Origin of the sequence: uncultured Marivirga sp. (assembly GCF_963974845.1) — a bacterium.
GTDB lineage: Bacteria > Bacteroidota > Bacteroidia > Cytophagales > Cyclobacteriaceae > Marivirga > Marivirga harenae.
The window spans coordinates 288358-403700 of the sequence record NZ_CAXBEQ010000001.1 but is presented as its reverse complement, the minus strand read 5'-3'; the positions used below and the strand labels follow the sequence as shown (position 1 = coordinate 403700).

Annotated in this window: 112 protein-coding genes, 4 tRNA genes and 3 riboswitches (2 of these 119 only partly in view); of the genes, 27 read left to right on the top strand and 89 right to left on the bottom strand. The window is 36.3% G+C overall.

Translation table 11 applies throughout. The features are described from left to right. The 3 genes from AAC601_RS01805 to AAC601_RS01795 form a co-directional block, all read right to left on the bottom strand. On the bottom strand, positions 1-211 hold the start of the coding sequence (locus tag AAC601_RS01805; protein ID WP_340152302.1) for a rhomboid family intramembrane serine protease. It extends 581 nt beyond the left edge of the window; 211 of the gene's 792 nt are visible here — the first part of the coding sequence; it begins with the start codon at positions 209-211; its stop codon lies off the left edge, out of view. A gap of 46 nt (positions 212-257) precedes the next feature. Continuing rightward, positions 258-2102, bottom strand: coding sequence for a DNA mismatch repair endonuclease MutL (mutL, locus tag AAC601_RS01800; RefSeq protein WP_340152301.1), 1845 nt, complete (start codon positions 2100-2102; stop codon positions 258-260). A gap of 77 nt (positions 2103-2179) precedes the next feature. Further along, positions 2180-2509 carry a hypothetical protein gene (locus AAC601_RS01795; RefSeq protein WP_303267930.1) on the bottom strand — a complete coding sequence of 110 codons (330 nt, stop codon included), beginning with the start codon at positions 2507-2509 and terminating at the stop codon, positions 2180-2182. A gap of 289 nt (positions 2510-2798) precedes the next feature. Here AAC601_RS01795 and AAC601_RS01790 point away from each other — a divergent pair, with 289 nt between their 5' ends. The 10 genes from AAC601_RS01790 to AAC601_RS01745 all read left to right on the top strand — a co-directional run bounded on the left by AAC601_RS01790 (position 2799) and on the right by AAC601_RS01745 (position 15184). Then, entirely contained in the window at positions 2799-5750 is a 2952-nt protein-coding gene (locus tag AAC601_RS01790; RefSeq protein ID WP_340152300.1) for a glycoside hydrolase family 3 N-terminal domain-containing protein, read from the top strand. A gap of 104 nt (positions 5751-5854) precedes the next feature. Next, complete coding sequence (gene bshA / locus AAC601_RS01785; RefSeq protein WP_340152299.1) at positions 5855-6994, top strand: N-acetyl-alpha-D-glucosaminyl L-malate synthase BshA; 1140 nt, start codon at positions 5855-5857, stop codon at positions 6992-6994. A 92-nt stretch (positions 6995-7086) separates the two neighbouring features. Continuing rightward, positions 7087-7713 carry a sterol desaturase family protein gene (locus AAC601_RS01780; RefSeq protein WP_340152298.1) on the top strand — a complete coding sequence of 209 codons (627 nt, stop codon included), beginning with the start codon at positions 7087-7089 and terminating at the stop codon, positions 7711-7713. Next, a complete protein-coding gene (locus AAC601_RS01775; RefSeq protein ID WP_340152297.1) occupies positions 7713-8519 on the top strand; it encodes an NAD(P)-binding domain-containing protein in 807 nt (268 codons plus the stop codon). Before AAC601_RS01780 ends, AAC601_RS01775 begins: the two co-directional genes overlap by 1 nt. 58 nt (positions 8520-8577) lie before the next feature. Next, the gene (locus tag AAC601_RS01770; RefSeq protein WP_303267925.1) at positions 8578-9327 is read left to right on the top strand and encodes an NRDE family protein; all 750 of its coding nucleotides are present in this window, start codon (positions 8578-8580) and stop codon (positions 9325-9327) included. Positions 9328-9419: 92 nt separating this feature from the next. Continuing rightward, complete coding sequence (locus AAC601_RS01765; protein ID WP_303267924.1) at positions 9420-10517, top strand: VWA domain-containing protein; 1098 nt, start codon at positions 9420-9422, stop codon at positions 10515-10517. 9 nt (positions 10518-10526) lie between these two features. Next, positions 10527-12050 carry a magnesium chelatase gene (locus AAC601_RS01760; RefSeq protein WP_340152296.1) on the top strand — a complete coding sequence of 508 codons (1524 nt, stop codon included), beginning with the start codon at positions 10527-10529 and terminating at the stop codon, positions 12048-12050. Positions 12051-12088: 38 nt separating this feature from the next. Further along, positions 12089-13852, top strand: a complete 1764-nt coding sequence (locus tag AAC601_RS01755; protein ID WP_340152295.1) for a tetratricopeptide repeat-containing sensor histidine kinase — start codon at positions 12089-12091, stop codon at positions 13850-13852. A 130-nt stretch (positions 13853-13982) separates the two neighbouring features. Beyond that, positions 13983-14077: riboswitch (TPP riboswitch) on the top strand. Beyond that, positions 14076-14681, top strand: coding sequence for a nicotinamide riboside transporter PnuC (gene pnuC, locus AAC601_RS01750; RefSeq protein WP_303267921.1), 606 nt, complete (start codon positions 14076-14078; stop codon positions 14679-14681). (Overlaps the previous riboswitch by 2 nt.) Beyond that, the gene (locus tag AAC601_RS01745; RefSeq protein WP_303267920.1) at positions 14678-15184 is read left to right on the top strand and encodes an ATP-binding protein; all 507 of its coding nucleotides are present in this window, start codon (positions 14678-14680) and stop codon (positions 15182-15184) included. Before pnuC ends, AAC601_RS01745 begins: the two co-directional genes overlap by 4 nt. A 40-nt stretch (positions 15185-15224) precedes the next feature. On the opposite strand, the gene AAC601_RS01740 is transcribed toward AAC601_RS01745, so the two are convergent. After that, positions 15225-22964: a T9SS type A sorting domain-containing protein gene (locus AAC601_RS01740; RefSeq protein ID WP_340152294.1), complete on the bottom strand. Its 7740-nt coding sequence runs from the start codon at positions 22962-22964 to the stop codon at positions 15225-15227. A gap of 186 nt (positions 22965-23150) precedes the next feature. Continuing rightward, positions 23151-23245, top strand: a riboswitch (TPP riboswitch). Between the two features lie 65 nt (positions 23246-23310). Continuing rightward, a riboswitch (TPP riboswitch) is annotated at positions 23311-23407 on the top strand. A gap of 53 nt (positions 23408-23460) precedes the next feature. Here AAC601_RS01740 and AAC601_RS01735 point away from each other — a divergent pair. Together AAC601_RS01735 and AAC601_RS01730 are read left to right on the top strand one after the other, a co-directional pair. Then, positions 23461-25929, top strand: coding sequence for a TonB-dependent receptor (locus tag AAC601_RS01735; RefSeq protein ID WP_340152293.1), 2469 nt, complete (start codon positions 23461-23463; stop codon positions 25927-25929). Between the two features lie 76 nt (positions 25930-26005). Beyond that, on the top strand, positions 26006-27061 hold the full coding sequence (locus AAC601_RS01730) for a DUF6687 family protein (protein WP_303267917.1): 1056 nt from the start codon (positions 26006-26008) through the stop codon (positions 27059-27061). Positions 27062-27136: 75 nt separating this feature from the next. Here AAC601_RS01730 and AAC601_RS01725 read toward each other — a convergent pair whose 3' ends face one another. The 16 genes from AAC601_RS01725 to AAC601_RS01650 all read right to left on the bottom strand — a co-directional run bounded on the left by AAC601_RS01725 (position 27137) and on the right by AAC601_RS01650 (position 46743). Beyond that, positions 27137-27562: a DUF5606 domain-containing protein gene (locus AAC601_RS01725; RefSeq protein ID WP_303267916.1), complete on the bottom strand. Its 426-nt coding sequence runs from the start codon at positions 27560-27562 to the stop codon at positions 27137-27139. 417 nt (positions 27563-27979) lie between these two features. Beyond that, a complete protein-coding gene (gene ftsZ / locus AAC601_RS01720) occupies positions 27980-29542 on the bottom strand; it encodes a cell division protein FtsZ (protein WP_303267915.1) in 1563 nt (520 codons plus the stop codon). A gap of 126 nt (positions 29543-29668) precedes the next feature. Next, on the bottom strand, positions 29669-30985 hold the full coding sequence (gene ftsA / locus AAC601_RS01715; protein ID WP_303272098.1) for a cell division protein FtsA: 1317 nt from the start codon (positions 30983-30985) through the stop codon (positions 29669-29671). 23 nt (positions 30986-31008) lie between these two features. Then, positions 31009-31773 (bottom strand): cell division protein FtsQ, encoded by a 765-nt coding sequence (locus AAC601_RS01710; protein ID WP_303267914.1) that lies wholly within the window; start codon positions 31771-31773, stop codon positions 31009-31011. Next, positions 31763-33160 (bottom strand): UDP-N-acetylmuramate--L-alanine ligase, encoded by a 1398-nt coding sequence (murC, locus tag AAC601_RS01705; RefSeq protein ID WP_303272077.1) that lies wholly within the window; start codon positions 33158-33160, stop codon positions 31763-31765. The genes AAC601_RS01710 and murC overlap by 11 nt, the downstream gene beginning before the upstream one ends. Then, entirely contained in the window at positions 33157-34263 is a 1107-nt protein-coding gene (gene murG, locus AAC601_RS01700; RefSeq protein WP_303272076.1) for an undecaprenyldiphospho-muramoylpentapeptide beta-N-acetylglucosaminyltransferase, read from the bottom strand. The genes murC and murG overlap by 4 nt, the downstream gene beginning before the upstream one ends. Beyond that, positions 34264-35445, bottom strand: coding sequence for an FtsW/RodA/SpoVE family cell cycle protein (locus AAC601_RS01695; protein WP_303272075.1), 1182 nt, complete (start codon positions 35443-35445; stop codon positions 34264-34266). Continuing rightward, positions 35439-36812 (bottom strand): UDP-N-acetylmuramoyl-L-alanine--D-glutamate ligase, encoded by a 1374-nt coding sequence (murD, locus tag AAC601_RS01690; protein WP_340152292.1) that lies wholly within the window; start codon positions 36810-36812, stop codon positions 35439-35441. The genes AAC601_RS01695 and murD overlap by 7 nt, the downstream gene beginning before the upstream one ends. Before the next feature lie 75 nt (positions 36813-36887). Further along, positions 36888-38105, bottom strand: a complete 1218-nt coding sequence (mraY, locus tag AAC601_RS01685) for a phospho-N-acetylmuramoyl-pentapeptide-transferase (protein ID WP_303272073.1) — start codon at positions 38103-38105, stop codon at positions 36888-36890. Between the two features lie 12 nt (positions 38106-38117). Further along, positions 38118-39584, bottom strand: coding sequence for a UDP-N-acetylmuramoyl-L-alanyl-D-glutamate--2,6-diaminopimelate ligase (locus AAC601_RS01680; RefSeq protein ID WP_303272071.1), 1467 nt, complete (start codon positions 39582-39584; stop codon positions 38118-38120). Further along, the gene (locus AAC601_RS01675) at positions 39584-41680 is read right to left on the bottom strand and encodes a penicillin-binding protein (RefSeq protein WP_303272070.1); all 2097 of its coding nucleotides are present in this window, start codon (positions 41678-41680) and stop codon (positions 39584-39586) included. Before AAC601_RS01675 ends, AAC601_RS01680 begins: the two co-directional genes overlap by 1 nt. Next, positions 41670-42053 carry an FtsL-like putative cell division protein gene (locus AAC601_RS01670; protein ID WP_303272069.1) on the bottom strand — a complete coding sequence of 128 codons (384 nt, stop codon included), beginning with the start codon at positions 42051-42053 and terminating at the stop codon, positions 41670-41672. Before AAC601_RS01670 ends, AAC601_RS01675 begins: the two co-directional genes overlap by 11 nt. Further along, positions 42050-42955 carry a 16S rRNA (cytosine(1402)-N(4))-methyltransferase RsmH gene (gene rsmH / locus AAC601_RS01665; protein ID WP_303272068.1) on the bottom strand — a complete coding sequence of 302 codons (906 nt, stop codon included), beginning with the start codon at positions 42953-42955 and terminating at the stop codon, positions 42050-42052. Before rsmH ends, AAC601_RS01670 begins: the two co-directional genes overlap by 4 nt. A gap of 5 nt (positions 42956-42960) precedes the next feature. Then, positions 42961-43407 carry a division/cell wall cluster transcriptional repressor MraZ gene (gene mraZ, locus AAC601_RS01660; protein ID WP_303272067.1) on the bottom strand — a complete coding sequence of 149 codons (447 nt, stop codon included), beginning with the start codon at positions 43405-43407 and terminating at the stop codon, positions 42961-42963. A gap of 353 nt (positions 43408-43760) precedes the next feature. Then, on the bottom strand, positions 43761-44897 hold the full coding sequence (locus AAC601_RS01655) for a CoA transferase (protein ID WP_303272066.1): 1137 nt from the start codon (positions 44895-44897) through the stop codon (positions 43761-43763). Positions 44898-45345: 448 nt separating this feature from the next. Beyond that, positions 45346-46743 carry an MATE family efflux transporter gene (locus AAC601_RS01650; RefSeq protein ID WP_340152291.1) on the bottom strand — a complete coding sequence of 466 codons (1398 nt, stop codon included), beginning with the start codon at positions 46741-46743 and terminating at the stop codon, positions 45346-45348. An 84-nt stretch (positions 46744-46827) separates the two neighbouring features. Between AAC601_RS01650 and AAC601_RS01645 the strand changes: the two genes are divergently transcribed. Continuing rightward, positions 46828-47724 (top strand): glycerophosphodiester phosphodiesterase family protein, encoded by an 897-nt coding sequence (locus tag AAC601_RS01645; protein WP_340152290.1) that lies wholly within the window; start codon positions 46828-46830, stop codon positions 47722-47724. Positions 47725-47892: 168 nt separating this feature from the next. Next, positions 47893-48897, top strand: coding sequence for an adenosine kinase (locus AAC601_RS01640; RefSeq protein WP_303272063.1), 1005 nt, complete (start codon positions 47893-47895; stop codon positions 48895-48897). A gap of 88 nt (positions 48898-48985) precedes the next feature. Here AAC601_RS01640 and AAC601_RS01635 read toward each other — a convergent pair whose 3' ends face one another. From AAC601_RS01635 to AAC601_RS01590, 10 genes are all read right to left on the bottom strand, one after another. Then, a complete protein-coding gene (locus AAC601_RS01635; protein WP_303272062.1) occupies positions 48986-49357 on the bottom strand; it encodes a VOC family protein in 372 nt (123 codons plus the stop codon). Between the two features lie 76 nt (positions 49358-49433). Next, the gene (locus tag AAC601_RS01630; RefSeq protein WP_340152289.1) at positions 49434-50747 is read right to left on the bottom strand and encodes a vanadium-dependent haloperoxidase; all 1314 of its coding nucleotides are present in this window, start codon (positions 50745-50747) and stop codon (positions 49434-49436) included. 113 nt (positions 50748-50860) lie between these two features. After that, the gene (locus AAC601_RS01625) at positions 50861-51799 is read right to left on the bottom strand and encodes a helix-turn-helix transcriptional regulator (RefSeq protein ID WP_340152288.1); all 939 of its coding nucleotides are present in this window, start codon (positions 51797-51799) and stop codon (positions 50861-50863) included. Positions 51800-51867: 68 nt separating this feature from the next. Beyond that, the gene (locus AAC601_RS01620; protein WP_340152287.1) at positions 51868-52305 is read right to left on the bottom strand and encodes a hypothetical protein; all 438 of its coding nucleotides are present in this window, start codon (positions 52303-52305) and stop codon (positions 51868-51870) included. Positions 52306-52473: 168 nt separating this feature from the next. After that, entirely contained in the window at positions 52474-53013 is a 540-nt protein-coding gene (locus tag AAC601_RS01615) for a hypothetical protein (RefSeq protein ID WP_303272058.1), read from the bottom strand. Positions 53014-53496: 483 nt separating this feature from the next. Next, on the bottom strand, positions 53497-54096 hold the full coding sequence (locus AAC601_RS01610; RefSeq protein WP_340152286.1) for a DUF6624 domain-containing protein: 600 nt from the start codon (positions 54094-54096) through the stop codon (positions 53497-53499). 308 nt (positions 54097-54404) lie between these two features. Then, positions 54405-55283 (bottom strand): amidohydrolase family protein, encoded by an 879-nt coding sequence (locus AAC601_RS01605; protein ID WP_340152285.1) that lies wholly within the window; start codon positions 55281-55283, stop codon positions 54405-54407. A gap of 221 nt (positions 55284-55504) precedes the next feature. Next, on the bottom strand, positions 55505-56029 hold the full coding sequence (locus AAC601_RS01600; protein WP_340152284.1) for a hypothetical protein: 525 nt from the start codon (positions 56027-56029) through the stop codon (positions 55505-55507). Positions 56030-56190: 161 nt separating this feature from the next. Next, positions 56191-56559 carry a hypothetical protein gene (locus tag AAC601_RS01595; RefSeq protein ID WP_340152283.1) on the bottom strand — a complete coding sequence of 123 codons (369 nt, stop codon included), beginning with the start codon at positions 56557-56559 and terminating at the stop codon, positions 56191-56193. A 338-nt stretch (positions 56560-56897) separates the two neighbouring features. Next, positions 56898-57503 carry a hypothetical protein gene (locus tag AAC601_RS01590; RefSeq protein WP_340152282.1) on the bottom strand — a complete coding sequence of 202 codons (606 nt, stop codon included), beginning with the start codon at positions 57501-57503 and terminating at the stop codon, positions 56898-56900. A gap of 259 nt (positions 57504-57762) precedes the next feature. On the opposite strand from AAC601_RS01590, the gene AAC601_RS01585 reads away from it, so the two are divergent. Then, positions 57763-58662, top strand: a complete 900-nt coding sequence (locus AAC601_RS01585; RefSeq protein WP_340152281.1) for an IS110 family transposase — start codon at positions 57763-57765, stop codon at positions 58660-58662. After that, the gene (locus AAC601_RS01580; protein ID WP_340152280.1) at positions 58659-58787 is read left to right on the top strand and encodes a hypothetical protein; all 129 of its coding nucleotides are present in this window, start codon (positions 58659-58661) and stop codon (positions 58785-58787) included. Before AAC601_RS01585 ends, AAC601_RS01580 begins: the two co-directional genes overlap by 4 nt. A 272-nt stretch (positions 58788-59059) precedes the next feature. Here the strand turns inward: AAC601_RS01580 and AAC601_RS01575 are convergent, their stop codons facing one another. From AAC601_RS01575 to AAC601_RS01550, 6 genes are all read right to left on the bottom strand, one after another. Continuing rightward, a complete protein-coding gene (locus tag AAC601_RS01575) occupies positions 59060-59494 on the bottom strand; it encodes a hypothetical protein (RefSeq protein ID WP_340152279.1) in 435 nt (144 codons plus the stop codon). A gap of 211 nt (positions 59495-59705) precedes the next feature. Continuing rightward, positions 59706-60635 (bottom strand): endonuclease/exonuclease/phosphatase family protein, encoded by a 930-nt coding sequence (locus AAC601_RS01570; RefSeq protein WP_340152278.1) that lies wholly within the window; start codon positions 60633-60635, stop codon positions 59706-59708. Between the two features lie 276 nt (positions 60636-60911). After that, positions 60912-61214, bottom strand: a complete 303-nt coding sequence (locus tag AAC601_RS01565; protein ID WP_340152277.1) for a type II toxin-antitoxin system RelE/ParE family toxin — start codon at positions 61212-61214, stop codon at positions 60912-60914. After that, positions 61214-61435 carry a hypothetical protein gene (locus AAC601_RS01560; protein ID WP_340152276.1) on the bottom strand — a complete coding sequence of 74 codons (222 nt, stop codon included), beginning with the start codon at positions 61433-61435 and terminating at the stop codon, positions 61214-61216. The genes AAC601_RS01565 and AAC601_RS01560 overlap by 1 nt, the downstream gene beginning before the upstream one ends. 276 nt (positions 61436-61711) lie before the next feature. After that, positions 61712-63355, bottom strand: a complete 1644-nt coding sequence (gene pafA, locus AAC601_RS01555) for an alkaline phosphatase PafA (RefSeq protein WP_340152275.1) — start codon at positions 63353-63355, stop codon at positions 61712-61714. A 133-nt stretch (positions 63356-63488) separates the two neighbouring features. Then, the gene (locus tag AAC601_RS01550) at positions 63489-66056 is read right to left on the bottom strand and encodes a WG repeat-containing protein (RefSeq protein WP_340152274.1); all 2568 of its coding nucleotides are present in this window, start codon (positions 66054-66056) and stop codon (positions 63489-63491) included. Positions 66057-66257: 201 nt separating this feature from the next. On the opposite strand from AAC601_RS01550, the gene AAC601_RS01545 reads away from it, so the two are divergent. The 5 genes from AAC601_RS01545 (at position 66258) to AAC601_RS01525 (ending at position 73652) form a co-directional block, all read left to right on the top strand. Next, on the top strand, positions 66258-69446 hold the full coding sequence (locus tag AAC601_RS01545) for a TonB-dependent receptor (protein ID WP_340152273.1): 3189 nt from the start codon (positions 66258-66260) through the stop codon (positions 69444-69446). 108 nt (positions 69447-69554) lie between these two features. Further along, positions 69555-70895 carry an alkaline phosphatase family protein gene (locus AAC601_RS01540; protein WP_340152272.1) on the top strand — a complete coding sequence of 447 codons (1341 nt, stop codon included), beginning with the start codon at positions 69555-69557 and terminating at the stop codon, positions 70893-70895. Between the two features lie 8 nt (positions 70896-70903). Further along, positions 70904-71545, top strand: coding sequence for a Crp/Fnr family transcriptional regulator (locus tag AAC601_RS01535; RefSeq protein WP_340152271.1), 642 nt, complete (start codon positions 70904-70906; stop codon positions 71543-71545). Between the two features lie 83 nt (positions 71546-71628). Beyond that, positions 71629-72564: an exopolyphosphatase gene (locus AAC601_RS01530; RefSeq protein ID WP_340152270.1), complete on the top strand. Its 936-nt coding sequence runs from the start codon at positions 71629-71631 to the stop codon at positions 72562-72564. Continuing rightward, positions 72564-73652 (top strand): Ldh family oxidoreductase, encoded by a 1089-nt coding sequence (locus AAC601_RS01525; protein ID WP_303272040.1) that lies wholly within the window; start codon positions 72564-72566, stop codon positions 73650-73652. The genes AAC601_RS01530 and AAC601_RS01525 overlap by 1 nt, the downstream gene beginning before the upstream one ends. Before the next feature lie 56 nt (positions 73653-73708). On the opposite strand, the gene AAC601_RS01520 is transcribed toward AAC601_RS01525, so the two are convergent. The 50 genes from AAC601_RS01520 to AAC601_RS01275 form a co-directional block, all read right to left on the bottom strand. Continuing rightward, entirely contained in the window at positions 73709-74266 is a 558-nt protein-coding gene (locus AAC601_RS01520) for a hypothetical protein (protein WP_340152269.1), read from the bottom strand. A 2-nt stretch (positions 74267-74268) separates the two neighbouring features. Next, positions 74269-74568: a septum formation initiator family protein gene (locus AAC601_RS01515; RefSeq protein ID WP_303272038.1), complete on the bottom strand. Its 300-nt coding sequence runs from the start codon at positions 74566-74568 to the stop codon at positions 74269-74271. Between the two features lie 105 nt (positions 74569-74673). Further along, positions 74674-75948 (bottom strand): phosphopyruvate hydratase, encoded by a 1275-nt coding sequence (eno, locus tag AAC601_RS01510; protein ID WP_340152268.1) that lies wholly within the window; start codon positions 75946-75948, stop codon positions 74674-74676. A gap of 7 nt (positions 75949-75955) precedes the next feature. Further along, positions 75956-77050 carry a glutamine-hydrolyzing carbamoyl-phosphate synthase small subunit gene (gene carA, locus AAC601_RS01505; RefSeq protein ID WP_340152267.1) on the bottom strand — a complete coding sequence of 365 codons (1095 nt, stop codon included), beginning with the start codon at positions 77048-77050 and terminating at the stop codon, positions 75956-75958. Positions 77051-77171: 121 nt separating this feature from the next. After that, complete coding sequence (rplQ, locus tag AAC601_RS01500) at positions 77172-77819, bottom strand: 50S ribosomal protein L17 (RefSeq protein ID WP_340152266.1); 648 nt, start codon at positions 77817-77819, stop codon at positions 77172-77174. A 5-nt stretch (positions 77820-77824) separates the two neighbouring features. Then, positions 77825-78814 (bottom strand): DNA-directed RNA polymerase subunit alpha, encoded by a 990-nt coding sequence (locus AAC601_RS01495; protein ID WP_303272033.1) that lies wholly within the window; start codon positions 78812-78814, stop codon positions 77825-77827. 27 nt (positions 78815-78841) lie between these two features. Beyond that, positions 78842-79447, bottom strand: coding sequence for a 30S ribosomal protein S4 (gene rpsD / locus AAC601_RS01490; protein ID WP_303272032.1), 606 nt, complete (start codon positions 79445-79447; stop codon positions 78842-78844). A 25-nt stretch (positions 79448-79472) separates the two neighbouring features. Beyond that, positions 79473-79865, bottom strand: a complete 393-nt coding sequence (gene rpsK / locus AAC601_RS01485; RefSeq protein WP_340152265.1) for a 30S ribosomal protein S11 — start codon at positions 79863-79865, stop codon at positions 79473-79475. A 10-nt stretch (positions 79866-79875) separates the two neighbouring features. After that, on the bottom strand, positions 79876-80253 hold the full coding sequence (gene rpsM / locus AAC601_RS01480) for a 30S ribosomal protein S13 (protein ID WP_303272030.1): 378 nt from the start codon (positions 80251-80253) through the stop codon (positions 79876-79878). A gap of 2 nt (positions 80254-80255) precedes the next feature. Continuing rightward, positions 80256-80372, bottom strand: coding sequence for a type B 50S ribosomal protein L36 (gene ykgO, locus AAC601_RS01475; RefSeq protein ID WP_013455173.1), 117 nt, complete (start codon positions 80370-80372; stop codon positions 80256-80258). A gap of 7 nt (positions 80373-80379) precedes the next feature. Next, positions 80380-80598, bottom strand: coding sequence for a translation initiation factor IF-1 (gene infA / locus AAC601_RS01470; RefSeq protein ID WP_013455172.1), 219 nt, complete (start codon positions 80596-80598; stop codon positions 80380-80382). A 10-nt stretch (positions 80599-80608) separates the two neighbouring features. Next, positions 80609-81928: a preprotein translocase subunit SecY gene (secY, locus tag AAC601_RS01465; RefSeq protein WP_303272029.1), complete on the bottom strand. Its 1320-nt coding sequence runs from the start codon at positions 81926-81928 to the stop codon at positions 80609-80611. Position 81929: 1 nt separating this feature from the next. Next, positions 81930-82376 (bottom strand): 50S ribosomal protein L15, encoded by a 447-nt coding sequence (rplO, locus tag AAC601_RS01460; protein WP_303272028.1) that lies wholly within the window; start codon positions 82374-82376, stop codon positions 81930-81932. Position 82377: 1 nt separating this feature from the next. Continuing rightward, a complete protein-coding gene (gene rpmD, locus AAC601_RS01455) occupies positions 82378-82560 on the bottom strand; it encodes a 50S ribosomal protein L30 (protein WP_303272027.1) in 183 nt (60 codons plus the stop codon). 5 nt (positions 82561-82565) lie between these two features. Beyond that, positions 82566-83084: a 30S ribosomal protein S5 gene (rpsE, locus tag AAC601_RS01450; protein WP_303272026.1), complete on the bottom strand. Its 519-nt coding sequence runs from the start codon at positions 83082-83084 to the stop codon at positions 82566-82568. A gap of 4 nt (positions 83085-83088) precedes the next feature. Further along, positions 83089-83439: a 50S ribosomal protein L18 gene (gene rplR / locus AAC601_RS01445; protein WP_303272025.1), complete on the bottom strand. Its 351-nt coding sequence runs from the start codon at positions 83437-83439 to the stop codon at positions 83089-83091. An 8-nt stretch (positions 83440-83447) separates the two neighbouring features. Beyond that, positions 83448-84002 (bottom strand): 50S ribosomal protein L6, encoded by a 555-nt coding sequence (gene rplF / locus AAC601_RS01440; protein ID WP_303272024.1) that lies wholly within the window; start codon positions 84000-84002, stop codon positions 83448-83450. Positions 84003-84011: 9 nt separating this feature from the next. Then, a complete protein-coding gene (gene rpsH, locus AAC601_RS01435; protein WP_303272022.1) occupies positions 84012-84410 on the bottom strand; it encodes a 30S ribosomal protein S8 in 399 nt (132 codons plus the stop codon). Between the two features lie 91 nt (positions 84411-84501). Then, complete coding sequence (gene rpsN / locus AAC601_RS01430; protein WP_303272021.1) at positions 84502-84771, bottom strand: 30S ribosomal protein S14; 270 nt, start codon at positions 84769-84771, stop codon at positions 84502-84504. 2 nt (positions 84772-84773) lie between these two features. After that, complete coding sequence (gene rplE / locus AAC601_RS01425) at positions 84774-85331, bottom strand: 50S ribosomal protein L5 (RefSeq protein WP_303272020.1); 558 nt, start codon at positions 85329-85331, stop codon at positions 84774-84776. Continuing rightward, a complete protein-coding gene (gene rplX, locus AAC601_RS01420) occupies positions 85324-85671 on the bottom strand; it encodes a 50S ribosomal protein L24 (RefSeq protein WP_340152264.1) in 348 nt (115 codons plus the stop codon). The genes rplE and rplX overlap by 8 nt, the downstream gene beginning before the upstream one ends. 4 nt (positions 85672-85675) lie before the next feature. Next, positions 85676-86044: a 50S ribosomal protein L14 gene (rplN, locus tag AAC601_RS01415; RefSeq protein ID WP_303272018.1), complete on the bottom strand. Its 369-nt coding sequence runs from the start codon at positions 86042-86044 to the stop codon at positions 85676-85678. A gap of 2 nt (positions 86045-86046) precedes the next feature. Then, entirely contained in the window at positions 86047-86301 is a 255-nt protein-coding gene (gene rpsQ / locus AAC601_RS01410) for a 30S ribosomal protein S17 (RefSeq protein WP_085518301.1), read from the bottom strand. Between the two features lie 8 nt (positions 86302-86309). Beyond that, positions 86310-86504, bottom strand: coding sequence for a 50S ribosomal protein L29 (gene rpmC / locus AAC601_RS01405; RefSeq protein ID WP_013455159.1), 195 nt, complete (start codon positions 86502-86504; stop codon positions 86310-86312). After that, positions 86501-86935: a 50S ribosomal protein L16 gene (gene rplP / locus AAC601_RS01400; RefSeq protein WP_303272016.1), complete on the bottom strand. Its 435-nt coding sequence runs from the start codon at positions 86933-86935 to the stop codon at positions 86501-86503. The genes rpmC and rplP overlap by 4 nt, the downstream gene beginning before the upstream one ends. A gap of 30 nt (positions 86936-86965) precedes the next feature. Then, a complete protein-coding gene (gene rpsC, locus AAC601_RS01395; RefSeq protein WP_303272014.1) occupies positions 86966-87697 on the bottom strand; it encodes a 30S ribosomal protein S3 in 732 nt (243 codons plus the stop codon). Between the two features lie 2 nt (positions 87698-87699). Beyond that, positions 87700-88086, bottom strand: a complete 387-nt coding sequence (gene rplV, locus AAC601_RS01390) for a 50S ribosomal protein L22 (protein WP_303272013.1) — start codon at positions 88084-88086, stop codon at positions 87700-87702. After that, positions 88086-88364, bottom strand: a complete 279-nt coding sequence (rpsS, locus tag AAC601_RS01385) for a 30S ribosomal protein S19 (RefSeq protein ID WP_303272012.1) — start codon at positions 88362-88364, stop codon at positions 88086-88088. The genes rplV and rpsS overlap by 1 nt, the downstream gene beginning before the upstream one ends. A gap of 3 nt (positions 88365-88367) precedes the next feature. Beyond that, on the bottom strand, positions 88368-89189 hold the full coding sequence (rplB, locus tag AAC601_RS01380; RefSeq protein WP_303272011.1) for a 50S ribosomal protein L2: 822 nt from the start codon (positions 89187-89189) through the stop codon (positions 88368-88370). 11 nt (positions 89190-89200) lie between these two features. Beyond that, positions 89201-89488 (bottom strand): 50S ribosomal protein L23, encoded by a 288-nt coding sequence (rplW, locus tag AAC601_RS01375; RefSeq protein ID WP_303272010.1) that lies wholly within the window; start codon positions 89486-89488, stop codon positions 89201-89203. 5 nt (positions 89489-89493) lie between these two features. After that, the gene (gene rplD, locus AAC601_RS01370; protein WP_340152263.1) at positions 89494-90120 is read right to left on the bottom strand and encodes a 50S ribosomal protein L4; all 627 of its coding nucleotides are present in this window, start codon (positions 90118-90120) and stop codon (positions 89494-89496) included. 2 nt (positions 90121-90122) lie between these two features. Next, positions 90123-90761, bottom strand: coding sequence for a 50S ribosomal protein L3 (gene rplC / locus AAC601_RS01365; protein WP_303272008.1), 639 nt, complete (start codon positions 90759-90761; stop codon positions 90123-90125). A 178-nt stretch (positions 90762-90939) separates the two neighbouring features. After that, a complete protein-coding gene (gene rpsJ / locus AAC601_RS01360; RefSeq protein ID WP_013455150.1) occupies positions 90940-91245 on the bottom strand; it encodes a 30S ribosomal protein S10 in 306 nt (101 codons plus the stop codon). A gap of 9 nt (positions 91246-91254) precedes the next feature. Beyond that, on the bottom strand, positions 91255-93372 hold the full coding sequence (gene fusA, locus AAC601_RS01355) for an elongation factor G (RefSeq protein ID WP_303272006.1): 2118 nt from the start codon (positions 93370-93372) through the stop codon (positions 91255-91257). Between the two features lie 12 nt (positions 93373-93384). Further along, positions 93385-93852 (bottom strand): 30S ribosomal protein S7, encoded by a 468-nt coding sequence (rpsG, locus tag AAC601_RS01350; RefSeq protein ID WP_303272005.1) that lies wholly within the window; start codon positions 93850-93852, stop codon positions 93385-93387. Positions 93853-93858: 6 nt separating this feature from the next. Continuing rightward, on the bottom strand, positions 93859-94233 hold the full coding sequence (gene rpsL, locus AAC601_RS01345) for a 30S ribosomal protein S12 (protein ID WP_013455147.1): 375 nt from the start codon (positions 94231-94233) through the stop codon (positions 93859-93861). A 126-nt stretch (positions 94234-94359) separates the two neighbouring features. Next, positions 94360-94686 carry a DUF3467 domain-containing protein gene (locus AAC601_RS01340; RefSeq protein WP_303272003.1) on the bottom strand — a complete coding sequence of 109 codons (327 nt, stop codon included), beginning with the start codon at positions 94684-94686 and terminating at the stop codon, positions 94360-94362. Between the two features lie 37 nt (positions 94687-94723). Next, positions 94724-99022 (bottom strand): DNA-directed RNA polymerase subunit beta', encoded by a 4299-nt coding sequence (gene rpoC, locus AAC601_RS01335; RefSeq protein ID WP_340152262.1) that lies wholly within the window; start codon positions 99020-99022, stop codon positions 94724-94726. 51 nt (positions 99023-99073) lie between these two features. Beyond that, on the bottom strand, positions 99074-102946 hold the full coding sequence (rpoB, locus tag AAC601_RS01330; protein WP_303272001.1) for a DNA-directed RNA polymerase subunit beta: 3873 nt from the start codon (positions 102944-102946) through the stop codon (positions 99074-99076). A 173-nt stretch (positions 102947-103119) separates the two neighbouring features. Then, positions 103120-103497: a 50S ribosomal protein L7/L12 gene (rplL, locus tag AAC601_RS01325; protein ID WP_013455143.1), complete on the bottom strand. Its 378-nt coding sequence runs from the start codon at positions 103495-103497 to the stop codon at positions 103120-103122. Positions 103498-103544: 47 nt separating this feature from the next. Further along, entirely contained in the window at positions 103545-104075 is a 531-nt protein-coding gene (rplJ, locus tag AAC601_RS01320; protein WP_303272000.1) for a 50S ribosomal protein L10, read from the bottom strand. Between the two features lies 1 nt (position 104076). Then, positions 104077-104775 carry a 50S ribosomal protein L1 gene (gene rplA, locus AAC601_RS01315; protein ID WP_303271999.1) on the bottom strand — a complete coding sequence of 233 codons (699 nt, stop codon included), beginning with the start codon at positions 104773-104775 and terminating at the stop codon, positions 104077-104079. A gap of 11 nt (positions 104776-104786) precedes the next feature. Continuing rightward, positions 104787-105230, bottom strand: coding sequence for a 50S ribosomal protein L11 (gene rplK / locus AAC601_RS01310; protein ID WP_303271998.1), 444 nt, complete (start codon positions 105228-105230; stop codon positions 104787-104789). A 4-nt stretch (positions 105231-105234) separates the two neighbouring features. Next, the gene (gene nusG, locus AAC601_RS01305) at positions 105235-105786 is read right to left on the bottom strand and encodes a transcription termination/antitermination protein NusG (RefSeq protein WP_303271997.1); all 552 of its coding nucleotides are present in this window, start codon (positions 105784-105786) and stop codon (positions 105235-105237) included. A gap of 21 nt (positions 105787-105807) precedes the next feature. Then, positions 105808-105999, bottom strand: coding sequence for a preprotein translocase subunit SecE (gene secE / locus AAC601_RS01300; protein ID WP_013455138.1), 192 nt, complete (start codon positions 105997-105999; stop codon positions 105808-105810). Between the two features lie 21 nt (positions 106000-106020). Next, positions 106021-106093 (bottom strand) — tRNA-Trp (locus AAC601_RS01295). Positions 106094-106208: 115 nt separating this feature from the next. Further along, positions 106209-107396: an elongation factor Tu gene (gene tuf / locus AAC601_RS01290; RefSeq protein ID WP_303271996.1), complete on the bottom strand. Its 1188-nt coding sequence runs from the start codon at positions 107394-107396 to the stop codon at positions 106209-106211. Between the two features lie 60 nt (positions 107397-107456). Beyond that, a tRNA-Thr gene (locus tag AAC601_RS01285) sits at positions 107457-107528 on the bottom strand. 96 nt (positions 107529-107624) lie between these two features. Then, a tRNA-Gly gene (locus AAC601_RS01280) sits at positions 107625-107697 on the bottom strand. A gap of 84 nt (positions 107698-107781) precedes the next feature. Further along, positions 107782-107864 (bottom strand) — tRNA-Tyr (locus AAC601_RS01275). Between the two features lie 339 nt (positions 107865-108203). On the opposite strand from AAC601_RS01275, the gene AAC601_RS01270 reads away from it, so the two are divergent. From AAC601_RS01270 to frr, 3 genes are all read left to right on the top strand, one after another. After that, a complete protein-coding gene (locus AAC601_RS01270; protein WP_340152261.1) occupies positions 108204-108704 on the top strand; it encodes an acetyl-CoA carboxylase biotin carboxyl carrier protein subunit in 501 nt (166 codons plus the stop codon). A gap of 82 nt (positions 108705-108786) precedes the next feature. Next, entirely contained in the window at positions 108787-109500 is a 714-nt protein-coding gene (gene pyrH, locus AAC601_RS01265; RefSeq protein WP_303271994.1) for a UMP kinase, read from the top strand. Positions 109501-109506: 6 nt separating this feature from the next. Next, the gene (gene frr, locus AAC601_RS01260; protein ID WP_303271993.1) at positions 109507-110067 is read left to right on the top strand and encodes a ribosome recycling factor; all 561 of its coding nucleotides are present in this window, start codon (positions 109507-109509) and stop codon (positions 110065-110067) included. 104 nt (positions 110068-110171) lie between these two features. On the opposite strand, the gene AAC601_RS01255 is transcribed toward frr, so the two are convergent. Next, positions 110172-111311 (bottom strand): FAD-dependent oxidoreductase, encoded by a 1140-nt coding sequence (locus tag AAC601_RS01255; protein WP_303271992.1) that lies wholly within the window; start codon positions 111309-111311, stop codon positions 110172-110174. A 58-nt stretch (positions 111312-111369) separates the two neighbouring features. On the opposite strand from AAC601_RS01255, the gene AAC601_RS01250 reads away from it, so the two are divergent. Next, positions 111370-111990 (top strand): TetR/AcrR family transcriptional regulator, encoded by a 621-nt coding sequence (locus AAC601_RS01250; protein ID WP_340152260.1) that lies wholly within the window; start codon positions 111370-111372, stop codon positions 111988-111990. Here AAC601_RS01250 and AAC601_RS01245 read toward each other — a convergent pair. Together AAC601_RS01245 and AAC601_RS01240 are read right to left on the bottom strand one after the other, a co-directional pair. Beyond that, complete coding sequence (locus AAC601_RS01245) at positions 111976-112500, bottom strand: NAD(P)H-dependent oxidoreductase (protein WP_303271990.1); 525 nt, start codon at positions 112498-112500, stop codon at positions 111976-111978. The two genes, AAC601_RS01250 and AAC601_RS01245, sit on opposite strands and share 15 nt — an antisense overlap. A gap of 75 nt (positions 112501-112575) precedes the next feature. Continuing rightward, complete coding sequence (locus AAC601_RS01240) at positions 112576-113166, bottom strand: YceI family protein (RefSeq protein ID WP_340152259.1); 591 nt, start codon at positions 113164-113166, stop codon at positions 112576-112578. A gap of 142 nt (positions 113167-113308) precedes the next feature. On the opposite strand from AAC601_RS01240, the gene AAC601_RS01235 reads away from it, so the two are divergent. Together AAC601_RS01235 and AAC601_RS01230 are read left to right on the top strand one after the other, a co-directional pair. Then, on the top strand, positions 113309-114130 hold the full coding sequence (locus tag AAC601_RS01235) for a purine-nucleoside phosphorylase (protein WP_303271988.1): 822 nt from the start codon (positions 113309-113311) through the stop codon (positions 114128-114130). A gap of 180 nt (positions 114131-114310) precedes the next feature. Then, positions 114311-115343, top strand: partial view of a porin gene (locus tag AAC601_RS01230; RefSeq protein ID WP_303271987.1) — the 5' portion only. 173 nt of this gene lie beyond the right edge of the window; only the first 1033 of its 1206 coding nucleotides appear in the window; its start codon is at positions 114311-114313; its stop codon lies beyond the right edge, outside the window.

The window sequence follows — 115343 nt, the reverse complement described above, 5'->3', positions numbered from 1 at the left end:
TGAATAGGGCAAACATATTACCCAACAAATGCCCAAAGCCAGAGTGCAAAAACATATAGGTTATGAACTGGAAAGGCCGAAAAGAATCCGCAAAAATATAGCGCAAACCAAAGTACTGGGCTAACTCAATATTTGCAAAAGAAGGAATCAGTAATAGTGCTATATTTATTAAAAGTAGGTTTTTAACAACCGGAGTAAGTCTCGCAAACATAAATTTTTATAATATAAATTGTATAATCTCTAAATTTAGCTTCTCGTTAGTTGAAGAAACTTGCAATTTTATCAAGGTCAAAAATAATAAAAGTTGAATTACCTGAGGGTGCATAATTGGGATTTTGACAGGCAAATAATTTATCAATCAAGGCATTCATCTCTTCTGAATTCAATTTATGGCCTCCTCTTATGGCTGACCTCTTTGCCAAAGAACGAGCTATATTTTCATTTTTTGATATGCTCAATACATTTTTATTATGTTTAAACTGATCTATCAACCCTTCAAACACCGATTTTACGGAAGTATCTGTCAATTCCGTGGGTGCACCATTAATCACCACCGTATCTTTCCCGAAAGAAGAAATTACGAATCCCAGTGCTTTTAGTTCCTCTTCCATATCCATCACCAAAGTATAATCAGGAGTTGATAGTTGCACTTGCTCCGGAAAAAGGAACTGTTGTGAACTTCCGTCACTATGCTGTAAATGGCGATTGAATTTTTCAAATAAAATTCTTTCGTGCGCAGCCTGCTGATCCACTAACATCAAACCGGATTTGACCTGCGTAGCAATATACTTTTGATGAATCTGGAAAATACTTGATTTAGCTTCTCCCCATTCAGATTTTGGGGTTTTAGTCTCTCTTTCTTCATTGATGGAGCTACCGAAAGTCATGGATTCTTGTCGGTCGTCTTTAAAATCATCATGATCTTCTTTACTAATTTTGTCACTTAGCTCTTGAAAATTAGACAAGATTTTATCCCACTCCCCGTCATTATCTTTGGGTTGTTTAAACTTTTGATAATTGGCCGCTTTCGTTGAGAATTCATCAATTCTATTTCTTCGTGGAGCATTGAAACTAAAATTCACATCACTGTCAAAATCCAAAGCTGGTGCTACATTATGTGCTCCTAAGGCTTGTCGAATAGCCGCTGCTAAAATACCGTAAACCATCCTTTCATCATCAAATTTGATCTCGGTCTTGGTAGGATGAACATTTACATCAATTCTTTTAGGATCAATTTCCAGACACAAAACATAAAAAGGATGTGCCTCTTTTGCCAATAATCCTTCAAAACCGTTGACTACTGCATGATGCAAATATCCGCTTTTGATGTATCGGTTGTTGACAAAGAAAAACTGTTCACCACGAGTTTTTTTGGCGAATTCCGGTTTCCCTATGTAACCATAAATTTTTAATTGATCTGTGGTTTCTTCGCAGGCTACCAACTGCTCTTGATAATTCTTTCCAAATAAGCCGACTATTCTTTGGCTTAATTTGCCAGCATTGAGCTGGTAAACATCCATATCATTCTGGTGCAAACTAAATGCTACCTGGGGATTTGCAAGAGCCACTCGATGGAATTCATCGATTATATGTCTCATTTCCACGGCATTGGATTTCAGAAAATTCCTTCTTGCAGGAACATTATAAAAAAGATTCTTAATTGAGATGGTTGTCCCACCCGTATGAGCTGTGTGGGATTGATTTCTGATTTCTGATGCTTCAACTTGAAGCAAAACACCAAGTTCAGCTTCTGGGGTTTTGGTTTTAAGCTCAACTTGTGCAACCGCTGCAATTGAAGCCATGGCCTCTCCACGGAATCCCATCGTTTTTAATGCAAATAAATCGTCTGATTTCCGAATTTTAGAAGTAGCATGTCGTTCAAAACACATCCTAGCATCAGTTTCAGACATCCCTATGCCATCATCTATCACTTGTATAAGTTGCTTACCTGCATCTTTCACCACCAATTTAATTTTGGAACTTCCAGCATCAATGGAATTTTCCAATAATTCCTTTACTACAGATGCGGGTCTTTGAACCACTTCACCAGCAGCAATTTGATTGGCAATTGCATCAGGCAACAACTGAATTATATCTGACATTTAAAAAAGTCTATAGATTCCAGGTTAAAATTAAGTAGTAGTAACTGTGAAACGAATGATCAGTTTCTTGCGATGAATCATTTTCTCTTCCTTAGAAAAATATAAAGCGGGACCAATAGGAGCAATGCAAAATAGACACTGGCACCATACATCAAGTATCCTCCAATTGACAAACCAACCATAATTATCATCAAAAATTGAAATAAGTCTGCAGAACGATTAGCGCCTCTTTTGGCTTTAAATGCCTCTCGGATACTTTCAGATTCACCACCATTTCTTTCGTTTTTTAACTCTTGCCTTATTCGATGGGTCCTTTTTTCTAAATCCTCTTTCACAGGATCGTAGTACCTAGGCTGTATTTCAAACCTTTGATACTTTGGAAGTCTAAATATGGACGGAAATTTCATAGGTATATTATTTAAATTTTAAACGGTCAGATGGAATTCATATTAAGCACTTTCAAGCTGATCAGTAAATTTCACCTTCGAATATTTTTACTCATTTCACCATCAGCTATGCAAAACAGATGAATAAAAGAACGAAGCGAACGTTATGTAAGTTTAAATTGTAAAGTGTTGATATCATTTCAATTAATTTCAACAAATTAGCGAATAATTAACAATCTAATGGAATTCATCTTTCCAAGAAACAAACTTAATGTTAATTTAGCTTTTATCATAAATTCAAAACTACCACATGTTTAAAAAAGTTTTTTTCTTAACATTTATTAATATTTCGCTTGTTACAAGCTCACTTTTTGCTCAAAAAACATTGTACCCAAAATGGGTTGACAATACCTACCACGCAATGAGCTTAGATGAGAAAATTGGTCAACTTTTCATGGTGGCTGCATATTCCAATAAAGACGAACAACATGTTAAAAATTTAGAGATTCTGATCGAAAATCATCACATAGGGGGGTTGATATTTTTTCAAGGTGGTCCAGTTCGGGAAATAAACATCACCAATAGATTGCAGGCAAAGTCGAAAACCCCATTATGGATTGGAATGGACGCAGAATGGGGTTTGGGCATGAGATTGGATAGCACCATGAATTTCCCTAAGCAAATGACCTTAGGAGCGATTCAAAATAATGATTTGATTTATGATATGGGTGCAGAAATTGCGAGGCAAGCTAAATTACTTGGCATACACGTAAATTTCGCACCAGTTGTAGATGTTAATAACAACATTAAAAACCCCGTTATAGGATATCGTTCCTTCGGAGAAGACAAAGAAAACGTTGCTCAAAAAGGAGTAGCCTACATGAAGGGAATGCAAGAAAATGGTTTAATGGCCAACGCTAAGCATTTTCCTGGACATGGAGATACGGATTCTGATTCTCATATGACATTGCCTGTAATTAAACATGATACTACTAGGCTGAATGAAATAGAACTGTATCCGTTCAAAAAATTGATCGAGAATAAAGTCAATAGCATGATGGTAGCTCACTTGCATATCCCTGCTTATGATAAAACGCCTAATAAGGCCACAACACTTTCTTCAAATGTAGTTACTGACTTATTGAAAGAAAAATTAGGTTTTGATGGGCTCATTTTTACTGACGCATTAAATATGAAAGGCGTAAGTGATTATTATGCTCCAGGAGAAACTGACTTATTAGCCTTTAAGGCCGGAAATGATGTTCTGCTTTTCCCTATGAATGTTCCCAGTGCAGTTAAAATGATTAAAAACGCATTGAAGCAAAAGGAATTGACAGAAGAAAGATTAGAGGAAAGTGTAAAGAAAATTCTTCATGCAAAATACAAATTGGGGTTACATACTGGATTTAAGAAATTGAAAATTGATAATATTAATGAAAAGCTATATACAACAGACGCAAAAAATCTAAACGAAAGACTTTATGCTGAAGCAGCTACACTTGTAAAAAATGAAAAGAAGTTTCTTCCAATACATATCTTAGATACTACCAATTTTGCCTCAATATCTTTAAGAGGCAGCAAAAACAGCATATTTCAGCAATATTTAAGTAAATATGCAGATTTTACGCACTACAATTTATCGAAAGACAACATGGACTTGGGTGATTACAGTCGACTAATGGATCAGTTAAGCCAGTATGAAACGGTGGTGGTAGGCATTCACGACATGAATAATTCTTCCTCAAAGAGATTTGGTTTAAAATCCGAAGATTTACTTTTCCTTCAAAATTTGTCAGAAAAAGCCAATGTTGTTTTGGCTGTTTTTGGAAATGCTTATAGTTTAAAATACTTGCAATCCTTTCAGCATGTTCTTTTGATGTATGAGGACAATGACATAACACAAAAATTGGCTCCTCAGATGCTTTTTGGAGCTAAGGCAATAAAAGGAAAGTTACCTGTATCTGTTGCACCTAATATGCCCGCAGGTACTGGACTCAATTCTACAACTCTTAATAGATTTGGCTACAGCAGCCCATTGGATGTTGGAATGGATCCAAAAATATTGGCAGAAATTGACGCTATAGCCGAAGAAGCCATTAAAACAGAAGCAACACCTGGTTGCCAAATACTAGTGGCAAAAGACGGACAGATTGTCTATGAAAAAAACTATGGGTATCAAACCTATCACAAGTATTCCAAGGTAGATGACGAAACTATTTATGACCTAGCTTCCATCACTAAAGTATCGGCCACTCTTCAAAGCATCATGTTTCTGTATGATAGGGGAATCATTGATTTAGATAAAAAAATAGTCAATTATTTACCTGAGCTGAAAAAAAGCAACAAACAGAATATGACCTTACGTAATATTTTAACGCATCAAGCAGGTTTAGTTCCATATGTCCCTTTTTGGAGACAAACTCATGATATGTTTGGATTGAAAACACCTTTATATCAGAATCATGAAGCTTCGCTTTATCCGCATCAGTTGGCCTCTGGGCTTTATGGACATCAGGTATTAGGTGATTCTATTTGGCAATGGGTCATTGATTCTGAACTGTTGGAAAAGCCCAGATGGAAAAAGAATTATGATTATAGGTATTCTGATATGGGTTATTACATTATGCAAAAGATCAGTGAACGTATGATGAATATGACTTATGAAGAATTTTTAGCTGAAAATTTCTATAAACCAATGGGCATGAATACTATGGGTTTTTTACCCTTGTGTCGATTTCCTGAATCGCAAATTGCCCCTACTGAAAATGATTTAGTTTTTAGAAATGATCTGATAAAAGGCTGGGTGCATGATCAAGGTGCGGCCATGGTTGGAGGAATTGCAGGGCATGCAGGCTTGTTTAGCAATGCGAAGGATCTGGCCATTTTAATGCAAATGAATTTATGGGACGGCACCTACGGAGGAGTACGATATTTTAGTAAAGGCACGGTGCCATATTTTACAAGAAAGCAATTTGACGAAAATAGAAGAGGTTTAGGTTGGGACAAACCAGTGGAAGAAGAAGGTCCTTCCCCAACATCTCATTATGCCTCTCCCCTAACTTTCGGACACACTGGCTTTACAGGCACTGCCGCTTGGGCAGATCCTGAGTTTGGTCTGGTTTATATCTTTTTGTCTAACAGGGTTTATCCTGATGCCAATAATAGAAAACTGATCTCTTCCAATATTCGAACCCGCATTATGGATATTATCTATCAATCTATTTTTGAATATGAATCTCAGCAAGAGGAGTATGTCAATTGATTAAAAAACTAATTGAGCACACAAAAGTATTTTGAACATAATCATGAAGGCTTACGTTTTAAATCTCAACCTACAGTATTACTGAATTTAACGACATTGATTAAATGAATATAGGAATAGTTTGTTATCCTACCTTTGGTGGAAGTGGAGTTGTAGCAACAGAATTGGGAAAAGCACTGGCAAAGAATGGACATAATGTTCATTTTATTACTTACTCACAGCCTACTCGTTTAGATTTTTTTAATGAAAATTTATTCTATCATGAGGTAGATATTCGAACGTATCCGCTGTTCCAATACCCTCCATATGAATTGGCATTAGCCAGTAAAATGGTGGATGTAACCCAGCACGAGAAACTAGATTTATTACACGTGCACTATGCTATACCCCATGCATCAGCAGCATATATGGCTAAACAAATTCTTAAAGAGAAGAATATTGACATTCCAGTGGTAACTACGCTACATGGGACAGATATCACATTAGTGGGTAAAGATCCTTCTTACGAGCCTGTTGTCACTTTCAGCATTAATAAATCAGATGGAGTAACTGCAGTTTCAGAAGATTTAAAAAAAGATACTTTAGAGCACTTTGATATTTATCAGCATATTGAAGTAATACCTAATTTTATTGATTTAGGTAGGTTTAAAAGACAGAAAAAAGATCATTTCAAAACCGCAATTTGCCCAAATGGTGAAAAGTTGATGGTACACACTTCAAACTTTCGCAAAGTCAAAAGAGTAGAGGATGTTATCTACGTTTTTAATAACGTACGTAAAATCATTCCAGCAAAACTTCTGCTAGTTGGTGACGGTCCAGAGAGGATCAAAATGGAAAAGTTATGCAGAGAATTAGGCACCTGCGATGATATTCGCTTTTTAGGTAAATTAGAAGCTGTAGAAGAAGTACTTTCAGTAAGTGATCTATTTCTAATGCCTTCCGAAAAAGAAAGTTTTGGATTGGCGGCATTAGAAGCCATGTCATGCGAAGTACCAGTCATATCTTCTAATGCAGGAGGAATTCCTGAATTAAACATTGATGGCGTTACGGGCTTCACTTGTAATGTCGGAGATGTGAAGGACATGACAGAGAAATCACTCCATATTTTAGCAGATGAAAACCTAGATCAATTCAAAAAGAATGCCCTTGAAAGAGCCAAGAAATTTGATATCACGAATATATTACCTCTCTACGAAAATTTCTATTCCAAAATTCTTAAAAAAGAAGTAACTGAAAGGATATGATAACCTAATATACAGAACAATTGATGACTTTAGTCGTTAATTGGTCATAGTTAATCGAAGAACAACTTTTTCAATTGTCACTTTTATTAGTTATGGATTTAGCTCAAGACAAAAATATTAAAGGTTCGGGAACCAAAAATTTGTTTAAAAACCCCATACTAGAAAAATTAACAAGAAGTCATTTTTCTATACCCTTAAGTATTCTAGCAATCATTTCTATCTACTTAGCTTATTTAGCACTAAGCAAATTCAACATTGATGGAATTGTATTTACTGCATTGTTCACTTCGGGTTTCTTTGGTTGGACTTTAGGAGAATACCTTATCCATCGCTACGTCTTTCACATGGACGATGACAAAAGATGGAAAAGATGGATTACTTATACTTTTCATGGAATCCATCATGAATACCCAAAAGACAAAGATAGAATTGTGATGCCACCTGCAGGTGCAATTTTAATCAGTAGTGTAATTTTTGCTGCCTTTTGGCTAATTATACAAGATTATGCATTTGCAGTTGTGCCTGGATTCTTAATCGGTTATCTCGTTTACGCATTTGTGCATTATGCTATTCATGCATATCAACCTCCAAAAAATTTCCTGAAATGGTTATGGATTAATCATAGTATACATCATTATAAACATCCTGATCAATATTTTGGAGTATCTTCTCCTTTTTGGGACTATGTATTTAATACCATTCCCAACAAGAAGAAATAATGGCATCCGTAAGTATTTTAGGTTGTGGGTGGTTAGGGTTTCCTCTTGCTGAAAAATTAGTAAATGAGGGCTACAAAGTAAAAGGAAGTTCAACGACCCCATCGAAAATAAAAGACTTACAAAAAGCAAGGATAGAGGCGTATCAAATTGAACTACCCAAGAGTAAGATTGATTCTAATTTTTTTGCTTCAGATTTTTTAATCGTTAATATCCCTCCTCAAACCTCCAAAAAAGGAGTAGACCATCATCGAGAAAGTTTAGAGGCAATCGTAAACCAGATTCCCCAAAAGCAAAAAATAATTTATGTAAGTTCCACTTCTGTATATCCTAAAGTTGATTATTCTATCGATGAAGATCATGATTTGGATTTACAATCAGACAGGAGCAAAGCGCTGATTCAGGCTGAAGAGCTACTCATAGAACACTTTAGAGAAAAATTGACGATCTTTCGTTTTGGCGGTTTATTGGGCTACGATAGAATACCTGGAAAATATTTCTCAAACAAAAAATTAGAACAACACCAGCAAAAGGTAAATTATATTCATCAAGATGATGCCATAGGCTTGATTTTGGCTGTTTTATCTACAAATAAATGGGGTTATGTAATAAACGGTGTTGCACCAAAACACCCCACGAAAAAAGAGGTGTTCAATCAAAATTCAAAAGACTTTAATTTCCCGCCCCCAGTTTTTGGAAATGAACAACAAGTTTTGACTAACAGAATCATCAAAAGCATTAAAATTGAACATATTTTAGATTATTCATTCATTTACCCTGATCCTTTGCATTTTTTTTATACTAATTGAAGAAATGACTTTTTAAAGATTTTATTATTTACTATCATTCGAGAGTTTTATAAAAGTTATGTGCACACTTACATATTTACCACTTTCTGAAGAGCAGTATATATTGACGTCCAATCGAGATGAAAGTCCAGATAGGGGTCAGTCATTTTTCCCTGCCTATCACCACGTAGAAGGTAAGAATATAGTGTTCCCTCAAGATCCAAAAGCTGGAGGGACCTGGGTTGCAACATCTGATAAAGGAATCAGCGTATGTTTACTAAATGGAGCTTACGAACCGCACGAGATCAAGCCTCCATACAGAATGAGCAGAGGTCTGGTTGTGATGGAAGCAATTGAATGCATAAAGCCTGATGAATTTTTTAAAAATTACGATTTTACAGACATTGAACCGTTTACGATGGTTGTTCTATTTCATGATCCACAGTTAAAGATTCTTGAATTTAAATGGGACGGTGAAAATACTTTTTTAGTGGAGAAAGACCCTAAAAGTCCACATTTATGGGCTTCTGCTCAACTCTATACCAAAGAATCTATAGAGAACAGAAACACATGGTTTAAAAAATGGCTAAGTGAAAACAGTGTATACTCTGTTGACGCCATCCGAGAATTTCACAAGAATGCTGGAAACGGGGATCTTCAAAATGATATGATTATGGACCGAGGAGTTGTAAAAACGCTAAGCATAACCAGCATTTGTTCCCTGAAAGGCATTATGAAAATGACCAATCATAACTTATTAGAAAATCAAATTCAGGAAATTAGCTTATCCCAGCATGTGAACCAAGAATTCTCACATCATATCCTGTAAAATCCGACTTAAGTTTTATTCCTTTTCCAAAATACAATAAATTAAATCAAATAATAGTAACATTCATCTTCTTATATTAGTTAAGCAGAGATATGTTAGGTTATAGGTTTACAAAATATTTAGCTCACAAAGATTTATCAGATACCACATTTGATCAATTATTCAATGTATTTAATGAACTATTGATTATTACCGGTGGTGATGTAAGCGAGGCTTTGAATTGGCTCACCAATATTGATAAGCAATATAATATTACAGATGCTAACTACGGGATGGGCGATTTCATAGAAGACTTAAAGAATAAAGGCTTTATCTCAGACAAAACCCCAGATGGATCTTTTGAAATCACTGCCAAAACAGAGCAGAATATTAGAAAAAATGCTTTGGAAGAAATTTTCGGAAAACTGAAGAAATCTGGAAAGGGCGAGCACAAAACCAATTTTACTGGACTAGGAGAAGAACCCGGAACGGACAGAAGAAATTATGAGTTTGGGGATCTATTGCACCAAATCTCTATGACAGATTCCTTACGAAATGCTCAAATCAACCATGGATTAGGAGATTTCATGCTAACTGAAGATGATTTAGAGGTAGTTGAAAGCGAATATAAAACACAGACTTCCACTGTTTTGATGATTGATATTTCACATTCCATGATTTTGTATGGGGAAGATAGAATAACTCCAGCTAAGAAAGTGGCAATGGCGTTAGCTGAACTTATCACCAAGAAGTATAAAAAAGATACTCTTGATATTATTGTTTTTGGCAATGATGCATGGCAAATTCAAATTAAAGATTTACCATATCTGCAGGTGGGTCCATATCACACCAACACGATTGCAGGATTAGAGTTAGCTATGGACTTGCTAAGAAGAAGAAAAAATAAGAATAAACAAATTTTCATGATTACGGATGGGAAACCAACTTGCATGAAACAAGGCATTAAATACTACAAAAACAGCTTTGGACTAGATCCTAAAATATTGAACAAAACGCTCAATTTAGGGGCACAATGCAAAAGGCTGGGCATTCCGATTACTACCTTCATGATTGCTTCAGACCCATATCTCCAAGAATTTGTTAAGGAATTTACCACAGTAAATAATGGCAGTGCTTATTATAGCAGTTTGCAAGGACTTGGCAATTTAGTTTTTGAAGATTATAAAAGAAATAGAAAAAAAAGATACTGAAATAAGTTTATGAGCTACGAAACACTCGCTACCCAAGATAAATTAAAAATCACAACCCTAAAAGAATTAATGGAAAGTGGTTATCAACCAAAAACCGTAAAAGAAGAACTCCGACAAAATCTTATAAAAAAGATGAGAGCAGGGGAAAATGTTTTCGAAGGTATTTGGGGATATGAGGATACAGTAATACCAGATATTCAAAGAGCAATTCTTTCTCGTCATAACATCAATCTGTTGGGTCTTAGGGGTCAAGCAAAAACACGTATTGCCAGAATGATGACTTTATTACTGGATGAGTACATTCCTGTTTTGAGAGGGTGCGAACTGAATGATGATCCTATGCAACCACTTTCTAGACAGGCACAAGATATTTTAGAGGAAAAAGGGAATGAAGCCCCCGTGGTTTGGATGCACCGAGAAGAACGATACACAGAAAAATTAGCTACTCCAGATGTTTCGGTTGCCGATTTGATTGGTGATGTTGATCCAATTAAGGCCGCAACATTGAAACTTCCTTATTCAGATGAAAGAGTAATTCATTATGGATTGATTCCTAGGTCACACAGGGGTATTTTTGTAATTAATGAGCTGCCCGATTTACAGGCTAGAATTCAGGTTGCACTTTTCAATATTTTACAAGAAGGCGATATTCAGATTAGAGGATTCAAATTAAGATTACCACTTGATCTTCAATTTGTGTTTACTGCGAATCCAGAAGATTACACAAATAGAGGCAGTATAATCACTCCATTAAAAGATAGAATAGATGCTCAAATAATAACTCATTATCCTGAATCTATTGAAATTGGCAGAAAGATCACCGCTCAAGAAGCTGCGATTAAGGATGAACAAAATGACGTAGTTGAATTAAACGACCTTTCGAAGGATTTAATTGAACAGATAGCTATAGAAGCGCGCAGTAGTGAATATATTGATGAAAAAAGTGGTGTATCAGCAAGGTTAACAATATCTGCCTTCGAAAGCTTAATTAGTGCAGCAGAACGCAGATCATTAGTTAACAAAGAAGAAAAAGTGTATGTGCGAATGTCTGACTTTACTGGTGTTGTGCCTGCTATTACAGGAAAGGTGGAGTTAGTTTATGAAGGAGAGCAAGAAGGCCCCGGAATAGTGGCACAGACATTAGTCGGAAAGGCCATAAGATCCCAATTTGACCACTATTTTCCAAACCCTGAGGAATTGAGAAAGGATAGGGAAAAGAAAAATCCCTATAAGTCTATAATCAAATGGTTTAATGATGGAAAGAAAATAGACCTTTTTCATGACAATACGGAAAAAGATTATCAAAAAAAGTTGAAAGAAATTCCTGGTTTGAAAGATTTGGTGAAAACCCATCATAGTGGACTCAGTGAAAAAGAAACATATTTTATGATGGAATTTGCTCTGCATGGGATGGCTGAATACAGCTTACTTAGCAAACATGCATTAGCAAAAGGTCATAGTTTTAAAGACCTGTTAAGCAGTATGTTAAATTTTGAAGATTCAGCTGAAAATGATGATGATTTTAATATATAATATTATATTTACCATAGAACCATTGAATAAAAATATAGTTGAAGATAGCTGACAACCTTGTAGGGGAGATTGAGGAGTTGCTTGCTGAAGCTCATGCAGTTTCAAAAGAAAGTATTACAAATGCCATAAGCTTAACGGAAAAAGCTCTTTTTAAATCCCAAAAAATCAAAAGTAAGAACGCTGTTCATGCAGATGCACTGAATCAACTATCGCTTTTACAAAGAAAAAACAAGGAATTTGCAACTGCCAAATCCCTTGCTGAACGAGCACAATCCATTGCCAATAAAATAAATTATGAAAGAGGAAGAGGAGATTCCTGCTATAATTTGGGCACGATTTATAAAGAGCAAGGAAAGTTCAGTGAAGCATTACCTCATTTAACAGATGCAGTTCATTATTATGCAAAAATCAAGGATTACGGTTTCCATGCAAAGTCATTGTGTCTTTTGGGTAATCTGTATGAAGAATTTCACGATTTTAAAAATGCCTACCTTGCATATGAAGAAGCTTTAGCCGAAGCTGAGGATCAAAAGAACAACAATCTAATAAGTGATATATTTTTAAGTCTTGCAGGTATTAACTTGAAATCAGAGAAGATCCCCAAGGCAGCACTCTTGGTTGAAAAATGCATTACCTTAAAAGAAGAACTTCATCAAAAAGAAAAGTTAGCAAGTGCCTACTATCTTGCTGGAAAAATTAAGGTCAAGTCTGGAAAATTAAAAAAAGCTGAGGAAAGTTTTGAAAAAGCTCTATCACTATTCACCAAATATAACCTACAAGCAGGAATGGTGGAAAGTATGGAGAAACTTGGTAAAGTCTATTTTCAAGAGGGCAAAATAAAGGAAGCCATAGACATTTTAGAAGAGGCAGCTCAAATTGCCGAAAAGGGGAATTTGAACCAGAGCCTATTTAAATGTCATCAATTACTGTTCCAGTGCTTTAAGCCGGTAAATACATCTAAAGCTCTTTTCCATTTGGAGGAATATGTCAAATTTAGTGAGGAAGAGAACAATAAATACATTCAGAATCTTGTTGACGGCTACGAAGTAATTTCACAACTGGAGGATATTGAAAAAGATGCTGAAATCGAACAAGAAAAAGCTTCTATTATTGAAAAGAAAAATACTGAACTTGATTCTTTCTTTTACCGTGTATCACATGATTTGAAAGGCCCAATCGCCTCCTTATTGGGTTTGAGTGATTTGGTTGATAAGGACATAAAAGACCCTGAGGCAAGACACTTTTTTAAAATGTATGACCACCAAATCAGGCGTCTAAATATGATTGTAATGGAGCTAATCAATATCACTGAATTAAACTACAGAGATATTAAATTAACACCTATCAACTTCTACGAAATAGTAGACAATTGTATTTCAGCATATGCTTATTTACCCAATTACAATAAAATTAGCTTCACAATTGATATTGAAAGTAATCTCTACTTTAAATCTGAGTGGTATATCGTTAATACGATTCTACAAAATCTAATTGAAAACAGCATTAAATATGTTGATGAGGAGAAAGCAAACCCGGTGGTTGAAGTTAAAATTTTCAAGAAAAAAGGAAAAATCCATGTCAAAGTATGTGACAATGGTGAAGGAATAGAAGAAAAGCATCTATCAAAGATATTTGATATGTTCTACAGGGCCAGTGAAAATGGAAGTGGAACAGGCTTAGGTTTGTTCATCATGAAGAGAGCAATCGAAAGACTTAAAGGAGAAGTATCGGTCAGCAGTGAGCTCAAGAAAGGCAGCACTTTTGAAGTTAAAATACCCCTTCCTCAAGAAGAATTTAAGTAAGTAGCTATACGCCAACAAAGCTATAAACAAGGCCTTAATTAATACCTGCTACTCAATAAGACTCGCTTAAAGAACTCTTTAGGGACTAGTCGTAAATTTTGCTTATTCGAACTCAACTATTACCTTAGCGAAGTCAACGAAGGGGTGCCGCATAATAACGGGCTGAGAACATACCCATGACCTGATCCTGATAATGCAGGCGTAGGAATTAATAAATTAACAAATGGACATTTTAAATGAACTATATGAAGGCCTTCTCAATATGGGTTGGCTGGAAGGATTTGGTGTGTTTTTTGGCATACTGTACATCTATTTTGCAGCTAAAGAAATGATTTGGTGCTGGTATGCTAGTCTTGTTAGTGTAAGTATCTACTTAGTAATTTGCTACCAAGTCCAACTCTATGCTGAAATGGGTTTAAATGTCTATTACCTGGGCACTACAATTTATGGATGGTGGCATTGGAAGCATCCTAAAAATGACCAAAAGGAATTGCCGATTTCTAGAATGAAATGGCGTGAACATGGAATCTTCCTATTGTTAGGAATACTTTTCACAGTCGGTCTAGGCTATATTTTAGTAGAAAACACCAATGCCCAACTCCCTTATTTAGATTCCTTTACTACAGTTTTTGCCGTATTAACCACCATATTGGTGACTCGTAAAGTCCTTGAAAACTGGCTCTATTGGATTGTGATTGATACCGTTGCGGTTTACATTTACTTTCAAAGAGAATTATATTTAACCTCAGTACTCATGGCTGCGTATGTAATCATTGCACTTGCCGGTTACCTAAATTGGCGGAAAATTTACTTTACCAAGTACGCATGAAAAAAATCGCAATTATTGGACCTGAAAGTACAGGGAAAAGCACTCTTTCAAAAGCACTGGCAACACACTATAATGAACCTTTTGTCCCTGAATACGGAAGAAAGTATTTAGAGGAAAATGGAAAGGATTATAATCGATCTGATCTATTGGCCATTAGTAAGGGAATGGTAATTTGGGAAGAAAGAATGAGTTTTATAGCTAAAAACCTGCTCTTCTGCGATACTGATTTAATCATGATGAAGGTTTGGTATGAAGTAAACTATGGTGAATGCCATCCTTGGGTATTAAATCATTTACAGTCTCGTCCATACAATTTTTACTTGCTTTGTGCTCCTGATTTGCCTTGGGAGGAAGACCCACTTAGAGAGAACCCCAATATGAGAGATAAGCTTTTTGAACGTTATCACAATGAGTTAGTGGAATCAAATTTGGACTATACCGTTATTTCAGGAACAAAAGATAGATTGGAAAGGGCTATTGAGGCTGTGGAGAAAATAAGATAAGGAGGGCTTTTCCACTTCCCTCCTTATTAGACAAAGTGTTTTATTTTTTAATCAATTTCTGTTGCACTCTGAAATTTTTGGTCTCTACAGTGATAAAATAAACTCCCGGACTAATTTCATTCAATGGTATTTCAAGCTTATTATTTGTTTGAAAGTCATGTAAACCATTATACACCGTTTTTCCTGTCAAATCACTTAAAACTACACTACTCAATCCTAAATACTCATCACCAGTATACTTCAGATTCAGATCATTTCGGATTGGATTGGGAAAAGCCCGAAATCCTACAGCCATCAGACCTTTCCTATTTGAAGTAAGCGTTATTCCTTCTGATTGAACGGTACAAAAGTCGGTCGATACTTCAACTGAATAAACCCCTGATCTTTCTATCGAAATAGTTTGTGAATTAGCTCCATTAATAGGCTCTCCATCCAATAACCATTGGTTGCCTTCTTGATAATTTGAAGTTAGTCCATTTTCAGTTAAAGTAATAACTGCTGGTTCAAGTTTTTCAACATAAAGAGTGGCAGTATCAGAATCAATACTGTCTCCTTCAGTTTTCAGTACAATTGAATAATAATCAGTTGGTAGATTATCTGACAGAGAAAAACTGAAGAAGTTATCTTCAATACTTATGGCATCCAATTCAATAGATTGTTCATTTCCAGCCCCATCCATCAGCAATGCGTGATAATTAAATGAACTGCTCAATTTCCCAAAAACATTTTCAAACCTTAGGTCAATAACTTGATTCGAACAGGTTTGGGTGGTGTCTTGACCCAAAGTTATGCTGGCCTTAACATATATTTCATTTGAAGTATATTCACAGTTGCCAAAAGATTTTGTCTGAAAATACAATCCCTCTTGAAAAACCTCAAGACTATCCAAATCCTCAGAATTACCAACTAGCACGTTATTTCTGTACCACGTGGTATGCTCATTATCGTTGGAAATTAGAATATTATCTACTTTGGTAATAGTAGATGCCTCAGCGGTATCAACAGTTATAGGTCTAGAAACTATTTCAAAATCACCTGCTGTTGGTACGGTTGCAATGAAGTATTCTCCGACCGCCAATTGCTGCGGGATCTTTACATTCATGTTGAAACTAGAAGAATCCACGATTTCTAGCTCCGTTGCAGATGACATACTAACATCAGTAGATAAAATCACCTTAGCTAATTGATTTTCGTAATTGAATCCTAAGTATTGATAATCTATATTGACCACTGAATTAGGGCAAACTATATCACTTGAAATATCAATGATTTCGAAAGATGCACTTTTAGTTTCGATGGAATCATAATGAACATAGTTCTTTTGAAAAACTTTTTCAGTCCTATCTCCATTGAATGCGAAGATTTTGATGAAGTAGTTAGATTCCTCAGTAAAATCTGAAGCCTGGTATAGTACTTCTTCCGTATCTCCAGCATACAAAATCCTTACACTATCAGTCAACTCAGGGGCACTATTGAAACCGGTGAAACTGTTATATGTACTAAATTCCAAAGAATCTACTGGGGTAAATTCAAAATCTCGAACTAGAGATGCTACTACGATAGAACCATCTGCTTCAAAACCATTATAATCAAAAGCTATTGAATTACTTTTAATCTCAGTAATATTGAAATCCTGTAATTCCGTATCCGGCACTCTAATCCAAGTCCTTGCCTCCACTACAGCTGAAGTATCAGTTTTATAATGAGGATCAAACCCATCTAAATCGTTAAAGCTATAGGCTTCAAAAACGTAATTGGTGTTCTGTTCAAGATTACTTACCGTAACCTGATCTCCATAACCTGAAAACAGAATATATTCATCATCATTGAACACTGGATCCACTTTACCGAAACTTGTATTTGCTGGATAACTAAAGTAATTGTTTGGCTCAAACTTAGTAGCGAATCTTTTTCTACCCACAATTAGCACCTTTTCTTCAGGATTAGCATCCCAAGACAAAGTAACGGTTGAATCCGTAACAGTTGCCACTTCTAAATTCTTAACTATTGAGTCAGGCATAGCTGACAATTCTCCATTGACTGACTGGATATTAAATCTCGGACCCGGAGGGTTAGCGCTTGATCCACCTCTTTTTCTTAAATAAGCACGAAATCCATCACCCTTCGTAAGACTCAAATAGGTACTATCAAATTCTTTGGGATCACCAAATGAACTCAAGTAAAATTTTGTAATAAAGTCTTCTGTATTAGAGGAATTCAGACTCATTTCCATTACGTTATACTCTGAAAATTCCAATTTAATGACAACTTTTTTATTTTCATCATTTGGTAAAATTGTTAGATATTGCCGTTGATATTTTCCATCACTATCATGAGAATATCCAATTCCTTGTGCACTATATAAGGTTTGTCCATTAGCCACTACGGAGTTATCGTAAGAATCACCAAAAAACACATCATTAGCATTAGAGGTTTTAAAATCAAATCTTGAAGCACTACTACTGTAGCTTACCATTGAATCATATTGGTTATAGCTATATAATTCCAGATAATATTGAGTGTTAGGTTTTAGGTCAATCAAATTTAACGACTCTAAACCTTGTAGATTTATTAGTTTTGCGCTTCCTAAAGTATCAGCAGATTCAAAACTACCAGCATAATTATATTTTGTATTTTGTACAGGGTTTTCATTACCTTTTTCTCCCTCCCAAATCATAAGAAGTGGTTCCCCAAATACTAAATCTCTCCATTTTACTTCTATCTTGGTTGAGTCACCATATTCTAGATATACATTGCCTGGTCGTTCAGGGCTTGACGGTGTTTTTATAGAGTCAATCTCCCAACCTTCTACATTATCATAAAGAAGCGATCTTCTGGCTATAAATCTATTCGCTCCTTTGGTATGATTATCGTAAATCTCAACATTTTCTATTATTAATGAATCATTTTCTGTTGACATGTAACCGTGACTACCTTTAGTACCAGAGTAGATCCTCCACTCCTGTTCAGGGTCATTTATTATATGATTTACAGTCAAATTAGCATCGGGACTTATCATCAGATCTCTTCCGTTTAAGAATAAGCTATCAATTGAAGGGGACTGATTGATCTCTAATTCTTTATGGTACTCTATCTTAGAAACATTATAAAATCTTGACGAAGAAGACAACCTACGTCCAATGTTTATATAATTAGGCATGGAAAGTAAATTTACGCTCCCATTTTCTGATAAACTATATGATATGGACAAGGAATCAATAGCATCAAAATCTACAGTTACATCAGAAAATCTGATACTATACAGTCTATCTGGAATCGAATTAACCTTATACAAATGAGTACTATCTCTTCCTTCAATATATATATAATCCAATCCATACTTGCTAATATCCTTGGGGATATCAATGATATTTTCTGGTAAGGCCCCATAAAATCTGCCAGCCATTGTATTAGGACCAACTTTAACTGAATCACTAAGAATCATATTGGATTCTATATTCCAATATGGATACCTGCTATAACCTTCAATGCTATCGTAATTATTGAAAAGAAGTTCTTTAGAATCTAAGCTGACATTAAAAGAATAAGCATATAAATTACCCCAAGCATCAATTTGAACCGTATCTTCACTGGAAAAGGAATTTTCATCAATAATTACAATACTTTCTTTGTTTGGAATGGTATCATGACTAACGTTACCCCCACTTGTTGTAGCCCAGTGGCTTTTGTCATTCCAGTTTCCATAACCGTTTACCCAGTAAAATTTCTGGAAATCTCCTGTAGTAAAAGTGACCTTCGTAGGGTTTACTTTATTAACACTATAAGAATCCGCATATCTTTGGGCATAGTATACGGTTGCATAATAAGTAGTATTTGGTTGAAGATCTTCAAGCAAGAGGTAATCCAAACTATTCGGGAAAGATCCTCTATCGGAATACACGATTTTACCATTTTCTTGGGTGTAATTCAAAATATCAGACTCATTCATCACAAATTGATCCAAGTCTAAGCCCTCATTAGGATCTGTACTTAAATAGACGATCTCATAAAAGTATTTAGGTGATTCCCAATCCAGCTTAATAGTTGTGGCAGTGGCATCACTTGCTGTAAGATTACTTACTTGGGTGCTTGGAGCTTCTTGGAAGAGTGCAAAACTATACATGTCATCGTAGAGAAAATTTGTTGACTTCCCAGTTCCGTTATACTCTAATACCGTATAGCTATAAACTCGATCACTTCTTATCCCATCAATCACTACCGAGTTATCAATACCATTATATAATACCTTGAATTTTCTTCCTTCATTATTATAATGGTCTTCCCCTTCTTCAAAATTGGAATTTCCCTGTGGGAAACTTTTACCGTCAAAGTCAAGCTTTGTCGGAGTAAAAAATCCATTTTCAATTGCAATTACAACTCTGGCTTCTCCATTACCATTTTCCCATTGTAACCTAATCTTTTCATTTTCTAGTACTTCATAACTAACGCTTTGTGCTGGGACAGTTGGTCTATTTGAATCCGTACTAAAAGAAATTGAATTCCGCTGCCCATAAACAGGTGAACTGGTATCAAAGAATTCGTAAAAGTCAACCTTATAATCCCTGCCAGGAACTAACTCAGTCAATTTGACTTCTTCCCCTGTTCCTATTAAAAGTATTTCTTGAGCACCTAATATATCTTGACCTACCTCATAATTAAGACCATTAACTGGTGTCATGGAAGGTTTTTCTGATTTATTTAAAACAACCAGCACTTTATCCCCATTTCCTCTTTTCCAGCTTAAATCAGCTGTATGTGCGCTTAGATTATCGACACTCAGTGAAGAAACCGTTTGTGAAGGAGCAGACTGCTCAGTTTGAAGAAATAATTCTCCATAAAAACCAAACGGTCCCTGCGAACTACTGAAACTTCCTGAATTAATCTGGTAATGAAATGTTAAAGCACCTTTATCATTACTTGCTACCAAGACATCAAGAATTTCGTAAGCACCTTTTACTTTGCCACTATAATCTACTAAAAGTGGGGCATCAGTATTTTCACCATCATAAATCCTAAACTCAAATTTACTGGCACGATAATTTAGATTTACAAAATCTGTTTTAAAGGCTAGTTTATCTCCAGTATTCTGTGGATAGAAAGTCTGTGTATAACCACCTTCTTTACTCACCCTGTAACTAAGTACTAGTGGATCATAAAGTTTAGTCTGTTGATTAATTGTAGCACTACCTTCTTCCATGATAAGATCTTCTTGACTAAGAGTCGTATATGAATTAGTAGTTATTTTATCCAAGCCGTATCGAGTGCCAACGGCATTCTCACTTAGCACTATATAGGCAAAATAATAAGTTGTCCCCGGTGAGAAACCTGCCATGTTGGTAATGGGGCTTCTTGATATTTTTTCAACAGCAAAAACTCCTTCAATGATTTCATCTCCTTGGCTATATATGTCCGCATTGACAATAAAATCATCCACCAATACGTCCTTGATAGCAGAAGTATCTATGGGGTTTTCACTTGCTAGCGTTAAACGATAATTATCATCAGGGAAAGGATTTCCGTTGACAAGTAAGTATCCAGTATTTTCAATGGTATTTTTTGTAACCATAGCATATCCACTGAAACGATAAGAATAATTCCCTGCAATGTCTGCAGGAGCTACTAAGTCATTACCGACTTCAAACTGATAGGCTGTTTCAGCATAAACTATTTCTCCGCCAATTTCATTATATTCCCAAATCTTCACACTATATTTTCCTACATTAGGTAAACTGCTGACAGAGACTGATGAAATATCACCATTAGCTACCACATATTCATTTGATGACACATTTTCACCAGAACCAAATACTGAATTTGCAGTGTAAGATTGATCATTTACTGGTGAAAATTGAATTGCGTTACTATTCGTATTCATTACAACCAACCTTTTCAATCCATTACCTGGAGTAAATGAAAAATCTATTGAGGTATCAGAAAAGTCGGTGATTTCATAATTTCTTGATCTCTCGGTGGGAGCATTTATGGATATTTCTATATCGGCCTGCCAACCATCAGAACTAAAATCTGAAGTTTCAAAATCATCACTTTCAAATTTAACAGTTAAGGACTCCCCGGAAGAAGCCACATTTAATGGCAGAGAATGACTTGAGCCAGAATAGGATTCTAATAAATTAGCCGTTGTATCAGCTCCATCGAAAATTCTCAGTTGCTCGTATGAACGAAGTTCTAATCTATTAAAGGTTAACTTTACTGATTTACCTGCTTCAGCTGAATTTAATGTTAATACCTGTGATCTGTTCGGAAAATAATATCCAGATCCACCATCATCATAAAAACTATCCCCTGAATTAACAGTAACACTCCCATTTTTCATATAAATATTTCCGCTCTCCAAAGTAGTGGTACTTTTTGAAAAACTCGTTGAAGTACTTTGGTATTTTATACTGGAATTATCAGAAGTTGAATTAACTTCCATTCGGGTTATGTAATATTCCGTATTAGGATTTAAACCTTCAATTTTTACTTGATTTTCGCTCCCTTGATATACTACATAAGTATCCGTTCCGACTAGCTCTCCATTCCCAAAAGTAGTGTTTGCAGTATATTCCGTATCATCTGCGACTGTTACATCCGGGTAAGTACCCTCACGCATAAAAACGATTCTCTCCATTCCATCACCTGCAGTCAAGCCTAAATAAACACTATCGCTAAAAATTCTTGAATAATAAAACTGACCATTATCTGTTGGCGTGGGTACTGAGTTAATTTCCCAACCTTGCGAATCGTCAATAATTAAGGAGTTTTCCAAAGCGAAAGTAGCCGTTCCGGTAAAATCTACATCTGAAATATTCACATAAGTCCCGTTAATATTTATTCCTGAACCAGTAAGAAAGGCTGTGGTTCCCTCAGTTGAAGAAATGATATGTGCCAAGTTGGTTTCTGTACCATTTGCATCAATAGAGGAAGTCACCGTCTGAGTACTTCCAGCTTCTAATTCAAGCTCTACACCTTCATTTACTTGTATAGAAGAAAAGGTATTATTTCCCGTAACATATACATCATCAAAAAGATCAGGTTCAGAAGCAATTATATTATCATACTGTTTTGACCCTCCATGAAATTCATCATTCACGTTAATTGTGGAATTGGTACTTATCACGGTAATATTGTCATCATCATTTACATTCCACCTTTCTACATTAATAGTCGCATCTGCAATATTTAAGGTTCTTACTGAAGAATAAAGCGCATAGAAGTAAGTGAAGTTGAAATTGTTTGCTCCGTAGTTTACCGTGCCCGAACTATGATAAAATACATTAGCACCAATTCCTGAATTCATATTCAATTGGGCACTTCCATCAAGGGTAACACTCACTGCATCAGGATCACTGTTGAAACTATGCTGTGCAACAAAAAGAGATTCTACCTCATCAAAAGTGAAATAAATAGCGGAATTAAGGCCAAGACTTACCTGATTTGATATATATAAAGAGCCGTAAATGTCCCAGTCACCTGTACCAATAAAATTAATGGCAAAGCCTAAATTATCTGCTGTAAGATCATGAAACGAAATATTTTGATTAAAATTGACTTGCTGGTCATTAGCCGAGAAAGAGTTGGCATCGAAAAACAGATTATCTTCTTCACCGGGAAGATTTGTATGAAGCGTTGACCCTCCACTAGTTGTTGCCCAATGGCTAAGATCGTTAATATCACCTGTGCCACCAATCCAAAAATAATCAGCTGCGTGAACGTTTAATGAAAATAAAATTAAAAATAAAGACAATAGGGATTTAAGGGGGGAGTAAAATTTTTCCATAAAGAATTAAATGTATTTAAGAATTATTTTTACAGGAACAGATTTTCCCAAACTTCAAAACTAATATATTAATATTTTGCAGCAAACTACTTTAATACAAATATTTACAGAAACACTCTATATCAATAAAATACTTAAAATAGTGATATAGAATTTGCAATCTTCAGTAATCACTACTATACTTGCAACATCAATTAGGGGTGCCTTAATATAACGGGCTGAGAACATACCCTGAACCTGATCTCGGTAATGCGAGCGTAGGAATTTTGAACAAAAATCAATAAATATGAATTTAAAATAGGATTCTGGAACGATTGTTCCTGATAATCCATTGTGAAGATAAAGCGTTTCAACGCTGGGGTGCCTTAATACAACGGGCTGAGATCATACCCAATGAACCTGATGCCGATAATGCGGTCGCAGGGATTTTGGTTAAGGAAAATGAAGGAGGTACATACCCCGCCTCCACAAGTTTCACTAACAAACAATTTACAAAATGTTACAATTAACTAAAAAGTGGTTTTCAACTGCTTTAGTAATGCTAATGAGCATGCAATTAATGGCTCAAAATAGCATTGTGGGAAAAGTGATTTCCCAGGAAGACAATTCACCTTTAGTGGGAGCCAGTGTGGTCATCCAATCCATACAAAAAGGAAGTGCAACGGATATTGATGGGAATTACCGCATCAATAAAGTTGAAACTGGAGACTTTGAAATAAAAGTTTCTTATATCGGATACAAACAGATGGTAAAGAAAATCACTGTGGAAGGCCAAGACATCCAGCTTAATTTTGAGTTGGAAAAAGATATACAGTTAACAGACGAGGTAATGGTTTCTGCCACCAGAGCAGATGAGAAAACACCCACCACTTTCACCAATATCAAAAAAGCTGAACTCAATAGGCAAAACTTAGGACAAGACATGCCCATGCTTTTAAATTATACTCCTTCCATGGTCACCACTTCAGATGCAGGTGCTGGTGTAGGCTACACCGGTATGCGAATCAGAGGAAGTGACGGAACCAGAATAAATGTGACTGTGAATGGAATTCCAATTAATGACTCGGAATCTCATGGGACTTTTTGGGTAAATATGCCAGATTTAGCCAGCTCGGTGGATAATATCCAGATACAGCGAGGAGTTGGGACTTCTACCAATGGAGCCGCTGCATTTGGTGCATCCGTCAATATGCAAACCTCAACACCAGCTCAAGATGCATTTGGGGAAGTAAATAATTCTTTCGGCTCTTTTAATACCAGAAGACATAATGTGATTTTCAATTCAGGAATCACGAACAGTGGCTGGTCATTTGAAGGGAGATTATCTTCCATTCACTCTGATGGATATATTGATCGAGCGAGTTCCGATATGCAATCCTATTTCTTATCAGGGGCTTACTACGGGGATAAAACCATAGTGAAAGCTTTAGCTTTTGGCGGAAAAGAGCAAACTTACCAAAGCTGGTGGGGTACTCCGGAAGCCCGCTTAGAAAATGATGAGGAAGGAATGCAGGAGGTGATAATTAATAATGGATACACTGATGAGCAAGCAGAAAATCTGTTGAATTCAGGTAGGACATTTAACTACTACTTATATGATAATGAGACCGACAATTATCAACAAGACCATTATCAGTTACACTTATCTCACCAGTTCACTGAAAACCTTCAAGCCAATGCCGCTCTTCATTATACGTATGGAAGAGGTTATTATGAGCAATATAGAAATGATGATGACTTGGCTGACTATCAGTTAAATGATATTGAGATTGGCAATGAAACGATCAGCTCGAGCGATTTAATTAGAAGAAGATGGTTAGATAATCACTTTTATGGTTTTACCTACAGCTTCAACTATCAAAAAGCAGATTGGGACATCACTTTAGGCGGTGCATATAATGAATATGATGGCGATCATTTTGGTGAAATTGTTTGGGCAAGATTTGCAGGTAATTCAGAAATTAGAGATCGCTATTACGATAACTACGGTAGAAAATATGATTTCAACAACTTTTTAAAAGCAAATTATCAGCTTAATGAAAAGCTAAATCTATTTGCCGATTTGCAAATTAGAAATATCAATTACCTCACAAAGGGTATTGATGCTGATTTGGCTCAAATCAATACTGGTGGAGAATATACATTCTTTAACCCGAAAACCGGTTTCACTTATAGCTTACCTAATAACAGTCAATTTTACGCATCAGTTGCTATAGCCAATAGAGAGCCGGTTAGAAATGATTTTGTAGATGCACCACAAGGCATAATACCTCAGCATGAAAGCTTATATGACTATGAGTTAGGCTATAAAAAGCAAGCTCGTAATTATAGTACCGAAGTTATAGTGTATTATATGGATTACGATAATCAATTGGTATTGACCGGAGAACTTAATGATGTGGGTTCAAGTATTAGAACAAATGTGGACAATAGCTACAGAGCCGGAATAGAATTAATTGGTGCCTATAAATTCAATCAACAATGGTCTCTAGGTGGAAATGCTACATTCAGTCAAAATAAAATAGCCAATTTCACAGAAGTGATATATGATTATGGTGAAGCTTTTGATGAATTTAATGTTATCGAAAATGAATATAGTAATACAGATATTTCATTCTCCCCTAACATCATCGCAGCGGGAGAAATTACATATCAACCCTTGAGGGGCGTGAAGTTCACATTTTTAAATAAATATGTAGGCAAGCAATATCTCGATAACACTTCAAACGATGACAGAGCTTTAGATCCATATTTCGTAAGTGATTTTGTAGGAAGCTATCAATTTAGTTTGCCGTTCTTGAAAACAGCTGAACTTAAATTAATGATCAATAACGTTTTTAATGAGATGTACTCAGCCAATGGTTATACCTTTGGCTACAATGCTGGAACTTATGAGGTAAGAGAAAATTATTTATATCCTCAGGCAGGCACCAATTATTTATTGGGCTTGAATTTGAGGTTTTAATAACAACGAAATATCATCAATCCTGACAGATTTTAAAAATCTGTCAGGATTGAAGTAGCACCTTTATACTTTATTCATGCAAAATAAAACATTCATCCCCTTTTACGACATCAAAAAATATCCTCATGAGGTTTTGGTTGTAGATGCTCATCATCCGCAGGGCTTTGACTTATCACATTGGAGAGGAGCTCCTGCTCCTAAAGGCTGTCAGGCGGATACTAGTACAGAAATTGTACTAAAAGCCATTCAGAATCAGCTCCCTGAGTTAAATAAAAAATATGTGACTAATAATCACTACGACATAGACGGCTTTCTGGGCGTTTGGGCAATTTTTAATCCTTCTATCGCAATGGAAAATTATGATTTATTGACTGAAATGGCTCAAATTGGGGATTTTAGAGAGATAAATTTTCAATATCTTGAATGGAAAAAAGCATTGAAAATCGTCTGTTGGTTGAATGAGAAAGAAGCAACTTTATTCTACCCTCCTTTTGGCGCACCAGAGATCGCGGAAAAGGAAATGGAAGCCTGTGTACCTAAATACATTCATTTTTTAGATGCTTTCAATAAAGTAATTGATTTACCATTAGAAGTAATTCCTGAAACGGAAGAATTCAATTTAGTTTTGACTCATCTTGCAAAAATTGATCAGCAAGAAACAATTGATGACATTAGAATGCATATTGTAGATGCAAAAGAACCACTGCATTACTATGCATTATATAACAATAGTCAACTGGCTGATATGGTTATGAGTATTTATCCGGACAATCGATACGAACTGGAATTTAAATACACCACATGGATCAATACCAACAGAAAACATTTTCCAAGAATCAGTATGGAAAAGCTATGCGATCAATTAAACCACATTGAAGAAAACGGTAAAAAATGGGAGGCCGAACATTTTACGGATACCGCCCCTATTCTTCGTTTGAAAGGAAAGAAATTAAGCAAAAAGGAACGTTACTTAAGCCCTTGTTTTAGGCCTATCTATTCTTCAAGTATACGACCGGAAGATTTCAAAAGTATTTGCTTCAGCTATTTTAACGATCATTATAACTTCTTAAAGAAAGGCGAAACACTTGATTGGAAACAAGTGAGAAAGATCAATGACAAAATATTTACTTAAATAGTCAAATGAAAAAGGCCAGATCGCTTCAAAAAAAATGCATATCTGGCCTTTTCAAATTACTTAAATATTCATCTATTTCTCTTCTTTCTTGTCTTCAGCTTTTGCGATCAAAACCTCAGGAGCCTCTTTTAACAATGTATTATACCAGCTCACCAACTTTTTCACATCGGAAGGATATACTTGATTTTCATCATAATTAGGCAAAACATGCTTTAGAAATGCCATGATCTCTTCTTTTGATGATTTTGCATCAATCCCCAAGTCATCTGCAAACTCATCATGCATGATATTAAAAATCTTTTGCAAAGGAACATTTCCTTCTGCATCAGTTGTATAGATAGATATTTCATCCAAAATGGAAACTCTATCGTGAGCATGAGCCACAAGCTTTTGCTTCTTTTCGTCCAATGATTCTAAAATAACGCCTGTTCTGGAAGGCTTAACTACCTGAAACAAACCACCTTTTCCTGTTACTGATGCTATATCTTTTAAAGTCATGTTTTATGTGCTTAAATTTTGTAGGACGAATTTACTGCAAACATTTTCGTTTTCACAAAATTGGGGGCTGGATTTTCAGGGAAATTTGAAATTGATTAATACCATTTAGTCAAAAGTGAATTCAGATGATGACTGGAGTGCTACCTAGCACGAATAGAAAACCACAAAGAAACAAAAGAACACATATGGTATTTCCCTTTAGTGAAGAAATTAATAAATCTGAACACTTATCTCCTTGATATCCTATCAGATATTTCGGTAAAAATATAAGTTACAACCTATTCCTATGTATTGTTTGTGAACTCTTCAGTATGAGTTTGTAATAGTACCGGGGATCTCTGTGTTTTGCATAAAAAAAGCAGCTCCTTTCGAAGCTGCCTTTACACCTGTTTATTATGACTGCAATGATTTCAAACTTTAATCTACATTATCGTGCAAGAATTTATTATTACCCAAGATCTGATTATCATCATTCAAATTGAACCTTGATACATTTTGTTCAGAAGAATGCGGCACATCTCTTAATTTGACCTGCTTCCTTTTGTAAGCCGGAACCTCCATTTGCTTGTAGGCTTCAGGAGTATTGGTATGACCACCATTTAAATTCTTCAATTTTTCAATTCTCTCTTTTGAACGATTTCTTAACATTTCTTGACGCAGAGCCTCTTTCTTATCAATATCATCCTGACTTTCTGATTTATCCACTATTTCGTAATCATTGGATAAACTTTCAGTAAAATCATCTGCGTAATCGTTCTCTTCTTCCACATATTCGGGTTCCTCTTTCTTTTTAGAAGGGAATCCAAATGTGTATCCTCTTTCCTCCTCGGCAGGTGGTCTCGATTCCTGAGTGTTGCGTTTCTCAAAAGTGAACGGACTTGGTTCATTCTTTGGCTCAGGCTTTTCCTCTTCCTTCTCATTTCCGAAAAGTGTGATTTGCTTATTTGAATCCAAATCATAAACCTTTCTTGCTTCCTTATGTGGGATAGCGTTCTCTTTATAGCCGCTTTGATCGAAACCGGTTGCAATTACAGTTACAGACAAACTTTCTCCTAAAGACTCATCCATCCCATGACCAAAAATTACTTCTGCCTCATCACCTGCTCTCTCTTGAATATAATCAGTAATTTCTGTCAATTCATCCATCTGCAACTCTGCTTTCTGACCAGAGATAATGGATAACAAGATTTTCTGAGCACCTAGAATATCTGTATTATTTAACAAAGGAGATGACAATGCTTCTTCGGCAGCTCTTAATGCTCTACCGTCACCATCGGTCTTAGCTGAGCCCATAACTGCAGCACCTGCATTTTTCATCACCGTTTTAACATCCTCAAAATCCACGTTTACCTGACCTGGAACTGTAATGATTTCAGCTATACCCTTGGCACCTGTTGTTAAAACATTATCGGCTTTCGCAAAGGCATTTCCAATGGTTAAATTACCATGGATCTCTCTTAATTTATCATTAAGAATCACCAAAACCGTATCGCAATTCTCTTTTAATTGACGGATTCCTTCCTCAGCTTGACGAACTTTTTTCTTTCCTTCGAAACTGAATGGCGAAGTGACAATTCCCACAGTAAGAATATCCATCTCTTTGGCAATACGAGCTATTACCGGGGCAGCACCTGTTCCAGTACCACCGCCCATTCCAGCTGTAACAAAGACCATTTTGGTATCATTACCCAATAAATCACGGATCTCTTCCTTGCTTTCCAATGCTGCATCTTTTCCCTTTTCCGGATTTGCACCGGCACCCAAACCACTGGTTAGGTTGGTTCCAATCTGCAATTTATTAGGCACAGGACTAGATTTCAAAGCCTGAGAATCTGTATTACAGACTACAAACTCAACATCCCTGATGCCTTGGTTAAACATGTGATTAACAGCATTACTGCCACCCCCACCAACACCTATCACCTTAATGATAGATTTGTGGTGTTTTGGAATTTCGAATTTATAAGCTCCTTCAGTCATAATATCCGTGTTTTAAGTTCTTTCAGTGTCATATTGATCTTAAATTCATTACACAAATCATCTTGTTTGGTCCTGAATATCAGGTAACCAGCAAAGACAATCAAGTAATTGCCTTATAGGCGCTATTTAATAATCATCTTTATCGTCAAAATCATCTATCAAAAAACTCTTCGTTTTATTGATAATTTTTGAAAAGAAGTCTCCTTCTCTTTTAGCACTTTTTTGCTTATGGTTGATAAACATATTCTGGTTATTCAACTTAGCTTCCAAGTACCTATTTTCTCGCTCATCAATTGAGCGATAACCTGCCAATACTAATCCTACAGATGTGGCATACATCGGGCTTTTTACAGCCTCTATTTTTGTTCTTCCTAAATGTTCGTTTGGATAACCGATCCTAGCATCCATTCCAGTTAAGTATTCTACTAGCTGTCTTGCGCTGTGCATTTGCGAACCACCACCTGTGATGACAATTCCGCCAGCCAAACGACCTTCATAGCCTGAAGCTAATATCTCTGCATGAACCAAATCAATGATCTCTTCCATTCTTGCTTCCACTATATGAGCCAAGTTCTTGATAGATATCTCTTTTGGCGCTCTATTTCTTAACCCTGGAATGGAAACGATTTCATTTTCACTAGCTTCAGTTGAAATCGCTCGGCCAAATTTGGTTTTCAATAATTCTGCTTGTTGTTGCATCACCATACAGCCTTCCTTAATATCTGAGGTAATGATATTACCACCAAAAGGTATCACACCAGTATGACGAATGATATTCTCGTGGAAAATAGCAATATCGGTCGTGCCACCTCCAATATCAACCAGACACACTCCGGCTTCTTTTTCATCATCAGACAAAACGGCCAAGCTAGATGCCAATGGTTCCAATATCATATTTTCAATATCCAAACCTGCTCTTTTAACACATTTCTGAATATTATTTATAGAGTTAATATCGGCAGTTATTACGTGAAAATCAGCTTCCAATCTAATGCCCGTCATACCGACTGGATCTTTAATTCCATCGTCATAATCCACAGTATAAACTTGTGGCATAACATGTATAATTTGGTTTCCTGCCGGAATGACCATTCGGTGCATATCGTTTGTTAAGCGATTTACATCTTCAACAGTAATTTCTTCATCTCTATCTTCTCTGGTAATACTACCTCTTTGGATAGAGCTCCTGATATGATGACCAGCGATCCCCACATTCACCACTTTTATATCGATACCGGAATTATCTTCTGCCTCTTCTACCGCTTTTTTGATGGCTAAAATGGTTTTCTCTATATTGATGACCTTACCTTTAACCACTCCATCAGATACAGCCTTGCCCATGCCCAAAACATCAAGCTTGCCATAATCATTTTTGTGTCCGACTATTACCACAATCTTAGTGGTTCCTATATCTAATCCGACTACTATTTTATCATTTTGCATGTCCATGTATCGCCTTAGGTTTTTTATTCACAAATGATTTGTTCTTTAAATTGTAAATTTACACGATCGTAACGATTCCACCCGCGGTCGGGCAAAATCTTATCGTAAAATATTTTAAGTTTCGATAATTTATCGGGATAATTATATACTGTACCAAATTCGATCAATTGTTTGGTTACTTGTGGGTATATATTGATTATTCCTCGATCATCTACTTCCAACTGTGCAAATTGTGCACTCCAAAATTTATCTTGTTCTATAAATTTTATAAAATTAAATAAGTCCTTTCCCGCATCGTCTTTTAACATATCTTCTTTCAAGTAACGATTAAAGAAATCTCCCGACAAAACCATGACTCTAGCAGTAAATCGTTCTGATACTGGAAGAATTTTTCCTTGGTCACTGATGTAATGATCAGATCCATTAGCATTAAAGATTCTGGCTATAGGCCTTGCTTGAACTGCATCAACCATCATATTCCCTGCTAAATCACGATATACTTCTGCGGCTTGAATAAACCGATGTGCATTTACTCGTTCTTCCAAGTCTTTCAATTTAAAATTCTCGTAAGGAAGATTCATGATCATTTCATTCCCATTATTGGTCAATAAGCCATTAATATCTGCTTCATTAATGAAGAAATTTCCTTGTTGATTTTTGATATTGATGATAATCTTTTTGCAAAGCACTTCATCTTGCTTCTTACTCACAAAACCAATACTTACCACAAAAACTATAAGTGGTAAAATAAATTTTAGGACGATATTTATACTTCTCTTAAGCTGCATTTTGCTTATTAAACATTTTTTTTAATGGTTCAACTAAACGGTCAATATCTCCCGCCCCCATTGTTATGAAAATCTCGAAATCACGATTGCTCAGATACTCTACAATAGACTCTTTTTCAACCTTATATTTTTCATCTACTTGAATAGATTCCAATAAAATATCACTACTTACGCCCTCAATAGGTAATTCCCGTGCAGGATATATATCCAACAACATCACTTCATCAGCCAAACTCAAACTTTGAGAAAATTCCACAGCGAAATCTCTAGTTCTAGAGTATAAATGTGGTTGAAACAATACACTTACTTTTTTACCAGGGTATAGAGCCCTTACAGAAGTTAACATGGCTTTGATCTCACTCGGGTGATGAGCGTAATCATCAATAAATACAAAGCCGTCTCTTTGTATCACATATTCAAACCTTCGTTTTACTCCTTTGTAGGTCTTGATTCCTTCAATGATTTCCTTTTCACTTACTCCCAACTGATTGGCAATTGCTATCGCCACCACAGCATTTTCCACATTATGAAAGCCTGGTACCGATAACTGAAAACCGTTGATAACTTTATTATTAAGGCTGACATCAAATACAAATTGCGCATCTTTCACTTGCACATTTAATGCTCTAATATCCCCTGCATTTAATCCATAGGAGTATGGCTCTGCCTTTATCTTTTTTGAGTAGATCTCATCCCATAATCCATCTTTAATATAGATTTGACCTGCTGGATTTACATTCTCTAGAAAAAGAGAGAAAGACTTTTTTAACTCTTCCAGTTTACCATAAATATCCAAATGATCTGCATCAGTTGAGGTCACGACTGCTATATTGGGTTTTAGAGTCAGGAAAGAACGATCAAACTCATCGGCCTCAACTACAATAATCGCCTTCTTGTAATCACATTGATTCATGACCATATTGGTACCATAATTCGTGGTAATACCACCTAGAAACCCAGCTATATCTTTTTTGCCACTTTTCAATAGGTGAGCTACCATAGAACTAGTGGTTGTTTTTCCATGAGTTCCAGCAACAGCCACGGTAAACATACCTTCGGTTAGTTTACCTAATACCTCAGACCGTTTATACATTTTAATTTCCTTTTCCTTGAGGTAATTAAAACCTTTATGCTCTTTCGGAATTGCAGGGGTGTAAACTATTAGAACTCCTTTATCATTATCAAATACAAAGGCTGGCATATCCTCAATTTCATCATCAAAATGAATTGAAATCCCTTCATTTTCAAGCTTTGTGGTCAGTTCGGTTGATGTTTTGTCATAGCCATATACTTGCACCCCATTATGGTGAAACCATCGAGCTAAGGCACTCATACCGATGCCTCCGATTCCTATGAAATATGCGCTATGTATATTTTTTATCTTCATTCAATCATTTTAAAAATAATCGATACTATTTCTTCTGTAGCTTTAGGTTTAGCCATTTTCATAATATTTTCAGAAAGCTTTTTTTGTTGATCAACATTCTTCAGTAATCCAAAAGCTGTAGGTAATAAATCATCTACAGCGTCCGCATCTTTAACCAGTAAAGCCGCATCTTTTTTGACTAAAGCCTGAGCATTTTTGGTCTGATGGTCTTCTGCAACATTAGGTGATGGTACAAAAATTACTGGTTTTCCCACGACTTGCAGTTCCGAAACTGATAATGCCCCTGCCCTAGTTACGATAATATCAGCAGCTGCATATGCTTCATCCATATTCTTGATAAACTCCACAACTTTCAATTGATTCGAATCAGCATTTTCAGATCGAACTAACATTTCTTTATGGTAAAGCTTTCCCGTTTGCCAAAGGATTTGGTGATCTTGTTTGGCCAGCAAATCTAAGTTTTGAGCAATACTTTCATTGATAGTTCTTGCTCCCAAACTTCCACCCAATACCAGAATTGTCCTTTTATTTCTATCTAATCCAAAGCTTTCCAAAGCAGATGATCTCTCCGGTAATTGCAATAAGTTATTCCTTACCGGATTTCCAGTAATATTTAATTTTGAGGAAGGAAAATATTGTTCCATTCCTTCATAGGCTACGCAAATCTGCTTCACCTTATTTTTAAGCCATTTATTGGTTAATCCTGCATAAGAATTTTGCTCTTGTAACAAACAAGGAATTCCAAGATTGGAAGCCGCCCTTAAGGTTGGACCACTGGCATAACCACCCACACCAATTACAGCATCTGGCTTAAAATTCTTAACGATTTTTTTAGCCTGTCTTAAGCTGTTTAGTAGTTTAAAAGGAAAACTTAAATTCTTGAGGCTCAAACTCCTTTGAATACCTGCTATCGGCAATCCAAAAATCTTATAGCCCGCTTCTGGTATCTTTTGCATTTCCATTTTACCCTCTGCTCCCACGAACAGAATTTCAGCATTTGGTAATTGCTTTTTGATTTCATAAGCAATAGCCAATGCAGGGAAAATATGACCTCCAGTGCCGCCTCCACTTAAAATAAATCGATATGGTTTTTGCATATCCATTTAGGCTGCTTCTTTTTTAGGTAAATTTGAAAACTGCTTTTTGCCTAGGGCATCTGGGGTTTCTTCAATTTCTCCACGACTTACACTCAATATTATTCCCATTGCAATACCTGTAAATAATAGTGAGGTTCCTCCCATACTTAAAAGTGGAAGTGGTAAACCGGTAATTGGCCCCAGCCCAACAGCCACTGCCATGTTAACCATGGCTTGGACGACAATAGCAAAACTCAGTCCTGCCGACAGCAATCCTCCATAGGCCCTACCGCTTGCAGCTGCCGCTTTCATACCTCTATACAATAAAGTCAGATAAAGTAGAATCACTATTCCAGCACCTATCATTCCATATTCCTCCACCACAATAGCGAAAATAAAATCCGAAAATGCTTCCGGTAAGAAGTTTCGCTGGCTACTATTGCCCGGTCCTTTTCCTGTCACACCGCCTGTAGCCACAGCTATGTATGATTGTTGAGCCTGAAAAGGTATATTTTCCTTACTGATGAAATTCTCAACCCTATTAATGGCAGTTTGCCCCCTTTGCCCCACTACCATGGCAATACTTACTGCAAAAACTCCCACGAATGCCAGCATAGCCAGATATTTGACCGGTATCCTTCCAATAAAAAGTAAAAGCATACAGGTAAGGAATAATAGTATGGCTGTAGATAAATTAGTCATAGCTATTAACCCGCAAATCAGACCACACCATAAGAGCATTGGAATTAGCGACTTCTTAAAATCATGTATATTCTGCTGTCTTTTAGACAACATACCCGCCAAATTGATAATCAAGGCTAATTTAGCTAGATCTGATGGCTGAAAGGACTGATTAATAAACGGAATCGTAATCCATCGTGAAGCGCTGTTTAGGTTTACTCCAAACTGCCATGCATAAATCAACAGAGGCACAGACAACCAAAGCGCTAAACGCGATAATTTTGAAAAATATCTATAATCTACTTTGTGAGCCGCCCACATAGCAAAAAAGCTTAAAAACACTAAAAAGCTATGGCGAAGTAAATAGTATTCTGTATTGCCCCCATATTTGAAGTAAGCAATAGTTCCAGTAGCACTATAAACCACTAAAATACTGAGCATTCCCAAAGCAAAGACCACCGACCAAATTACGGGATCTCCTTTGAGGTGCTTGTCAGTCCAAGCTTTAATATTTTGTATACTTAGCATGACTGCGATAATTTTTTCAATTCTATTTCTCTTTCCAGTAATTGGAATGCCAAGCGAAATTGATTCCCTCGGTCTTCATAATTCTTAAATAAATCGAAACTTGCGCAGGCAGGAGATAATAATACTACTTCCCTATCTTTGGATAACTTGTATCCCATTTCTACTGCTTCCTGCATCGATTGCGTTTCTTCGATTATTGGACACCTATCTTTATAATAATCTTTAATTTTTGCATTGTCTTTTCCTAGACAAATAATGGCTTTCACATTGGTACTGACAGCATCCAATTGACTATAATCATTTCCTTTATCAACACCTCCAACAATCCAAATTATTGGTCGAGTAAATGCTTCCAAGGCATAGTAAACTGCATCCACATTAGTCGCCTTTGAATCATTTATAAATTCAATCCCATATATGCTCCCCACTGATTCCAGTCTGTGTTGAATACTTTTGAATTTCGGAAGACTGTCAGTAATCTTGTCATTCTTAATTCTAGCAATTTTGGATGTTAAAATAGAGGCCATGGCATTAGTCTGGTTATGTTTTCCTTTTATAGTCAGTAATTCTTGAGAAAATGTATGTCTTCTTTCATTCAAATTAATGATGATACCCGATGGGTTTGCGTAAGCCCCTTCATATGGTAAATCATCAAATTTCAACTCTAATAATTTCGAAGAAAATAGGTGTTCATCCAGATTCTTGTTAATTAAATTATCTTCGGTATATAATATTGCAAAATCATCTTTATCTTGATTTTTGAACAAAGAGAATTTAGACGCTACATAATTTTCAACATTATAATCGTATCTGTCCAGGTGATCGGGTGTGATATTCAATAGAACTCCAATATGTGGTTTAAAATCAGTAAAACCATCAATCTGGAAACTACTACATTCAAGCACCCACCAATCAAAATCCTCGTCTACTAATTGCCCAGCCATGCTTTTACCAATGTTTCCGCCCAGCCCCACAGATAATCCGGCTTCTTTAAACAAATGATAAGTCATCATAGTAGTAGTGGATTTACCATTAGTACCTGTTATGGCTACAATTTTTCCTGTGGTATATCTAAATGCAAACTCCAGTTCATCGATAACTGGGATGCCTTTAGCAAGTGCATTTTTCACTATTTGCACCGTTGATGAAATACCCGGACTTTTAATTATCTTATCTGCATTTAATATTAAATCGTCAGAATGATTACCTTCTTCAAAGGGCACATCCACTTTTTTTAACTTCTCTTTATTAGAATCTTGAATAGGACCAAAATCAGACACAAAAACATCATATCCCTTTGCTTTTGCTAGCAAAGCAGCACCAGTTCCGCTTTCTCCTGCTCCCAATATGACGATTCTCTTTTTCACTATATTTCTTATGTTATAAGTTCTTAGTTTTAGGTTTTAAGTATTACATCTTGATTCTAGGATCTAGATTCTAGATCATCTCAACTTTAATGTTGCTACTGATATAATGGCTAATAAAATACCCATAATCCAGAAGCGGTTTACAATTTTTGATTCATGAATTCCTTTCTTTTGATAATGATGATGCAATGGAGACATTAAAAAGACACGCTTTCCTTCACCATATTTCTTTTTAGTATATTTAAAGTAGCTCACCTGAATGATTACAGATAGATTCTCAATTAAGAAAATTCCGCATAAAACAGGAATCAACAATTCTTTTCTGACCACCAATGCTAGAACTGCAATAATTCCACCTATTGATAGGCTTCCAGTATCTCCCATAAAAACCTGAGCTGGATGGGTATTGTACCACAAAAAGCCAACACAAGCGCCCACAAAAGCCGCGCAGAAAATCACAATCTCCCCGCTGTTGGGGATAAACATTATATTGAGATATTGAGAGAAAATAGCATTACCGGAAACATAAGCAAAAATTGCTAAGGCCAACCCAATAATTGCGGAGGTCCCTGCAGCTAAACCATCTATTCCATCGGTTATATTGGCACCATTACTTACAGCAGTTACTATAAAAATCACCCATAACACATAAATGATTACTGTATATCCATCAGGAAGAAAAGGCATTATATTACTATAATCAAATTCATTATTTTTGAAGAATGGAATGGTAGTTACCATTGATTTAACATCTTCAAAGGATTTTTCTGATACCATTTCCACACCTTGAGAAACACTAACCGGTGATGCAAACTCTCGAATCGTAACATCAGGATGATAAAATAAAGTTAAGCCTACGATTAATCCTAAACCAATCTGACCAAACACTTTAAACTTGCCCTGTAATCCTTCCTTATTCTTTTTAAATACTTTAATATAATCATCCACAAAACCAATTAGACCCATCCATACTGTGGATACAAGAAGCAAAATGATGTAGATATTATCGATTTTAGAGAAAAGAACTACTGGAATTACAATAGCCAAAATAATCATAATCCCACCCATAGTAGGAGTACCTGATTTTTCAATTTGTCCCTCAAGACCTAAATCACGCACTGTTTCACCCACTTGCTTTCTTCGTAATTTATTTATCAATTGCTTACCAAAGGTGATGGTGATTAGCAATGAGAAAAGCGTGGCCATTCCTGCTCTGAACGAGATATACTGAAATACCCCTGCTCCAAGCAAGTCCATTTTTTTATTTAAGAAGTCGAATAAATAATATAGCACTATTCTCTTTTTTTATTTATTATGTATTAAACTCAACATTTCATTTACTACTTCCTTATCATCGAAATGGCTTCTTTCGCCTCTCACTTCCTGATAAGTTTCATGGCCTTTACCTGCCACTAGAATAATATCTCCCTTTTGCGCAAAACTACAAGCCAATTTTATCGCTTCCTTTCTATCAGGAAGATTGGTTACTTTTCTCACTTGAGAAATAGGCACTCCCTTCTGCATATCGGCAATGATAGCTTCCGGCTCTTCATATCTAGGATTATCAGAAGTTAAAATCACTCTATCACTAAACCTGCAAGCAATTTCTGCCATCAAAGGCCTTTTCGTTGTATCTCTATTCCCTCCGCAGCCTACTACCGTTAAGACTTGTTCATTACCCGTTCGTATATTATCAATAGTCTGCAACACATTTTCTAAAGCGTCAGGGGTGTGTGCGTAATCTACTATGGCCGTGATTCCAGCATTATTTGGCACTTGCTCAAATCTGCCATTATTCAATTCGATTTGAGATAAATTCATTAGAACCTCTTCGCTTTCCTCCTCCAAAAGGTGTGCTGTTGCATAAGCTGCCAATAAATTATAAGCGTTGAAATAGCCAATTTGCCTAAACCAAACATCTTTTTGATCAATATTTAGCTCCAACCCTTGTAGCGAATTACTTAAAACTTTGGCTTTATAAGTTGCCATCATTTTTAAGGAATAAGTATGTTTTGAGGCTTTACAATTTTGCAACATCACCATTCCTCTTTTATCGTCAACATTTACCAGCGCAAATGCATCGGCAGGCAAATCATCAAATAATTTCTTTTTGGCTTTTATGTAATTGTCAAAAGTCTTGTGATAGTCTAGATGCTCATGTGAAATATTAGTAAAAACGGCTCCAGCCAATTTTAAGCCTGCCATTCTCTCTTGCTCAACAGCATGACTACTGGCCTCCATAAAAACTACATTACAGCCAGACTCCACCATCTTTTTTAAAAGCGAATTCAACTGTAAAGCGTCAGGTGTAGTATGAGTTGCAGGAATTACAGCATTATTAATCTGATTTTGAACCGTAGAAATCATTCCCGTGTGATAACCTAAGTTCATAAAGAGCTGATGTAACAAACTGACAGTCGTTGTTTTACCATTTGTACCCGTTACAGCAATCAGCTTCAATCTCTCAGAGGGATGACCAAAGTAATTATCTGCCATAATGCCCAAAGCTTTGGCAGAATTATCCGTCTGAACATAAGTTACTTCAGGATGAATTTCAGTAGGAATATCTTCACAGACTACAGCTACTGCTCCTTGCTCTACTGCTTTAGAAATATATTCATGACCATCTACTTGAGTCCCCTTAATGGCTATAAACACATCTCCAGCCCCTACAATTCTAGAATCGAACTGAAGTGCATCTATAGCAATATCAGTGGCACCCGAAATGCTGATCAATTTTACTTTATATAATATGTCTTTTAAGTTTGCCACTAACCTACTTCTAATTTAATTGTACTTCCCTTCAATGCTCTCGAACCCGGATATTGTGATTGCTGAGAAACCCTTCCCTTTTCCCCTTTCACTTCCACCTTCAAGCCTGTATTTTCTAAAAGATATAAAGCATCCCGCAATGTCATACCCCTAACGTCAGGAACCAATCCTTGCTGATGATCATTATTCGGTTGCCATTTGATGGAGTTATTATGAATGGAAGCTCGAACCCATTCAATTTCTTGTCCATCAGCATGATTTGAAACACCCAAATAATTCAGCATGGCTGATAAATCTTGTTTGTTACCAGCTTGAACCACAGGGAAAATACCAGTTTCAGGCTTATCAGCAAGCTCATATTCCTCATGCATATTCAAATCCAGCGCAAATATTTTGTCGGCAATCTCTTTAAAAACCGGGGCAGCCACATCGGAACCATATTGCTGATATCCTTTAGGATTATCCATTACCACAATGGCTGAATATTTGGGGTTATCTGCAGGAAAATAACCGGCAAATGAAGTATAGTATTGCCTAACATAGCGCCCATCTTTCAAACTTTGGGCTGTACCCGTTTTACCTGCTATTTTATACTCCGAATTGCTAATGTTAGATGCAGTTCCATTTTCTACAACTCCTTCTAACATGATCTTTAATTTATCTAATGTTTCTTTTGAGCAAATCTGACTGCTGATCACACTGGTTTTGAAAGTATTAATTTCTTTGTCTGTTTTCTTAATTGATTTCACCAAAAGCGGACGGATCATTTTCCCGTTATTCGCTACTGCATTAAACAAAGTTAAAGTATGTAATGGCGTTAATTCCAAGCCATAACCATAAGCCATCCATGGCAAAGTGATTCCGCTCCACTGCTTGATTGGTGGAATATTCGGCTTCCCTTCTCCGACCATTTGAAAACCTAATGGCTGCGTCACTCCCATTGTTTTCAAGTAATCTAGGAACCGCTGTGGATTTTCACGAAATGTTTCATCTACTAATTTCGCAATGGCAATGTTAGAAGATTTCTCAAATGCATCTTGAATTGACATTGTTCCATAACCACCTGGTTTATGGTCCCTCACTTTGTCCTTATAAAATTTCAATTCTCCATTACCAGTTTCAATAGAATCAGAAAGTTGAATATTTTTTTCCTCCAAGAGTGCCATATAAGAAGCTAATTTGAAGGTAGAACCCGGCTCTCTTAAACCATGGCTTCCGACCGCATAATTATAAACTTCACCATATTTTCCACTTGAAAGCTTTTTCAGATTAGAAATAGCTTTGATTTCTCCCGTCTTAACTTCCATAACCACTACACAGCCCATATCGGCATCATGCTTTATTAAATGACGTAATAAGGCTGATTCAGAAACATCTTGTAGATTAATGTCAATGGTTGTTTGAATATCAAAACCGTCTTTGGGCCTGATTTCAGAACCATCATTTACAGGCCTCCAACTGCTTCCAGAAATTTTCTGGAATAATGCTTTCCCATGGGTTCCGGCTAAATACTTATTAAAGCTGTATTCCAGGCCAGCTCCATAATCGTTCTCATTTAAAAATCCTATAGTTCGGAAAGCCAGATTTGAGAATGGTCTAAATCTTTTATCTGTTTTAGTGAAAATTACTCCGCCACCTAATCGTCCTTCACGAAAAATAGGCCATGTTTCCATTTCCTTTTTCTTTTGATAACCAATTAGGTCACTTGAAAGGAAAATGTACTGCTTTCCTTTTTGTCTGGCCGAAGTTATTCGTTGTTTATAATAAGTTGAGTTACGCCCAAAGCTTTTTGATAACATTAAGCTTAATGAATCAATACTTTCTCTGAATAATTGATCATCTGCTATGGTGGGATCAAATGCTACTTTATAAAAAGGCAAAGAAGTAGCCAATAAACTTCCATTGTCAGAATAAATATTCCCCCTAGTAGCTTTCACTTCCTGATAGCTCATATTGATTTCCTCAGCCATTTTTTGCCATTTATCTCCCTCCATCCATTGGATGTGGAAAATCTGGTACATAATAGCCCCAGCAAAAATGACAATAGCCAAAAATGCCAATCGAACTCTGAGCAATATGGACTTCTTAATATTCACCTTTTTCTATTACTATTTTGAATGGTGGTTTTTCTGATTCCTTTAACCCTAATTTTTTAACTTTTTTTGCAACCTCCGATTGTTTGGATGCAAACATATATTCTGATTTCAAAGTGGTATAATCCGCTCTTAAATCCTCCACTTCTTGATGAAGCTTATCGATTTTACGCGTGGTCTTATCGGCATAATGACTATTACCTATATAAAAAATTCCTATCGCTACTAAGAATAAAACATACGGCAGATAATGCACTGGTAATCCCCCTTCGCCATTATTCCCGCCCAGCTTTTTATCCAACTTGGAGAATATGCTCCCTGAAGCTGAATCTTTCGCTTGGTTTTTATCCTTCTTTTTAAACGTATTTTCACTCATAACCTTTCAGCTACTCTTAATTTTGCACTTCGAGCCCGATTATTACTTGCTAATTCATCCTCCTCAGCAGTAATAGGCTTTCTATTGATCGCTTTAAATGGCTTCAATACATTTCCGTAGAAATCCTTTTCCTCTTCACCGTCTAATTTACCTTTATTAATAAAATTTTTTACCAATCTATCTTCCAAGCTATGGTAGCTCATCACTACCAAACGACCGCCTGGCTTAATCAAGTCTTCCATCTGCAACAAGGCTTCTTCCAAAGCTTTTAGCTCCTCGTTCACTTCAATTCTGAGTGCTTGAAAAACCTGTGCGTAATATTTATTTTCTCTGCCGCGCTTAGCGAATTTCTGTAACACCTCTTTCAATTCTCCTATCGTATTGATGGGAGCATTGGCTCTTGCAGATACAATAGCAGAAGCTAACGTTTTGGCATTTCGAACCTCGCCATAAAGTCCTAAAATTTTATGCAACTTCGCTTCACTGTAATCATTCACCACTTCTTTTGCACTCACCGGAGCATGCTGATCCATTCGCATATCCAATTCTGCATCAAAGCGAGTGGAAAATCCTCTTTCGGCTTTATTGAACTGATGGGAAGAAACTCCTAAATCAGCTAATACCCCATCAACTTCTTTGATACGGTATAATTTCAAATATTTTTTTACAAATCGAAAATTAGCCTGAACAAACTCAAAACCAGAATGGGCTATTGCTTCGGCATTGGCCTCAGCATCCTGATCCTGGTCAAAGCCAAATAGCTTTCCTTCCTTAAGTTTTTCTAAAATAGCTTTTGAGTGTCCCCCACCGCCAAAAGTCAAATCAACATAAATGCCGTTGGGCTTAATAGCCAAACCCTCCAGACATTGCTGTAACATAACCGGTTCGTGATATTCGCTCATAGGGATTAAGATTCAAAAAGGTGTTTCTCAGCTAAATCAGAAAATTCTTTCTGGTCTTTAATGAGGTAATCATCATATTTCGATGCATCCCATATTTCAACTCTATTTCCCATCCCTACTACTATCGATTCTCTTTCTAATCCGGCAAAGGCCATCATGTTCTTAGGAATCAAAATTCTTCCGGCACTATCGAGTTCCACGATTGCATTGCCCCTGAAGAAATTGCGCTGTAGATTTCTGTATTCTGCATTAAATTCGTTCAAGCCGGCAATCTTTGAAAAAATCTTTTTGTATTCGAGCATCGGGTAAAGCACCAAACATGGCTCAAATCCTCTGCGCACCACTATTTCATCACCGCTACCCTCAGGTAGAGCATTTTTGATCTTGGCAGGCAAGACCATACGCCCTTTGGCGTCTAGCTTACAATCATATTCACCGGTGAAGAATGCCATGCTTACAGTTTACACAATTTCTTATATGCAAAGCTAAAACAATATGCGACATTTCATACCACTTTCCCCCACTTTTTTACACTTTTCTTCAAAAGATTACATTCTTGACATAAAAAAGTCAAGGAAAACTGGCTCAAAATAAAAGATTCGCAGTATTTCTTTCTGTCCTCGACTATTGATTATTTCCGGTCGATGAAAAAATAAACTCCTGTTATTCAATAAGTTATGACTTTCATAATTTCTATTGGAAAATATCGTAACTATTTGGAAATCAGAAATAAATCGTAATCCAAGAAAAAATACAAAGTGTAAGATTCAAAAAACCTGACTTTTGGGTGTAATCTTTACGCAAACTACAGCAAAGCCAATATTTCGGTTCTATCTTGATCAAATTCGGGTGGTGGGGCAAGGTGGGAGATTCTTCCCATGAATGATAAATTAGCCGCAAAATTTCTTAATCCTGTTACAGATTCCTCAAATTTCATAATCATTTCTTGGCCGTCATTTCCTTCCAAAGCCTGTCCAACCGATTGCAATTTTCCGGCAGGAACCTGAGCAGATTTTAATTTATTGAGTAGGGTTTCCGATTCAAAAGACTGGGCTTTTTCCAGCAATAATTGATTTAATTTTTTTCTATTTTCTACTCTCGAGGCATTGGTTTTAAAATCTTCATCCAGAGCCATTTTGGGTATTTCCAAAATATCACAAAGTTTTTGAAATTGAGTATTGGTCCCTACAGCCAAAAGAATTTCTTTTTGATCGGAAGTATGCAAAACTGTTCCATAAGGTGAAATATTAGGATGCTCAGCCCCCATCTTTTGCGGATCGTGGCCTGCAATCAAATAATTTGTAGCCTGATTGGCTAATGAAGCAATTGCAGATTCAAATAGTGATACTGATACTTTTGCTCCTTCATTGGTCTTAAGCAGGTTGATATATGCTAGTAAAATTGCTTCTTTCAAGTGATGTGCAGCTAAAACATCCACTAGAGCAACTGGCATTTTCAAAGAGCTACCGTCAGGTTCGCCATTCATACTCATAAAACCGCTTTCCGCCTGGATGATGGCATCGTATCCCACCCGTTCATTATCATCTCCATAGCCTGTTATTTGGCCGTAGATAATCTTAGAATTGATGGACTTTAAAGATTGATAATCAACCTTCAACTTCTCAGCATCACCTGCTTTATAACTGGCAATTACGATATCGGATTTGGTAATTAATTTATGTAAAATGGATAAGTCTTGCTGATCAGTGATATCGAGTCCAATTGATTTTTTACCGCTGTTCGCTGCCGAGAAATAGGCTGAAACTGAATCTTCAGCATTTTCATTGTTAAGCTTCCATGAGCGGGTGACATCGCCATTTGTTTTTGGATTTTCTATTTTAATTACTTCAGCGCCTAGCTCAGCAAAAAACTGACCTACAGAAGGACCTGCGAGGACGTTTGCTAATTCGATTACGCGAAGGGTTTTGAAGATTGGAGGCATATTTAATTTTAAAAGTAAATTTGAAATTGGTATAAATTTCGTATGATGAATTTATGAATATTTCTTTCCATTTGGTTACATATAGTAGAAAATAATGTCTCAGCTGGCATTTTTACCTATTTACTTAATTAGATTTTTGATTCAGTTATCAGTTAGTAGCAGAGTTCAATACTTTAATATCACTCAATCTTTTTTCTTGATAAAAAAGATTCAAAAAATCAAGAAAGTTTAATGCTTCGACCCGCTACACCCACGCTGGCTTGTCTGCACAAGCAGGCCCGCTAAACTTTCCTCCCCCCCCCCGCACTCTTCGAACAAATTTTGTAGATTAATTAAATTGAGAAGATTTTATGAAATTTCACATTCCACTAGCCTCCAGCTCGCAAGAAAATAGCAATTTTGCAATACTTTATGGTATTGTTAATCAACAATTGCTTTGAAAAAAAAACTAAACCTCAGTCAATTTCCACTTCCCTCTTTTGAACCAGATAATTGAAATTACTGCTAAAAGTGCAAAGGCAAAAACAATCCCCAGGTAAACACCATCAGAACCAAAACCTAGATCATTTGCCATGAAATAGGCCAATGGAATTTGAAACAGCCAGAAGCATACAAAATTAATGATTGTAGGTGTTTTGGTATCCCCCGCCCCGTTGAAAGCATGACTCAACACCATACCGTAAGCGAAGAAGATATAACCAAAGCAAATATAGCGCACTGCCTTGATAGCTTCTTTTTTTACCGTCTCTACATCCGTGAAAATCCCTACAATTTCATTAGAAAAAATATAGAAAATTAAAGACACCGAGAAAAGGAAAACAACATTATAACGAGCTGCCAACCAGACGGATTTCTCGGCTCTATCCGGTAGTTTTGCCCCTAAATTTTGTCCCACTAAAGTTGCGCCTGCATTGCTAATTCCAAAGGATGGTAGAATCGTGAAAATGATAATTCTCAGAGCAATCGTGTAGCCTGCCAAAACTTCACTTCCAAAATTAGATATGATTCGAACTAAAAATATCCAGCTTGCGGATTCAATTAAAAACTGTCCTACTCCACCGGAAGCAATTTTTACAATCCTTTTCAGAACCGCGAAATCTGGCTTAATATGTTGAAAAGAAACACTGATCACACCAGTCCCTTTCAAAAGGTGATACAATTGATATAAAACCCCAATGCTTCTGCCTATTGCTGTAGCCACCGCAGCGCCAGTCACACCCATGGCTGGGATAGGTCCCCATCCGAAAATAAAGATCGGATCTAGGATCATGTTCAAAATATTGCTTAACCACAGAGCACGCATGGCTATGGCAGCATTTCCTGCGCCACGGAAAATTCCATTGATCAAGAAAAGCAGCATAATGGTACCATTGCTAGCAAATAGAATCTTAGTGTACCATTTGCCCTCTTGAATTAACTCTTCTTCGCCTCCCATTAATCGAAGAACATCCTCGCCATAAATAAAGCCTGCCACACTCAAAACCAAAGAAACTGCTACTGTCAAAATGATGGATTGAACTGCTGTATGAGAGGCTTCCTTCTTCTTTTTCTCCCCGATTCGTCTGGCCACCATAGCGGTTGCTGCCATGCTTAAACCAATTCCTAATGAATAAACAATAGTGATTACGGATTCCGTAAGTCCAACAGTAGCCACTGCATTCGTACTCACCTGAGCCACAAAAAACACATCCACCACGGCAAAAAGCGACTCCATCACCATTTCTAAAACCATAGGAATAGACAATAGAATAATAGCCCGGCTAATTTTTATATTAGTAAGGTCCTCATTAGTGCCTTTGATAGCATACTGAAGAAATACGATATATTTTCGGATTCTTTGAAGCATTGAAATGCGATTTACACAAAAATTTAATAATGAGTTAATTTTAACTGATTAAATTGCTGTTACTTATTTTAAATCCATAGTAAAATGAAAAATCTAATTCTCTTTTCCCTAATTCTTATGATTTCGGCATGCTCCCAAACTCCTGAAAACTACGAAAACATAGACTGGCAAGGCCACAGAGGAGCCAGAGGGGTTTATCCTGAAAATACCTGGCCTGCATTTCAATATGCCATAGATCAAAACATGACTACTTTGGAAATGGATGTAGTCATCACCAAAGATGAAAAAGTGGTGCTTTCACATGAACCCTATTTAAACCACAAAATATGTTTAGATACTGCTGGTCAACCCATCACTGAAAGAGCAGAAAAAGGATGGAATATATACAAAATGACTTACGAGGAACTGCAAAAATGTGATTGCGGAAGCCTGAAAAACCCTGATTTCCCAAATCAAAAACAAGTTAGTTCTCCTAAGCCCTTACTCTATGATATTATTAAAAAAACAATTGAATACTGTGAAAAAGAAGGAAAAGAGCTTCCTTTTATGAATGTGGAAATTAAGTATGAAGACGGCATGCAGAATGTCTATCATCCTAATATCAAGAAATTTAGTCGCTTAGTCTTTAAGGTACTATTTATGGAATACCCACAAGAAAAATGGAACATCCAATCATTTGATTTTGATGTATTGAAACACTTCCATAAAACTTTCCCTAAAGTTCCATTGGCCGCATTGGTTTATGAAAGTGGTGCTTGGGAAAAACAGTTTGAAGAATTGGGGTTTACGCCTGCAATTTACAGTCCTTATCACCAATTAGTGGATAAAAATATGGTGACTTCGCTTCATGAAAAAGGAGTAAAAATCATCCCATGGACAGTAAATGAAGAAAAAGATGCTAAAAGATTACTGAAAAAAGGGGTTGACGGCATTATTACAGATTATCCTCAATTAGCCGACAAATTCCGCAATAATCCTTAATTTTGCTGTGAGAAAAAAGATATAAAACCTGTCAGGTTTTATTTAATTAAATGTAACATATAGTAAAATAATTACTGTACCCTTAATATCTTAAACCTGACAGGTTTCTGCTTTTTTTTGAAAAGAGCAATCTCATAATTCCTAATTATTAAATACTAATTAAATATTATGTCCAACAAAAAATATGATGTTTACGGAATAGGTAATGCCTTAGTCGATATTATCACAGAAGTATCAGAAGAGTTCGTACTGGAGAATAAAGTAGAGAAAGGGGTAATGACATTGGTTGAAGAAGATCGTCAGGCAGAACTACTCAATTCTATGAAAATTACGGAAGAGCACATGCAAGGCGGAGGATCTGCTGCCAATACCTTAGTAGCCGCGAGTCAGTTTGGTGCCAAAGGATTTTACTCTTGCAAAGTAGCCAATGACACTGAAGGCGTCTTCTTTCTTAATGATTTGAAAGCAAATGGGCTAGATACTGTTTTAACTCCAGAAACTGCACCCGTTGGGACAACAGGGAAAGTTTTGGTGATGACCACTCCTGATGCTGAAAGAACGATGAATACCTTCTTAGGAATTACTTCTGATTTTTCTGAAAAAGAAATTCATGAGTACGCACTTAAAGATTCTAAATATTTGTATCTGGAAGGATACTTAGTGACTTCTGAAAGTGGATTGGCTGCTATGAAAAAAGCTAAGAAAATTGCAGAAGAAAATGGCGTAAAAACTGCCTTAACTTTTTCAGATCCATCGATGGTGAGATATTTCAAAGAGCAAATGGAATCTGTGGTGGGTGCTAGTGTGGACTTACTATTCTGCAATGAGGAAGAAGCTGCTTTATTCACAGGAGAAAATGATATTGAAAGTATCCGGGAAGAATTAAAGAAAGTGGCGAAGAAATTTGCCATCACGCAAGGGAAAAATGGTGCTGTTATCTATGATGGAGACACATTTATTGATATCGAACCCTACCAAGTAAAAGCCATAGACAGCAATGGTGCAGGTGACATGTTTGCCGGTGCTTTTTTATATGCCATTACCAATGGTCATAGCTATGCTGATGCTGGAAAATTAGCCTCTTTGGCCAGTTCGAAAATCGTTACGCAAATGGGACCAAGATTAACTTGGCCTGATGCTAAAGAGTTATTGAATAGATGGCAGAATAATTAGTAATAAATAATAACAAAATAGAAATTATAAATAATTTTCGAAATGGAATTTAAAAGCCTCTTAACGTGATTTAGAGGCTTTTTCTTTTTCAAATATGTTGATCAACCAAAATCGTATTTCCATCGGGGTCGGTAATTACAAAACTTGCCGGACCGCTTTTACTCCCGTCCGTTTCTTGAGCAAATTGAATCCCCTTGCTTTTCAATTCCTTTTCAATTGCTCTAACATCATCATAACCTTCCACTTCCTGAGCACTTGAATCCCAGCCCGGATTGAAGGTCAAGATATTTTCCTCAAACATGCCTTGAAAAAGTCCAATCAAAGAATCCCCATTTTTCATAATGAGATAATTCATTTCCATATCTCCTCCAAACTTTTCAAATCCTAGCTTTTCATAAAAGCTCTTTGAGGTTTGTAGATCCTTTACTGCTAAACTGACTGAAAATGCACCTAACTTCATTTTATACAATTTTTCTTTAACTTATGTAATCAATTTAATAAAAAAAAATTAGTTAGCCGTTTCTTCGACCCAATTTTTAATTATCGAAATTTTTGATCACAAATTCCCCCACTTCTTTTCCCACCTCTAAACCAACTTCATTATCTGTTCTAAAATGTACCCCTCCTTCAAAACGCGATTCTGAACATTCCAAAGCGAGCTGACGAAACTGCCTCTCATCCCTTGGAAATAAATAAGACAACACCTCAGCCAATGCACCGGCCACAGTAGTATGTCCCGCAGGATAGCCAGGAAAGTTTGGAGTCTGCACTAGTAAAGGTTTAAATTCTGGATCATACTGGAAGGGTCGAATCGTCCAGTAATGATATTTTCCGTCCCATGCTGCAATGGTAGCATCAAAGCGGGCAGTATGAAATAAGGCTGTGGCAAAAGCCGATTCAAAGGCATCCAAATTATACTCCAAGATTTTACGTTCAATCAGGAGATCAAAAACGGGTTGACTTTTCCATTTCCAAGCAATATCACTGCTTTGGTGGGTTTTATTGAATTGGCGCAGTTCTTCCATTTCCTCTTCCCAATCATTTGGCGGTGGCCCAGGAAGGAATTGATCTTGACTTTCTAAGGTCAATGGTTTCCACTTTGCTTTCATGGGATCCCATTTACTGGGAGTTCCCAACCATAAATTTTTACCTTTAGGAATCTTTCCGTTCCATATTTCTTTCGTCCCATCAGTTTTAGCATAATTTATATATTCTGCTGCTATCGCTTTACCAATTTTAATCCCCTTCTCAATATCGGAAGGAAATTGTAAAGCGGTTTTGAGCCGGGCTTCCTTAAACTGAGAAAACAGGCTATCCATTTTTCCTTTGCTTTCAGGGAAATAATAAGAGATTACTTGATGGGCAGCAGCTGCTGCTGCACTCCATTCACAGACAAATGAAGAGTAATCAGTTTTTATTCCAAATTGAGTAATTCCCTCATTTAATTCATAGGGTGGGCTTTGATTAAATTTTAGTTTGCGTTTCCAAACTACTGCCATTGCATCGTAAATTGCTAAATGCAAAATTGCGACTCTGCCACCATTTTTATGACCCTGATATTCATTACCGATCTCCATTAAAATCTGATGCCATCGGTAAGAGGGGTAAGCATTATTCCAATACTTAATTTGTTGGAGGTCAGAATCATTGAGGTTTTCTTGCAATAGTTGAATACTCTTAATTTCTTCAGCCATTTGTTTCTCCGACAATGGATCAAACTGTTCTGCAAAATCAAATTTAAAAGCTCTGTATTCAGTTAATTGGGCATTACTTCCTACACTTGATAGCATGGCTAGTAGAAAACTTAAAGAAAATATAAGCTGTTTACAGTAATCTGAAAATTTAGTCATTAGCACTTTATTTTTCGCAAAAATAAGCAAGACATGGTTAATAAAAAATCTCACTATTAATTACCAGATACCAATTATTAAACCAGCCAGGTATGCTTTCCTAGCACTTTTTATTACTTCAAATCAACGATATCTTTCCTTGATTTCACATTCAATTTTGAATAAATACTGCTGAGGTGCGATTTCACTGTGCTCAAACCAATATTGAAATGGTCAGAGATCTCTTGGTTACTAGCCCCTCGTTGCAAAACCTCAAATATTTTTCGTTCCTGGATACTTAATTTTTCTAAATCACTAGCTTTTTTAAATCTTGTCCTGAAGATTAAAAATCCGATAACCGTGGACATCAATACAATAGTGACAACAAGTAAATAAGAATTTGAGCTTTGATCTTTAACTGGCAATTCACTCCGAAAAGCCTTGAGGTATTCACTATCTGTATTGTCCCACTTACTAAAATAAGTTTCTAAAAACTCAATATTCGAAGGATTTCTTGAATTAAGGTCACTATTACAAAGTGCATAAAGTGAAACTAGTAGGTTATTTGAAGTATCTGCAATCAGCTGCAAATCCTTCTGCAATTCTGATTCAAGCAAGGCACGCTTTGATGCAGAACTTTCAGAAGCGATACTATCCGCAAAAAAAAGCAACTGCGTCACTTTCTGAAAATCAGAATTACTACTTGATCGCATGAAACTGACCTGTCTAAATGGTGGGTTTTTAGATGTATTGATTAATTCAAGATTACTCTCGCTGTTTGCAATGATGAACAAGTGGTTTTCATTTTTTCCTCCAATTATCAATGTTGCGCGGCTATCCCCTTTTTTAATGAGGTGAAGCCTGTAGAGATTATCTGATTTAGGTAAGAAATCTAAATGGAATTGGAAGTAGCCAAGACTGTCAATGGTAGCCGCTGCCAAAATCATTTCATTCGACATCAAATACATATCATCAAACGTAGGTATATGAGATAAGTAAATCTTAGAATCCCAAGAGTCATCTATCGTTAACTTTCCCGATATTTCAACTTCTGATTTCTCTAGACCTAACATACTCATAGGATTTAGAATAAAGCAAATAGAAAATACTATAACATACCTACCTAGCATACTGTCTACAATTAATTTTCCGTACGTGCCTGAATCTCTATTTCACCACTTGCTTCGGTAGGAATTATCTGTATTTTCCACTGTCCTGCCTGCGGTTCATTTAAGGACTTCCTAATCGTACCCTTCGCCATTTCTCTCTTTATTGAATTAAGCTGTGTTCCCACTGTGAAGTTCCCTTGCTTCTTGTTATCCGGACTGTAGAATTCAATTAAAAGCTGTCCACCCGAAACAGATGTGCTAATTATAAGGTCAAATCTGATGGTATTTTCTGAAATATTTATGATTACCTCTTTTGACTCTGAGTCGTTTTCCAAAATAATACTTCTTTGCAGATCCAGCGAGGTCTGTGACTTATTTGAAATAGAAACACCATTGTTCTGAGATTGTCCATAAAATGTTATTGAACACATTAGAAGGAAAGTAAATAAAACTAGACTGTGATTTTTCATGACTACATAATTATAAGTTTAACAATCATTTTGTCAAAACTATTAGACTTCACTTTATAAAAATAAAGAATTGGGTAGGAAAAAGGTCTCATATTAGTATGAAAAAAGGCTTAACCCCTCTTCTAAGCTGTATTACCAAGTTCTTTCCCATAGCTGGAATCTTATTCGCTAAAGAAGCACTATCTTTAAAGCTTGATTTGTCAATATCCATATAGATGTGAATACTGTTATAATCAAATAGGTGATTAAATTAAATTTCCAACCATAATGCTGTTTTTTGGAGATGAAATAAACAAGTAGAAAATTTATTATGATATAGAAGATATGTAAAGTGGCAGATCCAATATTAAGATAAATACCTATTCTTCCTAAGTCATTTGGATTTTTACCTATAAAACTCAATGCACCTGATAGAACAGCCATATAAAAACACGTAAATAGAAATGGATAAAGGTTATAGTTTGAATACTTCTTTAGTAATAAGTAAAAAATAATCGCCTGAACAAGGGAAATAATCGGACCAACTGAACTGATCAATTGAAAGTGCCAGTCATGATAATACTTCCTAATTTCAGGATAGGCGGTATTGAGAGTCATTCTCATTTCATATCCAAGCAATTCTCCCATCATCCAATGCGAGAACTCATGAATTAAAAAAGTGAAAACTACAGCTAATAATGAATAGAGGATATATTTTAAATTCCACATGTGAATACCTTAGATGTATAGACTAATTGTTACGGTAAATTAAAATCTTTTTTCTTATGATTCACAATTCTTGCAAATAAAACACTGCTCTACAATTCCTTCTTGTCGAGCTATCCTAAAAAAGGCTATCTCTTTCATTTATTTGAACATTGCGTCTCCAATATGGCAGCTATTTATATTAGAAACTGCAGTCAAAAGGATAATCACGACTTGCTCCTCTTTTCGTTCATGCTTATGCCAGACGAATTCGCCTGGAAGTTTGAAATATTGACCATTCAATTCACCCACAATTTAAGTTGACCCATTTTCATATATAAATGAGAATCTTTGATTACTGTTTACTTCTTTGATAAATAAGGTATTTTAATATCAAAAGCTAAAAATCATAGTACTTCTTAGTTTTCATTCTAAAAACACGTTTGCAATTGCTTTCACTAGCAACAAATATGGGGAATTTAGGAACCCATTGGAAAACTATCCATCCTACTTTATCCAGCCCACCTTCTGCCTCCAGTTGTCCATTTCTTGCTTTCTTTTTTCAAAATCAGCTGGGGGAACATTATTTTCCAATCTGGCTTGCTTTCTAATTACCTCCGTTTGCTGTTCCAGCGTGTTTAGCCCAATCGATTTTCTTCGTTCGTTTACTTGAGCCCAATTATCAACTCTATTTGGACTTAATTGCCTCTCCTCGCTCCAATCAAATTGAGTGCCGTAGTGTTGTGGATTACCCTCCAAAACCGCTATCCTGTCGGTCAGGTAAGCTAAATTCTTTGGGTTAGCCTTTTTTGCCTTAACTTCATTTTCGAGTAGCTGTGCACACTTCCGCATGAAGTCGGGCCGACTAATTGAATGTTGAATGATCAACCAGCTGGCTTCAGATGCTTCTTCGCCCACTTTCTCAGGGGTCGGATAACCAATTGCATCTATAATTTCATCAAGAATCCCTGCATTCTTGTTATGCAGCTCTTCCATTTCTTTATCATAACTTTCCCCTAGCTGGCCTTTGTCCACAAGTTGTTGTCGAAGCGCCAGGTCAGCTTTCTTTATTTTAGTTATTGTACGAGTAATTTCTGGGTAGGTCATATTGAAAAAAAGTTGCTTCTTGTAACACCGAGGCGAAAAGTGAAGACTTTCTGGAAAGTTTCATTTCCAATGCTCTGAAAAGCATGTATACGATAAGACGTACTCTTAAATCCTATAACTGCCATTTCTATTAATCTGGGTTCAACTTTTTTAGAAATTCAGATTTTCATTAAATCCAATATTCTGTGTTTTATCTCGATATAGTCTGCTATTGCATTGAAAACTTTTAATTGCAACTCTCTATGTACAGCAGTCCTGAATCCTAAATTATGAATCTAACTCAGCTTACTCTAAAATATTTCATGCTATCATTCTTCTAATTCTAAAAAGTTAACAGCATTATCGTAAAATATTTTCTTTTTGTCCTCTTCAGTAAGAAAACTATAACTATTTAACTCGTTTATACTTTTTTCAATGGCATGCGGCCACACCATCTGGTCGGAGCCAAACATAACCCGGTCAATTAGCCCATATTTTTTCGCATTCCTTAAAAATTGCTCCGCAAAATCCTTCGGTTGCTCGTGAACCCAGAGAATAACACCTAAATCAGTATACAATTGGGAATATTGAAGCATCAACCTTAGGGCATTTTCATAAAAAACTTCCCCTGCATGCATCATATAGATTCTCAAATTTGGGAATTTAGCGAGGACATCCTCAATTAAATAGGGGTCACCAAATTTAATTCTAAAATTCGGACAACATCTATAAGTAATATCAGCTGGTCCTCCTCCCGTGTGAACAGCTACTGGAATATCGTATCGTTCGCAAATTTTTAAAAAGGGCTCAAATTTGGAATCTGACAATGCAAGTCCATCGTAGGCAGCTCCTATTTCTCCAAATACTTTCAGTTCGCCAGATTCAATTAGTTGCCTAAAAGCAATCGTATCCTCTGGTGGACTATTTGTATAATAGCCTGGGATAAAAATTCCCTCCTTATCCAATTTATTTGCCCCCCCGATAGTGCTGACGTCCGCTTTTTTAACATTGTATTTATGGAGAACTTTCAGCAATTCAAACCTATAAGTTTGATAGTCTTTTGGGGACATGACACCATCAGGCGCTGGAGCTGTGTAATAAGTTTGCTCCGTATAATCATGAAGATGCATGTCAATAATTGGTTGATTACCTCCTTGAGAAAAACTAAAAAATGGTATAAATATCAGAATGTTCAATACCCTTTTCATTTCGTCTGGTTTTTAATTCATCAAGCCAGTCAATAAACACGTAGCCTATTAAAATTAAGAAAAATTAAGTTAATTACCGAGGTAATTGGTAGGATTATATTTTTTAAATTAATTTTCATAAAAAAGTCAATCCTGCAGTTTACCATACCGTCTACGGTAAAATGAAATCACATTAACCTCATAACAGCCATGATTTTTAAAAGAATGCTAACAACCTCGATCTATCTTGTTCTCAATATTTGATTTATATATTCGTCAAGTTCTTGCGAATTTTGTACGCCAGTAACTCTTCGAAGTCTATTATTTTTTAATCTAATGTCTAATACTTTATTGCTGAACCTCTCTCCAACTTTTATAGACTTTATGTCGTCAAATAAAATTACATTCTTGTTTGACCGAAATAGATTTAAGGAGAAAAGCACCAAATGAGCTAAACCAATAAACAAACCTGACCAGAGTAAAAATTGGTCGCCCGTTTTAAAATATCTAAATACAGATATTACTCCATAAATCGTCCACATACCCGAGCTTAATAATTGCATTAGATTTTGTTTCTTAGAGTTATCTGAAATTTTCAGTCCACTTGGGGCAAATGAAATTTCTCCTTTCTTTAGTTTGAATGTCTTATTGATTTCAATTTTCATTTTGATTGCTAAGGGGCGCGTGTAAAAACCCGTTTGTTTTACTGGTCTATGGAATACTGAAAGTAGTAATTTATGCTTTCTCCGCAAACTGATACACTTCATTAATTGCAAAAGCTTTGAATAATTAAGCACCAAACTTGACCAAAGCAATATCTTTGGTTGCCAGCTATGAAAAGCAAGCATAAATTACAGGCAATTTAGCACTCGATTTCCTACAAGGTGCTGAGCAAATGGGTTTTATATGATGTTGTGGAGTCGTCTGTTTAATTCCCATTTACTTGAAGTTCTACTTTATTATTACTCAAGTTTACATATCCTCTGAAATAGCAAATGCCTCCATCATCTGGAATTATTAGCTTCCTATTGAAGTAGTCTATGCTGTCTGGGAACTCCATCAGTTCACACAAGCAATTAATCATGAGTACTTTATGGTCATCATCGTAGTAACCGAAGTATTGTTTGTAAACAGAGTCTACAATTTCAGGCGAACCTTTAAAAAAATAATCTGAACTATTAATCTCCTTCTTAAACAGAATTAAACCTTTTGAGATGTCTTCTTTTGTGGGAATAAAGGTTTTGTAATTTTTTGAGTAATAGTCATGCTCATGTATTATCACGGAATACTTGTCCACATATGTAGAATTCTTGTTGTTACAAGCAAATACTAAAAACAGAAATATAGTTGCTGAAATTTTTCTCATCATTGTAACACTAATGCTCCACAACGACCGTATAAAACCCGTTTGCTATACTGGTCTATGAAATACTGAAAGTAGTAATTTATGCTTTCTCTGCAAACTGATGCACTTCATTATTTGCAAAAGCTTAGGATAATTAGGTGTCATATTTGAACAGAACTCTATTCTTGTTTGCTCGCTATGAAAAGCAAGCATAAATTACGGGCTATTTAGCAGACAAGTGGCTACAAGGTGGTGAGCAAATGGGTTTTATATATTGTTAGTAGCTATTTTTAGATCAATATTTCATCTTCATAAAATATTTCTGATGCCAACAAAAAATTAGTTGGTGGAAATGAAGGATGTGGTGTCTCAATCTTTTTTGCGCCAATTACTGTCCCTTTTACCTTTAAATTTTTCGAGGTATATGTCGGGGTATTACCAGAATGAATTATCTTAATGATTACACCTTGCTTAAAATCAATATAGTCGAAGTTTATTAGAACAGTATGTCCATCAACCTTATCAAGTTTAAAATTATTTGCTTCTTTTGAGAAATAGATAATCTCATAATCATAAATTACTTCATCTTCAATTTCAATTCTCAAAGGATCTATTTGTGTTAAATCAGAATTTTTTATCGTTCTTTTTCCAGCGTTATAGAACGCAACCTTCGTATATGATAATGTCTCTACTGGAACTCCTTTATACTCAGCTGTAATTTGAATATCTGAAATCGTATTTTTTGATTTTGAAATTAGATTATTTGTTCTATTAAATGCACAAGGTCTTTTTATTACCTTAGACTTTCTGTATGTAACCACGGCAACAATGATTGAAATTATTCCAATCAAATAGCCGGATATGATGAACCATACTGAATTAATTATTTCTTCCATGAATCGCTGATAATGATGAAGCTTTATTGCTACTAACCTTTAGATTGTAACCATATAATTATTCCAAGATTTCCATTTATTATAAAATCCTTAAATTAATAAAGAAAAAGAAGCAGTTTGAGTACCATGCGCTAACCAGGTATTAAGACCTATCGGGCGATTCGGCAAACTGCTTCTCATTTACAGATTCAAATGGATATCAGGGAACGTTGACCACGTGGACCCAATACCAAGGTTTAGAATTTAATTAAATGAAATTATGAAGAAACTGTCACTTAATCAAACAATGTACGCTTACATCATAGGAATTGATGTAAGTAAGGAGAGTTTAGACGTATGCATGATTGATACCACGACTGGTGAGTATGAAACAAAAGTGTTGACTAACACTAAGGAGGGTTATTTGAATATGAAACGGTGGATGAAAAGCTTGGGTAATGAAGTGGAAAGTCAAAGCTTGTTCTGCATGGAACATACCGGAATCTATACCAGAAATCTAGTAAAATACCTATTGAGTGGAGGCTGTAAAGTTTGGATGGAATCTTCTTTACACATTAAAAGAAGTATGGGCTTAGTAAGAGGCAAGTCGGACAAAATCGATGCCGAGCGGATAGCCATCTTTGCTTACACTCATCAAAAGGAGGCTAAATTAGTACAACTGACGTCTACCACCCTAGATAGGCTTCAGTACTTAATGCGAACTAGGGTTCGTTTAATGAAAAGCAAAGAGAGTCAGGAGAAAGCCATCAAGGAAATGGAGACTTTTGATAAGAAAGCAGGAAGAGAAATGCGCTCCATGTGTAGACAAGCACTGACGGGTTTAAAGAATTCCATAGAAAAGGTCGAGGCCAAGATGTTAGAGCTGGTAAGTATTGATAAAGAAGTACGAGCATTATATGAGTTGATCACTTCAGTAAAGAGTGTGGGTAAAGTACTAGCAATAGATCTGATTGTGTACACCCATGGCTTTAGTAGAATGCTAGATGGAAGAAAATTAGCTTGCTATTGCGGTGTAGCTCCTTTTGAGTATCAGAGTGGGACAAGTGTTTATGCACCAGCTGGCACCTCTAAATTTGCCAATAAAGTGTTGAAAAGCCACCTACATATGGCTTCGATGAATGCCATTAGGTGTCTGAGGAATTACGGAATTATTACTTGAGAAAAGTAGAAGAAGGTAAAGGGAAAATGAGTGCCATCAATGCAGTTCGGAATAAATTATTACATAGAGTAGTAGCGGTTGTTAAACGAGGAACACCATATGTAGAGAAATTGGATAAAAAATAGATGAAAAGCTTGAAATTATCATGGATATCGCCTGTATAAAACCCGTTTGCTATACTTGGCTATGAAATACTGAAAGTAGTAATTTATGCTTTCTCCGCAAACTGATACACTTCATTAATTGCAAAAGCTCTGAATAATTAGGTGCATACTTGACAAAAGCAATATCCTTGGTTGCCAGCTATGAAAAGCCAGCATAAATTACGGGATATTTAGCACTCAATCTCCCACAAGGTGGTGAGCAAATGGGTTTTATATGATGTTAAGTACATTTTTTATAGATTCATAAACGCCTCAAAGTACTCATCTGTAACTCTAATTTGACTATCTACTTCTACAGTTAGTTCGAGGAAGAGGTTTGGCTCATTCCAGTAATCAAAATCTTTAATAAAGAATGTAGTGTCTTGGTTGCTAATGCTTAATCTATAAGCTGTCTCAGGATTTAATTCAAGATTATATAGTGTATCAATTTCTTGATGAACTTTAGGTGCTTTGAAGGTTTTGTTGTCAATTTCTACGGATATGTTCTTTAAATCTTTATTGGTTTTGAGACTAAAATTAAAGTTTATCTGTCTTGGTTGAGAATAGTAATTAGAATTACTGGAATAATTGAACTGATAAAAAAGAAGAAAGGAAATAAAAACTATTCCAAATCCTACGATTATAGCAATGTTTCTGTTTGGATTTCTTCTTGGTCTTCGTCTTATCATGCAGAGTAATTGTACTTAACGCCACTGTATAAATTCGTGGCTGATTAAAAGTATAAAAAATTCAATTAACTACCGAGGCAATCCGCAGGATTGGGTTATTAATTTAATTATCACCAATAAGGCAATCCTGCGGATTGACGGGCTTTCTACAAAGAGCCAGAGGAACATTAACCTGCTCACAGCCATGATTTATACAGGATGTTATATGCATTTATTCTACAGCTAGCTCTACGAAAATCGGTAAATGATCGGATCCAATATCTTCACCAACTTCTCTAGATTTAACAGAGATTCCTTTAGAGACTAAGCAGTGATCAAGAGTTGTTTTAGCAAGGTTGAACCAAGTTGGCCAAGTTGTAAGTTGGCCAAATCCTTTTCTTGTGTCAATAAGTCCAGATTTCGATATGAGTTCCTTGAAATGAGTTGAGAATGATGAAGTGTTTAGGTCTCCGATCACAATTACCTCATGATCTAGTGCTGATACTAGAGTTCCAAGTTCAGAAAGTTGTGTGTTTCGATGATCAAAATACCAAGTATCAACAGGGGGTAAAGGATGAGTGGTAATTAACCTAACTCTAGAAGTTCCCAATAGAATATCACCTTGAATTGACGGCACTCCTGCGTCTCCAATTTTCAGTTCTTCTAATTCTGAGATATTCATTTTACTGTAAACAGCTATTCCGAAGTTATCGTCTCGCGGTATGGTCAAGCGGTACTTATAGGCCTTCAGTTTTGGTTCTAGCATCATTTGCCAAAGATTGTTGAACTCTTGTAGCACAATTAGGTCGGGGTCCTTTTGTTTAATGTACTCCTCAACATCCTCAAATTGACCGTTCGAGCTAAGCAGGTTGATGCAAACAATTTTAGTCGTTTCATTTAGGCTTTTGTCTTTGTTGCCTCCGAAATATAAAGGAGCTATTTCTATCAGAATCGCAATTATGAATGGGATGAAGATTAAAGAAAGCTTTCTTTTTATAAAGAATAATATAACTGTTCCGATTGTCAGAATTAGAAAATACTGCCACTTGAAATGGCTGAATAAATCCAGTTTCCAGTTAGTCTGCCCGAAATAACCAAGGATGCTGAAAAAAGCAGTTACAGCAACAGCGAAAACCAAAATGTAAAAGAGGAATTTCTTCATGAAAATATATGAAACGGTTATTGCATATAACGACCGTATAAAACCCGTTTGCTATACTGGTCTATGAAATACTGAAAGTAGTAATTTATGCTTTCTCCGCAAACTGATAGACTTCTTTAATTGCAAAAGCTTAGAATAATTAGATTCCAGAGTTTGCCAAAGCAATATCTATGGTTGCCAGCTATGAAAAGCAAGCATAAATTACGGGCTATTTAGCAGTCAATTTGCTACAAGGAGGTGAGCAAATGGGGTTTTATACAATGTTGTAAATCGTTTCTATTCGGTGTCCTTCTTTAGCCTTTTAGGATTCATTCTGGTATCAAAAAAGGTAACAATTTTTATTGATTTGCTATCATATTTGTAGTACATGGTAGTCTGCTTTGATATTACAAATCTGTGAAGCCCTTTTACCGAATCAGATTTTGGTGCGCTATCTGGGTATTTTGAAATTTGAGCAAATGCGGTGTCGAGCTTGCCAATAAAAGCCTTTTTCACCTTCAGAGACCATTCCAATTCAAGATATTCAAGCAGTTTTTCTAACTTGTTAGATGCTCGTTTCGAGAGTAATATTTCTCTCATTACCGGTGTCTTGCTATAAAGTCATCGTAGTTAACCACTTCTCCTTTTTCAAGCTCTTCTATTCCCTTTAGAATATCCTCTTTCTCATTCTCCGGGAGAGTTGTCCAAAAGTCCGATTCTGGTTGTTTTACAAATAGATTCTTAATTGATTCAAGAATAGTTGGATTATCAGTTTCGAGAATCATTTTCATAATTCTCAGTTTTTCGGCTTGAATGTTCATGCTCTTTTTATTTTTACAAAGATAATAAAATAAACGCAGTCGTAAATAAACAGTTTTAATGCATTGATTTTAATAGTAACAATTGACAATTTAGAACAGAATGATTTACAACAAGTGAATATAGTCACCCCCTGGTGACTATATATACCTTATGTCAGGCAATCTAATGGATTTTAGCTGATTAAAAAACTGTAAACAGCTGCAGAGCCTTTGAAAAGCCATTAATTGTAGAATTGAACGTATATTAAACGTTTAATTCTACGGTTGCTACAACTCCTATTTCAAAACATCTAGAATAGGATCACCTGTAGCTCCGCTGGGTAAACTTGTTCCCAAAATATGAGCTAGCGTTACTGCTATATCATCAATATTCTGCCTCTTATATGATTTACCCCTTTGGATACCTGAACCATACCAAATTAACGGAACGTGGGTATCATAAGCGTAACCAGTGCCATGAGTAGTTGCTGAGCGAGTTTGATAAAACCAGCCTGGCTCCAATATCAATAATACATCTCCAGATCGTTTAAAGTTATAGCCCATTTGCAAGGCTGAAGCTTTGTGCTCTGTAAATTCCGTGCCTTGCATATCACTGGCGGAATAAGCTTCGGCCACGCCCTCCAATTTTAAGGATTCCTTTACTATAAACTTTCTGATAGCATCCAGGTCAACCTTTTTTTCTTTTATCAAATCATGATTTAAAAAAAACTGCTCATTGGAAAAATCCTCTATCCACTCCACTGCTCCAAATTTTTCATTTAAAGCATTTTCCATATTTTTAATATAAGCTTTGCCATCATAATGATCGGCAGGAATTTTATTGGCTTGCAAATATTCTGGCACTTCTGCACATCCATGGTCTGAAGTCACGAAAATCAGATAATTTCCTTTCCCCACTTCTTGATCTAAGTGTTCAAATAATCTGGTAATCTCCTGATCCAACTTGATGTAGGTATCCTGCACCTCCACCGAACGTGGTCCAAATCCGTGACCAATATAATCAGTAGAAGAAAAGCTTAAAGCCAAGAAATCGGTTACTTCGTCTTTTCCCATTTCCTCTCCTTTCATCGTAGCAATGGCTAAATCGGCTAAAATAGTGTTACCAAATGCAGTATTGGGCAATAAAGCAAAATTTCCGTTTTCGGCTCTCAACTTCTTCAAATTGTAAGGAAATACCGGCTTATCTTTACCTCTCACAGTCATTTCATAAGGCATATCATCCGAAGTGGATTGTGTATATTGTTCCAAAGGCATAGAAAGACTCCAAGTTTGGTTCAAGTATTCATCTGCCAAATTGCGATTATTAAAGGTTTTTAACCATGATGGTAATTCTTCTTGTTCATAATAACTACTGCTCACAAAGTGTCCGTTGCTCTTATCATACCAAAATGATCCGGTTGGATTATGTCCCGCTGGTAGAATTGAACCCCTGTCTTTAATAGAAATACCAACAACTTTTGATTTGAAATTGGTGGCTAATCCCAGCTCATCGGTGATTGTCGTACTCAACATGCGGTGAGGCGACATTAAACCCGCATCTGAAGTAGAACCAATGGTATAAACGGACGTGTCTTCTGCGCAATAAACTGAGGTTCTGATATTCTTATCATACCAATTATTGGCAATTATTCCGTGCGTGGCCGGTGTAGTTCCCGTATAAACAGATGCATGCCCTGGGCCTGTAAAAGTTGGAATATAATTGTAATGGGTATTATGATTATAAAATCCTTGAGAGATTAATCGCTTAAAACCATCCTCACCAAAGTTATCGGCATAACGCTCGAAATAATCATGGCGTAATTGGTCAATCACAATACCTACTACCAATTTGGGCTTGCTCACTTTTTGTTGCTGCTTTTCTGCTGGCTGGCATGAAAACAAAATCAAAAGAGCTGCTGCTCCTACTATATATCTTTTCATTGAAATCAAATTATAAATTTCACGCAAATTAAAAATTTGAACTGAGTAATGATAGTATTTTTACATTAAGCTTAGGTAAAGAAAAAAACTCCCTCGCCAAATTCTGTGGGTTCCCCGGTGTGGGAGCAAGGCGCTAATCACAAGCAGTTTCCAAAAAATCATCAAAATTCAATCCTTCCTTGAATAAAACTTTACCTCTCTTATCAAAATAGGCAATAACAATATAGTTTATTTCTGATAGCCTACGCTCCGCCAGCCAATAGAACTTTCCTTTGCTTTCAAAGGATTTTAGTTCATTGAAGATAAACGGAATTACCTCCTCGCCTTTTTGATTAAGCACTCCATATCCTGCTCTTTTTCGGATGATAAAATATTTTTCTTCTGCAAGCCTTACTTTTTCGAAGGATTCAATCGCCTCATGTAAATACTCATTCCTATAAATATTTAATATCCCAATTTCACCTTCCTCTTCAACTATGGCGATGGAATCATTAAAATAATCAATCGCTTCAAAATCGGCTTCGATCACGTTTTTAGCAGAAATATCACTTATCCCAAATAAATTATCATGCTTGAAAATGTAAAGAGAATCCTTCAAGAATACTTTTAATTTAGATTGAGAGTGTGCTGGAATAAGTTTCAAACTATCTACTATCAATGCCCCGAATTTCCTTTTTTGCAAAATAGGAATCAATCCATTTTCATAAGCTCCAAAAGCCTCCACCTCCTCAATCGGGATTACTATACCTGAAGAATCAATCAGTTGCTTCTTTTTGTTTTGATGAATTTGAATTAAATGTTGAGTTAAAATATTGATGTTTAGATTTTCTCCTTCTTTAATCTTTTTTCCAAAGCCATTAAATAATTGAGAATATCCCTTCACGTTGGTAACTTGTACAAATCGAATTTGATCGCTCACATTCGATAATTCTACATTATAGTTTTTTAGAATTTTAAAGCCTTCCCCCTTTTCTAAATTGATTCTTTTTCCTGATCTAAATAATAAATATTTAGATGAATCTTTTGTTGCGAAAGTCAACCAACTATTAAATAACCTCACGGAATCATATTGAAATTTCGGAAATCCTGTAACACCATTCTCAAAAACTGTCCAAAGGCTATCTTTCTTCAATGCCAATATTCCGAATCTATATTTAAAGTCATCAAAATTTTGATCATATATACTGACTCTATTACTATCTAATACACTATATTTTTTGTTAACATTCTTGATCCAGAACTGGTCAAAATAATCATACTTGGCTTTTTCCAAGGGGAAAACTAATTGCCCTTCTTTGTCCAAAATCGTTTCGTAATCATTGGAATACAACCTCAAATACTGATCGCTAATCCATTCGTAATCATCATAAAGAAAGCTTAAAGACTTTAAATCGTCTTTGGCTGATTTTCTAAAATCATTAGAAGAGGCCACTGCCAAATCATCCCCCCTTATAAAAAAGAACACCTCCTCTTCCTTCCAAATACTATCCATGGTTTGTCTTAAAATAGGCTCATTCAAAAGTGAAACCAAATGCCAGCCATCTGTTTCTTTCTTGGCGAAATGGAAATCATTAATCTTTTGGAAGTTCAATGCACTTAGTTGCAAAGCAGGGTTCAAACTAAAATGCTCAATGATTTGCTCCCGACCATAATCATTTATTTTGAAAAACCCGCTACCTAAATAATCAATGGATTTAAAATTTAAATCAGTTAATTGCTGTCCTGTTTTTAAATAAGCTCGTTTTTCACCATTTCTTTTACCTAAAATATAAGGCTTAGTGATAAAGAAACAGGAATCGGGATTAACACTACTAAATTGAAAAGTGAGTAATTGTGCGTTTGTCAAATCATAAAAAAAATATAGACTATCTCTTTTATGAGTTAATAAGACAGGTGATCTCTTTTGAAAATTTAATCCATCAAGCATTGCTTGTGCTTTTTCAGCAGCCTGAAACTGCCCATACTCATTAATAAATTGTTGAAAATCTATTTCATCCGCACCGGAGCTTATGATATTTAATAGCTTTAGGGAAGCCTCTTCTGCAAATTCTGATTGAGGCCTTTCGCTTAAATATTCTTTGTACTCCTCTACAGTTTGATTTTGTGTTTTCTTCTCATAATAAAGCGTTTCAAAAACATTTCTCGCTTTTTGAGCTTGAGGAGCCTCAGGATATTTCCTAAAAAATTCACTTACCGCTTGGGTGGTATTTTGAGCTATAGCGTCAGTATAAGCTACCTGATTCCTTAAATCTGTTGCCTGTGTCTTGTAAATGAGATATTGATAATTTTCAAGATACTCGTTGTAAGCTTCTTCTGTATTTTTTGACAGTGCTTTTTCAAAAGCCAAACTATCTATGATCATCCCCTGCTTGGCAACAGCGGTACTATCCAATCCCTTTTTTGATAATTTAACTGCTGTTTCCACATCCAAATAAGGCATTGTATCCCTTACCATTTGAATATAAAGATGGGCTGAATCCACCGCCTCGTGAGACCAAACGGGATGACTAAAATATTTGGCCAACATGAACTGCGTAGCGGGATCTTTGGGTTCCTTTTCTACTGCCTTGTCAATTCGCTTTTTAGCTTTGGCTAACTCTTTTTTCTCAAGAAATTTATTTGCCTTCAAAGCTTTATGAACACAAGACGACCAGAAAAAGCTGGTAATAATGATCAATAAAAAAAACAGTTTTTGATTCATATACATTTTGATGAACGCCAGAAGCATTTGAAAAAGATGGACAAAGTTATGAATAATTATAAAGCCCTATTACAATCCAGCTCTATTATTACCTGAACTTTAAGAATTCTTTAAGTTCGTTACCGATGTTAAATTTTAACACCTCTGCAAACTTCCAACGCTCTAATTTTATGACAAATAAAACACTAAAAATCATAACTGATGAGACTAAAAATTACTAAAAAAAACATGTTCAACTGCATTGTAACCCTACTAGCAATGCTTTCTGTACAAACTATTACTTATGCGCAATCAACTGATGCCTCCATAAGTGGAACTGTGAATGACAGTGATGGTAATGGACTTCCAGGGGCTAATATTACTTTAAAGAATGAATCTACTGGATTTGAGACGGGCACCATTACATCCTTAGATGGGCGATTTTTATTAAAGCAACTTCCCTTAGGAGGGCCTTACATTTTAAAGATCAGTTTTATTGGTTATCAAAATTATCAGCTTCAGGACATCCGCTTAAATCAAGGCGATAAATTGAATTTGGAAGTTGATCTGTCAATTGAAACTGAAGAGCTAAAAGAAGTAGTGGTAAGTGCAAATAATTTTGCCAAAAGAGCAGACAGAGCGGGGTCTGGTATCGCTATTAATGCTGAGAAGATGAAACATCTTCCTAACGAAGGGAGAAATTTCACAAATCTAACAGCTCTTTCTCCTTTACAAGGTGGTGGAAGTATTAATTTAGGTGGGCAGAGGAGAACATCCACGAACGTAACAGTAGATGGAGTAAATGCTAGAAATCAATTGACGGCTGGAGAAATAGGCCGAGGTCCTTACACAATTTCTATGGAAGCCATCAGAGAATTTGAGGTAGTAACTAATTCTTACGATGTTACGCAAGGTCGCCAGGCAGGAGGTGCATTGAATGCAGTGACGAAATCTGGTACCAACAAATTTGAGGGATCCGCCTTTATGTACCACAGAAACGATCAATTAGCTAGTCAATTGGATATCAGAGGAAATGAAAGAGACCAAGAATTTTCAAACTATCAATGGGGATTTAGTTTGGGTGGTCCAATTGTGAAAGACAAAGTTCATTTTTATATGGCTTATGATAGACAAGATTCAGGTCAACCGGTTTTCATTGCTGATATTAATAATGAAGCAGATGAAAGAAGATTGGGAATCAGAAAAGACACTTTGGACAAAGCTATCCAAATTGCAAGAGATTTGTACGGAGTAAGCGATGAGCAACAAGTTGGGGAATTCCAAAGAAGTTCTGTAGCCAATACCTTATTCACGAGAGTGGATTGGCAATTAAACGAAAAAAATAGATTGACTTTAAGGAATAATTATACCGATTGGAATAACCCGCTTAGTATTAGCGATAACTCCAATATAGAACTTGCAGAAACTTGGGGGTCATTTTCATCTCGGGAAAACAGCTTATTGCTATCTTTAAGAACCGCCAACAGCCCCAACTTAACGAATGAATTGAAAGCACAATTTCAGCATGCTGAAAGAGAATTTGGAACAAATCCACAACTAGCTAGTCAAAATATACCAAGGGCAATTGTCCAGGTTCAAAGCCCATTCCCAACAGAAAGCAATCCTAATGCAACGCAGTCGAGATCTTTACAGTTCGGGGGCCAGCGATATACTCCAGAGACTAATATGGAAAGACAGCTGCATTTGGTAAATACCACCTATTTAACTCAAGGAAAATACAACTTCACTTTCGGGACAGACAATATGGTAACCTATTTGGAAACCTTACTATCCAATGAGCAAAACGGAAGGTTTTTCTTTAACAGTCTGCAAGATTTAGAAAATATGACTCCGATAAGATACGCCCGAGAAGTACCTACTCAAGGATTGCCAATAGTGGAACAAACTGTTTATGACGTTTCATTATTTGGACAGGTAGATTTTGAAATGTTGCCGAACTTCAACACTACTTTTGGTATAAGATATGATGCCACTATTTTCTCTACTCCTGCTCAGTATAACCCAACAGTTGATCAGGAATTAGGGATCAGCACTGACCGCAAACCGTCTGACTGGTTCAATCTTCAGCCAAGGTTCCAGGCCTTATGGAATGTAAAAGGTGATAATAAAGACATCATCAAGTTTGGAGCAGGTCTATTCTCAGCTCAGCCACATTATTATGCCCAAGTTAATAATATTCAGAACAGTGGACAGATGTTGGCTTCGATTGATGTAACAGATCCTAACTTAATTCCAAATCCTGATTTTGAAAGTTACAGAGAGAATCCAGCATCTGTTCCAGGAATACCTGAAGGAGCTACAGCTGGTATAGCCACCATTAATGCAGTAGGTGAAGATTTCAAAGTGCCTAATACTTTGAAAGCTAATGTGAATTACAATAAGTTTTTTGGCGATAGATTAAGAGTTGGGCTTAATTTATTATACAGTAAAACCTTTAACAATTATGTGTACCAAGAGACTAATCTGGTTGATAACCCATATTTCAGATTAAGCAATGAAAATGACAGAGGCGTTTTTGTTCCAGCATCGGCCATAAACCCTGAAAATGGCCAATCAAGCTGGTTAGATTCACGAAAATCAAATGAAGTTGGCCGTGCTTTAGTACTTCAATCTGATGGAGAATTGACTCAATATGCTGCTGTTATAGATGCCAGCTTAAGATTAGGAAAGGACGGTAGCTTGAATGTCAGTTACACTAGAAATCAAGCAAAAGATAATTCCTCTTATAATTGCTGTGTGGCTAATACTTCTACTTTCCTTCCTATTGAAGACGATCCAAGGGAATTGAATTATGGATATTCTGACAATCACTTTTCTGATAAAGTCGTAGTAAATGGCGTCTCTCCATCATTTGCTGGATTCACATTTGGTGCAACATTAAATGGAATTGGTGGAACTCGCTATTCATTCTTAACCACAAACGGAAGTCTTAATGGCGATTTTAACTTAAGAAATGACTTGGCATATGTTTATGATCCTAATGATCCGAACACTCCAGCCAATATTAGTGAAGGCATCAATGGAATTTTGAACGATCCTGAAACATCGCAAAGTGTGAAAGATTATATCAATAATAATTTAGGCCAGATTGCGGAAAGAAATGGAGGCGTCAATCCCTTTTTCTACACCATCGATTTAAGGATGATCAAGAATTTCTCAATTGTCAATAAACACAACTTCGAGCTATCAGCGGATTTATTCAATTTAGCTAATTTACTAAATCCTGAATGGGGCGTGAATAATAATTTCAGGAACAGAAATCTTTTAAGAATAGCAGGTTTTGATCCAAGCAGTCAGAACTATCAGTATAATGTTGAGAGCAATGTTGGTGCCCTTCCGATTAACGGGACACCATGGAGATTACAAGTAGGCTTGCGTTATTCATTTTAAATTTCTTCATTTTTTTTGATTTTAAAGTTAGGGGAACATAAGCATAATGTTCTCTTAACTTTTTTTTTACAATAACAAACTAACTTCACCACACTTAAATAATAAAGTATGACCCGCATTTATAAAATTTCATTTATTTGTATTTCAATTCTCTTAAGCTTTTCTGTTTTAGCTCAAAATCAACAAGTCATATTAATTTCAATTGATGGATTAAGACCAGATTTCTATTTAGATCATGATTGGCCTGCTCCTATTCTTCAACATATGGCCAAAAATGGTACTCATGCAGAGGTTGTGAAAGGGATATTCCCATCCGTTACATATCCATCTCATACGACTATAATTAGTGGGATGCCCCCTTCAGAACACGGGATTTACTATAATACTCCATTTGAACCTAATGGAGCAACAGGCAAATGGTATTGGGAATATGAAAGCATCAATGTCCCTACGCTTTTTTCATTAAGTAAAGATGCTGGATTAACTTCAGCCGCTATTTCATGGCCGGTAACGGTTGGCGCTCCTATTGATTATAATATTCCAGAGGTATGGTCACTCATAGAAGGAGAAGATCGATTTACACCGATGAGAAAGAATGCGACTCCAAAGGGTTTTGTGGAGGAAATTGAGACCTATTCCACAGGCAAAATAAATGTTTCCAATTTTGGAAATGAGGGCTATTTCGCCAGAGAGCAAAAGTTTGCTTCTGCTGCTTCTTACATATTTGAAAAATACAATCCTGATCTATTAGCTGTTCATTTACTATCCGCTGACCATTTCCAACATACAGATGGAAGGGAAGGCTACATGCCTAAAAGAGCAGTAAGCGCAGTTGATGCTGCCATCGGTCAAATTTTAGAAACCGTGGAAAGATTGGGGAAATTAGAAACTACCACTTTCATCATAACCGGTGACCATGGTTTCGTGGATATTCATTCTGTAATGGCACCTAATGTTTTACTAAAGCAAAATGGATTAATCTCGGAAGATGACAAATCATGGACAGCCAAATTTCATACATCTGGTGCCGCAGCTTTCCTCCATTTGCAAAATCCAGATGATAAGGAATCAGTAAAAAAAGTAAAACAACTTTTAGAAGCACTACCCGCAAATCATCAAAAACTTTTCAGAATCGTTGAAAAACAGGAATTAAATAAAATTGGTGCCGACCCTAATGCCATGCTTGCTATTGCTCCAAATGAAGGCCTGAATATGACTTCTAAGACTACGGGGGAATTAATAAGGAAAGGAACTGGTGGTACACATGGTTTTTTTCCTGAACACAAAAACATCTATACGGGCTTTATTGCATTTGGTAGCAAAGCAGAAGAAAAGACCGTGCTGAAAGAAATGTATTTAACAGATATTGCTCCTGTTATAGCAGAAATTCTGGGCTTAAATTTAGAAAACATAGAAGGGATACTATATCCTGGAATAGTAAAAAAATAGTAACAATTATGGCTAAAACGTTTGAATTATTTAACTATTTAAATCAGCAAGAAGAGTACAAAGATTGCTTCCATCAGCATATAAGCGTTGCTAAATTTAGAAAAGGCGAATATATTTATAAGCCATCAGAAGAACCGCATACGATTTATGAAGTTATTTCAGGAACTGTAAAAGTAGGTAATTATGGCATTGACGGAACCGAGCATTGCTATGACATCTTAAAGCCAGGCGATTTCTTTGGAAATTACCGTCTATTGGATGGTAATTTCCAAGAATTCTCTAAACCCTTAACTAGTGTAAGATTAAGAACATATGACTTATCTTACATAAAGTATTTAATCTTTACTGATATTAACATTTCTGCGTTATTTACTAAATATATTGTCCGCAGATGGTCTAGAGCTGAAACAAGATTTTTCACCGTAATTTCTGAAGAGACTTCTATCAGAATAAAAAGATTGTATAGAGAATTCAATGTGAAAATTAAAGATGCTGACGGGAAATCTGTCAATATTTTCAGTCTATTCTCTCAAAAAGACATTGCCGATCTAACAGGATCAAGCCGACAAACCGTTGCTAATATTTTTAAAAAAGTTAATAAAGATTATCGATCGCTACTTTTAGAATTAGATCCCGTCATGATTCCATAATTGTAAAGCAATCAGGCAATTTAAATTGCCAATTGCTCGCTAAATAGTATATTGCGCATTGTTTTTTAGGCAGGTATACAACTATGGATAAAATAGCCATTATAGATTTAGGCACAAATACTTTTCATTTACTCGTTGTAAAAATCGACAAGGGTGAGGAAAACATTATTCACAAAGAAAAAATAGCTGTGAAGTTAGGGGAAGGTGGAATAAGCGAAGGTAATATCAGCAAATCTGCCGAAGAGCGGGCACTAAAAACAATGCTTTACTTTAAAGATAAAATCAATGAGCTGCAAGTGGAAAATATTTTCGCTAGTGCCACATCCGCCATGCGTAATGCTGAAAATGGCAAAGAAGTCATGTCAAGAATTTATGACGCTACAGGCATTTCTATTCAATTAATTTCAGGCATGGATGAGGCGAAGTTTATCCATCAGGGCGTTAAAAAAGCATTAAGAATTGGTACTGAGCCTGCTTTGATTATGGATATAGGAGGTGGAAGCGTTGAATTCATCATTTGTAACCAGATAGAAGTTTTTTGGATGCAAAGTTTTGAAATTGGTGCTCAAAGACTATTGGATAAATTTCATAAACATGATCCTATCCAACCAAAAGACATAGAAAAACTGGATGACTTCCTAAGAAAAGAATTGGCTGAACTTAAAGTAAAAATGGACATCTATCAACCTCATCATTTGATCGGTTCTTCCGGTACTTTTGACACCTTGGTAGATATCAATTACCAAGAAAAAGGACTTGAAAAACCAGATGATGTATCTTTCTCCTTAAACCTAGACGACTTTGACCAGATTTTTAATGAAATCATTCATAAAACAAGAGCGGAAAGAATGTCAATTCCCGGTATGATTGAAATGCGTGTGGACATGATTGTTGTAGCGGTTTGTTTAATTCAATTTCTGATTGAAAACAATGATTTTATAGATATTAAAGTATCGACTTACGCACTGAAAGAAGGATTATTGGATGCTATATTGTCAAATGAAATAAAATTATCCTAATGGATTTATTCGATCATAATTCATTACAGAATTTCGTTAAGGAAGTTTTTATTCAAATGGGTTGCCCGAGCAATGAGGCTGCGGAAGCTTCCGAGGTTTTGGTCAATGCCGACTTAAGAGGGGTTGATTCGCACGGAGTCGCCCGATTACATGGCTACATTAGATTATGGGAAGAAGGCAGAATTAATGCTAAACCTAATATAAAAATTATTCATGAAACGCCCAGTACTGCTGTAATTGATGGCGATAAAGGATTGGGCTTGGTTGTAGCGCCTTTCGCTATGAGAATTGCCATGGAAAAAGCCGAGAAAGTAGGCACAGGCTGGGTATCTGTTAAGAATTCCAATCATTATGGAATAGCCGGTCATCACAGCATGATGGCTCTAGAAAAAGATATGATTGGCTGGTCCATGACAAACGCAAGTCCGTTGGTAGCTCCTACCTTTTCTAAAGAAAGGCTATTGGGAACTAATCCAATATCAATTGCAATTCCTACCAAAAATCAACCACCTTATGTTGCGGATTTTGCAACTACCACTGTTGCAAACGGAAAATTAGAAGTATTAAAGCGGAAAAATCAAGAGGCTCCGCTAGGTTGGGTACAGGATAAAGACGGTAAAGGAACGACTGATGTAGAAGCCTTAAAGAAAGGTGGTAGTATGCTGCCATTAGGTGGCTCTAGAGAACATTCTGGTCATAAAGGATATATTCTGGGGTCAATAGTTGACATCTTCTCAGCAGTGCTCTCTGGCGCCAATTACGGGCCATGGGCTCCACCATTTGTCAGTTTCCTTCCGCTTAAAGAAAATCCTGTAGGTGAAGGCCTAGGTCATTTCTTAGGCGCCATGCGAATAGATGCTTTCCGACCGGCTGATGATTTTAAATCGCATATGGATAATTGGATTGAGACATTCAGAAAATCAGAAACAACTGGAGAAAATGATAAAGTGCTTATTCCGGGAGATCCGGAAAGGGAAATGAGTGCAGAAAGAAAAGAGAATGGTATTCCTTTATTGCCAACTGTAGTGGAAGATTTGAGTCAGATAGGACAAAAGTTTGGAATAGACTATCAAGACTATTTCCATTAAATCTTCTCATATTTGAAATTGCGAATCAGTAATTGAGAGAAATGTAGACTTACAAGTTAAATTGTAAAGCCCACTCTTAACACAAAAGGAGAATTGTAAGGGGAGCGGGAAACATCATAAAGTAAATTATACAAGGCCATTACGGTAGCTCCAGCTCTATTTCCGATGGGTTGAAAATAGCCACCGCCTATGAAAAATGCTGGAACCCATGCCCTTCCAAGCTCATAACCATTTGAGGTACTATAAATAACATCTAAATTTATATTCTCGTATTCCGAATATCCGAATAATTGCTGTGAAAAGTTATATCTTCCAAATAGCTTTGCACCATAGATATTGGTTTCATAATCAGGAACTCTATTCCCTCCTCGTACCCTGAAATATTGATAAATTCCACCAACACCAGCTGAAAGCTTCTCATTAATCATGTAGCCAACAATTGGTGAAGCTTCTATATGCGTAAAAGTACCAAATTGAAGACCAAAATTCCCACCGAAATATAAGCGATCCATGAATCCCGAACTTTCATCAACATATTTTTGTGCTGAAGAAGTATGATAAGAGGTAACTCCAATAATTACAGCTACAATTAATTTTATGAATTGCTTTTTCAAGGTTATTTTTTTTCAACAATAACGAATAAATCTTCGGATTCTTTCTTCATCAGGTATCTTTCTCGAGCAAATTTTTCCAATAGTTCGTCATCACTCAACAACCCTTCTCTATCCATCTCTACCTCTTTGATTTTCTCTTGGTAATATTCTTTCTCCTTTAATAAATCATTGTATTTAGAGGATAGCCTCCATTGCGAAATCAAATCATTTCCGTCAATAAATAACATCCAAACAAGGAAAGTCGCAGTAGCTATGAAATAAAAATTTTTAAATATTTTCGGAATTCTATCCATGATCTCCATTACCAATTAATACTTTAAAAGTAATATAAAAAAGTGAATTCGCCTAAAAGTAAAAAAGGCTACCAGTGAAACCACTGGAAGCCTTTTCATTAATAAATCAAAAAATTAGAAATTGATTCCTGGGAAATAAGCCATTTCTCCTAGTTCTTCTTCAATTCTTAACAATTGATTATATTTTGCCATTCTATCTGAACGAGAAGCAGAACCAGTTTTGATTTGACCAGAACCCATAGCCACTGCTAAATCAGCAATGAAGGTGTCTTCAGTTTCTCCAGAACGGTGAGAAATTATATTTTTATAAGATGCTTTATCCGCCATTCTGATGGCATTGATAGTTTCCGTCAAAGTACCAATCTGGTTTACTTTAATTAAGATAGAATTACCAATCTTCTCATCGATTCCTCTTTGTAATCTTTTAGTATTGGTAACAAATAAGTCATCGCCAACCAATTGAACAGTTCTACCTATTTCACGGGTAAGTTTTTCCCAACCTTCCCAATCATCTTCTTGCATTCCATCCTCAATAGATAGAATTGGATATTTATCTGTCCATCTCTTCCAATAAGCAACCATCTCTTCCGAAGTTAACTCTTCACCAGTGCTTTCAAACACATATTTCTTCTTGCCTTCATCATAGAATTCTGAAGCAGCAGCATCTAATGCAATAAAGATATCTTCTCCTGGTTTATATCCTGCCTTTTCGATTGCCGTCAAAACAACTTCTATAGCTTGCTCATTTGACTCGATATTTGGAGCAAAACCACCTTCATCACCCACATTGGTAGATAATCCTTTGCTTTTCAATACTTCCTTTAAATGGTGAAAAACAGTAGTTCCCATTCTTAATGCTTCAGAAAACGATTCAGCATTAACAGGCATTACCATAAATTCCTGAAAGTCAATTTTATTGTCAGCATGACTTCCACCGTTTAAAATATTCATCATCGGGACTGGTAATGTATTTGCATTAACGCCTCCAATGTATGTATACAATGATTGTCCTGAAAGTTGAGCGGCAGCTTTGGCACATGCCATTGATACTCCCAAAATAGCATTAGCACCCAGCTTTGCTTTATTATCAGTTCCATCTAATTCGATCATGATCTTGTCGATAAGATTTTGCTCAAAAACAGAAAAACCAATTAGCTCTTCTGCAATTGCGCCATTAACATTATCAACAGCTTTCAAAACACCTTTGCCCATGAAAATGGACTTATCTTTATCTCTTAACTCTACAGCTTCGTGAATTCCAGTACTTGCTCCAGATGGAACTGCCGCTCTTCCAAAACCTCCATTAGAGGTAAAAACTTCTACCTCTACTGTAGGATTCCCTCGTGAATCCAATATTTGTCTTGCGTGAATGTTTTCTATTATACTCATAGTTTTATTAGTTGATTAATGAAATAAATTGGTCGAATAAATATCTAGAGTCATGTGGCCCAGGTGATGATTCGGGATGATATTGCACGGAAAACACCTTTTTATCTTTCATCCTTAACCCTTCAACCGTATTATCATTTAAATTAATATGTGTGGAAACAACCAAGTCAGAATTCTCAACATCCTCAGTAACTACACTAAAGCCGTGATTTTGAGAAGTCACCTCACTTTTTCCTGACTCCTTATTAAAAACAGGCTGATTTAGACCCCTATGTCCGTTATGCATCTTGAAGGTCTTTATACCATTAGCTAAGGCAATTAGTTGATGTCCAAGACAAATACCAAATAATGGTTTGCCACTTTCAATGATTTGTTTGCTATTATTGATAGCATTAGTCATCACTGCAGGATCACCAGGTCCATTTGACAGGAAATATGCTTGCGGATTCCATCCTTCAGTATCTTGAAAATCGGTATCTGAAGGAAATACTTTACATCTAAATCCTCTATCAACTAATTGCTTCAAAATGCTGCTTTTAATACCATAATCCAAAACAGCAAGTTTGATCCCATCATCTGTCCCGATTTCATATGCTTCTTTTGTGCTTACAAAGGAAGAAAGTTCTAGTCCTTCCATAGAAGGCACTTTGTCTAATTCTTTCTGCAACTCTTCTAGGTCTGAGATTTCTGATGAAATAATGGCATTCATGGCCCCTTTATTTCGAATGTGCCTCACGATTTTTCGGGTATCAACATCGCAGATTCCAGGGATTTCATGTCCTACAAGATAATTATTTAAATTGTCAACTGCTTGACCTCTACTATAATCATCAGAAAATGCGTTAATCACCACCCCGAAAATTTTGGGACTATCAGATTCCGATTCTTCAGGATGGACACCATAGTTACCGATGTGAGCATTGGTATTCACCATAATCTGCCCATAGTAAGAAGGATCAGTATATACCTCTTGGTAACCGGTCATCCCGGTGTTAAAACAGATTTCTCCACCCTTAGTGCCTGAAAATCCAATTGATTTGCCATGGAAGACAGTTCCGTCTTCTAAAAGTAAAATTGCTTTGTTCTTGTTTTTATACTTCATCAGATATCATTCTGAAATTGAAAATGAATAGGAGCTATAATTTATTCGAGACAAAAATAAATAAAAAAAAAGGGATTGAATAAATATCCAATCCCTTTTATTAAATCTATTAGGAGAAAGATTACTCATCTCCTTTTTTTTCATCCTTTTTGTCGTCAGATTTAGACTCCTTCTTTTCAGCTTTAGGAGTTTCCTCTTTTTTTGCTTCAACTTTCGGACTCTCTTCTTTCTTAGCTTCTGCTTTAGGAGCATCTTCCTTTTTTGCTTCCTTTTTAGGAGCTTTTTCTTTAGCCTCTTTTGACTCCGTAGACGTGCCTTCAGACTTTGTGGAAGTAGCTTTAGCTCCACTTCCTCTACGGCTTCTTCTTGTAGTCTTCTTCTTCTCTTTAGCTTCGCCACCTAACAACAACTCATTGTAATCAACTAGCTCGATCAATGCCATTTCTGCATCGTCACCAAGTCTAGATCCTAATTTGATGATTCTTGTATAACCACCTGGTCTGTTAGCAATTTTAGTAGCTACTTCGTCAAAAAGCTCTTTAAGTACTTCTTTATTTTTTAAAGAAGAAAAAACTACTCTTCTGTTATGTGTTGTGTCTTCCTTCGATTTGGTCAATAAGGGCTCAACATACTTCCTTAATGCCTTAGCTTTCGCAACAGTTGTAGTAATCCTCTTTGAAAGGATTAAAGACCCAGCCATGTTAGACAACATCGCATTTCTGTGTGAAGCAGTTCTACTTAAATGATTAAATTTCTTACCGTGTCTCATTGTCCTTATTCTTCGTCAAGTTTGTATTTGGATAAATCCATTCCAAAGGTTAACCCTTTATCAGCTACCAACTGCTCTAATTCTGCTAAAGATTTCTTCCCGAAATTTCTGAATTTCATCATGTCAGAAATCTCAAGTGCTACTAGATCACCTAATGTTTTTACATCCGCTGCCTTTAAGCAATTATATGCCCTAACAGAAAGATCTAAATCATTAAGAGCCGTTTTTAGCAATTTGCGCATATGCAACATTTCCTCATCTACAGCTTCCGGCTCATCAGATCCGCCTGCATCCAATACCATATTTTGGTCAGAGAATAGCATAAAGTGCTTAATCAAAATGTTTGCTGCTCCTTTTAAAGCAACTTCTGGATGAATACTACCATCTGTCTCAATATCTAAGACTAATTGTTCATAATCAGTCTTTTGTTCAACCCTAGTATTTTCAACGCTATATTTTACGTTTTTGATAGGAGTGAAAATTGAATCGATAGCGATATAATCCGTAGCTTGATCCATTACCTTATTATCCTCAGAAGAAACATATCCCCTGCCCTTCTCGATAGTCAATTCTATCTCAAAATTTACTGATTCATCCATATGACAAATCAACAACTCAGGGTTTAAGATCTCATAAGCTGTAGTGAATTTATTAATGTCACCTGCCTTGAATTCCTTAATATTCTTAAGAGAAATATTGATCTTGTTGTCAGCAACATCCGCTATCTTCTTAAATCTCACCATTTTCAGGTTTAAGATAACTTCAGACACATCCTCAACAACACCTTCCACTGAAGAAAACTCATGCAATACACCAGGAATTTTGATCCCTGTTATAGCATAACCTTCAAGTGAAGACAACAAAATTCTTCTTAAGGCATTACCTACAGTAACACCATATCCTTTTTCTAACGGTTTAAATGTAAAAAGCCCGTGAAAATCATCTGCTTTTTCCATTGCAACCTTTTCAGGCATTTGGAATGCTAAAATGGACATATTATAAAATTTCTTTAAATTAACTTATTATTTTGAGTACAACTCGACAATCAGTTGCTCATTAATATTCTCCGGAATATCTTCTCTCTGTGGCGTATTAACAAATTTCCCAGACATTGAAGACTTATCAAATTCTAACCAAGAATATTTTGATACTGTATTTGATGAAAGACTGTCAGTAACTGCTTCAAGAGACTTTGACTTCTCTCTAACGCCAATCACATCTCCTTCTTTCACTTGGTATGATGGAATATTTAAAATCTCACCATTAACCAAAACATGTTTATGACCTACCAACTGTCTTGCTGCTCTTCTGGTAGGAGCAATTCCTAACCTAAACACAACGTTATCCAATCTGCTCTCCAATAACTGAAGCAAAACCTCGCCAGTAATACCTTTCTTTCTTGAAGCCTTGTCGAATAAATTAGCAAATTGTCTTTCTAATACACCGTATGTATATTTAGCTTTTTGCTTCTCCATAAGCTGAACAGCATATTCCGACTGTTTTCTACGTCTTCCTCTGCCATGTTGGCCTGGAGGATAAGCTTTCTTGGATAATGCTTTACTTGCACCAAAAATAGGTTCGTTAAACCTTCTTGCAATTTTGGATTTTGGTCCTTTATATCTTGCCATTTTCTTTAATTACTTAAGCGATGAATTAAACCCTACGTCTTTTAGGTGGACGACATCCATTATGAGGTAATGGAGTAACATCCTTGATCATCGTTACTTCAATACCTGTATTTTGTATAGTCCTAATAGCAGAATCTCTACCTGCTCCAGGTCCTTTAACGTAAACCTCTACTTTTCTAAGGCCTAAATCATAGGCAGTTTGTGCAGCATTTTGAGCTGCAACTTGGCCAGCATACGGAGTGTTCTTTTTAGAACCTTTGAACCCCATTTTTCCGGCAGACGCCCAGGAAATAACTTGACCTGTAGAGTTTGTCAATGAAATAATGATGTTATTGAATGAAGCCCTGATATGTGCTTGTCCAATAGCTTCAACATTAATAACTCTTTTTTTAGCTTTATCTTTTCTCTTTTGAGCCATGATCTAATGATTACTTAGTAGCTTTCTTTTTATTTGCAATAGTCTTCCTCTTTCCTTTACGGGTACGAGAGTTATTCTTTGTTCTCTGTCCTCTCAACGGAAGGCCTTTTCTGTGACGTAAACCTCTATAACATCCTATGTCCAACAATCTTTTGATGCTCATTTGCACCTCAGACTTTAAGACACCTTCAGTTTTGAAGTTCTCACTAATGGCAGTCCTAACACTGTTAGCCTCATCATCAGTCCATTCACTTACTTTTTTATCAGCATCTACGCCAGCCATTTCTAATATCTTAGCCGCTGAACTCTTACCAAGACCAAAAATATAGGTCAATGATATAACTCCCCTTTTATTATCAGGAATATCTACTCCGGAAACTCTTGCCATAATTACCCTTGTCTTTGTTTGAAACGTGGATTCTTTTTGTTGATCACATAAAGCTTACCGTTTCTACGGACAACTTTACAATCAACACTTCTCTTTTTGATTGAAGCTTTAACTTTCATAATCTTTTTATTTGTATCTGTATACTATTCTACCTTTTGTAAGATCATAAGGAGACATCTCCAATTTAACCTTATCTCCGGGAAGAATCTTAATATAATTCATTCTCATCTTACCGGAAATATGAGCTATAACCTCATGACCATTACTTAATTCTACTCTAAACATAGCGTTTGATAACGCTTCTGTTATTGTTCCATCTTGCTCTATTGAACTTTGTTTTGCCATAATTCTTGAATTAAGCTACTGCTGTTCTTTGTGATGAACTTCCTTTTACCTTACCTGATTTCATCATACCTTCATAATGACGCATCAGTAAGTAACTCTCAATCTGCTGCAGGGTATCTAAAATAACCCCGACCATAATAATCAACGATGTTCCACCAAAGAATTGAGAAAACTGAGTACCAACCCCAGCTCTTGCAACAAACGCAGGTAAAATTGCGATAAGTGCCAAATATATTGAGCCTGGTAAAGTAATCTTCGTTAAAATATTATCTATAAAGTCAGATGTCTCTTTTCCTGGCTTAATGCCTGGAACAAAACCACCATTTCTTTTCATATCATCCGCAATTTGACTCGGATTAATAGTTATCGCTGTATACAAAAATGTAAAAACAATAATTAAAAGTGCAAATGTAAGATTGTATTGCCAGCTTTGGAAATCAGAAAACACGGTTCCTATATATGCGGCTGTGTCGCTATCATCTGCCCAAAGGTTTGCTAACAAAGCAGGCAAAAACATTAATGATTGAGCAAAGATAATTGGCATTACTCCAGAAGCATTAACTTTTAGTGGAATATATTGACGTTGACCGCCATACACTCTTCCACCTACTACCTGTTTTGCATATTGAACAGGTATTCTTCTTGTAGCTTGGACTAGCATAACTGTTACCATCACGACAAAGAACAATGCTACGATTTCAAGAATAAAGAATAACAAACCACTCATTCCTAACGAAATAGCTTCAGCAACTATTGACCCAGGGAATCTCGATATGATTCCGATCATAATTAACATTGAAATACCATTCCCAATCCCCTTATCTGTAATCTTTTCACCCAACCACATACAAAATATTGTACCTGATGTTAGAACAATAACAGAAGTAAAAGTGAAGAAAGTTTGACTCATCATAATCGCTTCAGTTGGAATAGTTCCAGCAACATAACTAACACCTTGTACAAAAGTGATAGCAATGGTCAATACCCTCGTGATCTGAGTAATCTTCTTTCTACCAGATTCCCCTTCCTTCTGCATTTTCTGAAAGTATGGAACAGCTACTGTTAATAACTGTATCACTATACTTGCCGAAATATATGGCATGATACCTAATGCAAAAATGGATGCATTCGAGAATGCGCCACCTAAGATTGTATCTAAAAGGCCGAATATACCTTGTGCGTCACCTGATAATTTGGAAGGATCCACTCCCGGCAATACCACAAAGGAGCCTAAACGAAAAATGATTAAAAACCCAATGGTATTTAAAATCCTATCTCTAAGCTCCTCAATGGAGAAAATATTCTTTATGGTAGAAAAAAAACGATTCATATTATATTTTTGATGCAGTTCCTCCAGCTTTCTCGATTGCCTCTAACGCAGTCTTTGAAAACGCATTAGCAGTAACATTCAATTTAGCTTTTAAGGTTCCGTTTCCTAAAATTTTAACCAAGTCATTTTTAGCAACAAGTCCTTTGCTCTTCAACAAATCTAAATCAATAGTATCAACACTATATTTCTCTTGTAAGATCTGAAGATCACTTAAGTTTATCGCCTTATAGCTTACTCTATTGAAGTTATTGAAACCAAATTTAGGAACTCTTCTTTGCAATGGCATCTGACCACCTTCAAAACCTTGTTTTGAAGAGTATCCACTTCTAGATTTCGCACCCTTATGACCTCTACCTGCAGTACCGGCAGCACCAGAACCCTGACCTCTACCAATACGCTTTCTATTTTTAATAGAACCTTCTGCTGGTTTTAATGTATGTAATTTCATCTTATCCTTCAGTTACATTAACTAAGTGAGCTACCTTTTTCAACATACCTTCAATCTGAGGTGTTGAATCTTTAGTCACAGTTTTATTAATTCTTCCTAAACCCAAAGCCTCTATCGTCAGCTTTTGATTTTTAGGTCTACCTATTACACTTCTGGTTTGTGTTACCTTAATTTTCTTCGCCATTGTAATTACCCGTTAAATACGTTAGAAAGTGCAATTCCTCTATCTTTAGCTACCGTAAATGGATCTCTCAATTTAAGTAGTGCATCGAAAGTAGCTTTCACTACGTTATGCGGATTCGAAGAGCCTTTAGACTTAGCTAATACGTTATGAACACCAGCACTTTCAAATACAGCACGCATTGCACCTCCAGCAATTACTCCAGTACCTGGAGAGGCTGGTTTAACCAACACAAATCCACCACTGTATTTGCCAATTTGCTCATGAGGAACAGTACCTTTTAAGATTGGAACTTTCACCAAATTCTTCTTAGCATCATCAATTCCTTTAGTAATAGCATCGGTCACTTCATTAGCTTTACCTAAGCCATAACCAACAACACCATTACCATCTCCTACAACTACGATTGCAGAGAAGCTAAATCTTCTACCTCCTTTTACCACTTTAGCAACCCTTTTAATGGCTACTACTTTCTCCTTCAGTTCGATTTCGCTTGCTCTTACAGATTTTATATTACTCTGAGACATATTTTTAGAATTTTAAGCCACCTTTACGAGCACCGTCAGCCAATGCTTTTACTCTACCATGAAATCTGTAACCACCTCTATCAAATACAATTGATTCAATGCCTGCATCTTTTGCTCTTTGGGCAAGTGTTTCACCTACTTTTGAAGCCGTATCGATATCAGCATTACTTTTAGCACCAAGTTCAAGTGAATTTGCAGCAACTAAAGTATGACCTTTCAAATCATCGATTACTTGTGCATAAATGGCACGGTTACTTTTAAATACCGACAAACGAGGTGTTCCAGTAGTTCCAGATATCTTTCTACGAATACCTAATTTGATTCGAGCTCGTCTATTTTGTTTACTAATAGCCATTTTAAATATTATTTAGCGGCAGTTTTACCTGCTTTACGTCTAACTTGTTCACCAACAAACCTAATTCCTTTACCTTTGTAAGGTTCTACAGTACGTAGGGACTTAATTTTAGCGGCTACTTGTCCAATTAATTGTTTGTCATAACTCTCTAAAGTTACCACAGGATTTTGACCTTTTACAGTTTCAGCAGTAGCTTTAACTTCATCTGGCAACCCTAATAATATGCTGTGAGAATACCCTACGTTCAACTCTAATACATTACCCTGTACGGTCGCTTTGTAACCAACACCTACAAGTTCCAATTGCTTTTTAAAGCCTTCTGAAACACCAGTAACCATATTATTCAACAAAGCTCTGTACAAACCGTGCATTGCTTTATGTCTTTTTGACTCCGTAGCTCGTTCAAGTGCTATTACTCCGTCAGTATTTTTAACAGAAATAGCAGGATCTACTTGCTGTGTTAGAGTACCCTTTGAACCCTTTACCGTCACTAAATTATCTTTAGCAATTTCAAGTGTTACATCTTGAGGTAGATTTATAAGACTTTTACCTATTCGTGACATTTCTATTCTTTAATATACGTAGCACAATACTTCACCACCAACTTTCAGCGATCTTGCCTCTTTGTCAGTAATAACTCCTTTCGATGTCGACATAATCGCAACACCTAAACCATTTAACACCCTTGGTAGATTTTCAGAATCAGAGTACTTTCTCAACCCTGGTTTTGAAACTCTCTCCAAATTGGTTATAGCTGGAGTTTTTGTTTCAGGATCATATTTCAAAGCAATTTTAATATTACCTTGCCCGTTATTCTCCTCAAATTTATAATTCAGGATATAACCTTTTTCATGAAGCACCTTGGTCATACTCTTTTTCAAGTTTGATGCCGGTACTTCTACGATTCGGTGATTTGCTTTTATAGCATTACGAACCCTTGTAAGAAAATCAGCTATTGGATCAGTTACCATCTCTTAATTAATTATAATTTCTACTTGCTCTGCCGAAACAGGCGTGCAAAGTTAAGAAATTAATTTGTTTATAAAAATAAAATTTTAAAAATCACCAACTTGCTTTGGTCACACCTGGTATCTTCCCTTGTGAAGCCATTTCACGGAACGTTACCCTTGATATCCCAAATTTACGCATATACCCTTTTGGACGACCTGTAAGTTTACATCTGTTGTGCAATCTTACTGGAGATGCATTTTTTGGCAATTTATCTAAAGCCTCATAGTCGCCATTAGCTTTTAGCTCAGCTCTTTTGGCTGCAAATTTAGCGACAAGTCTTTCTCTCTTCTTTTCTCTGGCAATTACTGCTTTTCTAGCCATAATTATTGATTGTTTTTACTTGCAAATGGAGTTCCGAAAGCTTTCAACAATTCATAGCTTTCTTCATCCGTATTGGCAGTGGTTACAAATGTTATATCCATACCTGAAATAGTAGAAACTTTGTCAATACTAATTTCTGGAAAAATAATCTGTTCTTTAACACCAAGAGTATAATTTCCTCTTCCGTCAAAACCTTTGTCTTTTACACCCTGGAAATCACGTACACGAGGCAATGATACAGACAATAATCTATCCAAAAACTCGTACATTTTTTCGCCTCTAAGCGTTACTTTAGCTCCGATCGGCATCCCTTCTCTTAACTTAAAGTTAGAGATTGAATTTTTAGCATATGTCGGTACTGCTTTTTGACCAGTTATCATAGTCAATTCTTCGACACCAGTATCTACTAGCTTCTTATCCGCAGTTGCTGCTCCGATTCCTTTATTGATTACTATTTTAGTAAGTTTAGGAACTTCCATAGCAGAGCTATATTGAAACTTCTCTTTCAAAGCGGGAATTATTTCACCCAGATATAATTCTTTTAATCTTGGATTAGCCATTTTTGATTACCTCCCCCGTTTTTTTTGAATATCTTTGTAATTTACCGTTTTCGTCTAGCTTACGTCCGCTTCTAGTAGCATCACCTGTAGCTGGATCAACCAACATCAAATTACTGATGTGGATAGGCGCTTCAATCTTATCAATACCACCTTGAGGACTATTAGCAGAAGGTTTGTTATGTTTAGTAACAATATTTGCACCTTCAACGATAGCTCTTTCTTTTTCACCTAGCATTTCTAACACTTTTCCAGTTTTACCTTTAGCGTTACCGGCTATAACTTTTACAGTGTCGCCTTTGCGTATGTGAAATTTCCTTTGTTTATTTTTTCTCCTCTCCATAATATTATAATACTTCAGGTGCTAAAGAAACAATTTTCATGAATTGCTTTTCACGCAACTCTCTTGCAACAGGGCCAAAGATACGAGTACCTCTTGGCTCATCATTAGGATTCAATAATACAGCAGCATTATCTTCGAAGCGAATATATGAACCATCTTTTCTTCTCACCTCTTTCTTAGTCCGTACAATCACGGCTCTAGAAACAGTACCTTTTTTCAAATTACTTGAAGAAAGAGCAGACTTTACAGTTACAATCACTTTATCACCAATGGAGGCATACCTTCTTTTGGTACCACCCAATACACGGATACACAATACCTCTTTGGCACCACTATTATCCGCTACACTTAATCTTGATTCTTGTTGTATCATGGTTATTTAGCTCTTTCTACGATTTCTACTAATCTCCATTTTTTATTCTTGCTCAACGGCCGTGTTTCTTGTATTTTGACAGTATCGCCAATCGTACAATCATTAGCCTCATCATGAGCCATGAATTTGGTGTTTTTCTTTACGAATTTACCATACATAGGGTGTTTAACCTTTCTTTCTACAGAAACGGTAATGGACTTATCCATTTTGTTACTTACAACTAACCCTACTCTTTCCTTTCTAAGGTTTCTTTCCATCTTAGCAATTATTTAGCAAGTACTTTACTTCTTAGTTCAGTCTGCAAACGAGCAATATTCTTACGAGTATCTCTTATCTGCATAGGATTCTCTATAGGAGAGATCGCATGTGCAAACTTCAACTTATGAAGCTTTTGTCCTTCAACTTTAATATTCTCATTGAGCTCGTCAATGGATAATTTCTTTATATCAGCGTTTTTCATATTACAATAGGGTTTTCTGCATAGTCCCTTCTTACTGAAAATTTGGTTTTAACCGGCAATTTTTGTGCTGCCAATCTTAAAGCTTCTTTAGCTAAATCCATCGGTACACCACCAGCTTCAAACATAATGGTTCCTGGTTTAACGGTGGCTACCCAATATTCTGGCGCCCCTTTACCTTTACCCATACGAACCTCTGCAGGTTTCTTCGTTATAGGTTTGTCTGGGAAAATCCTAATCCAAACCTGACCTTGCCTCTTCATCGCCCTAGTCATGGCAATCCTTGCGGCCTCTATTTGTCTACTGGTAATCCAACCCGGCTCCAGTGACTTCAAAGCAAAACTACCGAAAGCTATTCTATGCCCTCTTTGAGCAATACCTTTTACTCTTCCCTTTTGCTTTTTCCTAAATTTTGTTCTCTTTGGCTGTAACATTTCTCAAATATTTTTAAACCAAGAAAGCGATTACTTACGCTTTCTTTTAGGACGTTCACTTCTTCTATTATTAGCCGGGCCACCACCTTTTCCAGGAGTACCTGCCCCAACATTCAGCGACAAGTCTCTCTTGCCGAAAACCTCTCCTTTGAAAACCCATACTTTTACACCAATAGTTCCATATATTGTATGTGCATGAGTTGTTTCATAGTCGATATCCGCCCTTAAAGTATGCAAAGGAATTCTTCCTTCTTTGTACATTTCGGTACGTGCCATTTCAGCACCGCCTAAACGACCTGAAACTTTAACTTTTATCCCTTGAGCACCTACCCTCATTGCTGAAGCAATTGCTTGCTTCATTGCTCTCCTGTAGGAAATTCTTGCTTTTAACTGCTGACCAATAGATTCACCAATTAATTTAGCATCTAACTCCGGACGCTTGATCTCAAAAATATTTATCTGAACATCTTTGCCAGTTAATTTTTTAAGCTCTTCTTTTAACTTATCTACTTCACTACCACCTTTTCCGATTACAACACCTGGCCTAGCAGTATGAACTGTTAAAGTGATTCTTTTTAAAGTTCTTTCGATAACAATCTTAGAGATTCCTCCTTTAGGAATACGAGCTAATATATATTCTCTTATCTTTTGATCTTCGATTAGTTTGTCAGAAAAAGACAAGCCTTTTCCTCCGTACCAGTTGGATTCCCAACCACGAACAATTCCTAAACGAAAACCTATTGGATTAACTTTCTGTCCCATTGTTATTTATTTTCAGCGTTATCAGATTCAGCCAATACCGCTTTGTCCGCAGCACTGTCAACAATCAAAGTTACATGGTTTGATCTTTTTCTAATTCTATGAGCTCTACCTTGAGGGGCAGGTCTTAATCTTTTCAAAACCCTACCACCATCAACTTGAACAGACTTTACAAATAAATCCGCATCTTCAAGATCAAGTTCAGGATTTGCTTGTTGCCAGTTGGCAATTGCAGAAAGCAATAATTTCTCAATTCTAGCAGCACCATGCTTAGATTCAAACTTTAAAATGTTCAAAGCACGATTCACTTTTTCTCCTCTGATAAGATCCACTACCATCCTCATTTTTCTAGGAGAAGTAGGTACGTTATTTAATTTAGCTATTGCTTCCATTATCTCTTACCTTTATCTTTTTTGTTTATATGACCCCTGAAATTTCTGGTCGGTGAAAATTCACCTAGTTTATGTCCTACCATGTTTTCAGTTACATATACTGGAATAAACTTATTCCCGTTATGTACTGCAAAAGTATGACCAACAAAATCAGGAGAAATCATAGATCTTCTTGACCAAGTTTTGATAACCGATTTCTTACCGGAGTCATTCATGTTATCAACTTTCTTCTCAAGACGAAAGTCGATATAAGGTCCTTTTTTTAATGATCTAGCCATCTATTATTTCTTTTTACCGATAATTAATTTATTGGAATATTTCTTAGGCGTTCTGGTTTTTAAACCTTTAGCCAATAAACCTTTTCTTGATCGTGGGTGACCGCCTGAGGCTCTACCCTCACCACCACCCATCGGGTGATCAACTGGGTTCATAACAACTGCTCTTGTTCTAGGTCTTCTTCCCAACCACCGTTTACGACCAGCCTTACCTAATTTCACAATCATGTGATCCGCATTTGACACAGTTCCCACTGTGGCCATGCATGTAGCTAAAACCAATCTCATCTCACCAGAAGGCAATTTCAAAGTCGCATATTTACCATCTCTGGCCAACAATTGAGCATAAGAACCTGCACTTCTTGACATAGCACCACCTGCACCAGGCTTAATTTCAATATTATGGATAATGGTACCCAAAGGTATATCCGATAATGGTAATGCATTTCCCACTTCTGGTGCTATGCCTTTACCTGAAACAATGCTATCTCCTACTTTCAACCCATTGGGAGCCAAGATGTATCTTTTCTCTCCATCAGCATAATGCAACAATGCAATAAAAGCTGTTCTTCCTGGATCATACTCTAAAGTAGCTACTTTAGCAGGAATGTTAAACTTATTCCTTTTAAAGTCAACAATCCTCAAACTCTGCTTATGCCCACCACCTAAGTAGCGCATAGTCATCCGTCCTGAATTGTTTCTTCCACCTGATTTTTTACTTGGAGCCAACAATGACTTTTCGGGAGCCACCTTGCTAAGCTCGGTATAAACCGGTGCTAACCTATATCTTTGTCCAGCTGTAACTGGTCTTAATTTTTTAACTGCCATTTTTCAGATCATTAAATTTCGCTGTAGAAATCGATTACCTCTCCTTCTGCTACAGTTACAATTGCTTTTTTGAAACTAGGCTTTCTTCCAGTAAGAATCCTAGACTTAGTGTAACGAGATTTCTGCTTTCCCAAATATTTCATGGTATTTATACTCTCTACATTTACACCGTAAGTTTTTTCAACCTCAGCTTTAATTTGGATTTTGTTTGCATTGATATCTACAACAAATCCATATTTACCTTTTTCGTTGAGGGCTGAGACTTTTTCCGTTACTAATGGTTTAACTAAAACGCTCATATCTTTTACTTAAATAAGTTTTCAATTTTCTCTAAAGAACCTTCAACGAAAAGCAACTGATCAGCATGAAGTACATCATACGTATTTAATGAATCAACTGTAGTTACTTGCGTATTCTTAATATTTCTTCCAGACAAAACAATGTTTTTATCTACCTCCGGAAGAACCAAAAGTGTCTTTTTATTATCCAAAGACAATTTGTTCAGCATTTCCGTATAGTTCTTAGTTTTCACTTCATTAAAAGTGAATCCCTCTAATACAGAAATCATCTGATCCTTTGCTTTATAAGTTAAAGCCGATTTTCTAGCAACTGCTTTTAACTTTTTATTTAATTTGAAGCTGTAGTCTTTTGGTCTTGGTCCGAATACTCTACCACCACCTTTAAAGATCGGTGACTTAATACTACCAGCACGTGCAGTACCAGTACCTTTTTGCTTTTTGATTTTCCTAGTTGACCCAGAAATTTCCGCTCTCTCTTTAGATTTATGCGTTCCTTGTCTCGCATTAGCCATTTTCTGTTTCACATCTAAATAAATAGCGTGATCATTTGGCTCTATATCAAAGATGGCATCCGATAAAGAAACTTTTCTTCCGGTGTCTTCGCCTGTATGTTTTAAAATTGAAAGCTCCATCTTTATTTCTCTATTATTACAAATGAATTTTTAGCACCTGGTATTGACCCACTTACTAATAGTAAGTTCTTCTCAGGGATAATCTTCAACACCTTTAAGTTGGTGTTCTTAACTCTCTCCCCACCTGTTCTACCAGCCATACGCATACCCGGAAATACTCTTGCCGGATAAGAAGCACCACCGATCGAACCCGGTGCTCTTTGTCTATTATGTTGACCGTGAGTCGCTTGACCAACCCCACCGAAACCATGACGTTTTACAACACCTTGGAATCCTTTACCTTTGGAAGAACCTGCAACATCAACAAAATCACCTTCTTCAAAAACATCGCTGATGGTCACTGTCTGACCTAAACTATAGTTATCCACGAAAGTGTCGTAACCTTCGTATTCACGAAACTCAGCTAGTTTCTTCTTAGGCGTTGTTTGAGCATTTTTAAAATGCCCCTGCAATGCTTTTGGTGTATTCTTCTCCTTGCGCTCGTCATAGCCCAATTGAATAGCAGAATAACCATCGGTCTCCTCTTTTTTTACTTGTGTAACCACACAAGGACCAGCCTCTATCACCGTGCATGCGACATTTCGTCCATCGACACCGTAGATACTAGTCATTCCGATTTTTTTTCCTATTATTCCAGACATTATTAAGTTTGATTAACAACCTTTAAACGGGTTTTACCGTAGCTTTTCCCGAAAGGACTGCAAAGTTAGTAAAATATTATAAGCTACAAAACTTACAACACTAAAAAATACTAAATTCTAAAAAAGAAAAACCAATGATTCACAGACCATTGGTTTTCTCATTTTTAATATTGTACAATTACACCTTAATCTCTACATCAACTCCACTAGGAAGCTCAAGTTTCATTAAAGCATCAACGGTTTTCGCACTATTTGAATAAATATCAACCAATCTTTTGAAAGTACACAATTGATATTGTTCACGTGATTTTTTATTCACATGCGGTGAACGCAATACTGTAAAAATCTCTTTTTCAGTAGGCAAAGGAATAGGACCACTCACTACTGCACCTGTTGTCTTTACAGCTCTCACAATTTTCTCAGAAGACTTGTCTACTAAATTGTGATCGTATGATTTTAACTTTATTCTAATTTTTTGATTCATGATTCCTAATTATTTAACAGTCTCCCCTTTTGATTTTGCAATAACTTCATCCGCAATATTTCGAGGAACTGGGTCATAGTGTGAAAAAGTTAAGGATGCAGTCGCTCTACCAGAACTAATGGTTCTTAAGTCAGTAACATATCCAAATAATTCAGACAATGGAACGTCAGCTCTAATTACCTGAGCAGCACCTTTAGGATCCATCCCTTTCATCAAACCTCTTCTTTTATTTAAATCGCCTGTAACAGGGCCAGTGTATTCTTCTGGAGTAAGAACTTCCACCTTCATCACAGGCTCTAACAATTGAGGTCCTGCCTTCTTAGCTGCTTCTTTAAAACCAATTCTTGCTGCCAACTCAAAAGATAAAGCATCTGAATCGACATCATGGAAACTACCATGATATAATTCAACTTTCATTGCCTCAATAGGATATCCAGCTAAAGGACCATTTGACATTGCCTCAGTAAATCCTTTTTGAATTGCCGGAATAAATTCCTTAGGAATTACACCGCCAGTGATTTTATTATCGAATTGCAAACCAGGTTGAATTTCACCTTTTTCATCTGGTTCAGCAGGAGACAATTTAAATACGATATCAGCAAACTTACCTTTACCACCTGATTGCTTCTTATAAACCTCTTTGTGATCTACTAAGCTCGATATAGCTTCTTTGTAAGCAACCTGAGGAGCACCTTGATTAATATCAACTTTAAATTCTCTTTTCAAACGATCCATGATGATATCCAAGTGCAACTCTCCCATTCCTCTTAGGATTGTCTGACCAGTTTCTTCATCTGTATTTACCAATAAAGTTGGATCTTCCTCTACCAATTTTGCAATCGCCATACCCATTTTATCCACATCGGCTTGAGTCTTAGGTTCGATAGCATAACCGATAACTGGCTCAGGGAATGTCATTGATTCAAGAACAATTTTATGTTTCTCGTTACAAAGCGTATCACCTGTCTTAATATCTTTAAACCCTACAACTGCAGCAATATCACCAGCATGAAGCGTATCAATTTGGTTTTGTTTGTTTGCGTGCATTTGGAAGATTCTTGAAATTCTTTCTTTCTTATTAGTTCTTGTGTTAAACACATAAGAACCAGAATCTAATGTTCCAGAATAAGACCTAACAAAGCATAAGCGTCCAACAAATGGATCCGTAGCAATCTTAAATGCTAGAGCTGCGAAAGGATCTTCAGAAGTCGGTTTTCTACTTGTTTTCTCATCTGTATCAGGATTTGTCCCAACAATATTATCTCTATCTAATGGAGAAGGTAATAATTCCATTACATAGTTCAATAAAGTTTGAACTCCTTTATTTTTGAATGCTGAACCGCATAACATCGGAACAAAAGCTAAATCTAAAGTAGCAGCTCTTAAAGCAGCGATTACTTCATCTCTAGTAATAGATTCAGGATCTTCAAAGTATTTCTCCATTAAAGACTCATCATACTCTGCAACAGATTCTAATAAGTGCTCGCGATATTCGCTCACCTCATCTTGCATATCTGCAGGTATTTCTATCTCTTCCCATGTCATCCCTTGATCTTCATCATTCCAAACAAAGGCTTTCATTTCAACTAAATCAACAACACCTTTAAAATTACCCTCTGCACCGATAGGTAATTGTAAAGGAACTGACTTAGTACCTAACATTTCCTTAACTTGCTTACACACGTTTAAGAAGTCTGCTCCGTCTCGGTCCATTTTATTAACAAAACCAAGCCTAGAAACATTATAATTGTCAGCCAGTCTCCAGTTAGTTTCAGATTGAGGTTCAACACCATCAACCGCACTAAACAAGAAAACTAAACCATCCAAAACTCTTAATGATCTGTTTACTTCTACAGTAAAATCAACGTGACCTGGAGTATCAATAATATTAATATGATACTCTTCGTCTTTGTAAGGCCAGAAAACAGTTGTCGCGGCAGAAGTAATTGTAATCCCTCTTTCTTGCTCCTGTTCCATCCAGTCCATAGTGGCCGCACCATCATGAACCTCTCCTAATTTGTGACTTACACCAGTATAGTATAAAATCCTTTCTGTAGTAGTAGTTTTTCCGGCATCGATATGAGCTGCGATACCTATATTACGTGTTAGTCTGAGATCTCTTGCCATTATAATTAGCTTTTAAAATCTAAAATGAGAAAATGCTTTATTTGCTTCAGCCATTCTGTGCGTATCATCCTTCTTTTTGATAGCAGCTCCTTCACCTTTGGAAGCAGCGATGACTTCACCGGCTAAACGTTCGGTCATGGTTTTTTCACCTCTTTTTCGTGCGAAAGTGATCATCCATTTGATTCCCAATGAAATCTTTCTTTCAGGACGAACCTCAAGAGGCACTTGAAATGTTGCTCCACCAACCCTTCTACTTTTCACTTCAACAGCAGGAGAAATATTGGATAAAGCTTTTTTCCAAACTTCCAATCCGTTCTCTTTTGTTTTTTCTTCTACCATACTTAATGCATCATAGAAAATGCTGTAAGCAATACTTTTCTTTCCATCCACCATAAGGTAGTTCACAAACTTTGTTACCAAAGTATCCCCAAACTTAGGATCTGGAAGAATATATCGTTTTTTTGGTTTTGCTTTCCTCATCTTATTTTATTTCTTAGGTCTTTTTGCTCCGTATTTTGATCTTCTTTGAGTACGTCCGTTTACACCGGCAGTATCCAATGCTCCCCTGATGATGTGATATCTCACACCGGGTAAATCTTTAACTCTTCCACCCCTAATCAACACTATTGAGTGTTCTTGTAGGTTGTGACCTTCACCAGGGATGTACGCATTCACTTCTTTTTGATTGGTTAACCTAACCCTAGCCACTTTTCTCATTGCTGAGTTTGGCTTTTTAGGAGTGGTGGTATAAACACGAGTACATACACCCCTTCTTTGTGGGCAAGAATCCAAAGCAGGAGATTTTGACTTTGAAGTCAATTTCTTTCTACCCTTTTTAACTAATTGTTGTATAGTAGGCATTTATTATAACTTTATCTTCTATTACTACTTGAGATTTTTAGGACTGCAAAGGTAGAAAATCAGATGCATTATCCAAACACATCTGATTAAATATTTTCACAATCCTCTAATTTATAAGGAATAAGCTTAAGCTTCTCCAACATTTGACCCAAAATTCATTGGGAATTTCGGAGATTCCTCTGATTGTTTAATAGGTCCGAAATTTTTCTCGTACTTATTGATATTATCCTTTAATGCATTGAGCAACCTTTTTGCATGTTCTGGAGTAACTACAACTCTAGACTTAACTTTTGCTTTTGGTACTCCTGGCATTAAGCGAATAAAATCAATTACAAATTCACTATTAGAGTGCGCCACCATCGCCAAATTAGCATAAACTCCTTCAGCTACATCTTCAGGAAGCTCAATATTAATTTGATTCTGCTGTTTCTTATTTCCTTTTTGTTCCTCCATTTTATATGTTGGATTTATTTGAAAGAGAAAGACTGAATTAAGCTTCAGTCTTTTCTTCTGTTACTTTACTTTCTTTCATGCTATCAAGTTCCTCTTGTGAACCGACAATCATTTCTGTCCAATCTTTCAAACCAGTACCTGCAGGGATTAGATGTCCTACAATTACATTCTCTTTAAGACCTAACAAATGATCAGCTTTACCTCTAATCGAAGCCTCACTTAAAACTTTTGTAGTTTCCTGGAATGATGCCGCTGAAATAAAGCTTTCAGTACCTAAAGATGCTTGGGTTATTCCTTGCAAGTTTGGCTTAGAAACTGCAGGTTCTGCATCTCTGGTTTTTACCAATTTCAAGTCTTTTCTTTTCAGCGTAGAATTTTCATCTCTGAGTTTTCTAGCTGAAATAATTTGACCTGGCTTTAAGTTTGGCGAATCACCTGCTTCAGTCACCACTTTCATGTCTAAAATCCTATCGTTCTCTTCTCTGAAAACAAAGCGATCAACAACTTGATTTGGTAGGAAAGTAGTATCTCCTGATTCTAGTACTTGAACCTTTTGCATCATTTGTCTAACAATTACTTCAATGTGCTTATCGTTAATTTTCACACCTTGTAATCGGTAAACTTCCTGAATCTCATTTACAATATATTCCTGAACTGCAGTTGGACCTTTAATAGACAAGATATCAGAAGGAGTAGTTGCACCATCAGACAATGCATATCCTGCTTTAACAAAGTCATTATCTTGAACTAAGATATGCTTAGAAAGAGAAACTAAATATCTTTTCTTAACACCGTCTTTCGATTCAATGAATATTTCTCTATTTCCTCTTTTGATACCTCCAAAAGTCACTACTCCGTCAATCTCAGATACTACCGCGGGGTTTGAAGGATTCCTTGCTTCAAAAAGCTCAGTTACCCTTGGAAGCCCCCCTGTAATATCCTTAGACTTACTTGTCGATCTTGGTATTTTAGCCAAAATCTGTCCTGGTTTTATTTTTGCACCTTCATCAACTGACAAGTGAGCTCCAACTGGGATATTGTAAGTTTTTGGGTCCTGACCTTTAGTATTAACTATAACTGCAGGGTTTTTAGTTTTATCTTTTGTATCAATAATAACTTTTTCCCTGTGGCCAGTTTGTTCATCAGATTCCTCTTTATAAGTAATTCCTTCTTCTATGCTTTCAAATTCTGTTACACCTTCGAATTCAGAAAGAATTACCGCATTATATGGATCCCAGAAACAAAGTTCCTGATCTTTTTCTACTTTCTCTCCTTCTTTAACTTTAAGAGTAGCACTGTAAGGAACATGATTACTCATTAAAACCTTTTTGCTCTTAGGATCGATGATCTTAATTTCGCCAGACCTACCCATAACAACAGTTCTTGATTCACCTTCATCGTCAGTAGATTGAATTGCTCTTAAGTCTTCGAACTCTACAACACCAGCAGTTTTGGCTTTAATTGTAGCTTCTACAGCAATGTTAGATGCAGTACCCCCAACGTGGAAGGTTCTTAATGTTAACTGAGTACCTGGTTCACCAATAGATTGGGCTGCAATAACACCAACTGAGTCACCTTTTTGTGCAATTTTAGAAGTAGTTAGGTTTCTTCCATAACACTTGCTACAAACCCCTTGTTGAGTTTCACAAGTTAAAACAGATCTAATTTCAACTTCCTCAATTATTGCCTCGTCAATCTTATCGCAAATATCATCAGTGATAGTTTCACCAGATTCTACAATTAGCTCCTCAGTTTGTGGATGGTAAACATCATGCACACTTACTCGACCTAATATTCTTTCTGCTAAAGATTCAACAATTTCGTCATTATCTTTTAATGCCGAAACTGTAAGACCTCTAAGTGTTCCGCAATCTACTTCATTTACAACCACATCCTGAGCAACATCAACAAGTCTTCTTGTTAAGTAACCAGCATCAGCTGTTTTCAATGCAGTATCTGCAAGACCTTTTCTAGCACCGTGGGTTGAAATAAAGTACTCAATTACATCTAGCCCCTCACGGAAGTTAGATAGAATTGGGTTTTCAATAATACCACCAACAGAACCGGCAAGATTTTTTTGTGGCTTAGCCATCAAACCTCTCATACCACCCAACTGACGGATTTGCTCTCTTGATCCACGAGCACCAGAGTGCATCATCATATAGATAGAGTTAAACCCTTGATTATCTTCCTCTAATTGTTGCATTAGAGTATTAGTCAATTGAGAGTTAATTCTAGTCCAAATATCAATTACTTGATTGTATCGCTCATTATCAGTAATAAGACCCATTAAGTAGTTATTCCAAACTGCGTCAACTTCTTCTTTGGCTTGTTCAACTAAAGTGTCTTTTACTTCTGGAACCATAATATCACCAAGTCCCATTGAAAGACCACCTTTGTAGGCACTTTGGAATCCTAATTCTTTAATGTCGTCCAAGAATTTCGCAGTTTTAGCTGAACCTGCTAATTTATAAACATGAGCGATAATACCCTGTAGGTTTTTCTTAGTCAATAATTGATCAATATAACCAACTTCAGCAGGCACACTTTCATTGAAAATAACTCTACCAGCAACTGTTTCTATTATCTTAGTTTCAAGCTCACCATCAGCATTACGAACTTTAGTTCTTAATTTAATATTGGCATGTTTCGAAACTTTTTGTTCATTGATAGCAATGATAACTTCTTCTGCACTATAGAATACTTTTCCTTCACCTAGTACAGGCTCCTCCTTCGTAGATTTTCTACCTTTGGATACATAATATAAACCTAGAACCATATCCTGAGAAGGAACAGTAATAGGAGCCCCGTTTGCTGGGTTCAAAATATTATGTGAAGAAAGCATTAAAGTAGAAGCTTCCAAGATTGCTTCATGTCCTAATGGTACATGAACAGCCATCTGGTCACCATCAAAATCGGCATTAAATGCTGTACATGCTAACGGGTGTAATTGGATTGCTTTTCCTTCAATTAATTTAGGCTGAAATGCCTGGATACCTAACCTGTGAAGAGTTGGTGCTCTGTTCAATAGGACAGGATGTCCTTTCATCACGTTCTCCAAGATATCCCAAACCACAGGATCCTTTCTGTCAACAATCTTTTTGGCTGATTTAACAGTTTTGACAATACCCCTTTCAATTAATTTACGGATAATGAATGGCTTAAATAGCTCTGCAGCCATATTTTTAGGTAAACCACATTCATGCATTTTCAATTCAGGTCCTACCACAATAACAGAACGACCTGAATAATCTACCCTTTTACCTAGCAAGTTTTGACGGAATCTACCCTGCTTACCTTTCAGCATATCAGAAAGAGATTTCAAGGCTCTGTTTCCATCAGATCTTACTGCATTTACTTTTCTAGAATTATCGAACAATGAATCAACCGCTTCTTGTAGCATCCTTTTTTCATTCCTAAGGATTACTTCAGGAGCTTTGATATCGATCAATCTTTTAAGACGATTATTTCTGATAATTACTCTCCTGTATAAATCATTTAAATCAGAAGTAGCAAATCTACCACCATCTAATGGAACCAAAGGTCTCAATTCTGGTGGAATAACAGGTACCATTCTGATGATCATCCATTCAGGACGGTTTTCAATTCTTGTTCTAGCATCACGGAAAGCTTCAACTACTCTCAATCTTTTTAAAGCTTCTGCTTTTCTTTGCTGAGAAGTATCAGTAGCTGCTTGATGTCTTAATTCGTAAGAAAGTTCATCCAACTGGATTCTGTTCAATAACATATCCAATGATTCCGCACCCATTTTGGCAATGAATTTGTTAGGATCGTCATCGTCTAACTTCTGATTTTCTGCAGGAAGCTTGTCTAAAATATCTAAATACTCATCTTCCGTCAAGAAATCCATGTGCGCAATTCCATCCTCTTCCTTTACACCAGGCTGTATAACAACATACCTTTCGTAATAAATAATTTGGTCAAGCTTTTTGGTCGGTAAACCTAATAAATAACCAATTTTGTTAGGTAAAGATTTGAAATACCAGATATGAGCAACAGGCACAACCAATTCGATGTGACCCATTCTTTCTCTACGTACTTTTTTCTCAGTTACTTCAACACCACATCTATCACAGATAATGCCTTTGTATCTGATTCTTTTATATTTCCCACAATGACATTCCCAGTCTTTAACCGGACCGAATATTCTTTCACAGAACAAACCACCCATTTCCGGCTTATAAGTTCTGTAATTGATAGTTTCTGGCTGTGTGACTTCACCGTGTGAGCTTTCCAAAATAGATTCTGGAGAAGCTAAACTAATGGTGATTTTAGAGAAGTCAGTGTTAATCTTTTTATTTTTTTTGAACGCCATAATAAATGTATCTAAATGGGGTCAGTAACAACCCCGATAAAACAATTGAAATTAGTCTAAAGTGATTTCTAACGCTAAACCTCTTAACTCATGAACCAATACATTGAAAGATTCAGGAATGTTTGGTTTACCCATATTTTCACCTTTAACAATAGCTTCATAGGCTTTAGCTCTCCCAATCACATCATCAGATTTGATTGTTAGAATCTCTTGAAGAACATGAGAAGCACCAAATGCCTCTAATGCCCAAACCTCCATCTCACCGAAACGCTGACCACCAAATTGTGCTTTACCACCCAATGGCTGTTGTGTAATCAATGAGTATGGTCCGATAGAACGAGCATGCATCTTATCATCAATTAAGTGACCTAATTTCAGCATGTAAATAACTCCAACAGTAACCTTTTGATCAAATCTGTCACCTGTTAGGCCATCATATAAATGAGTTCTACCAAATTCCGGAAGACCTGCCTCAGCTAATTCAGCAGAAACCTCATCCGAAGATGCACCATCAAAAATAGGTGTAGCATATTTTCTGCCTAATTTAAGTCCTGCCCAACCAAGAACAGTCTCATAAATCTGACCAATGTTCATCCTTGAAGGTACACCTAATGGGTTCAATACAATATCAACCGGTGTTCCGTCTTCCAAGAATGGCATATCTTCGTCACGAACAATTTTGGCTACAACACCTTTGTTTCCGTGACGACCAGCCATTTTATCACCTACTTTCAATTTACGTTTTTTAGCAACATAAACTTTAGCAAGCTGAACTATACCTGCCGGTAATTCATCTCCTACCTCTATAGTAAACCTTTCTCTTTTGAACTTACCAGCTATTTCGTTTCTTCTCTTGTTGTAATTTCTTACTAAATCAACGATAAGCTTATTTGTATTGTCATCATTAGTCCAATTATCAAGGATTAAGTCAGAAATCAAATTCACCTCTTCTGGTACATTGTAGTTACTTTCATCTCTGTAAATATTCTTCTCAGGGAATAAGTTCTTTTCAATGTTAGTTTTAGAGAACTTAACACCTTTGCTCATTATCTCATCACCAAACTTATGTTTGATACCTTGACAAGTCTTTCCTTCAAGCAAAGTAGCTAACTTCTCAATTTTCAGATTTCTTAATTTCAATAACTGGCGGCTATATTCCTTAGCAAGAACAACTACCTCTTTCTTAGCATCAGCTCTCCCGTCTTTATCTTTTTTGTGTCTAGCAAATAACTTAGTATCGATAACAACACCTCTTAAGGAAGGAGATGCTTTCATTGATGCATCTTTGACGTCACCGGCTTTGTCACCAAAGATTGCTCTTAAAAGCTTTTCTTCAGGAGTTGGATCCGTTTCACCTTTAGGTGTTATTTTACCAATTAAAATATCTCCTTCTTTGATTTCAGTACCTGTTCTGATGATTCCATTTTCATCGAGGTTTTTAACTGCCTCTTCACTGACATTTGGAATTTCAGAAGTAAGTTCTTCTTCACCTCGCTTAGTATCTCTAACTTCTAATTCAAATTCTTCGATATGAATTGAAGTAAATATATCTTCTCGTACTACTCTTTCGGAAATTACAATTGCATCCTCAAAGTTGTAACCTTGCCATGGCATAAATGCCACCTTCATATTACGTCCAATGGCCAATTCTCCTTTTTCAGTAGCATAACCATCACAAAGGATTTGTCCTTTGGTAACTCTGTCTCCTTTATAAACTATTGATCTAAGATTGATAGTAGTATTTTGGTTTGTTCTCCTGAATTTGATTAAATCATAAACTCTCTCATCATCTTCAAAAGAAACCAATTGCTCCTCATCGTTCATATCATACTTGATCACGATCTTCGTTGCATCAACAAAAGTAACAACTCCGTCTTTTTCTGCTACTATCATAGATCTAGAGTCACTGGCAACTCTTCCTTCAAGACCCGTACCAACGATTGGCGCTTCTGGTCTTAATAATGGAACTGCTTGACGCTGCATGTTTGAACCCATCAAAGCTCTGTTTGCATCATCATGCTCCAAGAAAGGAATCATAGATGCTGCAACTGATACAATTTGGTTAGGCGCTATATCCATGTACGAAAGCTCTTTCGGCTCTAGAACAGGGAAATCACCTTCAAATCTAGCTTTAACTCTATCATTCAGATATTTTCCTCCATCATCAATTGGTGCATTAGCCTGTGCAATGTTGTGATCATCTTCCTCTTCAGCTGTAAGGTATAGTACATTACCACTCATATCCACTTTACCGCCTTCAACTTTTCTGTAAGGCGTTTCAATGAAGCCCATGCTATTTACTTTGGCATGAACACAAAGAGATGAAATCAATCCAATATTGGGACCTTCTGGTGTTTCAATGGTACAAAGCCTGCCGTAGTGAGTATAATGAACATCACGAACCTCAAATCCTGCACGCTCCCTAGAAAGACCACCAGGCCCTAAAGCTGACATTCTTCTTTTGTGTGTAACCTCTGATAATGGATTCGTTTGATCCATGAACTGAGATAATTGGTTGGTTCCAAAGAAAGAATTAATAACAGAAGATAAAGTCCTAGCGTTGATCAAATCAACAGGCTTGAAGTCTTCATTATCTCTAACGTTCATTCTTTCTCTAATAGTTCTAGCCATTCTAGCTAAACCAACTCCAAACTGAGCGTACAATTGTTCCCCTACTGTTCTAACTCTTCTATTACTAAGGTGATCAATATCATCAACAATTGCTTTAGAATTAATCAATCCGATTAAGTATTTCACAATATGGATAATATCCACTTTCGTCAATACTTTAGTTTCAGCATCAATATCTAATCCTAATTTTTTATTGATTCTATATCTCCCAACCTCACCTAAGTCATATCTTTTCTCAGAAAAGAAAAGATTTTGTATAATTTCTCTTGCTGTTGCTTCATCAGGAGCCTCAGTATTACGCAGTTGACGATAAATCTGTTCAACCGCTTCTTTCTCTGAGTTAGAGTTGTCCTTTTGAAGTGTATTATAAACAATGCTGTAGTCAGTAATATTCACATCAGTTCTATGAAGAATGATGGATTTAACCCCTGCATCTATAATCAATTCTATATCTTCTTCCTCAATAACGGAATCCCTTTCTAGCAAGACCTCGTTTCTGTCAATAGATACTACTTCCCCAGTATCTTCGTCTACGAAATCTTCCGTCCAAGTTTTTAGAACCCTTGCTGCCAATTTACGGCCAATCACCTTTTTAAGCGCAGCTTTAGTACCATCCACTTCTTCAGAAAGATTAAAAAGATCTAGGATATCCTTATCAGAACCGTACCCAATAGCACGTAATAAAGTAGTAACTGGGAATTTTTTCTTTCTGTCGATATATGCGTACATGACATTATTAACGTCAGTCGCAAATTCTATCCAAGATCCTTTAAAAGGTATAATTCTTGCAGAATATAATTTGGTTCCGTTTGTATGTTTACTTTGGGCAAAGAAAACACCTGGTGACCTGTGCAACTGAGATACAATTACACGTTCAGCACCATTAATGATAAATGAGCCCTTTTCGGTCATGTATGGGATATTACCCAAAAACACCTCTTGCTCAATTGTTTCAAAGTCTTCATTATCCTCATCATTGCAAATCAACCGAAGTTTTGCTTTCAAAGGAACAGAATAAGTTAATCCTCTATCAATACATCCATCAATATCATATTTTGGTGGATCAACAAGATAGTCAACAAATTCCAAAACAAAATTCTCTCTAGAATCTGAGATTGGAAAGTTTTCTTGAAATACTTTAAAAATTCCTTCTTCAGCTCTTTTTTCAGCGGGAGTTTCCAATTGGAAAAAATCCTGGAAAGATTGGAGTTGAACATCAAGGAAATCAGGATAATCAATTACTGTTTTAATAGACGAGAAATTGATTCTTTCAGATTGATTTATATTAGCCAAGGCTCTGAATATTTAAAGTTATTGTAAATCTATAATGTGCATTTTATGCACTATCCTGTTTCATAAATTAGTACAAACAGGAAAAGACCTGACCACGAAAATGCATTAACATCATCGGGGACCAGGCCTAATTTCTTGGGCAGAAATCAGTTAATCCTTTCAGGATCAACTTATTACTTCAATTCAACTTCTGCTCCAGCTTCTTCAAGTTGCTTTTTAAGCGCCTCTGCTTCGTCTTTAGCTACTCCTTCTTTTACTGCTTTTGGAGCACCGTCAACTAATTCTTTTGCTTCTTTCAAGCCTAAACCTGTCAATTCTTTAACAGCTTTAACTACTTGTAATTTAGCAGCACCAGCAGAAGTTAATACAACATCAAAAGATGTTTTTTCTTCCGCTGCATCTCCACCGCCAGCACCACCAGCTGCCATAACAGGCGCTGCTGCCGCAGCAGGTTCGATACCGTGTGTTTCTTTAAGGTAATCAGCAAGTTCATTAACTTCTTTTACTGTTAATTCTACTAATTGATCTCCAATTGCTTTGATATCAGCCATGATTGTGTTATTTAAATTTTAATGATTTTGTTCTAGTAATTTGTTAATTATTGTGCTCTTTCTTCAAGCGCTTTTACTAATCCTGATACTTTGTGACCACCACTCTGAAGCGCAGAAATAACATTTTTGGCAGGAGACTGTAGTAAACCTACAATATCGCCAATCATTTCTGTCTTAGACTTCAATTCGCTAAGTGGAGTTAAGTGCTCTGCACCAACATATATATCAGTATCTATAGCAGCAGCTTTGAATAAAGGCCTTTCTGTGTCGTTTTTCTTATGAAATTCTTTAATCGCCTTGGCAGGTGCATTACCTACTTCAGGAGAAAAAAGTATCCCTGAGAAACCTTTTAATGATTTAAACATTGCAGAATAATCTTCTTCCTGCTTCTCCAATGCTTTTTGTATCAAGGAATTCTTAACTACTTTGTATTCCAAACCTTTTTCGAAACATAGTTGACGAAAAGCATTGGTTTGTGCAACACTCATCCCTGAACCATCAGCCAGATAAAAGTGCGGAAATTCCGTAAATTTTTCTGTAAGTTCCTCTATAAGTTGTCCTTTTTCTTTTCTATTCATATTAAATTCCAGCTATAGAGTTTTTATCAATTGAGATTCCCTTGCTCATCGTAGATGACATGGTCATACTCATGAAATACGTACCTTTAGATGAAGCTGGTTTCAGCTTCGCTAAAGTTTGAATTAATTCGTTAGCGTTTTCAGTAATTTTCTCTTGCGAGAAGGAAGCTTTACCGATACTAGCATGAATAATCCCGAACTTGTCCACTTTAAAATCGATTTTACCCGACTTTACCTCTTGAACCGCCTTTCCAACATCAAGCGTAACAGTTCCTGATTTTGGATTCGGCATCAGACCTCTTGGTCCTAGCACCTTACCTAACCTACCTACTTTTGCCATAACAGTAGGCATAGTTACGATAATATCAATATCTGTCCAACCACCTTCAATCTTCTTGATATAGTCGTCTAACCCTACATAATCAGCTCCAGCATCTTTAGCTTCCTGCTCTTTATCAGGAGTAACTAAAGCCAATACTTTCACATCTTTACCTGTACCATGAGGAAGTGCAACAACACCCCTAACCATTTGGTCGGCTTTACGAGGATCTACACCCAATCTTATATCAAGGTCAACAGAAGCATCAAACTTGGTTGTTGTAATTTCTTTCACAAGCGCTGAAGCCTCACTTAAAGCATAAGCTTTTGTAGAGTCTAACTTCTCTGCTGCAATTTTTTGATTTTTAGTAAGCTTTGCCATTTTCCTTTATTTTAAGAATTCCAAGGAGCTTTTCCTGTAACTTTTATACCCATACTTCTTGCAGTACCTGCAACTTGTCGCATGGCTGATTCGATTTTAAAAGCATTCAAATCAGACATTTTGGTCTCAGCAATTTCTTTCACCTGATCCCAAGTCACAGAACCAACCTTATTTCGGTTAGGCTCAGCAGAACCTTTCTTCTTCTTAGAAGCATCCAATAAAAGTACCGGGGCTGGTGGTGTTTTAATCACAAAGTCAAAAGATTTGTCTTTGTAAATTGTGATTACAACCGGCAATACTTGCCCAGCCTTTTCTTGAGTTCTTCCATTAAATTGCTTACAGAACTCCATTATGTTAAGTCCTTTACTACCTAATGCAGGACCAACGGGAGGTGACGGATTTGCAGCTCCCCCTTTAATCTGTAATTTCAGATATCCACTTATTTCCTTAGCCATCTTGCTATTCTGTTTTTTCTACTTGCATGTAATTTAATTCCACAGGAGTATTTCTTCCGAAGATCTTAACCATTACGTTAAGTTTCTTTCTTTCTTCAAAAACCTCCTCAACGGATCCGGTAAACCCACTGAAAGGACCATCCATCACTTTCACTGATTCCCCTACTATATAAGGAGTACTCAGCTTCTCATCCATCTCTTCAGTTTCATCCACTTTTCCTAATATACGGTTCACTTCATTTTGTCGTAAAGGAACCGGCTCTTTCTCATCACCTTGTCCTCCCAAGAATCCGATCACCCCCGGAATACTTGTGATGACGTGATGCGCTTCTCCATGAGAAATATCAGCCGATACAAAAACATAACCAGGAAAAAAATTCTTTTCCCTAACTCGTTTTTTACCGTTCCTCATTTCGTAAACCTTTTCAGTAGGGATAAGAATCTGAGGAATAAAATCTTCTATTTTTTGTCGAGCAATCTCATTTTCAAGATAAGTTTTAATCTTCTTCTCTTGTCCACTTATTACCCGTAAAACATACCATTTAAATTCTGACATTATCTCAATATATCTTAAATGCTAAAATGCATTATAAAACCACTCCATCGCATTATCAAATGCCAAATCTATAACACCAATTAATAGGGCAAAAATCAAAGCTCCAACTAATACCAGAATAGAACTATTCTGTAGCTTGCTGTAAGGCGGCCAAGTCACTTTATATCGCATTTCTGACCACGATTCTTTTAAGAATAAACTTAGTTTTTGCATCTCTTTAATGTGTTAAAATTGCACGGGTGGAGGGACTCGAACCCCCAGCCAATGGTTTTGGAGACCACTACTCTACCAATTGAGCTACACCCGTATTACCAATGCAACTCAAAATGGTCTGCAAAGGTAGATAAAAGTTTTATAAGAAACAAATGCGCTCCCAATTTTTCGAGAGCGCATCGTTTAATTTATTTTATATATCTTAAATATTAGTCTAAGATTTCAGTTACCTGTCCGGCACCTACTGTTCTACCACCTTCACGGATAGCGAAACGTAAACCCTTTTCGCAAGCTACTTTGTTAATCAAGTTAACTTCGATAGTTACGTTATCACCCGGCATAACCATCTCCACGTTTTCAGGAAGTTTGATTTCGCCAGTAACATCAGTTGTTCTCAAGTAGAACTGTGGACGATATTTGTTAAAGAATGGAGTGTGACGTCCACCTTCATCTTTAGAAAGAACATAAACCTCAGCTTTAAAATGAGCATGTGGGTTTACAGAACCTGGCTTACAAATAATCATACCTCTTTTGATTTGAGCTTTTTCAATACCTCTTAACAAAAGACCTACGTTATCACCAGCTTCACCTCTATCTAATATTTTACGGAACATCTCAACACCAGTAACAGTTGATTTAAGACCTTCAGCTCCCATACCGATCAAGTCAACAGGATCGCCAGAGTTTATAACACCTCTTTCGATTCTACCTGTTGCAACAGTACCACGACCAGTAATAGAGAATACATCCTCAACTGGCATTAAGAAATCTTTGTCAGTTAATCTTTCTGGTAATGGAATATAGTCATCAACAGCTTGCATTAACTCGTCAATTTTCTCAACCCACTCTGCTTCACCGTTAAGTGCACCAAGAGCAGAACCAGAAACTACAGGTAAATCATCACCTGGGAAGTCGTAGAAAGAAAGTAATTCTCTTACTTCCATTTCAACTAATTCTAATAACTCCTCATCGTCTACTAAATCTACTTTGTTTAAGAAAGCAACAACAGCAGGAACACCTACCTGACGAGCTAAAAGGATGTGCTCACGAGTTTGTGGCATTGGACCATCAGTAGCGGCAACCACTAAGATAGCACCATCCATTTGTGCAGCACCAGTAACCATGTTTTTCACGTAATCCGCGTGACCTGGACAGTCAACGTGCGCATAGTGACGGTTAGCAGTTGCATACTCAACGTGTGAAGAGTTAATTGTAATACCCCTTTCTTTTTCTTCAGGAGCATTATCGATAGATGAGAAGTCTCTCATCTCTGCAAATCCTTTATCAGACAATACTTTACAGATTGCAGCAGTTAATGTAGTTTTACCATGATCCACGTGTCCGATAGTACCGATATTCACGTGTGGTTTCGAACGGTCAAAGGTTTCTTTAGCCATATTTGAAAAATCCTCAGTTTAGTTAAAATTTATAATATATTTATTCAATAACACTGATTGAGCCAACGAGGGGATTTGAACCCCCGACCTCTTCCTTACCAAGGAAGCACTCTACCCCTGAGCTACATCGGCTTGAAATCATTCAGTGCCCTTACAGGCACATCCTAACAAAGGCAGTGACGTTTCCGTTCTGCCTTAATTTACACCGAAATGCCTATTGTATTATAGAGCGGGAGACGAGGCTCGAACCCGCGACCTGCAGCTTGGAAGGCTGCCGCTCTACCAACTGAGCTACTCCCGCTTGTTTAACGAAAATCAATCTTAAAAAATACAGATATCATTTCAATCAAATTGTAATCCTTTGCCAAAGCTTCGGATTACAAAGTGGGGGAAACAGGATTCGAACCTGTGAAGTCGAAAGACAACGGATTTACAGTCCGTCCCAGTTGGCCGCTTTGGTATTCCCCCAATGGTTTCAATAAGCATTTCCTAAATCCTTTTCGTTTTAGGAAGTGCAAAATTATATGGATTTTATATTTTATCAAACTTTACTGACAAAAAAGATTGTTTTTTTTCAAACATAAATTAAATGCTATTGCTATCCTCTGTTTATCAGACTTTTATAACATAAAATAAATAGAAATTATTTTTTAAATTCTTTCCGAGAATGATAACAGGGTTTAGTACGATGAATTTTAAAACATTGAGAAAGATGTAAAGCAAAAAAAATCAGTTATTCACTGCTAAAATTAAAATGAAATGTGTAAAATTTAATATGTGTTCCTATCTTCGTGTCAAATTTTAGTTATGTACGAAATAAAATTCAGTCAGTCAGAAAAAGAATATAAGCTGTCAACCAAAGATGGTGATATTTTTATAGACGATTCTAAAGTCGATTGGGATTTAAGTAAAACTGATGATCAATCCTTCCATATCATTTATCATAATCAAACATTTAATGCTCACCTGGTAGAAATTGACTATGAGAGCAAAACTTTTAAATTGCAATTAAATGGTAAAATCATTGAATTGGAATTGAAAGATAAAATGGATTTACTTCTAGAAGAAATGGGGATAAGTGATTTGGATCAAAACCAAATGAACCATGTAAAGGCACCCATGCCTGGACTTATCATAGACATCATGGTGTCTCCGGGTGATGAGGTAAAAAAGGGTGACCCATTGTTGATATTGGAGGCAATGAAGATGGAGAACGTTATTAAGGCAGCTGGTGACGGTATAATAACCGACATCAAGGCGCAGAAAGGCGATAGTGTGGAGAAAAATCAGTTGATCATTCAATTTTAATTATTTGAGTACAATTGAGTAATTGCATTGATTTTAGATATAATTAGTATAGACTTTTAAAGGGACAGCAACAATTTAGCTTATGAAATTCAAACGCATTCTATTGAAACTAAGTGGTGAGGCACTTATGGGTGATGAAGGTTACGGCATTGACTCAAAACGTTTAGCTCAATATGCAACAGAAATTAAAAAAATTCACGATCAGGGAATTGAAGTAGCAATAGTGATTGGGGGTGGAAATATTTTTAGAGGAATTCAAGCAGAAGCTGCAGGAATCGATAGAGTACAAGGAGATTACATGGGAATGCTTGCAACTGTTATTAATGGGATGGCAGTTCAGGGCGTTTTAGAAAATCATGGGATGTTCACGCGTTTAATGTCCGGAATCAATATGGAACAAGTTTGTGAGCCTTTTATTAGGAGGAGAGCTATCCGCCATCTTGAGAAAGGCCGTGTAGTAATTTTTGGTGCTGGAATCGGAAATCCATATTTCACTACTGATTCTACAGCCAGTTTAAGAGCTATTGAAATCGAAGCTGATGTTGTATTAAAAGGAACTAGAGTAGATGGTGTTTATACTGCTGATCCTGAAAAGGATGCAGATGCTACGCGATATTCCAACATTACTTTCCAAGAAGTGTATGAAAAAGGACTGAACGTAATGGATATGACAGCATTTACCCTTTGCCAAGAAAACAATTTGCCTATTATTGTATTTGACATGAATAAAGAGGGTAACTTATATGACCTCATTAACGGAAAAAATGTAGGCACCTTAATAAACTCTCAAAATTAAAAACCAATGGAAGAAATAGATTTAATATTGGACGAAACGAAGGAGCTGATGGAGAAAGCCATTCAGCATACAAAAAGCAATTTACAAAAAATAAGAGCTGGGAAGTCCTCCCCTGCCATGCTTGATGGTCTAATGGTAGATTACTATAATAATGACACTCCTATTAGCCAAGTTGCATCTATCAGTACGCCAGATGCACGATCCATTATTATTAAGCCATGGGAGAAAAACATCATTGGAGAAATAGAAAGGGCCATTATCAATAGCGATTTAGGATTCACTCCTCAAAATGATGGTGAAATTGTTAGAATAAACATCCCACCACTTACAGAGGAAAGAAGGATTGCCTTATCGAAGCAAGCCAAAAATGAGGCTGAAGATGGGAAAATATCTATTCGTAATGCAAGAAAAGATGCTAATGATCAACTTAAGCAACTTCAAAAAGAAGGTACATCTGAGGATGACGTCAAAAGAGGAGAAGATAAGGTTCAAACATTAACCAACGATTACACTAAAAAGATTGATGATATCCTCGAGCATAAGGAAAAAGAAATCATGACGGTATAACGTCACTAAATCAAAAAAGAAAGCTGTTTTAAAGGAATTTAGGAAGTCGGGATAGAAATAGTCTATTTTGACTTCTCTTTTAAAATAGCTTTTTTTGTTTCAACCTACTTTATTTGCGGTAGTTTATAAAGTTTTTCCAATTGCTTTTTCATGATCTTTTCAGGTGTTAACTTCACAATACTTTTTAACAGAAGCTTTCCCGCTCTGCTATGTGCCATTTTTCCAAATCGCCAGGAGTTATTTACCACATAATCCACTTTGTCACGCCTTACTTTTTCAAATTGCTCAAAAAGCTGAGGTGTAGCCGAATATTTTGAAAACAACTCAGCTATTGTGTAGGCGTCTTCAATCCCCTGTCCAGCTCCTTGCCCCATATTGGGAGTGGTAGCATGTGCTGCATCTCCCAATAAACAAATATTTTGGGAATGCCATCGATCTAATCTTTTCAAATCCAGTAAATCTCCTCTAATTATTTTCTGCTCTTCTGTTTCCGTGATGATCTGATTCACTATTGGATGAAAAGATTCAAACATCGTCTTCAATTTATCTTTGAGTTGTGGTAAATCGTCTTTTATAAAAGGTGCAGATTTAGCAACTGCAAACCAATAAACTGAGTCCTCTGAGACTTGAGAAAATCCAAACCTAACATTATTTCCCCAGGCTTCACGTCCTAAGTTTTGAAGCTGATCAGGTAGTGCCATATTTGCTATTCCCCTCCAACAAGTTTGTCCAGTGTCCCTTAAAGATGACTTGGGAAATAATTGCTTTCTGGTCTTGGAATTAATGCCATCTGCAGCTAACACAAAATCCGCAGAAACTGAAGTATCATGAAAATCAAGTTTAATGCCATCTGAATTTTGCGTGAAGGACTTTAATTCACAATCTAATTTCACTGTATTCTTAGGTAAGCTATCATATAGAATTTTATGTAATCTGGCTCTGTGTATTGAAACAATCTTATTCCCTTTTTGATCTTGAACGATATTGCCTCCCTTGCTAAATGGTCTCAACTGATTATCGGTTATATCAACTCTATCAAGTTGGACTCCACTATTCAGTAATTCTTCTTTTAAGCCCAGATGATTCAATACTTGTAGCGCATTAGGCTGAATCCAAATACCTGCACCTATTTCATTAAGCTCATCAGCTCGTTCATAAACGGTAGCTGAAAAACCTTTCTGTTTTAAGGCTAATGCGGTAGTTAGACCAGCTATTCCTCCTCCAATTATTGCGATATCCATCATATTTTGTACTTTTAGGTCAAATATACTAATTTAAAATATTTAGGTCAAGTTTACTAAAATGAAAGATACAAGAGCAAAGATACTTGAAGCAGCATTAGGTCTTTTTAATGAATATGGAATGGTGAATGTTAGTCTAAGGCAAATTGCACAAGCGCTAAGCATAAGCCAGGGGAATCTTAATTATCATTTTAAATTGAAAGAAGAAATAATAGAAACCTTATATTTTCAATTGGTATCTGAAATGGACCAGCAAATGAATGAATTAGACAGTGCAGAGAATGAACTGTCCACCTTATATCAAATGTCACTAAAGACCATGGAAAAAATGTATAAGTATAAATTTATCCTAATAGATTTTATCCATTTGATGAGGGAAAATAAAAGTATTAAATCGCATTATACAGAATTGATACAGAGGCGGAGCGAGGAATTTCAGCATATGTTTCAATCATTAGTAAAATCAAAACTTTTGAGACCGCAAGAATTTGAAAACGAATATCAAAGACTATATAAAAGGATGAATATTTTGGGCGATAGTTGGATCAATTTTCAATTGACTTTCGAACCTAATAAGGGCTTAAAACATTATTGTAATTTACTTTTTGAAATAATTTACCCCTATTTGACAAAGAATGGAAAGGAAGCATTCCGAAATATTTCTAATCTAAAATTCCAATAATTTCTTCACCTGTTCCTCCAATAATTCACCATACAATTTATCGGTAACTTCTTCACCATCAAAATTCTGTTCTATTCTAGCTAGTTTAGGTTTTAAAGCTAAAACATGCATACCCAAATAATTAAAAATATCAGTCATATGGCTTAGTGCCAAACCTGCGCCCTGCATACCGGAAGATATTCCAACCAGTGCACATTTCTTATCTCGAAAACTATTCGGATACTCCATTCCGTCAATGAAAGCTTTTAAAACTCCAGGAAAGGACCCGTTGTATTCAGGAATAATAAATACGTACTTTTCAGAAGCTCGCAGCTGATCTAAGAATTTATTAAATTTAGAATTACGACCATTATTATCATATAGAGCTGTAAAAACAAAATCCTGTGGTAAATCGGCTAAATCAACAATATTGGATTCTACCTGATGCTGTAAAAGGTGGCTTTGATAGAGATGGGCTACTTTTGAGGAAACTGAGTTTTTACGATTGGTACCTGAAATGATTGTTATCATAGTGAATAAATATCTTTAAAAACAAAAATAGGGACAATAAGTCCCTATTCCATAATTATATTAACGAGATTTGGATTATAGTGAAGAAAGATTCACCGTTAACTCAAAATCATCATAAATCATTTTATCCCCAAGTCCGTCAAAGAATGATCCTGAACCATATTTAACTTGCCATTTCGTTCTATCCAATGGAAATGACGCTTTAGCGTTCGCTTTTCCATTTTTTACTGTAACATTAGCAGGGAATGTAATTTTGTTAGTAATTCCCTTGATTGTCAAATCACCTGCAACAAAATGAGTAGCATCAGTTGCCTCGCTTTTATCAATAGAAGTGATAACAAATTTTGCCGTTGGAAATTTTTCAACACTAAAGAAATCATCAGACCTTAAATGACCCATTAATTTTCCTTTGTATTCTCCTTCTAAATCTAATACATCTATTGTCGTCATATCAATTACAAAGGAACCGCCAGTTACCTGCCCATCTTCCATTTCTAATGCTCCTTCCTTAATATTCACAGTGCCGTTGTGCTGTCCAGTTACTTTTTTTCCAACCCACGCAATTTGACTAGAGTTAGTATCTACTTTCACTTCTTTTTGTAAAAAAGTAAATGCTGCAGTAATAAATAATGCTGCCAATCCGATTGATAAAATTCTTGTTTTCATTTTCTTGTTCTTATTATTAATGTTCATACATTTAATGTTTATGTATATACCATGAATATTCAAAAAGGTTTTAATTTTTTGAAAATATTTTGAATGTAACGCTAGTTAAAACATATTGAAGCAAAATTGTTTAAATACTTATATGGTAACATTGGAACAAATAACAGAAGCTACAAGCTATATAATAAGTAAAATAGATTTCAAACCAGAAGTCGGAATAATATTAGGAACTGGTTTGGGAGCGTTGGTGGAAGACATAGATATCATACAATCCCTTTCTTACAAAGATATACCTAATTTCCCCGTCTCAACTGTGGAAACCCATAGTGGCAAATTAATTTTTGGAACATTGAGTGGTAAAAGGGTGATAGCAATGCAAGGTCGATTTCACTTTTATGAAGGATACAGTATGCAGCAGGTCATCATGCCAGTTAGAATAATGTATAATTTAGGAATCCAGCACCTCTTCATTTCCAATGCAGCAGGAGGTTTAAATAAAAATCTTGAACTAAGCGATATAATGATTATTAGAGATCACATTAATCTCTTTCCTGAAAATCCTTTAAGAGGTGCGAATTTAGATAAATTTGGTGGTCGATTTCCTGATATGTATGATGCCTATGATCCCCAACTGATTGAAATGGCTAAAGAAATAGCCAAAGAAGAAGGAATTGATATCAAAGAGGGTGTCTATGCAGGCGTGCAAGGACCAAATCTGGAAACACCTGCTGAATACAGATATTTGGACACTATAGGGGCCGATGCAGTCGGCATGAGCACCATCCCGGAAAACATTGCAGCGAGACATATCCAGATCCCTGTATTTGCAGTTTCAGTGATTACAGATTTATGTTATCCTGAAAAGCTAAAACCTGCTGCTATCCCTGAAATTATTGGGGCTGCCATCAATGCCGAACCAAAAATGACAAAGATATTTATGAAATTACTGGAAAAGATGGATTGATACCAAGGAGCAATATTAATTTAATGTTAACTTAAAATTGACAAAATTAATAATAGAAGCCAGTATTTTAGTATTTAATGTACTTATACTCATGATATAAAATATTTATTAATTATTTGTTAATACAATAAATTGTAAGATAACATTGGTCAGGTTTACTTTTGCACAAACTTTTAGGAAATGCGAAAAATAAACCTGATCTTTTTATTAACATTCTTTGTAGTCCAAAGTTCATGGGCCCAAATCGAAAAGCTTCCATATGACATCAATGGAAATACTTGGTTTGAGAATATTAAAATAGGTGGATATGTGCAAGCTAGGTACAACCGGCTACTTGAAACCAATCCCAATTTAGATTGTTCCCAATGCGATAAAAGCTGGGGAGCTGGAAATGGGATTTCCCTTAGACGTGTTCGATTAAAATTTTCAGGAAATCTTGGTCAATACGTTTACTTTTACATCCAACCAGATTTTGCTAGCAGTGGAAGTGGGACGGGCCAGCATTACGGGCAATTAAGAGATGCTTACTTTGATGTCAGTTTGGACAAAAAAAGAGAGTTCCGTTTTAGATTTGGTCAAAGCAAGATCCCCTACGGATTTGAAAACATGCAGTCAAGCCAAAACCGTTTACCATTGGACCGGAATGATGGCATGAATAGCTCTATCAAAAACGAAAGGGAACTCAGTATTCTTTTCTATTGGGCTCCTCAGGAAACTCGTCAGCTCTTCAGGGAACTGGTTGCAGAAGGATTAAAAGGCTCTGGGGATTATGGAGTTGTTGGTTTCGGAGTATTTAATGGACAAACCGGAAATTCTCCTGAATTAAACGATGCTTTGCATATTGTTGGTAGAATAAGCTATCCTATGAAGCTCGGTAATCAAATTATAGAGCCAGGCATTCAAGCTTTTACTGGACAGTATCAAATGCCACAGGGCAATTTAAGCGATGGCGTGAATGTTAGGGAAGGTCTGAATTATTTAGACCAAAGAGCAGCAGCAAGCTTTATTCTATATCCACAGCCTTTTGGAATTCAAGCTGAATACAATTGGGGAACAGGTCCTGAATTCAACAAAGAAACTAACTCTATTGAGCAAACGCAATTGGAAGGTGGATATGCAACTTTGACTTATAAATTTACTAAATTCCAGCAATTATTCTACCCATTCATGCGATACCATTACTACGATGGTGGTAAGAAATTTGAGCAGGATG

Bases quoted from the DNA above. Each gene is read 5' to 3' on its own strand.
- rpmC (WP_013455159.1), bottom strand. From the start codon at position 86,504: ATGAAAAACGCTGATATAAAGAAATTATCCATTGACGAGCTCAATGAG.
- murG (WP_303272076.1), bottom strand. From the start codon at position 34,263: ATGGATATGCAAAAACCATATCGATTTATTTTAAGTGGAGGCGGCACT.
- eno (WP_340152268.1), bottom strand. From the start codon at position 75,948: ATGAGTATAATAGAAAACATTCACGCAAGACAAATATTGGATTCACGA.
- rpsG (WP_303272005.1), bottom strand. From the start codon at position 93,852: ATGAGGAAAGCAAAACCAAAAAAACGATATATTCTTCCAGATCCTAAG.
- AAC601_RS01575 (WP_340152279.1), bottom strand. From the start codon at position 59,494: ATGATAAGACGAAGACCAAGAAGAAATCCAAACAGAAACATTGCTATA.
- AAC601_RS01540 (WP_340152272.1), top strand. From the start codon at position 69,555: ATGACCCGCATTTATAAAATTTCATTTATTTGTATTTCAATTCTCTTA.
- AAC601_RS01570 (WP_340152278.1), bottom strand. From the start codon at position 60,635: ATGAAGAAATTCCTCTTTTACATTTTGGTTTTCGCTGTTGCTGTAACT.
- AAC601_RS01535 (WP_340152271.1), top strand. From the start codon at position 70,904: ATGGCTAAAACGTTTGAATTATTTAACTATTTAAATCAGCAAGAAGAG.
- rpoC (WP_340152262.1), bottom strand. From the start codon at position 99,022: ATGGCGTTCAAAAAAAATAAAAAGATTAACACTGACTTCTCTAAAATC.
- bshA (WP_340152299.1), top strand. From the start codon at position 5,855: ATGAATATAGGAATAGTTTGTTATCCTACCTTTGGTGGAAGTGGAGTT.
- AAC601_RS01625 (WP_340152288.1), bottom strand. From the start codon at position 51,799: ATGTTAGGTCTAGAGAAATCAGAAGTTGAAATATCGGGAAAGTTAACG.
- rplR (WP_303272025.1), bottom strand. From the start codon at position 83,439: ATGGCTATTAGTAAACAAAATAGACGAGCTCGAATCAAATTAGGTATT.
- pafA (WP_340152275.1), bottom strand. From the start codon at position 63,355: ATGAAAAGATATATAGTAGGAGCAGCAGCTCTTTTGATTTTGTTTTCA.
- AAC601_RS01565 (WP_340152277.1), bottom strand. From the start codon at position 61,214: ATGAGAGAAATATTACTCTCGAAACGAGCATCTAACAAGTTAGAAAAA.
- ftsZ (WP_303267915.1), bottom strand. From the start codon at position 29,542: ATGACTGAAGGAGCTTATAAATTCGAAATTCCAAAACACCACAAATCT.
- rplJ (WP_303272000.1), bottom strand. From the start codon at position 104,075: ATGAATAGAAAAGAAAAAGGACAACTTATAGAGGAACTTACAGAAAAA.
- infA (WP_013455172.1), bottom strand. From the start codon at position 80,598: ATGGCAAAACAAAGTTCAATAGAGCAAGATGGAACAATAACAGAAGCG.
- secE (WP_013455138.1), bottom strand. From the start codon at position 105,999: ATGCAAAAACTAAGTTTATTCTTAAAAGAATCGTGGTCAGAAATGCGA.
- AAC601_RS01640 (WP_303272063.1), top strand. From the start codon at position 47,893: ATGTCCAACAAAAAATATGATGTTTACGGAATAGGTAATGCCTTAGTC.
- rpsE (WP_303272026.1), bottom strand. From the start codon at position 83,084: ATGTCTCAGAGTAATATAAAATCTGTAAGAGCAAGCGAAATCGAACTG.
- rplL (WP_013455143.1), bottom strand. From the start codon at position 103,497: ATGGCTGATATCAAAGCAATTGGAGATCAATTAGTAGAATTAACAGTA.
- AAC601_RS01515 (WP_303272038.1), bottom strand. From the start codon at position 74,568: ATGGAGATCATGGATAGAATTCCGAAAATATTTAAAAATTTTTATTTC.
- AAC601_RS01550 (WP_340152274.1), bottom strand. From the start codon at position 66,056: ATGAATCAAAAACTGTTTTTTTTATTGATCATTATTACCAGCTTTTTC.
- rplA (WP_303271999.1), bottom strand. From the start codon at position 104,775: ATGGCAAAGCTTACTAAAAATCAAAAAATTGCAGCAGAGAAGTTAGAC.
- AAC601_RS01650 (WP_340152291.1), bottom strand. From the start codon at position 46,743: ATGCTTCAAAGAATCCGAAAATATATCGTATTTCTTCAGTATGCTATC.
- pnuC (WP_303267921.1), top strand. From the start codon at position 14,076: ATGGACATTTTAAATGAACTATATGAAGGCCTTCTCAATATGGGTTGG.
- AAC601_RS01790 (WP_340152300.1), top strand. From the start codon at position 2,799: ATGTTTAAAAAAGTTTTTTTCTTAACATTTATTAATATTTCGCTTGTT.
- AAC601_RS01710 (WP_303267914.1), bottom strand. From the start codon at position 31,773: ATGCAGCTTAAGAGAAGTATAAATATCGTCCTAAAATTTATTTTACCA.
- fusA (WP_303272006.1), bottom strand. From the start codon at position 93,372: ATGGCAAGAGATCTCAGACTAACACGTAATATAGGTATCGCAGCTCAT.
- AAC601_RS01780 (WP_340152298.1), top strand. From the start codon at position 7,087: ATGGATTTAGCTCAAGACAAAAATATTAAAGGTTCGGGAACCAAAAAT.
- AAC601_RS01545 (WP_340152273.1), top strand. From the start codon at position 66,258: ATGAGACTAAAAATTACTAAAAAAAACATGTTCAACTGCATTGTAACC.
- rplX (WP_340152264.1), bottom strand. From the start codon at position 85,671: ATGGAGAGGAGAAAAAATAAACAAAGGAAATTTCACATACGCAAAGGC.
- AAC601_RS01530 (WP_340152270.1), top strand. From the start codon at position 71,629: ATGGATAAAATAGCCATTATAGATTTAGGCACAAATACTTTTCATTTA.
- rpsK (WP_340152265.1), bottom strand. From the start codon at position 79,865: ATGGCTCAAAAGAGAAAAGATAAAGCTAAAAAAAGAGTTATTAATGTT.
- rplF (WP_303272024.1), bottom strand. From the start codon at position 84,002: ATGTCACGAATAGGTAAAAGTCTTATAAATCTACCTCAAGATGTAACA.
- ykgO (WP_013455173.1), bottom strand. From the start codon at position 80,372: ATGAAAGTTAAAGCTTCAATCAAAAAGAGAAGTGTTGATTGTAAAGTT.
- mraZ (WP_303272067.1), bottom strand. From the start codon at position 43,407: ATGGCATTCTTCACCGGTGAATATGATTGTAAGCTAGACGCCAAAGGG.
- AAC601_RS01765 (WP_303267924.1), top strand. From the start codon at position 9,420: ATGTTAGGTTATAGGTTTACAAAATATTTAGCTCACAAAGATTTATCA.
- AAC601_RS01340 (WP_303272003.1), bottom strand. From the start codon at position 94,686: ATGGAGGAACAAAAAGGAAATAAGAAACAGCAGAATCAAATTAATATT.
- AAC601_RS01495 (WP_303272033.1), bottom strand. From the start codon at position 78,814: ATGTCCATTTTAGCATTCCAAATGCCTGAAAAGGTTGCAATGGAAAAA.
- AAC601_RS01635 (WP_303272062.1), bottom strand. From the start codon at position 49,357: ATGAAGTTAGGTGCATTTTCAGTCAGTTTAGCAGTAAAGGATCTACAA.
- AAC601_RS01735 (WP_340152293.1), top strand. From the start codon at position 23,461: ATGTTACAATTAACTAAAAAGTGGTTTTCAACTGCTTTAGTAATGCTA.
- AAC601_RS01240 (WP_340152259.1), bottom strand. From the start codon at position 113,166: ATGAAAACAAGAATTTTATCAATCGGATTGGCAGCATTATTTATTACT.
- AAC601_RS01775 (WP_340152297.1), top strand. From the start codon at position 7,713: ATGGCATCCGTAAGTATTTTAGGTTGTGGGTGGTTAGGGTTTCCTCTT.
- AAC601_RS01605 (WP_340152285.1), bottom strand. From the start codon at position 55,283: ATGAAAAGGGTATTGAACATTCTGATATTTATACCATTTTTTAGTTTT.
- AAC601_RS01630 (WP_340152289.1), bottom strand. From the start codon at position 50,747: ATGACTAAATTTTCAGATTACTGTAAACAGCTTATATTTTCTTTAAGT.
- AAC601_RS01590 (WP_340152282.1), bottom strand. From the start codon at position 57,503: ATGGAAGAAATAATTAATTCAGTATGGTTCATCATATCCGGCTATTTG.
- rpsL (WP_013455147.1), bottom strand. From the start codon at position 94,233: ATGCCTACTATACAACAATTAGTTAAAAAGGGTAGAAAGAAATTGACT.
- AAC601_RS01670 (WP_303272069.1), bottom strand. From the start codon at position 42,053: ATGAGTGAAAATACGTTTAAAAAGAAGGATAAAAACCAAGCGAAAGAT.
- rpsQ (WP_085518301.1), bottom strand. From the start codon at position 86,301: ATGGAAAGAAACCTTAGAAAGGAAAGAGTAGGGTTAGTTGTAAGTAAC.
- rplP (WP_303272016.1), bottom strand. From the start codon at position 86,935: ATGTTACAGCCAAAGAGAACAAAATTTAGGAAAAAGCAAAAGGGAAGA.
- AAC601_RS01250 (WP_340152260.1), top strand. From the start codon at position 111,370: ATGAAAGATACAAGAGCAAAGATACTTGAAGCAGCATTAGGTCTTTTT.
- AAC601_RS01740 (WP_340152294.1), bottom strand. From the start codon at position 22,964: ATGGAAAAATTTTACTCCCCCCTTAAATCCCTATTGTCTTTATTTTTA.
- AAC601_RS01270 (WP_340152261.1), top strand. From the start codon at position 108,204: ATGTACGAAATAAAATTCAGTCAGTCAGAAAAAGAATATAAGCTGTCA.
- rplQ (WP_340152266.1), bottom strand. From the start codon at position 77,819: ATGAGACACGGTAAGAAATTTAATCATTTAAGTAGAACTGCTTCACAC.
- rplB (WP_303272011.1), bottom strand. From the start codon at position 89,189: ATGGCAGTTAAAAAATTAAGACCAGTTACAGCTGGACAAAGATATAGG.
- rpsM (WP_303272030.1), bottom strand. From the start codon at position 80,253: ATGGCAAGAGTTTCCGGAGTAGATATTCCTGATAATAAAAGGGGAGTT.
- AAC601_RS01655 (WP_303272066.1), bottom strand. From the start codon at position 44,897: ATGCCTCCAATCTTCAAAACCCTTCGCGTAATCGAATTAGCAAACGTC.
- rpsC (WP_303272014.1), bottom strand. From the start codon at position 87,697: ATGGGACAGAAAGTTAATCCAATAGGTTTTCGTTTAGGAATTGTTCGT.
- AAC601_RS01725 (WP_303267916.1), bottom strand. From the start codon at position 27,562: ATGACTTTAAAAGATATAGCATCAGTAACAGGAAAAGGTGGTTTGTTT.
- AAC601_RS01615 (WP_303272058.1), bottom strand. From the start codon at position 53,013: ATGTGGAATTTAAAATATATCCTCTATTCATTATTAGCTGTAGTTTTC.
- rplE (WP_303272020.1), bottom strand. From the start codon at position 85,331: ATGGCTAATCCAAGATTAAAAGAATTATATCTGGGTGAAATAATTCCC.
- mutL (WP_340152301.1), bottom strand. From the start codon at position 2,102: ATGTCAGATATAATTCAGTTGTTGCCTGATGCAATTGCCAATCAAATT.
- tuf (WP_303271996.1), bottom strand. From the start codon at position 107,396: ATGGCTAAAGAAACCTTTGACCGTTCGAAACCACACGTGAATATCGGT.
- rpsJ (WP_013455150.1), bottom strand. From the start codon at position 91,245: ATGAATCAAAAAATTAGAATAAAGTTAAAATCATACGATCACAATTTA.
- AAC601_RS01760 (WP_340152296.1), top strand. From the start codon at position 10,527: ATGAGCTACGAAACACTCGCTACCCAAGATAAATTAAAAATCACAACC.
- rpsH (WP_303272022.1), bottom strand. From the start codon at position 84,410: ATGGTAACTGATCCAATAGCTGATTTTCTTACAAGGGTTCGTAATGCT.
- AAC601_RS01730 (WP_303267917.1), top strand. From the start codon at position 26,006: ATGCAAAATAAAACATTCATCCCCTTTTACGACATCAAAAAATATCCT.
- AAC601_RS01620 (WP_340152287.1), bottom strand. From the start codon at position 52,305: ATGAAAAATCACAGTCTAGTTTTATTTACTTTCCTTCTAATGTGTTCA.
- rplO (WP_303272028.1), bottom strand. From the start codon at position 82,376: ATGAAATTACATACATTAAAACCAGCAGAAGGTTCTATTAAAAATAGA.
- rplC (WP_303272008.1), bottom strand. From the start codon at position 90,761: ATGTCTGGAATAATAGGAAAAAAAATCGGAATGACTAGTATCTACGGT.
- AAC601_RS01235 (WP_303271988.1), top strand. From the start codon at position 113,309: ATGGTAACATTGGAACAAATAACAGAAGCTACAAGCTATATAATAAGT.
- rplW (WP_303272010.1), bottom strand. From the start codon at position 89,488: ATGAGCGTTTTAGTTAAACCATTAGTAACGGAAAAAGTCTCAGCCCTC.
- rsmH (WP_303272068.1), bottom strand. From the start codon at position 42,955: ATGAGCGAATATCACGAACCGGTTATGTTACAGCAATGTCTGGAGGGT.
- secY (WP_303272029.1), bottom strand. From the start codon at position 81,928: ATGAATCGTTTTTTTTCTACCATAAAGAATATTTTCTCCATTGAGGAG.
- ftsA (WP_303272098.1), bottom strand. From the start codon at position 30,985: ATGCAAAATGATAAAATAGTAGTCGGATTAGATATAGGAACCACTAAG.
- rpsD (WP_303272032.1), bottom strand. From the start codon at position 79,447: ATGGCAAGATATAAAGGACCAAAATCCAAAATTGCAAGAAGGTTTAAC.
- AAC601_RS01255 (WP_303271992.1), bottom strand. From the start codon at position 111,311: ATGATGGATATCGCAATAATTGGAGGAGGAATAGCTGGTCTAACTACC.
- carA (WP_340152267.1), bottom strand. From the start codon at position 77,050: ATGAAGTATAAAAACAAGAACAAAGCAATTTTACTTTTAGAAGACGGA.
- rplV (WP_303272013.1), bottom strand. From the start codon at position 88,086: ATGGAAGCAATAGCTAAATTAAATAACGTACCTACTTCTCCTAGAAAA.
- AAC601_RS01745 (WP_303267920.1), top strand. From the start codon at position 14,678: ATGAAAAAAATCGCAATTATTGGACCTGAAAGTACAGGGAAAAGCACT.
- murC (WP_303272077.1), bottom strand. From the start codon at position 33,160: ATGAAGATAAAAAATATACATAGCGCATATTTCATAGGAATCGGAGGC.
- AAC601_RS01795 (WP_303267930.1), bottom strand. From the start codon at position 2,509: ATGAAATTTCCGTCCATATTTAGACTTCCAAAGTATCAAAGGTTTGAA.
- rpsS (WP_303272012.1), bottom strand. From the start codon at position 88,364: ATGGCTAGATCATTAAAAAAAGGACCTTATATCGACTTTCGTCTTGAG.
- pyrH (WP_303271994.1), top strand. From the start codon at position 108,787: ATGAAATTCAAACGCATTCTATTGAAACTAAGTGGTGAGGCACTTATG.
- AAC601_RS01695 (WP_303272075.1), bottom strand. From the start codon at position 35,445: ATGCTAAGTATACAAAATATTAAAGCTTGGACTGACAAGCACCTCAAA.
- rpmD (WP_303272027.1), bottom strand. From the start codon at position 82,560: ATGGCGAAGAAAATTAAGGTAACACAAACCAGAAGTGTAATAGGTAGA.
- nusG (WP_303271997.1), bottom strand. From the start codon at position 105,786: ATGTCAGAATTTAAATGGTATGTTTTACGGGTAATAAGTGGACAAGAG.
- AAC601_RS01245 (WP_303271990.1), bottom strand. From the start codon at position 112,500: ATGATAACAATCATTTCAGGTACCAATCGTAAAAACTCAGTTTCCTCA.
- AAC601_RS01610 (WP_340152286.1), bottom strand. From the start codon at position 54,096: ATGACCTACCCAGAAATTACTCGTACAATAACTAAAATAAAGAAAGCT.
- rpsN (WP_303272021.1), bottom strand. From the start codon at position 84,771: ATGGCTAGAAAAGCAGTAATTGCCAGAGAAAAGAAGAGAGAAAGACTT.
- AAC601_RS01525 (WP_303272040.1), top strand. From the start codon at position 72,564: ATGGATTTATTCGATCATAATTCATTACAGAATTTCGTTAAGGAAGTT.
- AAC601_RS01600 (WP_340152284.1), bottom strand. From the start codon at position 56,029: ATGAAGTGTATCAGTTTGCGGAGAAAGCATAAATTACTACTTTCAGTA.
- rplN (WP_303272018.1), bottom strand. From the start codon at position 86,044: ATGATACAACAAGAATCAAGATTAAGTGTAGCGGATAATAGTGGTGCC.
- AAC601_RS01770 (WP_303267925.1), top strand. From the start codon at position 8,578: ATGTGCACACTTACATATTTACCACTTTCTGAAGAGCAGTATATATTG.
- AAC601_RS01560 (WP_340152276.1), bottom strand. From the start codon at position 61,435: ATGAACATTCAAGCCGAAAAACTGAGAATTATGAAAATGATTCTCGAA.
- frr (WP_303271993.1), top strand. From the start codon at position 109,507: ATGGAAGAAATAGATTTAATATTGGACGAAACGAAGGAGCTGATGGAG.
- rplD (WP_340152263.1), bottom strand. From the start codon at position 90,120: ATGGAGCTTTCAATTTTAAAACATACAGGCGAAGACACCGGAAGAAAA.
- rplK (WP_303271998.1), bottom strand. From the start codon at position 105,230: ATGGCTAAGGAAATAAGTGGATATCTGAAATTACAGATTAAAGGGGGA.
- AAC601_RS01645 (WP_340152290.1), top strand. From the start codon at position 46,828: ATGAAAAATCTAATTCTCTTTTCCCTAATTCTTATGATTTCGGCATGC.
- AAC601_RS01585 (WP_340152281.1), top strand. From the start codon at position 57,763: ATGAAGAAACTGTCACTTAATCAAACAATGTACGCTTACATCATAGGA.